This is a genomic window from Bacillus sp. 2D03, from assembly GCF_003946765.1.
Lineage (GTDB): Bacteria > Bacillota > Bacilli > Bacillales > Bacillaceae_G > Bacillus_A > Bacillus_A cereus.
Map to the genome: position 1 here is coordinate 172109 of NZ_RPSJ01000006.1, position 98684 is coordinate 270792.

Here is a 98684-nt window from a genome sequence, read left to right on the forward strand (position 1 = left end):
GCAAACGATGATGGAGCAACTTTTAACGAGATTATTACAAAACGATATTCGTGAAGAGTTTGCACATTTAGTAGAAGAAACAATTTGGCAAACAGAGCGATTCTTTGATGTGTTACAAGAAAACAAAAAAGAAATTGCCGGTTCTGATCGTTTAGAAATTACTGTGACAGAAAAAGTAACAGCTGAAGCGAAACGACTTTATGCGAAAATTGGTGAAGTCGGTGATGCATTAGTATTTGAAAGTGAAATGCATACAGTAAACACGTATGACTTAAATATCGTTGATGAACATTTAGATGTATTAGAGCATTCACTTCGTCTGTTCATGCATGAGAAAAATGTAATTACATGGGGTGAAGAAGGTGATGGAGCCTTCACGTTAGTGATTATGCCACGTGCAGTAGAAGAAGTATTACAAGAGAAAGTATTCTCGAAGAAAATTCCGTATATTTTCTCGTCTGCTACATTATCTAATAACGATTCATTCGCATTTACAGCAAATAGCCTAGGGGTAAAAGATTACTTATCATTCTCAGTTGCCTCACCGTTTGATTATGAGGAGCAAATGGCAGTAAACTTACTATCGCATACGAAAGAAAATGAATGGGAAAGAAAGTGCCAATATACACTTGAAAATATACAGAAAACAAATGGACGTACACTTGTATTATTCCGTACAACACAAGAACTTGCAGCGTTTAAAGAATATGTAAGTAAAGAACAAATGTCAGTTCCGTTCTTATATGAAGGGGATCAAGAAATTAGTCAGCTCGTTTCTCGTTTCCAAAATGAAGAAGAGACTGTACTTTGTGCCGTTCATTTATGGGAAGGTTTAGACATTCCTGGTTCATCATTATCACATGTTATCATTTGGTCATTACCATTCCCTCCAAACGATCCTGTGTTTGAGGCGAAGCGTAAACATGTAAATGATCCATTCTGGGATGTAGATGTACCGTATATGATTTTACGTCTTCGTCAAGGGATTGGCCGTTTAATTCGTACGAGCGACGATAAAGGTGCTATATCAATCTTCTTATCTGATACAGAAGATGAGAAAGTGATAGAAGCGGTGAAAAACGTACTACCAGTAGAAGGTAAAGAATTATAAGGAGAAAGCTTGGCGCTTGCCAAGCTTTTTTTCTATTATAAAAGGAAATTAGATTTTCATGTCGAATTAAGTTTGAGGTAGAAAAAGGAGGTTTTTATACAATGACAGTAGCTACATATGAAGTAGAAAAGCAATTTTTAACATACGTGAAGAAGATACAAAATTACGGAGAAGCATTAAGCTTAATGTTTTGGGACTTGAGAACAGGGGCGCCTAAAAAAGGTGTAGACCAGCGTTCAGAAGTAATTGGCATGCTTTCATCAGAAGTATTTGCCATGTCGACTTCAGATGAGATGGGGAACTATTTAACAGAGCTTGAAGCTTTAATACGTGAAGATAAACTTTCTGAAACGACGAAGAAAATGGTTGAAGAGTGTCGTAAAGAATATGATAGAAATAAGAAAATTCCACAAGCGGAATACGAAGCGTATGTGAAATTAGAAGCGAAAGCAGAGAGTGTGTGGGAAGAAGCTCGTGAAAAATCTGATTTCGAAATGTTCCGCCCGTACTTAGAAAAAATTGTTGAATTTAAAAAGAAATTTATTACATATTGGGGTTACGAAACATATAAATACAATACATTATTAGACATGTATGAGCCAGGTATTACAGTAGAAGTTTTAGATCACGTATTTGGTCAACTTCGTGAGCGCATCGTACCGCTTGTAAAAGAAATCTCTGAGTCTAAAAAAGGATTAAAAACAAGTGCTTTATCGGAAAAATTTTCAAAAGAAAAACAAAAGAACTTTACATTAGAACTATTAAAGCAATTGAATTATGACTTTGAGGCAGGCCGTCTTGATGAAACAGTACATCCATTCGAGATTACTTTAAATAGAGGGGATGTTCGTATTACGACACGCTATGACGAAAAGGATTTCCGCATGGCTGTGTTTGGAACAATTCATGAATGTGGTCATGCTGTATATGAACAAAATATTGCAGAGAAATTTGAAGGTACACCGTTATGTAGTGGAACATCTATGGGTATTCATGAGTCACAATCGTTATTCTTTGAGAACTTTATCGGCCGTAATAAATCATTCTGGAAGAAAAATTATGATTTATTAAAAGAGTATAGCAATGGTCAATTTGATGATATGTCAGTCGATGAATTTTATGATGCAATTAACGAATCGAAGCCGTCATTCATTCGTATAGAAGCAGATGAGCTTACATACCCGCTTCATGTTATGGTGCGTTATGAATTAGAGAAAGAATTATTTGATGGTACATTACAAGTGAAGGACTTACCAGCAGCTTGGAATGATAAGATGGAAGCATATTTAGGAATTCGTCCGGAAAATGATGCGCAAGGTGTATTGCAAGATGTTCACTGGGCTGGTGGCTCATTTGGATACTTCCCATCTTATGCGCTTGGTTACATGTATGCAGCACAATTTAAGCAAAGAATGTTAAAAGACATTCCGAACTTTGATGCATTGTTAGAAGAAGGAAACGTAACACCAATTCGTGAATGGTTAACAGAACATATTCACCAGTATGGTAAAACGAAAAAGCCACTTGAAATTTTAGAAGATGTAACAGGCGAAGGGTTAAATGCAAATTACTTAGCGGATTATTTAGAAGTGAAGTATAAAGGAATTTATGAGTTATAAAAAAGAGCTGCTTACTTGCAGCTTTTTTTATAGGGGGATAGAAGATGGTTTATACATATACAGTAATGACGCAAGAAGAGGCGGAAGAGATTGCATATAACTGGCATTATAAAGGGGAATATTCCTTTTACGATATAGAGGCAGATGAAGAAGATTTAGATGAGTTTTTACATGATGAGAGTAGAGGGAATCATACATTTTCTGTGAAGGAAAATGGCATTCTCATTGGTTTTTTTACTGTTTGTAAAATGAATGATAGAACGGTTGAGATTGGACTTGGAATGAGGCCTGATATAACTGGAAATGGATTTGGTTTACAGTTCGTGAATGCTGGACTAGCTTTTAGCAAAGAAAAATACGGATGCAAATATATAACACTATCAGTAGCGACATTTAATGAGAGAGCGATAAAAGTGTATAAAAGGGTGGGGTTTGAAGCGGTTGGAACGTTTATACAGAAAACAAATGGTGGTTGTTTTGAGTTCTTGAAAATGAACTATATATGTAAACGTGATTAAAAAACAGAGGATCTTCTGTTTTTTTATTTTGATTTAGAAATATATGATACATATTGTTTACTTGTTGTAATTGAGAGTTTTGAAATTTCGGTAGAGGGTGTGTATGATAGAAGTTTAGTAGCAAATAGTAGGTTTAGCAAGGAAAGGTAGAGGTAGTATGATTACAATTAAAACGAAAAATGAAATAGATTTGATGCATGAATCTGGAAAATTACTTGCTTCATGTCATAAAGAAATTGCGAAAATGATAAAGCCAGGTATAACGACACAAGAGATTGATACGTTTGTTGAAATGTATTTAAAAAAGCATGGTGCCACATCTGAACAGAAAGGTTACAACGGGTATCCATATGCGATATGTGCATCTGTAAACGATGAAATGTGTCATGCGTTTCCAGCCGATGTTCCTTTAACTGAGGGTAATATTGTAACAATTGACACGGTAGTAAACTTAAATGGGGGTCTTTCAGATTCTGCTTGGACGTATAGAGTTGGAAAAGTTTCTGATGAAGCAGAAAAGTTGTTGTTAGTAGCTGAGAATGCTTTGTATAAAGGGATTGATCAGGCGGTAATTGGTAATCATGTAGGAGACATTGGCTATGCAATTGAAAGTTATGTAACAAATGAAGGTTTTTCTGTCGCAAGAGACTTTACGGGACATGGGATTGGTAAAGAGATTCATGAAGAACCAGCAATTTTTCATTTTGGGAAACAAGGACAAGGACCTCAGTTACAAGAAGGAATGGTAATTACAATTGAACCGATTGTAAATATAGGTATGCGATATTCTAAAGTAGATTTAAATGGGTGGACTGTACGAACGATGGACGGGAAATTATCAGCTCAATATGAGCATACAATTGCGATTACAAAAGATGGGCCAATCATTTTAACGAAGTTGTAATTGGGAATGAAAGAGTTTGCAAAACTCGAACAAAAATAGTGGTTTTTAAAAATTTGTACGTGTTTTTTTGATAAATGCTTTTCAAAGCATAAAAAGTACGTTATAATCCTTCTATAAAATAAATAGTTAGCTACACTCATATAATCGCGGGGATATGGCCTGCAAGTTTCTACCGAAGTACCGTAAATACTTTGACTATGAGTGAGGACGAATATAATTGCTTGTTTAGCATTCTTTTTTTGCGAAACTCCAAAAGCGCGTCTCTCACTTGTAACGAGTGGTGGCGGCTTTTGGAGTTTTTTTATTGCATAAGAGGGGGAACAAACATGAAAGTATTACAAGAAAAGATTTTGAACGAAGGAAAGGTTTTATCTGGTGACGTATTAAAGGTAGATGCTTTTTTAAATCATCAAATTGATCCAGTACTTATGCAAGAAATCGGAAAAGAATTTGCTAAACGTTTTAAAGAAGAGAACATTACAAAAATCGTGACGATTGAATCTTCAGGCATTGCACCAGCGGTTATGGCTGCATTAGAGCTTGGTGTAAAAGTAATTTTTGCACGAAAACGTAAATCGTTAACGTTACAAGATAATATGTACGTTGCAAACGTATATTCATTTACAAAACAAGAAACAAATGAAATTTCATTATCTCGAAATCATATCGATGAAAATGATCGTGTATTAATCATCGATGACTTTTTAGCAAACGGTCAGGCTGCTTTAGGTTTAATGAGTTTAGTAGAGCAAGCTGGAGCGAGTATTGCAGGAATTGGAATTGTTATTGAAAAAGCATTTCAAGATGGAGGAAAGAAGCTTCGTGAACAAGGCGTTCGTGTTGAATCACTAGCAGAAATTGCATCACTTGATAACGGCACAGTTACATTTGTACAGCAAGAAACTGCGGAGGTGAAATAAACGATGAAGCAGCATCCATTTAAAATTGCATCGCTTGGTATGCAGCATATGCTTGCAATGTATGCTGGAGCAATTATCGTTCCGCTTATTGTGGGCGGTGGACTTGGTTTGAATCAAAAAGAGTTAACATATTTAGTCTCAATTGATTTATTAATGTGCGGCGTTGCGACAATTTTACAAGCATTATCAAATCGCTTTTTCGGTATTGGGCTTCCAGTTGTGCTTGGTTGTACATTTACAGCGGTTGGACCGATGATTGCAATCGGGAAACAATACGGCGTGTCTTCTATTTATGGAGCAATTATTGCTGCCGGGTTATTCGTTGTTATTTTTGCAAAATTATTTGGAAAGCTTGTAAAACTGTTTCCCCCTGTTGTAACAGGATCTGTCGTTACAGTAATTGGAGTTACACTTGTTCCAGCTGCTATTAATGATATGGCTGGCGGAGTAGGAAGCAAAGATTTCGGAAGTCTTGAAAACTTAGCGTTAGCATTTGGTGTGTTACTATTTATCATCATTATGTATCGTTTCTTCGACGGATTTATTCGTTCAATCTCTATTTTGCTAGGTTTATTGTTCGGTACAATCGTTGCAGCATTTATGGGGAAAGTAAGCTTGCAAGCAGTTGGAGAAGCAGATTGGTTCCATGGTATTCAGCCATTTTACTTCGGTACACCAACATTTGAATTGACGCCAATTATTACGATGATTTTAGTTGCTTGCGTAGGGATTGTAGAAGCAACAGGTGTATACTTTGCATTATCTGATATTTGCAATAAAAAGATTGGTGAAAAAGAATTAACAAAAGGCTATCGAGCAGAAGGATTAGCGATGGTGTTAGGTGGTATTTTCAACGCGTTCCCATATACAACATATTCTCAAAACGTAGGGCTTGTTCAATTAACTGGAGTAAGAAATCGCGTTATTATTTATACTTGTGGTGGTATGTTAATCGTTCTTGGATTCATTCCAAAAATCGCAGCTATTACAACGATCATTCCGAAATCAGTACTGGGCGGTGCGATGTTAGCAATGTTCGGTATGGTAATGGCATATGGTATTAAAATGTTAAGTAGCGTTGATTTTGGTAAACAAGAAAATTTATTAATCGTTGCATGTTCTGTCGGAATCGGACTTGGAGTTACAGTCGTTCCTACTTTATTCTCACAACTTCCTGAAAATATTCGTATTTTAACAGATAACGGAATTGTACTTGGAAGTGCGTCAGCAGTACTTTTAAATATCGTATTTAATATGGTGCCGCAGCGTAAAGTGAAAATAAAAGAAGAGCCGGTGTCTATGCAAAGTGCGGTAAGAGAAGCGTAAAAAAGCAAGGTCTCATTATGAGACCTTGCTTTTCTTTTTAAGTGGCATCATTTTTCCGTACGTACCAAGACGCCAAATGTACTCAAGTGGCCCGTATTGATAATGTGAAAGCCACCAGCGGCTAATAAAGATTTGTAACGTGTAGAAACTAATGCAGAATATTGGTCCAACCCATAATGGAGCAGGATAATAATTTTTAAGGAATAGACCAAATACAAGTAATGTAACAATTGTATGCGAGATGTAATTTGTTAATGCCATTCGTCCAACGTATTGGAATGGACGTAATAACGTTTGCCATTTTTCTTTTTGTAATAAACGCATTAGCGTGAAAATGTAGAATATGAATAACGTTTTTCCGCTAAACATTGTAAAGACCTGCATATAAATTGGTTCATAAAATGGTTTTGATAAGAAGTAACGGACCATGAAGAACCACATTGGTAATGTTAAAAGGAACATAATAATTTGCCATTTTTTAAGTTTTAGATCTAACTCTTTCGTGCGGCGGAAAATATCCTTTTTGCCGGCGTATAAACCAAGCAAAAATAGCCCAACTGTTTCTGGAAGCATAAGTAAATTTAATCCAATTCCATCAGCGTAAAATGCATGGAAACGATTTTGTATTTGTGACAGCCAATCTTCTAATGGCATGATAGGTAAGGAAAAACCTAGCTCTTCCTTTGGTACCAATGCAACTGTAATACCAGCCATTAGCATAATGAATTGAAAAATACTCAATAAAACGATAGCCCATATTAAAATAGTACGAGGTTCTCTCTTATAAAATAAAAATAAGAAAAATCCAGCAATCGCATAAGTATGTAAAATGTCTCCGTCCCATAAAAGAACGTAATGTAAGAAACCGAATAATAATAAAATAAGTAAGCGGCGAACAAATAAAATTTTCGGATGATCTGTTTTTGCTTCAGCACGACTCATAAAAATGTAAAAGCCTAGGCCAAATAAAAACGAAAAGATAGTATAAAACTTTGTTTGAATAAACATATCGTAAAATAGACGGATATAGCTATCTAGCCCTTCATAAACTCCTGAAATATCACGTGAGTCAATCCCAGCGATAACAGGCCAGTTCACAAGAAAAATACCTAGTACAGCTATTCCTCTAATAATATCGATGGAGTGTATCCTCTCGCCTTGTGAAATATTTTGTGTCATTATTTTCCTCCCTGTTAAGTAATTCCCTTTTATTATACAAAATGTAAGATGGAGGGTATAGGGTGGATTTCCATTTTTTTTAACTATTAAGTTATGTAAGATGCGATATAATAAGAGGGCACAACAAGTTTTAACCTTTTTCAAAACAGGCAGTAAAGCTCCTTCTTATAAGGAGCTTTCTTTATGAAAAGTGTTGATAATGATTCTCTTTAATGATAAAATATATTTAAAATTGATAATCATTATCAAAAAGGTTGGTGTGTAAGTATGGTATATGCATTAGTAGCAGGTACAGTCGCTGTATATGCAGTTATTGCGAAGTATGTTTTAAATGGAGTAGGAACAGCAAAATGAGTGATATGACATAAAATCCCTTTCATTTGTAAAAAGAATGAAAGGGATTTTTTATTTTTAATGAGAATATGCTGAAAATTTAGTATGATAGTAAAGTGAAACTGTAATCAATGGGTAGGTGTAACTCTCACTGGTTATGAGCTCGCAAATAGCGGGGAAAAGTATATACATCTTGGATAAAGGGGAACAAGGGGATGACAAACATAGTACAGACAAACGGTATGAAAAAACTTGTTTGTTTTTATGAAGAGTGGCAAAAACACGGCGATGCAGAGAATAGTTTAAAGTTGTTTGAGGTGATTCAAAAATATAAACAAGAACAGCTTATGATAGCGTTCTGTGGTCACTTCTCTGCAGGGAAATCAACGATGATGAATCATCTATATAAAGCGCAGTTGTTACCAACAAGTCCAATTCCGACAAGCGCTAACGTTGTCAAAATTGAAAAAGGAATGGATCGTGTTGTTGTAACGGTTAAATCTGGAGAACAGTACGAGTATGACGGTGCATATTCAGCTGAAGAATTAAAACAAATTTGTAAAGATGGTGATGAGGTAATTGGTGTTCACATTTATCGGAATGATGCGCCAATTCCTGAAGGTGTTATGTTAGTAGATACACCAGGGATTGACTCAACAGATGATGCCCATCAATTAGCGACAGAATCAACGCTACATCTAGCAGACGTAATTTTTTATATGATGGATTATAATCACGTCCAATCGGAAGTGAATTTGCAATTTGTTAAAGAATTGAAACAACGTAATAAAACGGTTTATCTCGTTGTCAATCAAATAGATAAACATAAAGAAAATGAATTGTCGTTTGAGAATTATAAAGATAGTGTAAAGCAATCGTTCTCTAACTGGGATATTGAAGTAGATGGAGTATATTATACGTCATTACGAATGATGAACCATCCACATAATGAAATTGGAAGCTTAGAAACGTTAATTACTTCTATTATGAAAGAAAAAGAGCAGTATGTAAGGAATGGAATGGAGCGAGAAACAGAATATTTAATGGGGGAACATTTCTCGTTTATTGTTTCTGAAAATGAAAAAGCTCTTTTGAAATATGAGGAAGAGTTAGCATCACCACTTTCTATTTCAGAGGTAGTTGAAAAGAAGGAAGAGTTAACGGAAGCGAAAAATCGTGAGGCAAGTAAAGAGTCTCATGTGAGAAATGAATTTATAAAAGGCCTACAAGCTATATTAGATAACGCGTATTTAATGCCATTTGAAATGAGAGAATTGGCAAATGCGTACTTAGAAACGAAATTAACAAAGTTTAAAGTCGGTTTGCTATTTGCGAAAGGAAAGACGGAGCAAGAAAAACAAAGGCGTGTAGAGGCGTTTTATTCTGCCCTTCAAAAGACTGTTGAAACGCAGCTTGATTTTCATGTGAAGGAATTTATTGTAGCCTTCTTAAAAGAAGAAGGATTGTTCACGGAGGAAATTGGGAAAGACATATATGGGTTAGAAATTGCTTTCGGACCAGAAATGTTGGCTGAGGTAATTAAACAAGGCGCAGGTTTCACAGGTGATTACTTACTTCTTTATACAGCGGATGTAGCGAATGAATTAAAGAAGCGTTATTTTATAAAAGCACAGCAAATTTTTGATAAAAGTGCGGTCGTTTTAAAGCAAAAGGTGAGGGAAGCAGTTGCTCGTATTGAAGAAGAGATTGAAACATATACGATGTTGCAAACGGCGAAAGAAACACAATTACAATACAATAACAATTTGGCGACATATGAAGACTATTTACGAAATGTTTGGCACGATCATGTTGCTACGCCTGAAGGTTTGCAAATAGATGAGATATTGCAAAGGGAAAAGCAAATTGTTAGTGAGAAATTTACACTACAAGAGAAGGAAATCGTAAACGATAACGTAGCGATTCATGAAGAAGAGCTGAAAGGAACGGCGGCTTTAAATATTCAGCGGATATTAGAGAAAGTGAAAAAAGCTGAAACGATCTTAGAGCCATTGCCAGCGCTGAAACATGTACAGCAAGAGGTAATAGAGAAAAGAAGACGTGTAGAAACAAAACAATTTACAGTAGCGTTATTCGGGGCATTTAGTGCTGGAAAATCATCATTTGCCAATGCCTTACTCGGTGAGAAAGTACTTCCTGTATCACCAAACCCGACGACGGCAACGATTAATCAAATTTTGCCGGTTACAGAGGAAAAACCACATGGAACAGTAATTGTTCAGTTTAAATCAAAGCAAGCGTTATTAGAAGATATGAAAGCTGTTTATAAGCTGTTTCATTATGAGATTGCTACGTTAGATGAAGCGTTAGCACAAATTGATAAAGTTATGAAATATCCTTCACCAACTGGGAAGCAAAAAACAACATTTAGCTTTTTACGAGCGGTACAAAAAGGGTATGATGCAGTTTCTACTTATTTAGGAGAACAAGTACAAGTTACATTAGAAGAGTTCTCTGATTATGTAGCGAATGAAGAGAAATCATGCTTCGTTGAGTATATGGAACTTTATTATGATTGTGCTTTAACAAGGCAGGGAGTAGCGCTTGTAGACACACCTGGAGCGGATTCTATCAATGCTCGCCATACGGATGTTGCATTCCAGTATATTAAAAACGCAGATGCTATTTTATTTGTAACATATTATAACCATGTATTCTCTCGTGCTGACCGTGAATTTTTAATTCAGCTTGGTCGTGTAAAGGATACTTTTTCCCTTGATAAAATGTTCTTCTTAATTAATGCTGCGGATTTAGCAGAGTCTGAAGAAGAACTTGAAATGGTAAAAGATTATATCGCAGATCAGCTACTGCAATACGGTATTAGAAATCCGCGTTTATTTGCAATTTCAAGTTTATGTGCGCTTGAAGAGAAACAAGGAAAGAATGTTGAAAAAGAGAAGTATGGTATTTTACAAAACTCTGGGATTACTAAGTTTGAGGAATCATTTACGTCCTTTATGATGAGAGATTTAATGCTTGTTTCTGTGCATGCTCTATATGGTGCGTTGCAAGGGGCAGATCAGCTTTTAGTAAACATGATAAAGGGTGCAAAGCAGGGGAATGAAGAGAAAGAGAAGCAAACGAAAAAATATGAAGCAGAGCGTGATCAACTACTTCATATCATTTCTTCATATAGTGTACTTGCTGAAGAACAGGCGATGCAAAATGAAGTGAAAGAGTTGCTTTATTACGTGCAACAGCGTCTATTCCTACGCTATAACGATGTGTTTACTGAATTTATTAATCCGGCGTCACTTCGAACCGATGGAAATGTGAAAACACAATTGCAGCAGTGTGTTATGGAATTAGTAGCATTTATTCAGCATGATTTATTGCAAGAAATGCGTGCGACATCATTACGCCTTGAAAAATGGATAGACGAAGCGATGAAGCGTGCAAAAGACGAAATTGTAGTGAACTGTAAAGTAGAAAATGAATCAATTTCTATGAATGGAACAGTGGAGTATGAATATAAAGATATTACACATAAAGAACCCTTCCCTTCAGTTGAAATAAAAGATTTCAAAAAAGCATTGGCACATTTTAAAAATGAGAAAAGCTTTTTTGAAAAGAATGACAAAGCTTTTATGCAAGAAGACGCTAAATCTGTATTAGAACCGCTCGTATCAAACTATGTAGCTGATGAAAAACATTTATTTGTTCATCATTATAAGCAAGAGTGGGATATGAAGTGGAATTTATTCCAAAAAGTGATGCAGCAAGATGTGATGAACTATTATGAAAGTATATTGTTTGCATTGGCTGAAACGATCGATGTATCTCTATATGAACAAAGTAAAGAACAATTGCAAAAGCAGTTAGTAGAGATTGAAAAAGAAATTTATGTTATATAGTCGTTATGAGAAAAAGATTCGTTCAATTTTCTTTTGAAGTACAGTATCTAAAGATTTTACAAATCCAGCAAATTCATCGGTAGAAATCATATGAGTAAGAACGAGTCGTCTGCCATCTGGTGTTTCACCGCATAAGACGAATGAAGAAAATTCATATGTTTTGTTTTCAACTACTAATTTTGGATAGGAATACGTGTCGCTTTTCTTCTTCTTTCCATCAATAGAGATGACGTTGCATTTTTTCTCATTGTTGTCCATGGTGAATCCCTCCTTTCTATTACTTATGGTAGACAAGGAGGGTTTAGAACAATAGAGAAGGGGGAATTTTTTATGTCTGTTGTAATAGAACGTATTCCAAAAGAGGCTATACCGAAGGCTTTATTGTTACTTGCTGATCCAAGTGAACGGCAAATAGCTACATATGTACAAAGAGGATTAACATACGTAGCTAAGCAGGGGGGGAGCGTTATCGGTGTATATGTTCTTTTGGAAACAAGGCCAAAGACGATGGAAATCATGAATATTGCGGTTGTAGAACATTTACAAGGAACAGGGATTGGGAAGAAGCTATTAAGGCATGCTGTAGAAACTGCTAAAGGATATGGTATGTCAAAACTTGAAGTTGGTACAGGCAATTCTAGTGTTTCACAACTTGCTTTATATCAAAAATGTGGATTTCGTATTTTTTCTATTGATTTTGATTACTTTTCGAAGCATTATGAAGAAGAGATTATTGAAAATGGGATTGTATGTCGTGATATGATCCGGCTTGCAATGGAATTGAATAAAAACGTATAACTATTTAGGGGGAAGAGAAGATGGAAGTACATAAAGCAATTACAGCACATTCTCGTAAACAAAATGAAAGCGTAAAAGCATGTTTACAATTAGATGCACAGCGTGAAGCAGCTATTGAAGCTGCCGTATCTCTTGCGTCAAATGGGAAAGAATTTTCGGTTGATGTCATTAATTTTGTAACGAAGCAAATTAATGATCTTGCAAAAAATGGTGTTACCTTGCAGCGTAAATATGTTACAGAAGAAATGGTTATGGAGTATGTAAGTCGTTTGAAAGAGAAAGAAGGTCGTTAAAGATGATAGTTACAGTCGAATGGTTACGTGAGCATATAGAAGATGAGAATGTCCGTATAATCGATTGTCGTTTTGATTTAGCGAATCCTAATTGGGGTAGAGAAAAGTATGAAGAAGGACATATTCCTCATGCGTTATATTTTGATTTGAATTTAGATTTATCAAGTCCTATAGCAGAACATGGTGGCCGCCATCCTTTACCAAATATTGAGGAGTTTGCAGACAAGCTTTCGAAGGCTGGTATTGATGAACATACGACAGTAATTGCGTATGACAGTCAAGCTGGTGCAAATGCTGCTCGTTTATGGTGGTTATGTAACTATGTAGGACATGAGAAAGTATATATATTAGATGGTGGTTTCCCTGCTTGGAAAGAGAATGGACTACCGACAACAGCGGAAATTCCTGTTGCTATACGAAAAACATTCAAAGCTAATATACAAGATCATATGCTTGTAACGATGGAAACGGTCAGAGAGAATATCCGTGCAGGTGCGGATGTTACATTAATTGATTCAAGAGAGCCGAAACGTTATGCTGGTGTAGAGGAACTTGTCGATCATAAAGCAGGACATATTCCAACAGCGGTAAACCATTTTTGGAAGGATGGAATGTTGCAATCAGGACAATTTAAGAATAAAGCTGGGCAACAAGAACGATTCCAAAATCTGTCGAAAGATAAGGAAACCATTGTATATTGTGGTTCTGGTGTTACGGCATGTCCAAATATCGTTGCATTAAAATTGGCTGGATTCCAAAATGTTAAATTGTATGCAGGTAGCTGGAGTGATTGGATTTCTTATCCAGAAAATCAAATTGCAAAAGAAGAAGATTAATCACTTGCATGCAAAAATAATTTGTATTAAAATAAGGTCACAAGCAAGAGATTGCTCGAAAAACTTTGTATTTTACACATTGGAAACAATGTGATAATATAACGACAAGTAAATAATACATCCTGCGGTGTGCGTAACTTATTTATGTCTAAAACCGATGTTAGTTATACGGAAGCTCAATATTTAGCGACCATCATCAAGCCTTCCTTGTGGAGGAAGATGTACGGTAACTGTGAGGGCATCCACCTGCGAGTAGCGGGTTTTTGGACATTTACGAGGAGCGGCACGTGCGGGGGTCTTATTTCAACTAACCTTATATAAAATTCCTACGGTGTACGTAGCTTATGCATGTCTTAAACCAATAAGTTTAATATGGAAGCTCAATATTTAAATGTAGCTAACATGCCATCTTTTTAAGAAGGAAGTTACAAACATTTGTGAGAGCATCCACCTGTGAGAGCAGGTTTATGGACATCTAGAGAGAACGGCATATGTGGGGCTATATAAAAACCTTACGTTTTATACGTAAGGTTTTTTTGTTGCATAGATATATTAATATTATCTTGATTCACCTGTGAAGTTTCCGTAATAAATGTAGCACTTTCTGTCTTCATCAATCTCTCTTGAATCTAAGGAGAATTCCATAGACATGCCGTCTCGCTGAATATATATAATATCTGAATGAAGAGATGGTAAAATTTCTTCGTAGTTCCATACATCTTGACTATCTACTAAGCTTGAACTCGTTTCACTTAGTTCTCTAATTTCAAAACCGATGTGGGAGTATGTAGGGTCTGAAGGGTCATTGGCGAAAACTTCTTTTTGAATATAAATAACTACTGTTCCGTCTGGATCAACCGAAGTTGCAGTAACAACATAAGTATTTTTCTCTTTAATAAAATATTCACAAGTCATGCGTGCGATAATTTCAGAATTAGAAATATTGACGTAGTTCCATAAAGCAGGATACCCTTTCGTTTCATCATTAAGTCGATATTCTAAGCGCATTTTTATACCTCTTCTTCCTTTTTCTTCTACTTTATCATGCCATCCTATATAATAGGAATAGAAATTAAAAAGGGGAGTGCGAAGGTGACAAAAACGAAATGGCTAGTAGGTGGTGTCGTAACGTCTTTAATGACTGGCACTTTATTTGGTTGCGCACAAGATCTTCCCCCAAAACCGAATGATAATAGTTGTTCTGATTGGGATTGGGATGATGAACTTGGGGTATGGCAGTGTGATGATAGTAGTTCAGGTTATCGTGGGCATTATTTCTATGGTGGGCGATACTATCAAAATAAATCCACTTTTAAAAATTCATCGGCGTTTAAATCGTATCAATCGTCTGCTGAATTTAAAGGTGGAATTGGAAGCGGTTCAAAGGGAGGATTTGGGGGATAAAATATGTCGCAATACATAAGGGATCGAAAAGAGTTTTATTTGAAATATCCAAATTTTTGGTCGAATTTATATGAATGTGAGTATAGTTTGTTTCATGTTTTTTCTATAACAAATCAGACTATGAAGCAATTACAATTAGCGACTGAACGAATGGGAAAAATATTTTTTAAGACTGCTAGACTGCTGCGTAATTTAAGTGACGAACAGCTTCTTGAGCTTGGTTTTCCATCCGCGAGTTTATCATTCATTAGAATGAAAGGGCTTTATCCTGAATCTGTAATTTCGCGATTTGATTTTGCTGTAACAGAGGATAACCAAATCAAAATGCTTGAGTTTAATAGTGATACACCAACTTTTATTGTGGAATGCTTTCAAATGAATGGGAAAGTATGTGAAAATCTAGGTTATGATGATCCAAACTCGGATCAAGAACGATTGCTATCTTCTGGTGTTACGAAAGCCGTAATGGAAGCGACAAAGGGATTAGACAATCCAAATGTTGTTTTTACAGCACATCATGAACATATTGAGGATTGGAATACGACTATGTATTTGAGTCAGTTATGCCATGTGGAAAATAAAGTAGTGCCAATGTCAGAACTTAGAATTACAAAAGATGCTCTAATCGATAAAGATGGGGCGAAGATTGACGTTTTATATCGCCAAACATATCCGATAGAAGATTTAATTGAGGATCAAGATCCTGAAACAGGAGATTTGGTAGGTGTGGAATTGTTGCAACTTGTAAAGGCCGGAAAGCTTTTTATAATAAATCCTTTGTCAGCATTTTTACTTCAGCCAAAATCAATTCAGTGTCTTATTTGGGGGTTAGCAGAAGAAGAGGCCTTTTATACAAATGAGGAACAACAGTGGATTAAAGAATATATGTTACCTACATATTTAGAACCAGATTTATTTTTAGGAAAAGGTTCTTTCGTTCAAAAACCTTCATTTGGTAGAGAAGGAGATACAATTACGATTCGTGATAAGGACGAAAATATTATGCTTCAAAATGCACATCAAACATATAAAAAGTCACTGCCAATATTTCAAAAGTATACAGAACTTCCAGTCGTATCCTTGGAAACAGAAAAAGGGATGGAGAAACTGTCGTATGTGTTTGGTTCTTTTTTAATTGCTGGAAAAGCGAGTAGTATCGGTATTCGCGCGGGAGAAAAGATTACAGGAAATGAATCGTACTATTTACCGGTAGGTATAAAAAGGAGGGGGAAAAATGATTAATTTTTTATTATATTTAGCAGTAACACTTGGACTTTTATGTATTGGTCTGTTCTTGATGGAAGTGACAACGAAAGTTAAGGAATTTAAGTTAATGGCTCAAGGGAATAAGGCGGTAAGCTATGTGCTTGGAGGGCGATTACTTGGGTTAGCTATCGTTTTATATTCGACAGCAGCTAATTCAATTTCACTTCTTGATATGATTTCGTGGGGAGCAGTTGGGATTTTGGCTCAAATTATCGTCTTTTATTTAGCTGAGTGGCTTACACCACGCTTTAATATAAACAAAAGTCTTGAAGAAGATAATCAAGCAGTCGGTCTTTTTCTTATGTTTTTATCGCTTTCAATTGGGATTGTAATCGCTGGTTGTATAACTTATTAAAAACTTTACGTTTAAACGTAAAGTTTTTTATTTTATACCGCTATTTGCCGGGCAGCCCGATTGGTGAGGGCTAATAATCAGTGGCGGATGAACAAAACCCCCACTGATTAAAGTTTCACTTTATATACGTTAGTTTGCCATACCATTTGAAAAAATTGTAGGCTACGGTTGACATCTATTTTAAATAAGAGTAACATTTTCAATGTAATGAAAATAAGTCTCTGTTAGGTGAGGCTCCTGTATAGAGAAATGCTACTGCCCAAAAATGTCGAGAGACGCCAATGGGTCAACAGGAATGATCGAATTAAGGTTTTTCTTAACGTAGCTGGTAATGTACCTATGCTATACAGTGCTAAAACTCGGTGAGGGAGAGGTCCGTAGATTTCTAATTATATTAGAAATCGTTTATTTGTGTATGTAATGGCCGCTACTCTCTTAAGGGTAGGGGTCTTTTTTGTTACCAAGCTATGAGTAATTTCATATTATAAACTATAAAATTAAACGAGGAGGTGAGGAGCATGTCAAATTCTGACTCGGTTCCGTTACCCATATACTTCAAATCAAAAATATATGATGTAGGCAGGAAACGATTTGTTCCTCCCTCTATATTTATCACAATGTAGCGTTTATAAAGCGCGAGACACTTTCATAGTAAAGTGGATAAATTGAGAAACAAAGCGTTTCTTCCTATGTTGTAAAGGAGGAGACGATAATATGTTATATGCAAACAAAACTGTGGGTAACACGTCATATAAACTAAGTAAAAAATCAATAAAAGAACAAACAATGCTCCAAAAAAATAAAGATTTATTAATTGAAATTGCAACAAGAGATGTAAAATCTGTATTTGCATATTTTAAAACAACAAGAGACGGACTATCAATGAAAGAGGCACAAAAACGTATTCAAGTATATGGCCGAAATGAACTAACTTCAAAAAGAGCACTTCTTGCAGAAGTAATGATGAAGCTAGGTGGCATGATTCCAGGTTTTTCAAAACAACGTGTGTGTGATGAATTACAACGTGAAACGATTACTGTATCTAGAGTAGAATGTTCTAGTAGTACAGGGTTAAATAGTGAACTGAAAATGATGGAGATACCTGTGCAAGAACTTGTACCTGGAGATATGATTTTTCTTTCGGCTGGAGATGCTGTGCCAGCTGATGTACGTATTATTTATGCAGATGATTTATTAGTGAATGAGTCTGTGTTAACGGGAAACGAAGCGAATATAGAGAAGTTTGAGAGCTGCTATCACCTTGAACGTAAACGATTTATTCCATTAAAACGGATGAAAGATTATAATCCACTTGAGCTTGAAAATGTATGTTTTAAAGGTTCGCATATCGTTAGTGGAAATGCAAAAGCTATCGTTGTTTCTACTGGAAAAAATACGTATTCAGGCATCTTGCATACTTGTTGTAGTAGAACGTCTTAATGTGTTAATGGTGCTAAATATACAAAAACAATGTATAATAGACAAAGTTGAGCAAAAACGTAGAATGGTAATCTATTTATATAACCTTACGTGATAACGTAAGGTTATTATTTTTTTAATAGGAGAGGAATTATGAAAAAAGTATTATTAGTTGATGGTATGGCACTATTATTTCGTGCTTTTTACGCAACAAGTGTCTACGGACAATTTATGAAACGACAAGATGGAACCCCTACGAACGGGATTCATGGTTATATGAAACACTTATTAACAGCTACGCAAGCGATCGAACCAACACATATCGTTACATGCTGGGATATGGGAAGTACGACATTTAGAACAGAATCGTTCTCGAATTATAAAGCAAATCGTGCAGCGCCACCAGAAGAATTAATTCCTCAATTTGATTTAGTGCAAGAAATGACTGCAAAATTATCCATTCCAGTTATCGGTATGAAAGGCTACGAAGCCGATGATTGTATCGGTACGCTTGCAAAACAATATTGCAATGAAGCTGAAGTTTATATTTTAACAGGTGATACGGATTTACTTCAACTTGTTGATAAGAGCGTTACAGTCATGCTTCTGCGTAAAGGAATTGGAAATTACGAATATTACACACCGGAGAAAATCATGGAAGAAAAAGGTGTAGAGCCGTGGCAAATCGTCCATGCAAAAGCTTTCATGGGAGATACAAGTGATAATTATCCAGGTGTAAAAGGTATCGGTGAAAAAACAGCGTATAAGCTTATTCAAGAGCACGGAACAGTATCCGCTGTACTAGAAAATGTAGGATCATTAACAAAAGCGCAGCGTACGAAGATTGAAAGTGATTTAGAGAACTTAAATATTTCGTTACAATTAGCCCAAATTCACTGTGAAGTTCCAATTTCATGTTCACTAGAAGAAGGGTTACACACAATGGATGAAGAAAAACTTAGATTTGTTTGTGAAGAAATGAATTGGGGAAGACCTGAAATATTAATAAATATGCTATAAATAGTTTGGAAAGAGGGATGTTGCATAAGTCGAACTTTGACTTGGTGACACCTTCTTTTTGTTTTTGTAAACAGTATTATAGTAAATAAAATTATGTCGAACTCAATTTTAAATATATAAATGTTTTGACAAGATATAATGATAAAAGTTGATGGAAATAGTAACTTTTATAATGAAGTGAATTAATTTCAACATAGTTTTAGATAATCACTTTTTTCGTGTTCACAAAGTTGTCAGAAAATAAACGGAATTTTCATATGAAGTTCAAATAGAATTCACAGCAATCAATTATTATAAGAACCACAGATAATTCTTTATCTTTTATATAAATCATCCCCCAAGGAGGACAATGAAAATGAGAAAAAAAGTGAGAAAATCTTTTAAACAATTATTAATTGAAAATAAACAATCACTATTAAATAATAAAGAAAATATGAAAGAAATCGAGGAGAGAATTGAGAAACGACATGTAGCATATAGTGGTGCCAGTAATTAAATAAAATAAAAAAGATAGCCTATATAGGCTATCTTTTTTATTTTATATTGAAAAAATGCTAATCAGCTCTTTAATTTTGTAAATATGCAAGATATTTTTATAGCGTTTTTCTATCAATATTACTCATTTTTCGAGGTTGAAATTGGTATATACCAATTTTTGAGATTTTCTATTCATAATATTACAAAAAATGTTACAATACACTCAAATTTATACTATAAAATCATTTTAATATGAAAAATTGGAATGAAAAGAAAGGAGGGGAATATGAATAAAGATGTCGCTTTGAAATGATTATTATCATTTCATTAGGAGTTGATGTAAAAAGATGAAGAGATACGAAGAATTGGACTCTATAAGAGGGATTTCTTCATTAGTAGTAATGATCGGTCATCATTTAATGATTTTTTCAGCATTTCAAAATTACAGTTATGAAGATAATAAGCCATTTGTTGTGTACCTATTAAAAGAAACGCCTGCTCGTCTAATTTTTAGTAGTGGTAACGAATCAGTTATTATCTTTTTTGTTTTGAGCGGATTTGTTTTGTATGAATCTATTCAAAAAAACTATAGTAGCTATGGATCATACCTTTTAAAACGTATATGCAGAATATATATTCCTTATATTGTGGCAATAATTATAGCTATTGTATGCCAGATTACAATTAGTGAATATGGTATTTCTTATTTAAGTGAATGGTTTAATCGCTCATGGACGATTGAAAGTTCTTCAAGCTTAATAGCGCAACATATTTTATTGGTTGGGAAATATAATACAGATGCATATAACGGTGTAATTTGGTCACTTGTCCATGAAATGCGAATATCAATAATTTTCCCGTTAATTTTGATGATTTGCTTACGAAAAACGTTGAGGTGTTCATTACTATTATTGTTTAGTTTTAGTATATGTTCTGTCGTAATATTATTTTTGTTTCGCTCGGGCTTAACATTAACAAGCTATGCATTAACATTGCATTACACGGTGTTGTTTTTACTCGGAGCACTAGTTGCGAAGTATAAAAATAATTTAATAGTTTTTTATAGTAATTGTACTAAAAACACAAAAATTACATGGTTTTTATTTGCGATTTTACTTTTTATGTATGAAGGGCTTATAGGAGAAATTAAAGTGCTCAATAATTTTATATTTCGAGACTATGTAGTGGCGATAAGTGCATGTCTATTTGTCATATTAAGTTTGTCAATATCAACTTTGTCGTCCTTGCTACGTAATAAATATTTGTTATATTTGGGGAAGATTTCTTACAGTCTTTATTTATACCATATTATATCGTTGTTTTCCCTTATATACATGCTCCATGAAATATTACCGTTGCCAATTATTTTAATTTTTTCACTTGTTTTTTCGTTTATACTTGCAATGCTTTCGTATGTATATGTAGAAAAGTTTGCATTCGGAGTTGGAAAGTATGTAACAAAACAAGTGGATAGAAGAGAGAAAGGGTTATCTGTAAAGAGTGAATTGCAGGATGTTATTCAGAAAAGGGCGGTGAAATAATTGAAGCAAGAAATGAGTATAAAAGATTTTCAACAATTATTGAAAAGAAGATTCGTAACGATTATTTTAACGATGTGTTGTTTAACCGCTTCTTTAGTTCTTATCTCTATGTATGTTTTAAAGCCGTCATATCAATATTCAACGCAAATTCTTGTTGGGAATTTAGATGAATTTAATAAGGAAAATTCAACAAATAAAACACAAGAGAATAAGCAACTAGTAACATCGTATGTTGATATTTTAAAAAGCCCATTAATTATTTCAACAGTCAAAAAAACTTTGAAATTAGAGCAATCAAGTCATGAATTAGCACAAAAAATCTCGGTTGTGAATACGGACAACTCACAAATTGTAACTGTTACAGTAAAAGATTCCAATCCGAAAATCGTGAAAGACATTGTAAAGACATTGGCAGAGCAATCACAAAAAAGCTTTCAACAGTACACAAATGTACAAGGGGTGAAAGTATTAACGGATCCTGAGTTACAGGAACAGGCTGAAAAATTGTTTCCGAAATTTCAACTGATCATTCCTATTTCTTTAATTGTTAGTTTTTTTGTTGGAATAGGTTTAGCTGTATTTCGAGATTATTTTGATGAACGTATATACACGGAACAGGATTTAGAGAAAATAACAACAGTCTCTGTTATTGGTCACATAAATATGAAACAAAATAGAAAAAAGAAACCTACAGAGGTTGATAAAAAATCATCTACATATCGAGGTGAACATGTCGATGTTTAGGACAAAGAAGCAGCTGCCATTCAATTTGCATGATGATCTGATGAAAGAGCAGTTTTATACGGTGTATCACGAGCTGAAAAAATCCGGAAAACAACTGTTCACAGTTAGTTCAACGAAGGACAGAGGTGTTGTTGCCTCGCTTATAGTAAATATGGGTGTAGTGTTTGCGGAAATGAAAAAAAAGGTGTTACTTATTGATGTGAATTTTTCTGACCCTAAACTACATGTATTATTACAAAGTGATCACATGATAACAGTAAACGATATAATAAGCTTTTCCTCCTGCAATTATGAATCTTTTTCTAGTAATTTGTCTAAATACTTATATTGTATTCCTGCAAAAAAAACAGTACATACAGGGACGCCCTTAGTTGCTATGGATGAATTTGATAATGCGATTGCTAAGTGGAAAGAAGATTTTGATTACATTTTCGTTTATTCTTCTGAAGTATTTGAGCTTCCTGCTACGCACATTATTGCAGGGAAATGCGATGGAGTGGTTTTAGCAGTTAAAAAGCAAAAAGATTCATTACGTACAGTGCAAAAAGTAATAGCGGATATAAATAGGAAAGAATGTGAATTAATAGGTATAATTTTATATTCTTGAATGTGGGGGTAACGATCCATGATTCGTGAAACAAATCAAGCCAAGTTGTATACGATTCCGGCTCAAGAAAAGCCTAGCATATTGAATCGAAGTGTAAAACGCTTGTTTGATATTATATTTTCAATCATATTGTTACTATTAACAATACCAATTATGTTGTTCTTTTGTATTATGATTACTTTAGAAACATCAGGGGCTCCAATATACTTTCAAGAACGTTTAGGTATAAACGGGAAGAAGTTTAATGTATTTAAATTAAGGTCGATGGTAAAGGATGCTGAAATGAACGGACCACAATGGGCAAAAGAAGATGATCAAAGAATTACAAAAGTTGGATTGTTTATAAGGAAAACGAGAATTGATGAATTACCGCAACTTTTAAATATTTTAAGAGGAGATATGTCTTTTGTAGGCCCTAGACCAGAGAGAGAGTTTTTTTATAATGAGTTTGATGCGTATATTCCAGAATTTAAGGATCGTTTAATAGTAAAACCAGGCTTAACAGGATGGGCACAAATAAATGGAGGGTATAATCTTGATCCAAAGGAAAAGTTGAGGCTGGACATGGAGTATATTGAAATGAAAACGTTTCGGATGGACATCCGTATTTTATGTAAAACCGTTTTAATTGTATTGAACGGCAATGGTGCAAGATAAATATATATGTAAACAAACAACATATGTAAGTAGGTTACTTGCAAAGGAGAACTTGTATGGGTAGATCTATTCTAAACAATATTATCCATCTATTTTATAGTACGATTTTAGCTAACCTTCTTCAGGCCGTCAGTTTAATTGTTTTAGCAAACTTTTTTAACGCACAACATTATGGGATGTTTAGTGTTGCCATAGCAGTGACGTTTGTTATGTTATTCTTTACAGACTTAGGACTTAGTAATACGTTTCTTCGAGAAGGGGCAAAGGATGGAGCAGATTTAGAGCAGATTTTATCATCTTATATAAAAATAAGGATGATTCTACTTATTTTTATTTCTATCATCGGTTATATTGCTATTCATTATATGTATGAGGATAAAAATTTAATTTATATGATGATAAACGTAATGTTTTTCATGTTAATAGGATTAACTTGGCAAAACATAGGGATTGCCTATTTTCAACTGACGGAACGTATGAAGTATATAGCGCTCATAAAAGTTGTATCAGCATCAGTTGTCATTATAATTACATGTTTTTGTATTTTCGGAGAGTTACCGGTGTATGTAACAGCTCGCTTATATGCTTTTGGGTATATGATCGGTGGTTTATTCAGTATATATATCATGAGAAGAAAGACGAAAATGAATATGAAAGTCGTAATTCATAAAGCGTTATTTTGGCAATTAACTCCCTTTATTATTAGCGGTTTTTTAATAATGAGTACGCCACAATTAGCGCCTATCTTGCTTAACTATACATTGCCATTAAGTATGGTAGGTGTTTTTGCAGTGGCGTACCGGATGCCGGCAGCTTTATATCAAGTACCAGGGGTAATTGCAGGTGCATTTTTTCCGGTGCTCTTTAAGCATTATAACCAGAATAATATAGAAGAGCATACGAAATTAAATTTACTTCAAATTAAATCAATGGCGATTGTAGGAATATGTATGACGATCGGTTTATATCATTTAGCACCATACTTTATTTCTATATTTTTTCATGAAGAATGGAGCAATGCAGTAGAACCACTCCAAATATTATCATTTCTTATTGTGCTACAAAGTTTAAATATTGCCATTGCTGACGGTTTAACGACGAGTGGATGTCAAAATAAGAGAACTGTTGTGCAGTGTGTAGCATTGGTGATAGGTGGGGTTATGCTTTATAGCTTTAGTAGTCTTGGTGGAGTGATAGGAGCGGCATACGCTATGGTTTTATTTGAAATAGTCGCTTTAGTGGGATATATAGCGGTAAGTGTAGTGAAGAAAAAAATTGTATTCCAAATTGTAATACCGTATACAATTTATTTTGGTGTAACCTTTATTGGAGTGCAATATATATTGCATACATATCATTTAATTGCGCTTGTTCTTAATATACTAATTGTAGTAGCTGCCATATTCCTATATGATTATGAGCTAAAAAAACTTCTTCTTTCTTTTATAAGAAAAATACGCAAAAAGGATTATATTACGAAACAGGGGATATAGCCTATGGAAAATAATATGAAAGTATCGATGGGATGGATTATTCTTCTAATATTATTTGTTATGTTAAGTAAATACAATTTATATATTGGATTTTCATTGAAGATATATATGATTTTTTTAGTCATATATTTTTGTTTAACAATTAAAGACTTTCATATTCAAAAGTTATATTTTCATGAAGTTATATTTTTACTGTTTTATTTCATTTATGGTTTAAGCGGAATTCTTTCTATGTATTTAAATGCTAGTATTCGTATGATTTTTGGCGTGCTACTCGTTTTAGGATGCTATTTTATAATGAGAAATTTATTGGGGAATACTGAAATAGTGGTACTTGAATCATCTATTGCTTATGTAGGAATAGTATTTAATGTTGTAAGTCTACTACTCTATATAATCGGTTTACAATACTTTAGTTTATACGGTGGAGAAGAGAGAGAAATTTTTGCTGGATTATTAGTTGATAGAGGATATCCACGGTTAATTGGATTGCTAGATGATCCTAACATTTTTATTTTTTATAATACAATATTTTTTATGTACTATATAACGAATTTACAAAATATCACTAACATCCTAGGGTTAATTTTATGTGTTACGACGAGTCTATTAACCTTTTCAAGGGGGGGGATATTAGCGCTTGTGCTTGTTGTTTTTGTATATATATGTATGTCTAGTTTCGCTAAAAAAATAAAAATAATTATGAGTTTAGTATTGTTTAGTGTAGTTATTTTTAGTTTATCGAATAGTGTAATGGGGGGCCAATTAGATGACATATTAAATAAACGAATTTCTGATTTTTCCCATGATAATGGAAGTGGTAGATTTACATTATGGGAAGCTGCTTTTAAATACTATTTATCCAATCCATATATCGGAATCGGTGCTTTTAACTTTTCGAATTATTATGAGTATCAATTTAATGAAAAATTATATGTACACAATACATTTTTAGAAATTTTGTCTGAATCGGGTACAATTGGTTTTCTTCTATATAGCGCGTTTTTATTCATATTAATGTTCAAGTTAGCGCAGCATACTTTGTTTCGTGAAAAACCATACCTTCTATTGACTATGATTGCATTTTTATTTCAGATGATGTCATTGTCACTCATTATTAACGAAGCGTTCTTTTTATTTTTAGCAGTTGTTGTGAAGTATATTTCAATATATGAAGGAAGGGGAAAGATAGATGGTAAAATGTCTATCAGCACATAATAAGGCGCCTCATGTTTCTGTAATAACACCTTCTTATAATAGTAGACGATTTATAGGTGAGACAATTTTATCTGTACAGAATCAATCGTATGAAAACTGGGAAATGATTATCGTTGATGACTGTTCAACCGACCAATCTGCCGCAAAAATTAAAGAGATAATAGAAGGAGACTCACGGATTAGGTTATTATCATTAAAAGAAAATGTTGGTGCTGCTAAAGCTCGGAATTTAGCGATTCGAGAGGCGAGAGGAAGGTACATTGCCTTTTTAGATAGTGATGATATATGGTTGCCGCATAAATTGAAGACACAATTGTTATTTATGGAAGAAATGAATATTGCTTTTTCATATGCGTCGTATAGTTTAATTGATGAAAATGGTAATGAATTAAATCGCGAAGTGAGTGTACCAAAATCTGTTGATTATCATTATTTAGTAGGAAATACAATTATCGGGTGTTTAACGGTGATGATTGATCGTGAAAAAATTCCGTATGTCGAAATGCCTAGTGTACAGCCGGAAGATACAGCGTTATGGCTGAACTTATTACATGAAGGGCATGAAGCAAAAGGGATACAGCAAGTATTAGCGAAGTATCGAATTGTAGCAAATTCTGTTTCGAGAAATAAAGTTAGAGCAGCTTTTCGGTATTGGAAATTATTAAGGGACCAAAAAAGTCTTAATGCAGTGCAAAGCTTTTACTATTTTAGTAAGTATGCTTATCATGCTTATAAAAAAAATAAAATCAATGTAGTTGGGAAGACGCAATTATGAACATACTGTTGATGACAGATAAATTGATAACTGGCGGAGCCGAAAATTATTTCTGTAAATTAGAAAATAATTTGCATTATGAGGATTTTAAGATTTATACAGCTGCAGGTGATGGAGAACTATATGAATCCCTTACTAGAAAAGAAAATTTTATATTACTTAGTCGATGGAATCATTTGAGAAATATTTATTATTTACGAAACGAAATTTGTAAACGAAAGATAGAACTTATTCATGCAAATAGTTTGCGAATGGTATTATATGCTTTTCTACTTCAAAAGTTTATTAAAAAAAAGATGAAAATTGTTTATACGAAACACAATGTAACGATATTAGAAAAGAAAATGCCAACGCTTTTTCGGTATTTCATGAATAAATATGTGAACAATATTATTACAGTAAGTGAGTTTGAAAAGAACAATTTAATTTCAATTCATGTAGCAGAAGAAAAAATAAATACAATTTATAACGGTGTCGATATTGAAAAGTTTTTATTCCAGCAGAAAAAGAAAGAATCTACATATAAAATAGGGATATTAGCTAGATTATCCAAAGAGAAAAACCATCAACTATTTGTCAAAATTGCAAATGTGTTGAAAAAGAGAAATGATTTTATGTTTTATATTGCTGGTGATGGACCAGAGAAAGAATCGATTATGAAAGAAATAGAAAAATATGGATTGCAGCAAAGGGTGAAGATGCTAGGGAATATTTCAGAGCCGCATGAGTTTATAGGGAATATGGACGCCTTACTTTTATTATCTTTTCGTGAAGTGTTTCCAATGGTAGTAATTGAAGCGATGGCTACAGGGACACCAATTGTTTCAATAGATGTTGGTGGAATACATGAAGCGGTAATAGATGGAGAGTCAGGTGTTTTGATATCTGAATATTGCGAATCCGAATTCGCAAGTGCGCTTGAGGAACTACAAGGGAATGAAGAAAAGGTAACTGCTATTAGATTGAAAGCACGAGAGAAAGCAATGAGATATTTCTCGTTAACTAAAATGATAGAAGAAACGAAAAATATATATGAATTAAACAAATGACCGAGTAGGTCGTTTGTTTTTTTTATTATAGAAACTTTTAAGAGACAACTCACATATTATATGAAAAAGGTAATATGAGGAGTGAATTTATTTTGTCAGAATATATTTCTTCCCAAGAAGATTGTGCGCCAGAAAGTAGCGTTCACATTGATTGTTTTGGGGCAGTTCCGAACTCAGGAAATGATAGTTCATTAGCAATTCAGCAAGCTATTGATTATTGTGTAGCGAATCGAATTTCGACGGTTAGAATTACAGGGGTAAATACGTACAAAATTGTAAAGCCGATTGTTATTAAATCAAACGTAAGATTAGAGTTAGATCCTACCGTAACGCTGCAAATTGATGGGGATTTTAATGCATTTGCGCTACAAAGTAACGCTTCGATAGTTGGTGGTACTATTCAAGTTATAAATCCATTGTTTCAATCTGCTGTTATTTATGTTTCTGGTTCACAACAAATCGAAGTACCTAATCAATCTGTTATATCAAATATAAATATAATAAATACAACTCCATCGTATAAAGGAAAAGCTATACATTTTTATTGTCAAAAGGCATGGGATTACATTAGTTTCTTTCAAGTTAAATTTATTCAAATTAAAAACTTTCAAACTGCAATATATTTGAAAACAGAGTATATAGATGATATCAATACACCTTGCTGGATTAACGCTAATGTATTTCAATCTATATTTATTGATGGATGTGGGTATGGGATTGAAGTAGATGGAAATAGTGATTTGCCAAATGAAAGTTCAGGAAATACGTTTCATGATATTCAAGTGCAATGTAGACAACAAACGAAAAAAGTAATTCGTTGTTCAGGTGCGTATAATACATTTGATTGTATGATTTGGGATACGTACCGGATGAGTAGTGAACAAATTGTCATTGAATTTTCTTCTAATTCTCATCGTAACTACCTTTTTTCAAATCTGCTTTCAACAACTATTGTAGATAAAGGTCAATATAATGTTTGTAAGTCTACTTATGAAGAATCCCTACGAATTCAGTTACCGTTGACTTTAAATAGACCTCATTTAATAGGGAATCAAGATGATATTTTAGTAAATGCTCAGCAGAAATATAACGTTAAGCAAGTAAGTGGAAAAGTGCCGTACGGAGGGAATCTCACAAATTGCTTTAATTTAATAGATGAACAAAGTGTAAACTATATTGACGTTCCAGATAGTAACCCAGTTGTCATTGAACTTGATTTTACGAAAAAACCAATACAAATGTTAAATTGTTTTGGAATGTATTTTGGATGGGGAGAGAGCCCAAAGAAAATTAAAATTGAATATGCATTAAGTGCAACTGGAAGTTGGGTTATCGCGTTGGATGTTCCATTAAATGTTGGGGATACAATTATCTCGAATATGAAGGCCAGTCAGTTATATAAAGTTAGAATTACATTAAGTGGTTATTCTCAAGATCATAAACGTTTTCGAATTAATCGTATCTTTGCAAGATCTTCTATGGAAAATGGGAGTGCTTGGTTAGCGACAACTGGCGGAAGGATGTTTGGAGATATTGAAATAGAGGCAAGTAAAGGTATAATCATGAAGACTGCTAGTGGAGTGAAATGGAAAGTTACTATTAATGAAGCTGGCCAACTTATTACGACTAAAATAACTTGAGGTGGTGTTTAATCGTATATCCTTGGACGAGTTACAACGTAGTGGAATATAGGTAATGAAAAAGAGATTGTAATTTGGTTTCAACCAAACTACAATCTCTTTTTTGTTTCAATTATTTCCACCAAATCCAAGTCCAAAGGTAATTTCGTACATTTCGAGGAGTAATGCGAATGAAGCGTTCACCGTCAAAGAAGCAATTTAAATTTGGAAGTGTTTCATCTGGATTTTCTGGAACAAAGGTGACGATGTTTTCGTTACTTGTAACGGTTACTGTAATTGGTGGGTCGGTAGGCGAGACTTGAAGTTGTAACGAAATATTGGCCGTATTTTTAAATGGATTATTAACAGGTGGACTTATTACTTGTACTGTGAATAACACGATAATTGTTTCGTTTGGTTCTAAATTAGTGGTAACTTGGAAACCGATATTCGGATTTGCTAGTGGAGAGCGTTCACCGTTAATAAAGACAGTGCCGTTTATAAATTGTAAACCTGCTGGAATGGTATCTTGTAAAGAAATATTTGAGAGTGAAATTTCGGCAGTATTTGTAATACGCACCGTGTAATCAAAATATTGATTTAAATAAGCTGAGCTGACGGAAGCATTTTTCGTGACTGTTGTAGTTATAAATTGAACTGGTATACGAACGATGTTTGAATTAACAATGAAAGTAATAATTGGATCCTGTGGTGTCAATTGAAAGGCAGCGGTAACTGTTGCAGAATTTATAATTGTACTGTTTGAAGGAATAGAAGTTACGAGAACTTGAAATGTTATAGTTGCTACTGTATCTGCAGGTAAAGAACCAATATTAATACCAGTGTCTGGACGAACGTTTTGAACGGTAGAACCGTTAATTGTTACGCTATTTTCTATAAATGTTGTACCAGCTGGAATTGTGTCTATAACAGAAGTACTAATTGTCGGAATTGGGGAGTGATTAAATACCGCTAATGTGAATGTAATGATATCTCCTATAACGATAATAGATTTGTCAGCTGTTTTTTCAATGCGAATCAACGGATCAACTACTGTCGTTGTAACGATATTTGTTTGCTTTGTAATCGTAATAGGTGGTTTTGTTGGATCAATGATAACGGTATAGGAAACAGAAGCATCGTTACTAATTGTAGGTTGAAGAGTAGAAGAAGATATTGTCACTTGGAACGTAATAATAACAAATTCATTAGGCGCAAGATTTCCTAACGTAATACCATTTTCAGGGTTCTCATTAGGCTGATTGATCCCGTTAATCGTAACACTACCAGCAACAAAAGTCGTATCTATTGGTACAGTGTCTATGGCAAGAAGGTCGTCAATCGTTACATTACCGCTATTCGTAATCGTAATTGTATACGTTAAAGTTTGACCAGGCAAGGCGTTTGTTACATCAGCAGACTTAAAAGCAATGACGTTATCATTTTGGACAGTAGTTGTTACGGTATTTGTTGTAGTCGTATTTGTAACAGGTACGTTATTTGGATTGACTATATAGTTAAAAGTAGTAATTGCGTTGTTGTTTAGTTCGTTTGGTGTTGGAATAGAAGTTACAGTTACTTGGAATGAAACGATAGCGTCTCCACCAATAGTTATAGTACCAATTGGTATACCGCTTACTGGATTCACCCCTGGAAGAGTTTCTCCGTTTACAATGACGCTATTTTCTATAAATGTAGTACCTTGAGGAATAATATCTTGAATGATTACATCATTTACTGCAACATTACCGGTTTGATTTAGTGTAATCGTATACGTTAACGTATCACCAACCGTTGCAAATGCAAGGTCAACAGTTTTATTACTATTCAAATTCGCGTGATTAATTTCTGTTGCTGCAGCTGATGAAATAATAGTTTCGGTAATAGGTGGTCGATCTGGTAACGTGTATTCATATTCAATTGTACTCGTGTTAGAGATAGGATTTGTTTGCGGAATCGAAGTAACCCGTACTTGGAATAGAACAGTTGCTGTCGTATTAGGTGGAATGTTATCAATTTGTATACCGTTAAGTGGATTGTCATTTGGACGAGCGTTTCCGTTCACAATAACACTATTCTCTATAAAGTTCGTATTTGCTGGGATGATATCTGTAACAATAATGTTTTCTATTTGTATATTTCCGTTATTTATGATGGAAATTGTATAAGGGATGATTGTTTGTAGGTCAGCATATTGGATAGGTGTTGTTTTTGTCGCAATTACATTAGCGGAAATAACTTCAGTGAAGGTAATATTGCTAGTCGATATTTGTTCTTCCACGTTTATTGTATAACGAGAAGTTGATTGATTTTGAACACGACCGCTGGCTGGAAGAGCTACGACGGTAACAGAAAATGTGACTGGGATAGAAGTGTTAGGAGCAATCGTTCCTACAAGTATACCAGCACTTGGATTGGCATTAAGCTGAGGAATGTTATTTACTAAAACGCTACCGTCAATAAAGGTTGTTCCATCAGGTATATTGTCCGTAAATACAACAGCAGTTGCATCCGTATTCCCCGTATTCGTTAAAGTTGTTGTATAAGTTAAAATGTCACCAATCGTTACAGAGGTCAAATCAACAGTTTTAAGTGAAACGATATCAGCATCATTAATTTGAACGAAAGTAGTATTGGAAGTAGTAGATTTTTGAATTGGTGCAAAGTCAGGATTGAAAAGAAAGTCGTAGACGATGTTTGCAGTATTAGGTGTTGGATTTACAGCAGGTAAATTCGTAACGGAAACTTGGAATGTTATTGTAGCCATTTGACCTGCTGCGACATTAGGAATGGAAAAGCCGATATTTGGATCTGCTGCAGGAAGTACAGTATTATTAACTATTACACTTCCTGGAATAAATACTGCTCCATCCGCTATAGTATCTGTAAAAAAGATGGAGTTAGTTGTAGTCGATCCATTATTTTGAATGAATACTGTATATTCAATGGTTTCATCAATGTTAGCTAATACAGTATTAGTGGACTTTGTAGCAATAAGAATAGCATCAATGAATTGTATGTTTGTAGCATTGGAAGAGGTCGTTTCTGAAATTGGTGGTGTGCTTGGGTCTGGTCGATACTCATAGTGAATGACGGCGATATTATTAATGTTATTTTGTGGCGGTATAGAGACTACGCTTACTTGGAACGTAACAATAATCGTATTATTTGGAAGAATTATATCAAGATTGATACCGGTAATTGGATTTTCGTTAAGTCTTGGTACGCCATCTACCAGAATGCTATTTGGAACGAATGTGGTGCCAGCAGCAATTGCGTCAAGTAGGAGAGTATTTGTAATAGGTATTGTACCAGCGTTTGTAACTGCGACTGTATATGTGATGATTTGACCGATACGTGTAATGGATCTGTTAGCGGATTTAATTGCATTAACATTTGCCGTCCGCACTTCAGTATTTACTGCATTTGATAACGATCTACGCTGAATAATTGGAGAGCTAGGGTCGATTTGATATTCGTACGAGGTGTCTGAAATATTAATGACTGCATTGCCAACTGGTATATTTGTAAGTTGTACTTGGAATGAAATAGTGACTGTTTCATTTGGTTGTATCGTGCCGAGAGTTACTCCGTTTTCAGGATTAGCGCCAGGCTGAATTACATTATTTATTGCTAAGCTATCTTCAATAAATATAGTACCTTCTGGAATGTTATCAATGAACACGGTATTGTTAGCTGGAACTGTTCCTATATTTTGTAGTGTATTTGTGTAGGTAATACTTTGCCCGATTGATGCGAAAGTTACATCTGCGCTTTTAACAGAAATAATATTTGCGTTTTGAAGTGATGTTGTAACAATGTTAGAATTTGCAGAGCGATTCACTGGTGGGGCTGTAGGGATACTTACATATTGGTAAGTTGCTGAAGATTGATTTACAATTTCGGTTTCAGTAGGTGGATTATTTGTTTGCACTTGAAATAGTATCGTTTTGGAACTGTTAGCAGGAATGGTTCCAATCGGTATTCCATTTTCAGGATTTACACCTGGTTGCAGGACGCCGTTAATTGTGACACTATCGGGAACAAATGTAGTTCCAGCTGGAATAGAGTCTGTGAAAACAATATTTATTGCGTCAATATTACCGATATTTTTTATTTCAGAAATATAAAGTATAGTTCCGCCAATATCTACAGTTGTTGGATTGGATGTTTTTGTAATTATCAATTGTGCTTGCACGAAATTTGTAATGACGATATTACTAGTAGATGTTTCAGTAATAGACGGTTGCCCTGGGTCTGGCTGAATTGTATAAGTTGTGTTGGATTGATTTGTAATCGATTCTCGCGAGAATGAATCGTTAATAAGAATTTGGAACGAAATAAGGTGAGTAGCGTTTGCTGCTAAGGTAGGTAAAGTAACACCTACATTTGGATTGGCACCAAGTATAGCTGTTCCATTAAGTGTAAAACTATTTTCTACGAATGTAGTACTTTCTGGAATAGTATCTGAAAATATGAGATTCGTAGCTGGAATATTTCCGGTATTTTCTAGTGTTATTGTGTAAGTCAAAATATCACCTGTTGTTGCTTGAGGTGCATTGACTGCTTTTAAAGAAAGGATAGTCGCATCCGAAATTTGTGTGAAAGCAGGATTAGACGTAATTGTTCGAGAGATGATAGGAGCAGTTGGATCGGCGATAAAAGTATAGTCAATACGGGCTGTATTAGAAATTGGGTTCACGCTTGGTATAGATTGAACGATAACCTGGAATGTTACAGTGACGATTTCTGACGGTGTGATGGAGTTTAATGGTATTCCTACGTTAGGATCGGCACCTGGAACAGAAACACCATTAATGGTAACGCTATTCGGAATAAATGCAGTTCCTTCTGGGACCAAATCTGTTAAAGTAACTGTATTTGCAGTAGTATTTCCGTTATTTTGAACGACTACTGTGTAAGTGATTGTACCGTCAGTAGATTGTACGAGAGAATCTGTACTTTTAATTACGGATAACGATGCATCAACAACAGCTGTATTAACCGTATTAGACGAGGATGTTGCTGTAACAGGAGGTTGACTTGGATCGACAATATACGTGTAACTTGTAAGTGCTTGATTTATAATCGCTCCTTGCGGTGGAATAGAACTTGCAAGAAATTGGAACGTAATAGTAGCGGAATCACCTGGTGCGATAATACCAACTGGAATACCGAGAGTTGGACTTGCATCTGGAAGTGAAATCCCGTTGAGCGTAACACTATTTGGAACAAATAATGCTCCTTCAGGAACTCCGTTAATGAGTAATACAGAGTTTGCAGGGAAGTTTCCAGTATTCGTTAATGTTGCTGTATACGTAATTACATCCCTGATAGATACAATTGAACGATTTGCTTGTAAAACAGTTGTAACAGTCGCGTTATTAATTTGTGTTGAAGCGCTATTAGAATTTATCGTGCCTGTAACAGGAGGAGAGGCCGGATCAACGATAAATGCGTATTGAATAGATGCTACGTTTGTAATCGGATTTGAAGGTGGAGTAGATGTAACTATGACTTGGAAAGTAACGGTTAAGGAACTACCTGCGCTAACTGTTCCGATATTCACTCCGTTATTTGGATTTGCGCCTGGAATGGTACTTCCATTTACAGCAAAACTATTTTCAACAAAGGTCGTTCCAGTTGGAACTGGGTCTGAGAAATTTACATTCGTAGCGTTTGTATTGCCGCTATTTTGAATCGAAACTGTATAAGTGATCGTATCTCCAATATTTGCAAAGGCTGTATTAGCAGTTTTTACAGCTGAAAGTATTGCTGTATTAATAGAAGTAACGAAGACGTTCGTTTCCACATTGCCAGGCTGAGCTTGTAATGCATTGCCTACGCTATATTGGAAGTTAACAAATCCTAAATTTTGGAGTTCAGGTGTGAACGTTGTAGGATTACTTACAATTTGTACTTGGAATATAATTGTTACCGTTTGATTTGGAGTTATTGTATTTATGCCAACACCATCAATGATAGAAGCAGATGGTAATGGAGTGCCATCAACAATAACTGATCCTGCAACAAATTGTGCCCATGATGGTAAGGGGTCTGAGAATATAGCATTGTTAGCAGGAATATTGCCTGTGTTCGTAATAGTCGTTGTATACGTAATCGTATCACCAATCGTTGCAAAAGTTTTATCTCCTATTTTAATCGTATTTAAAATCGCACTTTCAATTTTTGTTGCAATGGTGCTAGAAGTAATATTTTTTGAAACTGGAGGATTAGCTGGATTAACAATATGTTGAAAGCTAACGCTAGCTTGATTAGTAATTGGATTTATAGCTGGAATTTCATTGGCAATAATATGAAATGCCACAATGACAGATTCGTTTGGCGCAATATCACCAATTGGAACACCTGTAATAATATTTGCATTTGGAATGGTAGTTCCGTTCAATGTAAAGCTATTCGGTTCAAAGGAAGTTCCGTCTGGAATAAGATCGGTAAAAATAACATTCGTTGCACTAACATTTCCGTCATTTGTAATTGTAACGGTGTAGGTAATATCCTGCCCGATATCTACCGTTGATACATTTGAATTTTTTTGTGCAGTAAGGATAGCGCTATTAATTTGTGTTGTCGTTGTATTAGATTGATTGGAAGTTGTAATAGGTGGCTGGCTAGGGTCAACGACATAATGATATGTGGTAGAAGCAGAATTAGAAATAGGATTAAGTGTTGGAAGTGTAATAACAGTTGCTTGGAATGTAACGATTGCCGTATTACCACCATTAATGGAACCAATATTTATCCCCGTTGATAAATCAGCGTTTAGAATGGTTTGCCCATTAACTGTGAAACTATTTGGAACGAAGCTTAAATTGCTATTAAGAATATCAATAATAGTTACATCAGTTGCAGACACATTTCCGGTATTAGGAAGGGTAAGTGTAAATGTTATTGTATTACCAACATCCGCAAAAGTAAGATCTGCTGTTTTTGTGCTAATAATAGTTGCGTTGTTTATTTGAAGAAGTGTCGTGTTGGAGGTAGCTGCACTCGATACTGGCGGATTCCCTGGATCAACAGTAAACTCATACGTCGTTGCTGCTGTATTTGGTGCAGGATTAATAGGTGGGATGCTGTTAACCGTAACTTGAAATACGATACTATATATTTCATTTGGTGGAAGTGTTGCAAGTACTACACCTGTATTTGGATTCGCATTTGGTTGTAAAACGCCATCGACTGTTAATGTGTTAGGAACAAATGTGAGTTCACTTGGTAATGCATCTGTAAATACAATATTAGTGGCATCCGTATTTCCTATATTCGAAATAGACGTAGTATAAAAAGCAGTTTGCCCGATATCTGCAAAGGAGACACTTTCATTTTTCGTCATAGACAATATTGCTTCGTTAATTTGGGTTGAAACAGGATTACTAATTGAAGTTTCTGGATCAGGCGGTGAGACTAATTGATACGATGTTGATGAGAAATTTACAATTTGGTTCTCGGTTGGTAATGACGCCACGTTTACTTGGAATGAAACAGTTACTGTAGACCCAGCTGTTATAGGCCCAATATTTACTCCGTTCGATGGGTCCGAACCACTTTGAGAAACCCCGTTAATAGAAAATGAGTTTGCAATAAATGTAGTTCCGCTCGGCATTGTATCTGAGAAAATAACATTTTGTGCAGATGAGTTTCCATTGTTTGTTAAAGTAACAGTATAGGTGAGTGTGTCTCCAATACGACTAAAGGATTTATCGACTTGTTTTAATGAAAGAATGATAGCTGTGTTAATTGTAGTGAACACTGTGTTTGAAGTAACATTCCTTGAAACAATAGGGGCATTAGGGTCAGTGATAAATGTGTAAGAAGCACTAGCCGAATTCGCAATAGGATTTTGAACAGGAGTAGAAGTAGCGATAACTTGAAATGCTATTGCTATTGAGCTGTTAGGAGCAATTGATCCAATCGTTATGCCTGTATTAGGATTCAATCCAATTTGTGTGAGTCCATTTATTGTAACGCTATCAGTAATAAATGTTGTACCATTTGGTATAAGATCAGTGAAAGTAACATTCGTTGCATTTGTATTACCGTTATTCGTTAAAATTGTCGTATAGGTAATAGTATCGCCTAGTGTTACAAGGGTTTGATCGACCGATTTTACCATCGTTATTATAGCATCTAATACAGGGGTTGTAGCAATATTCGTTGAAGTAGAGGTAGTAGCAGGAGCGCTGTTTGGATCAACAGTATAAGAATATAAAATTGTGTCATTACCCATAATTGAACTGGAAGGAGAAACAGAAATAACATTTACTTGGAAAGTAACAGTTACCGTTTCACCAGGAGCGATATTTGGTATATTTACTCCAAGTGCTGGTTGCGCACCAGACTGCTGAACGCCATTTATTGTGACTGAATTTGGTATAAAAGTAGTGTTAGCTGGAATAGCGCTTGTGAAAGTAATATTAGTTGCAGCTGTATTTCCGGTATTTCTAATAGTAGTTGTATACGTAATCGTATCTCCAACTGAAACTATAGATTTATCAGCACTCTTTTTTGTTGTTAAAATTGCACTATTAATAGTTGTCGAAACCGTATTAGATACATTCGTTTGCGATACGGCAGGTTGGCTAGGATCGACCACATGTGCAAATTGTACAGAGCTAGAATTAGAAATTGGATTTATACTTGGAATGTTTGTAACAAGTACGTTGAGAGTAATCACGGCCGTTCTATTTGGGTTTATATTTCCAATCTGAATCCCGTTAGCTGGATTTCCGATTTGCTGTGTACCAGAATCGTTTGTAAGAGTGCCAGATATGAATGTCGTTCCATCAGGTAAAGTATCCGTAAAAATTATATTTTGTGAAGTGACATTTCCAGGGTTACTTAATGTAATCGTATAAGAAATTGTATCGCCAATTGTTGCGAAAGTTTTATCTACAGATTTGATTGCCACAATTTCCCCAGAATTTATTTGTGTCGAAACCGAATTGGATGTCGTACTTCTTGAAACGAGTGGGAAGTTTCGACCTGTCATAAATTGATAATTAATGGAAGCGCCGTTTACAACTGGTGAGTTTGGTCCGCCTGGTCCAATTGTGAAAATTGGATTTGGAATGCTAACTACTTGCACGCGGAAGGTAACGTTTATAAAATCTCCTGCAATAATATCCCCAATTGGTATCCCGTTTGCTGGATTTACTCCAGGTAATAAAACCCCGCCTACTCGAACGCTATCTTCTATGAATACTGTATTATTTGGAATCGAATCTGTAAACATGATATTCGTAGCAGTTGCGTTTCCTATATTATCCAATAAAACAGTATACGTTAAAAAGGAATTTCCAGGTGCTACGTCAGAAAATAGTCGATCTACACTTTTCGTTGCTTGAATAATCGCTTCGTTAATTTGAACTAAAGTTGGATTACTTGTAGCTGTTTCTGTCACCGGCGGCTGGGTAGGATCAATAATGATCGAGTATGTTGTGCTAGATTGGTTCAAAGTTGGGTTTGTAGCTGGTATTGAGCCAACGATAGCTTGAAAGCTAATTGTTGTCGTTCCTCCAACTGGAATTGAGTCTAAAGAGATTCCGCTATCTGGTCTAAATCCAAGTTGTGGGATGGTATTAATTTGTACGCTATCAGGAACGAATGAAAGTTCAGGTGGTAATATATCGATAAAAACAGGTGTGTTTGCTGAAGTATTTCCGCTATTGGTGAGGATAGTTGTATACGTAATTGTATCTCCAACAGCAGCAAAAGCACTGCTTGCAGTTTTTGTTGCGATAACAGAAGCAGTATTTACTTGTGTAAAAGTTTTATTAGATTGAACTGTTCGTGAAACTGGCGGTTCGTTTATATCTACAATAAAGCTATATTGAAGCGATGATTTGTTCGGGATTGGATTAGGGTTTGGAAGTGTTGTAATGTTTACTTGAAAACTGAGTGTAGCAGATGCATTTGAATTCAAGTTACCAATATTGATACCGTTTTGTGGATTTGCATTAGTAATAGTTGTTCCATTTACCGTAAAACTATTTGGAATAAACGTTGTACCATTTGGAATTACATCTGTAAAAATAACATTGTTTGCGGTAGTATTACCGGAATTAGTAATGGTAGAAGTGAAAGTAAGTGTATCTCCAATAGTAGCGAATGTTGAATTGACAGTTTTATTTATAGAAAGAGTAGCATCAATAATTGGAGTAACCGTTGTATTCGTAATTGTACTATTAACAGCAGGTGATTGGTTGGGATTCACGGTATATTCATAATTTACAAGAGCATTATTTGTTAATGTGCCACTAGGTGGTATCGCTAAAATTTGTGCTTGAAAAGTAATGAATACAGTATCTCCTGGTGAAATATCTGCCAAGTGAACACCAAGTGATGGATCTAATCCTGGTTGTGGAACATTATTGATCGTTACGGAGTTTTGGATAAATGAAGCTCCTGCGCCAAGCCCATCTGTTAAAACAGTTGCACTAGCAGGGATATTACCTGTATTTGTTACTGCAATCGTATAAGTAACGATATCTCCAATTGCAGCATTTGGTGTGTTCACTGATTTTGTAGCGATAATCTTAGCGTTATTAATTTGAGTTGTTATTACGTTACTCAGCGCATTAGCCGATGCTGGAGGTAAGTTAGGATCTACGATGTACTGGTACGTTGTATTGCTTTGGTTCGGGATTGGATTTGGATTCGGGATAGAATTTACTTGCACTTGGAACGAGATGTTCGTATTTGCATTCGGATTTATTGAATCGATTGCAATTCCGCTCGCTGGATTGACATTAGGGAGTGTATTCCCGTTTACAGTAACACTATTAGGAATAAACGATGTCCCATTTGGAATTACATCTGTAAATATTACATTTGATGCAAGTGTGTTCCCGTTATTCGTTAAAGTAGTCGTGTACGTAATAATATCATTTACGTTAGCAAACTGTTTATCTGCCGATTTCGTAGCGGCAATTGAGGCGTTATTAATAGTTGTCTGTACAGTGTTAGAAGCAACCATCTGCATCACAGCTGGTTTGGATGGATCATACGTATATTGGAATGTTGTGCCTGATTGATTTGTAATTGGGTTTACAGCAGGAATAGTTGGTACAAAAACTTGGAATGAAACGGTACGTGATGAATTTGCCCCAATCGTACCGATCAAAATGCCGTTAGCAGGATTTGCATTTGCTATAGGGACACCGTTAATCGTTACAGTATTAGGAAGGAAGATGGTACCATCTGGAATGATATCTGTAAATGTTACATTAGTGGCAGGGATATTCCCGTTATTCGTTAAAATAGTCGCATATAGTATGACATCACCGACATCAGCGAAGTTTGTACTCGTTAGTTTTGTAGCAACGATATTAGCAGTATTAATTTGTGTAGTTACTATATTGCTAGCAGTGTTTCTAACAAGAGCAGGTAAGTTTGGATCAGCGATAAAGCTATATTGAAGTGCAGCGCTGTTTTGAATTGGGTTTGGTGAAGGTAGCCCATTTGCACTTATTTGAAACACAATCGTTGTAAAACCACCCGAAGGAATGGAGCCCACTTGAAGACCGGCACTAGGGTCTGCACCTAGTTGTAAAGTACCACCTATAAAAATACTATTTGGTACGATAGTGGTGCCATTAGGGATTATATCGGTAACAATAACATTATTGGCTGTAGTATTGCCAAGATTAGCTAAAGAAATTGTATATGTGATTGGTTGCCCGACGTCGGCGATAGTTAAATCTACTTCTTTGACAATAACGACATTTGCTAAATTAATTTGTGTACTTACAGTGTTACTTACAGATGTTTCTATAGTTGGTGGATCGCCCGGATTTAAAATAAAGCTATACTGTGTACTAGATGAATTTAATGTTGGATTTTGTGTTGGTAAAGAGTTGACGGTTACTTGATAAGAGACGGTAAGTGAACCGTTAGCAGCAATGGAAGGTAGCGGAACACCTATATTTGGATCTGCGTTATTTTGAAGTACACCATTAATAAGAAAAGTGTTTGGAATAAAGGTAGTACCGTCTGGATTCGTATCTACGAAAGTAGGGCTATCAGCAGAAACACTTCCTGCATTCGTCAAAGTAACAGTATAAGTTAATATATCCCCTACGGTAGCGAACTCTCGATCCACTGTTTTGGCTGAAATGACATTTGCATCGTTTACTTGAGTAAATGTAGTGGTTGAAGTAGTGTTTTTACTTACAGGTGAAGTGTTTGGATCAACGATAAAGTTATAGGAGATGGAAGCGCTATTTGAAATAGGGTTTGGATTTGGAATGCTAGTTATTACTACTTGGAATGAAGCTGTAATTGTAGTATTAGCATTGATGTTACCAATATTGATGCTAGCTGGTGTAACGCCTGGCTGAGTAACACTGTTAACTATAACGCTGTTTGGGACAAAGGCGGTTCCATTCGCAATTGAATCAGATAGTAATACATTGTTCGCTGCAACATTTCCATCGTTAGTAAGAGCAAAGGTGTAAGTTAATACATCGCCAACTTCCGCAAACGTTTTATCTACAGATTTATTAACGTGGAGATTTGCTAGTCTAATTGTTGATGTAACAGAATTAGAATTTGCTGTTTTTGAAGTCGGTGGCAAACTTGGATTTACAGTGTAAATATAAGAGGCGAAAGCATTATTAATAATAGGGTTTTGGGCAGTAATGTTAATGACTGTTACTTGAAAGGATAAGGTAAAAGTAGCTCCACCAGGAATTGTGCCAATAGGTAAAGCAACGAGAGAATCAACATTCTGCAAAACTCCGTTTAGTGTTACAGTACCAAGAGTCAATATCGTTCCGTTTGGAAGTGGATCTGTTAGTTGAACGTTATTAGCGGCTGCATTTCCACTGTTTGTAATAAGGATTGTGTAACTTATCGTTTCGCCAATTGTGGCAAATTGTTTGTTAGTTGATTTTGTTAATGTTACATTCGCATTGTTAATTTGAGTGGAAACGAGATTAGAAGAAATGTTTTTTGTAACGGGAGATTGGCTAGGGTTGACGGTATATTGATAAGAAGCGCTTGATCCGTTAGATACGACATTTGACGCGGGTATTGTGTTTACTACTACTTGAAATGCAACAGTTTTTATTGTGCCGCTTGGGATGGATCCAATATTCACGCTGTTAGCGGGATTTGCGCCTACTTGTGTCGTGCCATCTATTGTTAAACTGTTTAGAACAAAAGTTGTGCCAGTAGGAATGACATCTGTAAAAATAACGTTATTTGCATTGGTATTACCTGTACCTGTAAAGGAAACGGTGTACGTTAGTGTGTCACCAATATCTGCAAAATTTTTATCTACTGCTTTCGTCATTGTTACAGTAGCATTATTCACTTGAGTGGAGACAATATTTGTCGTATCAGTCCCACTTACTGCTGGTTGATTTGGTACAGGAATGTATTGATATGTTGTTGTTCCACTATTTAATATTGGGTTTGTTTGAGGGATAGAAGGAACGAGTACTTGGAATGAAATAGTAGTAGTGGAATTTGCGGCAATTGACCCAATTGATATACCATTAGCGGGATTTGCGCCAGCTTGAGTAACTCCGTTCACAGTTACACTACCTGGAATGAAAGTAGTCCCGCTAGGAATCGGATCCGTATATATCACATTCGTTGCAGCGATATTTCCTATATTAGCTAAGGCAATACTGTAAGTTAATGTTTCACCAATATCGGTAAAAAGTTTGTTAACTGATTTTGTTCCATTAATATCTGCGAGGTTAATTTGTGTTCCAGCAGAGTTGCTTGTTGCAAGACCATTAAAAGTTGTTCCTCCGGCGATTGGTGTATATTGAAATGTAATATTAGCAGTGTTAGAGATAGGATTTTGACTTGGAAGAGAAACAACAGTAGCTTGAAAAGTTACTGTACGAGAAGCACCATTATTAATTGTTCCAAGAGATATACCAGCTGCAGGATTAGCATTTGTTTGTGGTACGTTATCTACTGTTACAGTGCCGGGTATAAAAGAAGTACCGCTAGGGAGACTATCTATAAAAATAGCGTTATTGGCAGGAAGAAGCCCGGTGTTAGGGATAGTAACTGTATAAGTGAGAATATCTCCAATTGCAGCAACACTTTTATTCACGCTTTTCGTCGCTTGTATATTTGGTGAGTTTATATTAATTTGTAAGCCTACTGTATTTAACATATATGCGTCTCCGTTAGTAGTTAAACGGATTGCGGCGGATACTTGTGAGTTTGTTAAATAAGGAGAAATATCAATGGAAGTAATGTCCCAGCCCTGTCTTCCTGCGGAGATGTTTGTACTTGTAGAAGCACTTTGATTTCGTGTTCCAAATGTCCCTGTTGTATCTAAGTTTCCTGCAGCATTATTAACTTGAGAACCGAAGAAATTATTTATAGCATTGTTTGGTCCAGATAAAGCATTTAATGAACTGAAATTTGGTCCAAATAAAGCTTGATCCCCGGTTAAATCTGCATCTCCTTCGGTAGAACTTAAAAATAATCTCCCGCTTACTGGTCCTCCTGAAGGTGTTAAAAATCCAGAAACAGATACATCGGCACTACCAGTTTCTGCAGAAACACGGTTACCAGCTACATAAATGGTTAAGTTTCTTGCAGGTAATGTCCCGTTTTGATAAGCGACAATGAGTGTCCATCCGGCCGAGTTAATGGATCCATTTGAAGCATCTAAAGGATCAACAAGTCCAGGGACAGCTCCTGTAGTATAAGAACCAGAACCTCCAGCTTGAATAAGAGTTGTTACGTCTGCTGAACGAGTATAAAAGCCAAATGTAATAGAGTTTGAAACGAACGTTTGATTTGAAGCTGTAACAGCTGAAGGAGTAATTGAGTATGTTGAAACGGGTGTTGTAAATGAAACGGGATTACCTAGAACACTCGTAATGTTTTGATCACGAGATAAATAGTTTCCACCCCAAACGAGTTCTGCGTAAAGAATAGTGCTACCAGCAGGGATATTTAAAATAGCGGTAGAACTATTTTGTGTATAGGTTAACGTTGTACCTGCGGGAAAAGTAGGTACTTGTAAAGCGGTATTCGTAGTTATAAACGCACCAATTGCCCCGATTGTACCAGCACGGTTTTGATTACTAATTTTACTTAATCCTAAAGTATTACCTGTAATAGCGAGTGCGCCGTTAGTGGTGGTAGAAAATCGATTCGTAATGGGCATGTTGTCACCTCATTTCCAATATAGTCTTGGTCAAAATAGGATATGTGTGTGATAAATAAATGGAAACATGTACAAGTTGATTTGATAATAATGATTTAAATGTCTAGATAAGGGGATGGAGTATGATTGAATTGGAAATTAGAGTGGAGCGTCTTAGGGAAGCAAAAACAGGGAATATTCTATCATTATCTTCTTATATTGGGTGGGATTATAACAGAGAAGAAATTGAGACTATTTTTAACGCAGGGAATGTATACGGTGTTTGGAATGAGAGAGAGGAACTAATTGCTAGCGCGGCAATAATATTATATGGGGAGAAATTAGCGTCTATCGGAATGGTGATTGTACATCCAGATTATAAGGGGAGAGGGATTGGAAAGATAATAACGGAAGCGTGCGTTAAAAGCGTATCAGCTCATACTCCAATTATGCTTATTGCTACGGATGAAGGGAAACCTTTATATGAAAAGTTAGGATTTAGGGCAGTAAGTTATGTTTCTAAATACATATGTAACTCATACAATGCGAAAGATTATTGTGTAAGAAATGAAGATTATGTGATGAATTATGAAGAGGGTGATTTAGAAAAAATAATAAAAATAGATGAATATGCGTTTGGAACAAATAGAAAAGAGTTTTTAAAGAAAAGAATTATGCAAAGTGAACAGTGTATCGTTGTAAGGGACAAGGAACAAAATGTATTAGGTTACGGTTTAAGCATACAAACACCAGAAAATAGGATAATAGGGCCGGTTGTTGCTAAAAATGATGAGATGGCAATGAGAATTGTACATGATTTAGCAAGAGGGCATAATGGAAAATTAAGAATGGATGTACCAGAAGGAAAGAACGATTTCATGAAAGAATTAGAGGTTGCTGGTTTTAAAAAAGTGAATACACCACCAATTATGATGAAAAATAGTAATCGGTTATTAAAAAGAAATAGTGAACTATATAGTATTGCAGCGCAAATTTTTGGATAAAAAAGAATCCTTTTAAATGAAGGATTCTTTTTTGAGCCAATTTAATCACGATATTGGTCATGAGTTGGCTGAAAGAGGTCTTCCTCGATATCTCGCACCATAGAAAAATGATCAACGTTATAATGACCGTGTAAAGTTTTATTGTGATGACCAATAATTTGTTCTGCAGACAATACGTTAGAATCAGTTGTTGAATGACCGTTTTTAATTAATGTAACGTCAAATCCTTGTACAGTTGCTGTCCTAACGGCAGTGTCAATGCAATGTTCTGTTTTACATCCGCCTATAACAATATGATTAATGTTTTCTTCTTTTAAAAGTTCAAGTAAAGAAGTACCGTAGAATGAATTGGTTGCTGCTTTATTAATAAAGATTGCAGACTGGGGTACTTGAATTTGATTATGTACTTCAAATCCTTCGCCACTACCAGAAGCAACATCGATATCTCTTACGAAAACAATAAGAGCATTTGAATCTATTGCTTTCTGGAGGGCTATATTTAGTGTAGATAATAGCTCGGTTTTACGAAAAACTTCATTTTCTTGCTCATTTCCATCAATTAATTCTTGCTGAGCGTCGATAATTAATAGTGCTTGTTTCATCGTGTCTCCCCTTTAATATGAAATAAGTTCCACTGTACATATTCCTTCAGATTGTTAGAAAATCCTCCATTGTAAGAGAAGTAGAAGATTGATTTACAAAGTTGTCAAAGAAATTTCATTCTCATAGCGTGTAAAAACATGTATGATAGGAGATGGAGAATTTTTGAGTAGGTGGGAATAACATGCAAACAGTAGAAGATTATCTTTCATTCTTACATACGAAAGGATTTAAATTATCAGAGGAAGCACAAGGGTTTATTATGTTTGGACAAGGATATACTGGTGCGTCTGATGGGATTGTGAACGCAGCAATAGAAGCGACAATTAAACATCAATTGCAGTTTGATGGTAGTTATTTCGTTGCGTTATTAGAACGATTGAAAGAGGAAGAAATTACAGATAAAAAAAGCGCTAAGGCTTTTATGCGGAAGTTACAAGCGTAACTTCACGCAGCCTGCGCTTCTTTTTTTGTTTTGGAAGGTAATTCAACAAAAATCATGCCTAGAAAAATACATAGACATCCGATAATAGCAGAAATAGAAAGTTGTTCATTTGCAACGAGAACGCCTGTTAATGCAGCAAAAACGGGCTCCATTGCGAAAATAATTGCTACTCTCGTTGGAGAAGTGTGTTTTTGTGCCGATGTTTGAATGAAAAAAGCAATAGATGTTGCAAACAGGGCAGTTAGAAAGAGTGCGAATAAAAAGGATTGATTCGTCCATAGTGATACTGAAAATAACTTTTCCCAATCTTCAAACAAGAAAGCGCAAATAGAAGAAAATATACCAACAGCTAATACTTGAGATGTGCTTAATAATAAAGGTGATATTTTTTTAGAAAAGAAGCCGTTAATAAGAATATGGGCAGCGAAAGCGACTGCACAACCGAGAACAAGTATATCTCCTATATTTAATTGGAAAGAATCAGCAGCTGTTAATAAGTACAAACCTGTTGTAGCTACAGCAATACCAAGTACGATGAAAATGGTGGCTTTTTGTTTTAAAAAGATAAAGGATAAGATTGGGACCATAACAATGCTTAGCCCAGTTAAGAAACCTGCTTTTGAAGAAGTTGTATAGAGTAAGCCAAATGTTTGTAATAAATAGCCGACAAATAAGAAGAACCCAACTATTAATCCAGCTACACTACTATGTTTTAATTCTTGTTTTGAAGTTTTCTGTGAGAAAATAATTTGAACGAATAATAAAATAATTCCAGCGAATAAAAAACGAATACCATTAAACGTAAATGGACCAACGAAAGACATAGCGTTTTGAACGACAACAAACGTAGCTCCCCAAATAAAAGAGACAAATAATAAAGCAAGAGGAGCAATCCACTCTTTTTTCACACTCATACCCCCGTTAATTTTGTAAGATAGCTTTTCTAGCTAATTCATCAGCTACTTTATTTTGACTACTTGGAATCCACTTAATAAAAAACAGATCGAAGTTTTTTATGTACTGTAGTGCTTCATCTAAAAGAGGTGCAAATATTTTATTTTTTGCGTATTCCTTTTCAAGAGCTCGCTCAACAAGCTGCGAATCTGTACGAAAAGAGACAGTGCTATAATTATGCTCAATGCAATATTTTAATGCTAGAAGTAAAGCGCGGTACTCTGCTTCATGATTGGACATTGTTCCAAGTGGTACTGATAATTGTACAGGCGGCTGAACGCCTTTAATAAACACTCCTGCACCAGAAGGACCAGGATTTCCTTTTGATGCACCATCAATATATACTTCAATCAAAATGAGAAACCTCCAAATTATAAGATTATCCCCTACTTAAATATTTTTTTGAAGTAGGGGATAGAGTAGTTATCCGATTGTGATGCTGTAACGACATGTAAATGTTTCATTCGCTTGTAAAGATTGAATTCCCTTTTTGTCCTTGAAATCTTTTGCTGGATTTACTTCATCAGCGATTCCATACCAAGGTTCAATACATAAGAAAGGTGCGTTATCCCCTGGTGTCCATACGCCGACAAATGGAAATTCATCAAATTCTACTTTTACAAATTTATTATGTTTATGAGAACGAATCGAAATTTCATTTGTATTCATATGTTCAAAAATAAGTGCATCATTTTTGAATAAATCGTATGTAAGTGGCAATTCAGTCGTATTTTCAGCGATTAATTGCTTTTTGTTTGAAAGATAAGGTCCTTCTAATACGCTTGTTTCTAAGCGTTCCGAACCATTAAACGATAAGTGATAATCTGTAAATGATTCACCGTCCAATAAAGGGAAGTTGAATCCAGGATGTGCGCCGATTGAGAAGAACATTTCTTTAGAAGTAGGATTGTTTACTTCATATGTTACATGAACACTTTGTCCATCTAGCTCATAAGAAACGAGTAATTCGAATTCGTATGGGTATTTTTTTAATGTTTCTTCATTACTAGTAACGATATAAGTGATCTTTGTTTCGCTTTGTTCTTTCACAGAGAAAGTAAGATCACGAGCGAAACCGTGTTGTGTTAATGAATATGGTTTACCGTCTACGTAGTATGTATTATCTACTAATCGACCAACAATTGGGAACAAAATTGGTGCACGGCGTCCCCAATAAGTAGAATCACCTTGCCATAAATATTCTGTGTTGTCTTCTTTTAAGCGAACGCTCTGTAATTCTGCACCTTTGTCAGAAATGGAAACGATCACTTTTTCATTTTGAATTGTTGCTGTCATGAAGTGAAACCTCCTAAATCTTTCATATGTTTCATTATACGTTGTCTAAAAGGAAAAAGGTAGTTTATGATAGGAAATCTATTGACGAAAGAGGGGCTACCACGTAAAATATAATCTTGTTGCTTAAAAAACGAATAACGTGGTTCGAAACCATCCCACGTAAAAAAACTAAGGAGATTTTGTCATGAATATTAGAACATTAGTCGGTAATGGTATTTTAGCGGCATTATATATTGCTGTTTCTATGCTTATTCAGCCATTTGGCTTTACGAATGTACAGTTTCGTATTTCAGAGATGTTTAATCATCTCGTTGTATTTAACAAGAAAGCAATTTACGGAATTGTATTAGGTGTATTTTTAACGAATCTCTTTTTCTCACCTATGATTGCTTATGATTTAGTATTTGGAGTAGGGCAATCTATTCTTGCATTAGTTGCAACGATTATTTCTATGCGATTTATTAAAGGTGTTTGGGCTCGTATGATTTTTAATACAGTTATCTTTACGATTACAATGTTTATGATTGCAATTGAACTTCATCTTGCATTTGACCTACCATTTATGTGGACTTGGTTAACATGTGCAGCAGGTGAATTCGTAGTAATGGCGATCGGTATGCCTGTAATGTACTGGATTAATAAGCGAGTACAATTTGAAAGATTTATGTAATAGATGAAAGAGCTATTCCTTATATAGGATGGCTCTTTTTGTATGTGATTATATTGAATATAATACTGTGACTCTTGATAAAATATAATAAAATAAAGTGAGGCTTCAATTAGCCGGATAAATAAGAAGTCTTACATAAGGGGAATGTAGTATGAAATATAAAATTCATTGGTTGTATAAAACGAAGCGCGGATTGCAGACGGAATTAACGACAGAGTATATGAACATAGAAGAAGTACTTCAATTTGCAGAGGATTTTGAGAAAACAGGAAGAGTAAAAGAAATTTCATTTTATGATGAAATGGACGCAGAATGGTCATTAAAAGAGATGAAAAAGTTAAGTAAGCAAGTAGAGGAAGATCCCCAAGAAATACTCGTTTATTTTGATGGGGGATATGATGTGCAAACGAAAGAAGCTGGCGTTGGTATATGTGTGTATTATAAAAAAGGAAATACAAACTACCGGATTCGCCGCAATGCATATATAGAAGGTATATATGATAATAATGAAGCGGAATATGCATCGTTACTATACGGTATGAATATACTCGAGGAATTAGGGGTTAAGTATGAAGCAGTCACACTTCACGGTGATTCTCAAGTTGTACTGCAGCAATTAGCCGGAGAATGGCCTTGTTATGATGAGCATTTAAACCATTATTTAGATCAAATTGAACAAAAGGCGAAGCAAATGAAATTAAAACTTATATGTGAACCAATATCTAGAAAACAAAATAAAGAAGCACATCAATTAGCTACGCAAGCATTGGAAGGAACAGTTATTGATAGTCATAAAGAAATAACTGAATAGAGAGGTGCAAAGGTGGATAAAAAGCAACTCATTACAGAGGTAAATGACTTATTAGAAACGTATTGTGAAGGATGTTTCTTGCGAGAACATAATCGAAAGACAAATAGTAAATATTATGCCCATTCATTTTGTATACGGCAATGTACAGTTGGAGAAACATTGAAAAAGTATGGAGAACAGTTGTCATGAAAAAACATCCAGAGAAAATTCTCTGGATGTTTTTTAGTGTCTTGCTTCGTTTAGTTGATGCTCACATTTATTTAATTTCTTTTCCTCATTCATTAAAAATGGCTCATCTAAATCAGTTGCAACAGATTTCATAATTTCAAGCTGAGAGCGAGCTGCTTCTACAGCAGTAGTAGCATGCTCTAATGTATCTGGATCCATTGAAATTGTTGCTGATCCTACCATTTTTTGTGCTGTTTCTACACGGAATTTCACTTCTTCAAAATCATTTACTTCTGATCCCATTAATAATTCCTCCTTTGTATAGTGCGCATTTCACATAGTTTTTGCTCTGTAAAACGGAAATATACAAAGGAATAACAAAGGAGGTTACCAAGTAAGGCAACCTCCTGTTATATGTTGGATTAAAGTTTTACTACGTTAGCAGCTTGAGGTCCGCGGTTACCTTCAGTAATGTCGAAAGATACTTCTTGACCTTCTTCTAAAGCTTTGTAGCCGTCTCCTTGAATAGCAGAGAAATGTACGAATACATCGTCAGCGCCTTCCATTTCGATAAATCCAAAACCTTTTTCGTTGTTAAACCATTTTACTTTTCCTTGCATGTTACAATTCCTCCTAAAAGCGTTTACTATTTTCATTTAGTGAAATTCATTAAAAAAATAATATAAACTAAAAATGCTATATTCTTGAATATTCTGCTAAATGATTAATTTAAATATACACGAATTGGGAGAATTTAGTCAAGTAAGCGATTTTATTTTTTTGTATTTTTAAATAATTTTCCAGTCAAATTTTTAAATAGGTATAGGACAGGCCTTGTACGTAATATTCTTAATTGAATGCTATACATAATGAGGTGAAAGAATGAATAAGTCTTACTTATTAGATAATGAAGGAATGAGAACGAGAACCGACATACCGGATTGGGTTGCAAAAGAATTTGAGATTTTTTCAAATGTTGTGTTAGAACCAACTTTTCCATGTTATTTCGGTTTAACAGCTTTGAAAAAGAATGAACTTCGTTATTCATTTCTTTCTCATAATGATTGGAGTCATTTGCCGCATACAATGTTATCTTTTTTAGAGTTAATGAAAGAGAGACCGATTATAAGAAGGGGCTTTTTCCTTTTTGTAGAACCGGAATGTGAAGAACGATCACTCGAATATTACCGTGATTCTTTTTGGAAAGTGTTACAGTATTTACATGAAAACGATAATCAAGCATGGCCAAAGCAAATTCCTGAAGACCCAGACCATTATTTATGGGAATTTTCATTTGGTGGTGAGCCAATATTCGCATTTGGAAATGCGCCAGCTTATAAACAACGAAAAACTAGACATTTAGGGAATTCCCTCGTTATTGGGTTTCAGCCACGCACTATTTTTGATGGATTAGAGGGAGATCGTCCTAAGGGAGCATATTCAAGACAAATGGTCCGTGAGCGAGTTGAAAAGTGGGATCAATTGCCGAAACATCCTAACATTAGTCATTATGGTGACCCAGAGCATCGTGAATGGAAACAATATTTCATAGGAGACGATGTAAAGCCAATAAAAGAGAAATGTCCTTTTCTTCATAGGATAGAAAAGTAAGAGCCATCATCTAGATGGCTCTTTTGTATATTTTGGATAAAAAAGGGTATTTTATTATGAAAGCTAGTCTATTTTTTTAATTACATCATTAACTAGTAGTAAAGAGAGTAGAAAGGATAGAGCGATGATTGGAGCAATTATACAGCAAATCGTATTAGGTATATCATTAGCTGCGCCAGTAGGGCCGATTAATATTGAAATGTTAAAACGAGGAATTGAACGTGGGTTTTGGCACGCTTGGGTTGTTGGAATTGGTGGAATGACTGCAGATGTTTTATTTATGCTTCTCATTTATTTCGGTCTATCTTCTGTGTTTATGTATACATATGTACAAGCCCTCATGTATTGCACGGGTTTTTTCTTGTTATTTTATTTAGGATTTCAAAGTGTAAAACAAGGAATTTTCGACTCGAATATGGAATATAAAAAAGAAGAGGTAGGTGGCCTTAAGCAATCGTTTATGGCAGGATTTTTAATTGCGATATCCAATCCATTAAATCTTGTTTTTTGGTTTGGTATATACGGAAGTACACTTAGCTCATTACTTACGAAGGTAACGAAACAAGAAGCTTTTTTGTACAGTCTTTGCATTATTGTTGGTATTATTTTATGGAATTTAAATATTGCTTTTTCTGTACATTTTGGAAGAACTTTATTAAAACCAAAAGCGCTTGGCTACATAACGGCCGGAGCAGGTATTATTTTAGTAGGTTACTCTATACATTTTGCATACAAAGCTTTACAGTTGTTCACATAAGATTGAAGGGGAGATTTTTATGTATCGAACCACTATTGACGGAAAAGAAATTATAATTACGTTAGCGCCAAAAATCCGAAAAGAAATTACTGATAGAAATCCACTATATGAAGCGGTATTTCATAATGCTGCAAGATTGTTACAAACAAAGCAACCGACGTTTGCAGTAAATCATGAAATATTTGGGCTCATTATTGGAGAAGTGCAAAGAGGAGAAGTAACAGTGTTTGCAGTGGAACATATTATTCCGAAGCAAAATATATTTGGACCAAACAATTTTTTCTCGACAATAGAACAGCAGGCAAATTTGTAAAGTGAATAGAATAAGAATAGAAAAGAAATAGTCGTAACGATATGTTGCGGCTGTTTTTTGGGAAAAGGGGGAAACAAGATGAAGAAAGTGGGGAAAGAGTTCTTTTTACAACATGATATTGTTATTATGTATAGCATTCTATTTATTTTCATTATTATTTTAAAAATGCAATTTTTTACGTGGTTTGGCATGTTAGCATGTATGTTTGGGATTGTTTTCTATACACTTAATGAATATATGACACATCGTTTTTTATTCCATATAAAGCCACCTAAAAACACATTTCTATTAAAAATGTTAAGAAGATTGCATTATGATCACCACGTATATCCAGATGATTTAAAACTTTTGTTTTTACCTGTATGGTTTAGTATACCTAGTTTTACTATATATTTACTTATAGCATATGGTATTACAAAAAGTGTTACTATTACACTTTCATTTGGAATCGGAATGATTATTATGCTGCTCGTTTACGAATGGAAACATTATATTGCTCATAGACCGATTCGTCCCGTCACTAAGTTTGGAAGATGGCTAAAAAAACAACATATATTACACCATTATAAAAATGAAAAGTTTTGGTTTGGTGTTTCAAATCCAGTATTTGATTTTATATTTGGAACACTGAAAGACGGAAAAGATGTTGAGCTAAGCGAAACGGCTCGTAATTTAGAAAAGGAAAAAAAGACAAAAGTAGTGCGTTAAGCACTACTTTTGTCTTAATGAGGATAAATAAGTAAAGTGTCACTTTATTTTGAAAAAGTATATTAAAAATTTAGGGGAAATTGCCGAAAAATGTCTATCAAAAAATCTTTGCATGAATGCATGGATTGACTAAAATGAATATAAGTTTCTGAATATTTATAAAATTTAGTCTTTAGGTATGCAAGGGGGAAGTGTATTTCAAGTAAGAGAGGGGATCGGTTAATGAAACGAGACGATACGTCAGCACGTAAGTTGCAAAATGAGGTGAATTATACAGAGGTCGTTCAGTCGGAAGAATTTCAATTGTTATTAAATACGAAAAAGAAGTTTATCATTCCAATGAGTATTTTCTTTTTTAGTTTTTTTATCGCATTACCTATTCTAACATCGTATTCAAAGGTGCTTAATACACCTGCATTTGGAGACGTTACATGGGCGTGGGTATTTGCTTTTTCCCAATTTATCATGACATGGGCACTATGTATGATTTATAGCAAAAAAGCAGAATCATTTGATGAAATCTCCCGGAAAATTCTGCAAGATATGCAAAAAGGGAGGGGCTGAACTTGAATACTACTGCATTTGCACTATTTGTAATTATTGTTCTTGGTACGCTCGTCATAACCTATTTTGCATCGAAAAAAACGAAAAATGCGAGTGAATTTTATACGGCTGGAGGGGGATTAACTGGTTGGCAAAATGGTCTGGCCATTGCTGGAGATTACATGTCTGCTGCTTCATTTCTCGGTATAGCTGGAGCAATCGCATTAACTGGGTTTGATGGATTCTTTTATAGTATCGGTTTTTTAGTTGCTTATTTAGTTGTACTATATCTTGTTGCAGAACCGCTTAGAAATTTAGGAAAGTACACTTTGGCGGATATGATTGCAGCACGCTTTGATGCGAAAAAAGTTCGCGGAGTTGCAGCTCTTAATACGATGACGATTTCTATTTTTTATATGATTGCACAATTAGTTGGCGCGGGTGCACTTATTAAATTATTATTAGGGATTGAATATACGACATCTGTATTAATCGTTGGAACACTTATGACGGTGTATGTTATTTTTGGTGGTATGACAGCAACGAGCTGGGTACAAATTGTAAAGGCTGTATTACTTATGGCTGGTACGTTTATTATTTCTGTTATCGTTTTCGCAAAATTCAACTTCAGTGTGACTGAAATGTTCGCTCAAATGAAAACAGCTACACCTTTAAAAGATTCATTTTTAAATCCAGGTGTAAAGTATAAGGATGGTCTTGATACACTGTCTTTAAATTTAGGACTAGTACTTGGTACAGCTGGATTACCACATATACTTGTCCGCTTTTTTACAGTACGTGATGCAAAAACTGCACGTCAATCTGTCGTATATGCGACGTGGTTAATTGGTGCATTTTATATTATGACGATTTTCTTAGGATTTGGTGCGGCAGCGTTTGTAGGAAATGAAGCGATTATTAAAGCGAACCCAGCTGGTAATATGGCGGCACCTTTATTAGCCAAAGCGTTAGGTGGAGACTTCTTATTTGCTTTCGTATCAGCAATTGCTTTTGCAACGATTTTGGCTGTAGTGGCAGGTCTTGTATTAACAGCAGCATCAGCATTCGCTCATGATTTTTATAATGAGATTATTCGCAAAGGGAAATCAACGGAAAAAGAGCAAGTATCTATGGCTCGTTATGCATCTATTGGGGTAGCGATATTATCTATCATACTTGCATTATTTGCCCAAACATTAAACGTAGCATTTTTAGTATCATTAGCATTTGCAGTTGCAGCGAGTGCAAATCTACCAGTGATTTTATTTACAATATATTGGAAGCGTTTTAATACAACGGGTGCTATTTCCGGTATGATTGTAGGGCTCGTATCAGCAATTGTTCTCGTAGCGTTGAGTCCGAATGTTTGGAACCCTGTAGCTGGAAAAGCTATTTTTGTTGGGGAAGCGATATTCCCATATACGACACCAGGAATTATTTCAATTCCGCTCGGATTTCTTGCAGCATATTTAGGAACTGTTTTATCTAGTAAGAAAGAAGATGCAGTGAAATTTGATGAAATTCTTGTGAAATCTAATACTGGTCACGGTATTAGTGATGCGTCTTCACATTAAATAAAAGGGGAGCTTTTCGATAGATAAGAAAAGCTCTTTTTTCTTTTGTCATTTTCTTGTAAATATTACTGATTTGTAAGTAGGATTTGTCTTAATTTTGTGGAATGAAAATAGCAGGGAGAAATTTAAGTCATCATGGCACCAGCGCAGCTTTTGTGAAAAATAAGTTGTTATGGAAGGTGGAAGTAATGATGAAAACGAAGCAAACTGATGAATTATTAGCAAAAGATGAGCAATATGTTTGGCACGGAATGCGTCCCTTTAGTCCAAATAGTACAATGGTAGGGGCAAAAGCTGAAGGGTGCTGGGTTGAAGATATACAAGGAAAAAGATATTTAGATGGTATGAGTGGTCTTTGGTGTGTGAATAGTGGATATGGAAGAACGGAGCTCGCAGAAGCGGCTTATAAGCAATTACAAACATTATCATACTTTCCAATGTCACAATCTCATGAACCAGCTATAAAGCTTGCTGAAAAGTTAAATGAGTGGCTTGGGGGAGAGTATGTTATTTTCTTCTCAAATAGTGGTTCAGAAGCGAACGAAACAGCTTTTAAAATAGCAAGGCAATACTATGCGCAAAAAGGTGAACCACATCGTTATAAATTTATGTCACGTTATCGTGGGTATCACGGGAATACAATGGCGACAATGGCAGCGACGGGACAAGCGCAGCGTAGATATCAATATGAGCCGTTTGCTTCAGGCTTTTTACACGTAACACCACCGGATTGTTACCGTATGCCTGAAATTGAAGGGCAGCATATCTATGATGTAGAATGTGTGAAAGAAGTCGATCGTGTTATGACGTGGGAATTAAGTGAAACAATTGCTGCGTTTATTATGGAACCTATTATTACAGGCGGGGGCATATTAATGCCACCACAAGACTATATGAAAGCTGTTCATGAGACATGTCAAAAACACGGTGCCTTGCTTATAAGTGATGAAGTGATTTGCGGCTTCGGTCGTACAGGAAAAGCATTCGGATTTATGAATTATGATGTGAAGCCAGATATTATTACAATGGCAAAAGGCATTACGAGCGCATATTTACCATTATCTGCAACAGCTGTGAAAAAAGAAATATATGAGGCTTTTAAAGGTAAAGGAGAATATGAATTTTTCCGCCATATTAATACATTTGGTGGAAATCCAGCAGCTTGTGCATTAGCACTTAAAAATTTAGAGATTATGGAAAATGAAAATTTAATTGAGCGATCTGCACAAATGGGTTCCCTTTTATTAGAGCAACTAAAAGATGAAATTGGGGAACATCCGCTTGTTGGGGATATTAGAGGAAAAGGTCTATTAGTTGGAATTGAATTAGTAAATGATAAAGAGACGAAAGAGCCAATTGATAACGACAAAATCGCAAGTGTCGTAAATGCTTGTAAAGAAAAAGGGCTTATTATAGGACGAAACGGTATGACGACAGCAGGATATAATAACGTCTTAACATTAGCACCGCCGCTTATTATTTCAAGTGAAGAAATTGCCTTTGTTGTTGGAACGTTGAAGACGGCGATGGAACGTATTTAATGAATCGAGCGAGCTGTAATATACAGCTCGTTTTTGTTTATTATGTGAAATATGATAAATTTTTCAAAGGGAGGGGAATTATTATGAAGAAATATGATCCTAATCAACATTATCACATCGGATATTATGAAGACGGATATGATTTAGAAGTGACGGCGTACAAAAGAATAAATGAACCAGTTTGGGATGCTTATCTTCCGCACTATGAGGCAGACGATTTTTATAAGAAAGTGGAGGAAATGAAACTGGATGAATATATAGATGATTATGGTATTAAGGTATATTCATTTAGTAATGATATCAATGATGAAGAAGCACGAACTATTTTTGAAAAATGGTTAAAAAAGAACGAGATTGTTTAAAGATAAAACAAAAAGGAGATTGCTATCTTATAAAATAGCAATCTCCTTTTATTATAGTAAAGTTATTTACTTGCTTTCATTGCTTTATCTTTTGCACCAAACGTGTATTTTAACATTGGTGGTGTAATCATTGTAGTTAAAATAACGACAATAACGATTGCTGTAAAGTAATCTTGTGCCAATAGACCTGAAGAAAGTCCTGTTCCTGCAATGATAAGTGCAACTTCACCACGAGAAACCATTCCAGCACCGATAATTGCAGAAGACTTAGCGTCAAATCCAGTCATTCGTGCACCGAATCCACAGCCGATTAATTTCGTTAATACAGCGATAACAGTTAATGCTAAGATGAACCAAATTTGATTGCCGATACCGTCAAATGTAATATTCATACCGATACTAACGAAGAATACTGGAACGAACATAGCGTAAGCAATTGGTTCTACTTTCTTTTCTACTTCATGTTTGTAGTTTGTTTGAGAAATTGCAATACCAGCAGCAAAAGCACCGATAATACCAGCAATTCCTAATAATTCGCCAAAATATGCGAATGAGAAACAGATGATAAGAGCCGCGCTCACGATAGACTCAGATACGCGTAGTGGTGATAACCAGCGCATAATCGCAGGAACACCTTTCCATCCGATTAAAATAATAGAAGCGAAGAATACTACTTTCTTCAAGATAACCATTGTTAAGTTAACATCATCAGTACCTAAGAAGCTCATTGCAAATGCTAATAAAATAACGACAAGAATGTCATCAAATACAGCGGCTCCAAGCATCGTCGTACTTTCACGTGTTTTCATTTTACCTAAATCACGAAGTGTTTGTACGGAAATACTAACACTTGTCGCACATAGAAGTAATCCTAAGAATACAGCGTTTCCTTGTTCCATTCCCATAACAAGGCCGGAAACGTAACCACCTACGAATGGAAGAATGATACCTCCGAGTGCAACTGCTAAAGAAGAATTACGATTTGCGTTTAATTCTTCTAAGTCTGTTTCAAGTCCAGCCATAAACATTAAAAGAATAACCCCGACATTACTTAATTGAGTTAGAAGCTCTGAATTTTCAATCCAACCTAATACAGCTGGACCGATAACGATACCGACAATTAATTTACCTAGTACAGAAGGTTGACCTAATCTAACACTAAGATCACCAGCAAGCTTTGTACTTAATAAAATAAGTGCAATTTGAAAGAAAAATTCGAATTCCATCTGATCCTCTCCTCATCATTTTTAGTTTTATCATACGATTTCTCGGAATTTGCCTAATGAAAATATGTAAAACCCATTAAACAAAAGGGTCTGATTACAAGTTCTTTTGAACTCGTGATTTGAACCTGTAATTAATATATAATATATTTTGCAAAAAATCAATGAAAAAATGGGAGCTTTTTTAGAGAGAGACGGTGTTATTAGGTATATACATATAAGAATAGCGTGTGAATTTTTATATGTATGAAATAGTATGAAGTCCTTTTTCATTACAAATAATAAAGCCTACATACTATTTCACGAATTATAAATGTGAAAAGGAGGTTTTATCATTTGAATTCATTAAAAAATAACTTGTCTATTGTTGCTTTAGGTGGAGTAAATGAAATAGGAAAAAATATGTATGCTATCCAATATGAAAATGATATTGTCGTCATTGATTGTGGATCTAAATTTCCAGATGAAAGTTTATTAGGGATTGATTTAATAATTCCAGACGTCACATATTTGCAAGAAAATAAAGAAAAAATTCGCGGTTTAATAGTAACGCACGGGCATGAGGACCATATTGGCGGAATACCATATTTTTTAAAACAACTAAATGTACCAATCTATGCAACAAAGTTAACGTTAGGTTTAATTGAAATTAAATTAAAGGAACACAATCTTCAAAATGATACGGAATTAATCGTTATTCATTCAGAATCAGAAATTGATTGTGGTTCTATTAAGGCAACTTTTTTTAAAACGAACCACAGTATTCCGGATTGTCTTGGTATTGTTTTTCATACACCAGAAGGTACTGTAGTACATACAGGTGATTTTAAATTTGATTTAACACCAGTAAATAATCAACATCCTGATATTCATAAAATGGCTAAAATAGGAAGTGAAGGTGTACTAGCTTTATTATCTGAAAGCACAAATGCAGAACGCCCAGGTTTTACTCCATCAGAAAGGTCAGTAGGAGAACGGGTAGAGGAAATATTTATGAAAGCAAATAGAAAAGTAATTATTTCTACATTTGCTTCTAATGTGAATCGTGTTCAGCAAATAGTTGAAGCTTGCATAAAAACAAATCGAAAACTAGCTTTGCTAGGGAGAAGTATGGTAAATGTAGTAGAAGTTGCTCTAGAGAAAGGATATTTACATATTCCAGACGGCATGTTAATTGAAGCGAGTGAGGTAAATCGTTTAGATCCAAAGCAGGTAGCGATACTTTGTACAGGAAGTCAAGGAGAACCGATGGCAGCTTTAGCGCGTTTAGCGAGTGGAAACTATAGACAAGTTGATGTTTTACCAGAAGACACGGTTATTATAGCCGCGACTCCGATTCCAGGAAATGAACGTAACGTTTCAAGAATTATAGATAATTTATTTGCTTTAGGAGCAAAAGTAATATATGGATCAGGTAGTTCTACTGGAGTGCATGTATCCGGTCATGCATATCAAGAAGAGTTGAAGTTAATGCTTACATTAATGAAGCCAAAATATTTTATTCCAATTCATGGAGAGTTTAGAATGCTACATCACCATAGTTTGTTAGCAGAATCAATTGGTGTCGAAAAAGAAAATATCTTTATCGTTCGTAATGGAGATGTTGTAGATATTAGTAATGAAGTGGCCGTTCAATCTAGAAAAATACAGGCTGGAAATATATATGTAGATGGATTAGGAATTGGTGATGTTGGAAATGCCTTATTACGTGATCGAAAACAACTTTCAGAAGATGGAATGCTCGTAATAGTTATTACCTTTAATAAAGTGGATGGAGAAATTATTTCCGGTCCTGATATTATCTCTCGTGGATTTGTCTATGTTCGTGATTCAGAAGAATTTTTAAAGGAATTAAATAAATTAGCTGTTATTACAATTAATAATTTGAAGAAAGAGAATGTGAATAGCTGGGGTATTTTGAAAAGAGAAGTAAGAGAGGCTTTAGGGAAGTTTATATATACTAATACGAAAAGAAAACCGATGATCCTTCCTATAATAATAGAGGTTTAAGAGTTAATAAAAAGAATTCTCGTAGGGGAATTCTTTTTTGTTTTGAAGACAGAATGAACATATAATGAAATAAATAGAAATGGAAGGAAATAAAAGATGTTATTAAATAAACGTTTTACAATTGGAGAAATGGCAAAAATGCATAATATAGCGGAATCTACTTTACGCTATTATGATGAGAAGGGAATTTTTCATCCGTCCACTGTCGACCCGCAAACAAATTATCGCTATTACACAATCGATCAATTTTCACTATTAGATACGATTAAGTTTTTACGCCAATTAAACATTCCATTAAAGGAAATTAAAAAATATATTGATGAAAGAAATCCAGCATATGCACTCAATTTACTGGAAAAACAACAAGAGATGATGTTGAAAAAACAAAGAGAAATTGAGTATGCTTTGGCGAAAATGGAGCATAGAATTCATTTAATTAAGGAAGCAACAAAAGCAAAAGCTGAACAAATGGTAATAAAAGAGATTCCGCAGCGAAAAATAACAGCTATTGCGGTTGCCCCGAATACGACGGATGATATGTTTGAGTACTACATTCATTCGTTGCAAAAAAATATGAGGCAAATGGATGATAGTTTATTTTCTGGAGATATCGGTGTAACTGTTGCGAAAAAAGGATTAATGCAAAATGAGTTTCAAGCATATAGCAGTGTATTTATTCTTTTGGATTATATGCCGTATGAAGTGCATACTTCAGATGAAATTAAAGAAGGTTTATATGCTTGCTCTTATCATCATGGACCGTATGAAGAAACAGATGCAACGTACAAGGAGTTACTTACATACATTGATAAAGAAGGTTACGAAGTACATGGAGATTCGATTGAGATTGGATTGATTGATTGGTCTGTAACAGAAAATCCAGAGGAGCAAGTAACAGAAATTCAAATTCCTGTAGTGAAAAAATAAGATGAAAACCTTTGAATTGATTACAAATTTACATTCATTAGTATAAGTCAGTCACCTATTTTTTAATTCTCTATTGACCTTAAAGTTACTTGAAGGTTTAAACTAAGAAAAGAGAGTTGAAAAAAAGGAGCATATTAGAGTATGGAAGCAACAGAAAAATTAAGAGAAAAACCAATTAAAAGTTTATTTATTTCTTATTTAATACCAGCCGTCCTCGGAATGGTATTAATGTCAGTGAATATTGTAATTGATGCGGTTATGATTAGTAGAGGAGTTGGGGCGAACGGTTTAGCAGGAGTGAACGTGGCTATTCCAGCCTTTTCGATTTTCTTCTCTATTTCATTATGGATCGGAATGGGCGGGGCAACGTTATATTCCATTGCATTAGGTGAAAATAAACGAGAGAGAGCAAGGTCTATTTTTACTCAATCAATGACGGTAGCAGTTGTTATCGTAGGGATTTTAGCAGCGATTTGCTTATGGAGAATAGAAGATTTAGCATACTTATTTGGTGCAAATGAAGTAATTTTACCATATGCGTTAGACTATTTACACGTATTATTAACATTTGGAATGATATACGTTTTAGAAAATATTTTAAGTACATTTATACGAAATGATGGAAATCCTAATTTAGCAATGGCTGGTCTTGTTGTAACGGCTGTATTAAACATAGTGTTTGACTATATCTTTATTTTTATCTTTGGATGGGGCGTTACAGGTGCTGCTTCAGCGACTATTCTTTCGGCAGCGGTTGGTTTCCTTGTATTACTAACGCACTTCTTTAGAAAAAGTAGTATTTTAAAGTGGACGAAATTTCATTTTGAATGGGATACTGTCAAACAAATTATGGTGATTGGTTTCCCAAGTTTTACAGCAGAAAGTACGGTTGCAATCGTAACGATTGGTTTTAATATCGCATTTGTCCAATATGCAGGAGAAGTAGGAGTAGCTTCCTATGCGATGGTGAATAGTATTCATGCAATGACATTACTATTATTCTTTGGTGTTGGAGCAGCATTACAGCCAATTGCTAGTTTTCATTACGGGGCAAATTTATCAGAGAGACTTCGTGAAGGACTGAAGTTTGCTGTGAAAATTGCTGTTGTCCTCGGAGGCATTGCGATAATTGTCGGATTATTCTTCGGGAAATATATCATTGGTTTATTTGATGTTCAATCTCCAGAATTATTGGAGTTAACCTTAACAGGTATTAGTTTATTCTTTATCCAATACGTATTTTTAGGTTATAACATTGTGTATGGAGAGTACTTCCAATCAGTGCGACAAACGAAGAAATCAGTACTTATTATAATGAGCCGAGGATTACTATTTATTATTCCATTGTTATGGATTATGCCGAAATTATTTGGTATAAATGGAATTTGGCTCGTTATGCCAGTTGCTGAAGTAATGACAGCAATTATCGTATTTACGATGAATCGTATGAAACATCCTGTTCCATTAAATATGGCAGGAGAGAAAGAAGCGATATGATAAAAAATCCCCTTAAGCAATTAAGGGGATTTTCTTATTCCTTTAAACTAATCGCAAAAGATCCAGCCGTCTCTTGAACAGAAGCAAAGGCAACGTTTTTAATATTTGTAATTCCTTTTTCTTTTAATTCTTTATATAACCATTTTTCATCTTTATGTATTAACTTTAAGTTATCATATTGAATTTGTGAATCGACGATAAGTGCAATTGGTAATCCAGCATACTTAACATCTATGTTTAAATCTTTTGGAGTTAATGGTACAAGTTCTCTTTTTGGTAAAATACTAATAGCGCCGTTCGCTTCTAAAATAGCGTATTCAATTTCATGAACACTTGGATATCCTGCAACGCGAAGATTAGAAAGCAATTCTGCAATGGGGTATCTACTTTTTTGTAAGTTCTCAAAAATAATATCACCATGTTTAATTAAAATGATAGGGTGTCCGAGAATAAAACGATTTAGTTTGTTGAATAGGCTTAATTTTGTAAGGAGTAAATGTAAACATGTGATAACAACCATACCGAGAAATGCTTGTAAAGCACCAGAGACGGGTATGGCCTGGAAAGCTAAATAAGATAAAAAAATTATAGCCCCAAAATCATGAGGAGTTAGTTGCGCTAACGCGGATTTACCGAGTAACTTAAGCGATAGTAAAAATAAGATAAAAAAGAACGACACGTTACATAAAAAGAGAAGCAATAGAGACACTCCTTCGTGTAAAGTTGTACTTACTATTCCCGAAAGTAATATAAATATTACCTTTCAGAGGATAAATTAGGGTTTATTGGAATTTGTCTGTATACAAACAAATAAATGGATATTATCATGAAGGAAGTAAAAGAAAATAGGAGTATATGAATATGAGAAAGAAGAAAATAATGAAGGGCATTTTAGTTGTTATAATGATTTGCGCCGTGTATGCGGGGTTTTTACAATATCACATTTATAAGCATGGGCATATGAATGCAACATACGATGCTGATTACATAATTGTACTAGGATCGAAAGTAAATGGGACGAAACCATCTTATTCATTGCAATATCGTATTGATAAAGCAGCTGAATATTTAAAATCACATGAGAAAACAATCGCTATCGTATCTGGAGGACAAGGAAAAGGCGAAGACATTTCAGAAGCATTAGCAATGAAACAAGGACTAATAAAACAAAATATCGCAGAAGACCGCATTATAATGGAGGACAAATCTACGAGTACAGATGAGAATATTACATTCTCAAAACCGTTAATTCCAGCCGATATGAAAAAAGGTATGATCGTAACAAACGATTTTCACATGTTTAGAGCGAAAAAAATAGCGGCCAAACAAGGTTTACAATTAGAAGGTCTTCCGGCAAAAACACCGAAACCAATCATCGTTCCATCGAATGTACGAGAATATTTAGCAATTACACAGTATTGGTTTATGAATCGAATATAGTGAAAGTGATCCCGTCTGAAACTCAGGCGGGATTTAGTTTGAGGGAAATCTTACAAATATGTCACGTTCGTGAAAGGTAAAGCGATAGTTTCTAGAATGATTTCCTGACATAATGAAGGTAACAAAAACTATTTAGAGGTGAATCGGATGAAAGGAAATAATATTTTATCTTCGTTATGTTACTTTAGTATCTTTTTTGCACCATTTTTACTACCAATTATCGTGTACTTTGTTGCAGAAGATGAAGTGAAGTATCACGCGAAAAAAGCATTTTGGTCACATGTTTTCCCATACGCAATCTTATTTGGAGGACTAGCAGTATCAGGCATGTACGGTTTAGGTTTCAATCAATCTGACGGTGCTGGAATTGGAATGGCTATCACATATGCAGTGTTCATTCTTGTAGGGATTTACTACTTCATTTGGAATATCGTAAAAGGTATTAAAGTTTTGAAAACGGCGTAATAAGATAAGTATAATTTCATTTACCGTATTGATAAACGTTTTAAAAAGGAGCAATTCAAAAAGAATTGCTCTTTTTGTGCTTATAAGTTGTGAAAATTGAAAAAGATATGTTAATTTTTCATTATGAAGAGAAAAAAGGAGTGATTTTCATGAATGAGATCATACATAAGATGGAGCAACATGTTTCAGTTCGTAAATATAAAGAAGAATCAATTCCGAAAGATGTAGTAGAAAAGATGGTGCATGCTGCGCAACATGCAGCTTCATCACATTTTGTACAGGCGTATTCTGTTATATATGTAACAGATCAGGAATTAAAGGCTAAACTAGCAGAGCTATCCGGAAATCGCCATGTGAAGGACTGTGCAGCATTTTTTGTTTGTTGTGCAGATTTAAAACGACTTGAAATTGCATGTGAAAAACATAGTACAGAGATAAAGCATGAGGGAGTAGAAGACTTTATCGTTGCGACGGTAGATGCTTCCCTTTTTGCGCAAAACTTAGCACTAGCGGCAGAATCATTAGGATACGGTATTTGTTATATTGGTGGTATTCGTAATAATCCGAGAGAAGTGAGCGAATTGCTTCATTTACCGGATAAAGTATATCCTGTATTTGGAATGACAGTCGGTGTACCAGATGAAGAACATGGAGTTAAACCACGTTTACCAGTAGCAGCAGTTCTTCATGAAAATGGATATGATGAACAAAAATATGATGAATTACTAAACGAATATGATGAAACGATGAACGCGTATTATAAAGAAAGATCATCAAACAAGAAAAACGTAACATGGACGGAATCAATGAGTTCGTTTATGTCTAAAGAAAAAAGAATGCATATGAAAGAGTTTTTAAGTGAAAAAGGACTAAATAAAAAATGAGTGAAAAGGCAAACCTGTGATGCGGGTTTGCCTTTTTGAGAAGGAGAAATACCTAAGGCCAGAAAGTTGTTTATTCTTTCTGAACTTAGGTATTTTGTTTGTTATCATGTATATAGAAATAAAAATTAATAATTTTTTACAAAAGTGATAGAAAATGAGGATGAAATGCCAATAGTAAGTAAAAGCGGCATAATAGCCGCTTTTTATCGTTTTATTTAGTATTTGATTTGAAATATTTTCCTTATGAAAGAAAGATTATTGCTAATTGTAAACTGTCAATAAAGTTATTTAAGTTTTGATATGGAATACCCCGCCGGAAAATACAGTAATAATTTCGTTTGAACATATCTGTTATTGCACGATCTAAAGCATCCTCTATAACAAGTTCAAACTTTCAATAAGAAGATAACCCCCTGTACAACTTAAAAGAATGTACGTAAATATTTTAAAAATTCGTTGATTAAGCCATTTGAAAATAATTTGACCTATAAACAAACCTAAAAATACAATTGGAATGGCATAAAAACTTGATTCCCAAATGGTTTTGTTTGTGCCAGTAAAGAGTATTTGAGTTACTAGACTAATGAAATATATAAACAGATAAAAAGCTAATGTAGTTGCTCTTAACTTCTCTTTTTCAGTATTAGTTCCTGTAAAATAAAGTAACAGGGGTGGACCTGGCATACCGATACTTGTCGTTAAAAGACCAGATAATCCGCCAACTATGAAATCTCTAGATTGTGTTGATCTAACCTTAACGTTGCATATTAGCAACAATGTTAATAGTAAGAGTAGGATGCTAACTGCTAATTTAAAAGTGTTTATGTTAACGGAAATGAAAATTAAAATGCCAAAAGGAACACCAACTATACTTCCAAAAATAAACCTTTTCAGTAGAACAAAATCAACGTCCATTCTTATTTTCCAAATAAGTGAAATAGAGATAATTAAAGATAAAATAATGTTTATTTGTATAGCTTCTTGTGGTAGAAATAACATAAGTAAGAAAGGGGTTGCCATTATGGAAAAGCCAAAACCTGTACTTGCTTGCAGAATAGAAGCTACTAATATAATACATATGAAAATGAATGTGATACCCAAAACAGCCCTCCTATTTAATCAAGTTTAACTAGTTAAAGTCTATTATTTAAGTGCAATGTTTCACAAACTTATTTGTATTTTAACATAAATATCTAGTTTTTTCTCAAATAGTGTTGCCATATAAGGCTCTTTAATTAAAAAATCTGACTTGTATTTTTAAACAATTTTATTATGGGGAAACAAATAAGGAATGGGATCAAAATGTATTGATTATCATTAAATTATTCACTGAGATCCCCGCGATAAAACAAGAACAGCCATATAAAACTTACAAAAATACAGCATGTAGCTAATAAACAGCCAATCATTTGAGGAGAAAGAATTTCTAACAGCCCTCCTGTAAAAAACATCGATAACTGAATAAGAGATCCGTAAATGGAATAATGGAATGAAAAAACTTTACCTATCATATTTTCGTGTGTGTAAGTTTGAAGTAATGTCGTATCAAGTGGAACGATGATTCCTCCTGCTATGCGCATACAGAATAAAGTAATGATACCGATAATAAGTTGATCGGATAGAATGAATCCGAGAAAGAAAATTCCTTGTAATAAGTAGGCCCAACCGAATACTTTTTTCATTTTTTCTTTATTATGGGATATATAAAGATTAACGAGAAGGCTTCCTATCATAAGCCCAGCCCCTTGAACCGTATATAAAATCCCAATGTTCGTATGGAAAATTTTTTCGGCATAGATCGTTAGAAGTAGTTGATAAGCGCCTCCAATAATCCCCCATGAAATGCCGACAAGAATTAATGTTAAAATGATTTTTGTTTGTAATATGTATGTATAACCACCTTTTATATCAGTGAAAAATGCTTTGTTCTTGTTACCAGTATCATGAGCAGGAATACTCATGTTATAAATAAAATAGGCTGAAATAAAGTATGATAGGCTATTTACTAAAAAAGCGAACTCAATATGTAAAGATTGTGCAATTACTCCGCCCAAAGAAGCCCCCATAATAGACATAAAACCATTAATTGTACTAGAAAGAGAGTTAGCAGTTACGAAATGATTTTGGTGTACGATATTTTTTAGGGTTGCTTGTTTAGCCGGTTCAAATAAACAAGAAAGTACAGATAAACATATATTAGCAATGAAAATAATCTCAATTTTATAGCCTGCGAGTAAGTATGTAAGGACTAGAATTCCCCGTGTAATATCGGTAAAAATCATAATATTCTTTTTAGAGAAACGATCTACAATTCCGCCTATGAATGGACTAAGAAGAAGCTGTGGTAAACTTTTACTTATAAAAGTAAGTGCGATCATAAACGGCGATTCCGTTATGCTGTAGACAAATGTTAATAAAGCTACCGTATGGAACGAATCCCCAAGTACACTTAATGTTTGCCCATAAAATAGTTTATTGAAGTTTTTATTTGTTTTAAGAAGTGTGGAATAAGAAACTGACATAAATAGATTAATCTTTATGTAATGACGATGTTTGAATTTGTTCTTTCCACTCACTTAAATACACTTTTTCCGCTGTGGGAAGTCCAACAGGTAATTGTGCAATCAATTCTAAACTATTTCCATCAGGGTCGTTAAAGTATACGGCTGCATGTGCTAATTCCGGAAAAACAATCGGTTCAATTGGTTCCATTCCAAAGTCTTTTCTTGCTGAAATTCCTTTTTGATTTAGCCAATGAATCGCATTTTCTAAATCATGTAAACTTACTTGAAAGGCGATATGTCGTAAAGAGGGGTGATAATTCACTTTGTATTCTGTGCCTTCCCAAAGGCCGAGCCAACTCTCATTTTCTTTAATCCAAAAGAAAGCAATATTATCTCCTCTTTTATATAATTTTAGCCCTAGTGATTCATAAAAAGGTATTGATACTTTTAAGTTGCGGACAGGTAAATGTGCTTCGTAAAGACCTCTAATCATTGTAATCCCCCTTAGTAAAAATGTTTCTTATTCCATAGTAAACAATATGTTGCTAGTTGAAATCGCAAATAAGAGGGATATAAATTCATACGAAAGTATGAAAAAAAACAGCTCATATTTGAGCTGTTTTTCTATAGTTTTTCGTTCATTTGTTAAGGATAGGATATATTAATATCCGTATCCGCCGCCACCCCAACAGCTACATCCGATGATGATTAGAAGGATGAATAGTACGATAAGCAAAGCAAATCCACCGCCGAAACCAGCGCAACTTCCACCATAACTCATATGTTTTCCTCCTTTTTAGTAAGTTAATCTATATGGTTCATGGACTACTATATACAGTATGTTTTTTGTATAGAAAACGAGCCAGTCTCATTTATAATTAGACAAATGCCTGTAGATTCATTAGGATTGCATGTTAGTGATTTGTAAATAAACCTTTACGTAATTCATAATTTAGGCATAAAAAATAAAAAATTGTAAAAAAAACCATTTTCTTATTTTTTTATGAGAGAATATGTACTATAATTTTACAAGTAATATTATGGGAAAAGGGAGTTTTAGTATAGAGATGGAGATGGGACAATTAAAAAATAAAATAGAAAACAAAAAGAAAGAGTTAATTCAACTTGTTGCGAGACACGGATTGGATCATGATAAAGTTTTGTTATTTAGTCGTGATTTAGATATACTTATTAATAAGTTTATGAACATAAAAGACAAAGTGCATAAATAAAAAATTTATAGTTTTTTATATTAAGATGTTTCACAGAAAGGAGAGGACAGTAATTGGAACATTTACAGGAAGAATTGTATAAACAAATAAAAGAAGAAAAAGGTACAGTTACAATTTTCTTAAAGAGTGGCGTTAGAATAATAGGAGAAGTTGTTGGAGTGGATAAATTTACAGTTTTAATCTTAGTGGATGGAAAACAACAGCTTATTTATAAGCAGGCTATATCAACAATAATGAAATAAGACACTCTTGTTGAGTGTCTTATTTCATTATTGCTTGCATGCCTCAACATCAATGCCGGCAGCAATTAACTTCTTTTCTCCATCTTGTTCAATAATTTTTTGTAATTTAGATAAGAAAGAATCAAAGTTTGTATGCTTTGCTACTTGGAACGTCATTTTATGTTCAATTGGTAGCCACGTATCAATATCAGCTTCGTTATGCTGGATTTTCACCTCAAGTTTATCGAGTGCATTAGCAACTTTTGCTTCGTACGTTTCTTTCGCTTCAAACTCCATCCATAAGTCATATAATTCCTCGCCGAGAGAACCTGTTAACGTTTGTTTAATATTTAAAATAGCCTCCAGTTCATTTTTTTGTTTTTGTAGCTGTAATTCGTGACTATTCATTGTATCAAAAGCAGGAATATCACCAGCTTCGGCTTCGACTAGGTCGTGAATAATAACCATTTTAAGTAATTTCTCAATACTTACTTTTTGATCCAAATAAGGTTCAACTAAAATAGCCATTAGAGACATCCGCCATGTATGTTCCGCAACACTTTCTTGACGTCCGTTGGAAAGCCAGCTATGTCGCATTTCATATTTTAGTTTTTCTGCTAATGCAATGACTTGTAAAATGTTGTGTTCCATCGTGATCCTCCTCATTTATTCATACCATAATTCTAATATAGAAATGAAATGTGTCAATTTTATGAGTATATTGCGATAAACAGATGATAAGCGTATAATACATGTTATATGTGAAAACGTATTATTAAAATAAAAAAATGTTATATAAAAATGGAAAGGAAAGGGCAGAAATATGGGAGAGAAAAATCAAGTATTAGCTAGACCACAAAGAAGAAAAAGGAAGTTTGATATTTCTAGCCCAGTGGGCATTATAGTAGGTTTCATTATAGTGATAGCGGCAATTATGCTTGGCGGCGGTGGAATAAAAGCTTTCAAAAACTTTTTAGATGTTTCATCTATTTTAATTGTCATAGGGGGAACAACAGCGACAATTGTTGTGGCATATCGATTTGGAGAAATAAAAAAATATACGAAAAGCATTTTTACTGTTTTACATAGAAGAGAAGAAGATTTAGAACAGTTAACGGATTTGTTTGTCGATTTTTCGAAAAAGTCTAAAAAGCACGGCTTGCTTTCTTTAGAGGTAGATGGAGAGCAAGTAGACAATCCTTTTATTCAAAAAGGAATTCGATTAATGTTAAGCGGTTACGATGAAGATGAATTAAAAGAAGTGTTATTGAAAGATATTGACACGGAAGTGTATGAGTTAAGAAAAGGAGCAGCATTATTAGATAAAATTGGTGATTTTGCTCCAGCTTGGGGAATGATTGGTACGTTAATCGGTCTTATCATTATGCTCCAAAACTTACAAGATACATCGCAAATTGGTACAGGAATGGCAGTTGCGATGTTAACGACATTATATGGGTCTGTACTTGCGAATATGATTGCAATCCCTCTTGCGGAAAAAGTATATCGTGGTATTGAAGATTTATATACAGAGAAGAAGTTTGTAATAGAAGCAATTTCAGAATTGTATCGTGGACAAATCCCTTCTAAATTAAAGTTGAAACTGGATACATACGTATACGAAACAAAGGTAAAAAAGGTAAAAGGAGCAGCCTAATATTTCAAGGAGTGGTATGATGAGTAAAGGACCGCAAAAGGGATCGCCTCGTTGGATGACGACTTTTACAGATTTAACGATGTTATTATTAACTTTCTTTGTATTACTAGTTGCTACATCAAAGCAAGATGCAGTAAAATTGTCAAAGATGCTTGAAAAGTTTAGTGATACGGGGCAAGTAGATGCAAAAGTAATGGAAAATACAATACCGGATATTTCACATGAAAAAAATGATGAAAAAATGATTTCAAAAAAGAGAATGGATGAATTATATAAAAAGTTAAAAGCATATGTAGATAATAATGGTATTAGTCAAGTGAATGTATATCGAGAGGATACAGGGGTAAGCGTCGTTATAGTAGATAATTTAATATTTGATACAGGCGATGCGAACGTTAAGCCCGAAGCGAAAGGGATAATAAGTCAATTAGTTGGATTTTTTCAATCCGTACCTAACCCAATTGTTGTAGAGGGACATACAGATAGTAGACCTATTCATAACGAGAAATTCCCTTCTAATTGGGAGTTATCTTCAGCACGAGCGGCAAATATGATTCACCATTTAATTGAAGTGTATAATGTGGACGATAAAAGGCTAGCTGCGGTAGGATATGCAGACACAAAGCCAATTGTACCAAATGATTCACCGCAAAACTGGGAAAAAAACCGTCGCGTTGTTATTTATATAAAAGAGTAGTATATTATTATTTTAATAATAAAATAATAAAAACACGAAAATTCTTTTAAAAAAATATTAAATTTTATCATTTTATTTTGTATAATGAGTGAGAATGATAAGGTGAAATATTAAGATATATTTATACATAGAAGGAGAGAATTAAAAAGAATGGCACATAAAATTTTAGTAGTAGACGATGCGATGTTTATGCGAACGATGATTAAAAACTTATTAAAAAGTAATGCTGAATTTGAAGTTATTGGCGAAGCAGAGAATGGGGTAGAAGCAATTCAAAAGTATAAAGAACTTCAACCTGATATTGTAACATTAGATATTACTATGCCAGAAATGGACGGGCTTGAAGCATTAAAAGAAATTATTAAAATTGATTCAAGTGCAAAGGTTGTTATTTGTTCTGCAATGGGACAACAAGGTATGGTATTAGATGCAATTAAGGGCGGGGCAAAAGACTTTATTGTAAAGCCATTCCAAGCGGATCGTGTAATTGAAGCTTTAACAAAAGTAGCAAATAGTTAATATAGAAGGGGTGCCACAAGGAATCAAAACAGTGATAGCGGATCGACGTGTGGCCCCCTTTTTTCTCATTGTAAAACACTAAATTGTTATACATAAATGAAATGTTTGTTAGACAGGTAGGGGATAAAAATGCAAACAGATCTATTAAATATATTTTTCGAAGAGTCAGAAGAACATTTACAGTCGCTAAATGAAAATGTGCTAGTGTTAGAACAAAATCCTGCTGATATGGATGTTGTAGGAGAAATATTCCGATCCGCCCATACATTCAAAGGTATGTCTGCGAGCATGGAATTTACGGAAATGGCTGATTTAACGCATAAGATGGAAAATGTGTTAGATGAAATTCGTCATGGAAATATAGTTGTAAATGCGGATATTATTGATGTGATTTTTGAGTGCATTGATAATTTGGAGAAGATGGTTGCAGATGTGCAACAAGGTGGAATGGGCAATATTGATGTAGCCTCAACTAAACAGAAATTAGAAGCATTATTGAACGGCAATGTAGAAACTCCTACGGAACATATAGAGCAAAATCATATAGACACCGATGATGCAGTTTCGCATGAAGTGCATATAACAGTTGAACAGCAAGCAATTTTAAAAGCAGTACGTGCCATTATGTGTATTGAAGCATTGCAAAATGTAGGGAATATACAAAAAACAGCTCCGAGTATTGAAGAAATTGAAGCAGATGCTTTCGGATTTGAATTTACAGTATTTATGGATACGGATTGTAGTATAGAAGAGTTGAAACAAGTAGTACTTCATGTTTCTGAAATTGAGAAAGTGGAAGTAAAGCAAGGAGAACCGATATCGAAGGAAGTAGTTTCTAAAAAGGTCGTTACACAAGAAGTTGTGCAAGTAGAAGAAAAGCTACAACCTGCTGTGGTTACGCAAGTAAACTCACCGATAGAGGCAACGAATCAACCTTCAAGTACTATGCCAGCTAAAAGTACTACAAAAACGAAAAATGCTAAAGTGGAGAATCGTTCAATTCGTGTTCAATTAGAGAAAATCGAAAGATTAATGAATATGTTTGAAGAAAGTGTAATTGAACGTGGGCGCATTGATGAATTGGCTCAAACGATTCAAAACAAGGAGCTAATTGAACATTTAAATCGATTAGGCGATATTTCAAAAGATATTCAAAATGTACTATTAAATATGCGTATGGTGCCGATTGAAACTGTGTTCAATCGTTTCCCGCGTATGGTACGTATGTTAGCGAAAGATTTAGGGAAAAAAATCGATTTACAAATTACAGGTGAAGATACTGAAGTAGATAAAATTGTTATTGATGAAATCGGCGATCCGCTCGTTCATTTAATTCGAAATGCAATCGATCACGGTGTTGAAACTGTTGAAAAACGACGTGATGCAGGTAAAAATGAGACAGGTACGATTAAATTAGAAGCCTTTCATAGTGGAAATCATGTCGTTATTCAAATTACGGATGATGGAAACGGTATTAATAAAGGAAAAGTATTAGAAAAAGCGATTAAAAATGGCGTTGTAACTGAAGCGGATGCGAATAGATTAACAGATCGTGAAGTGTTTGATCTTATTTTCCAACCGGGATTTAGTACAGCTGAAGTTGTATCAGATCTTTCTGGACGCGGTGTCGGATTAGATGTTGTAAAACATACGATTCATAGTTTAGGTGGACATTTAATTATTGATTCTGAGGAAGGAAAGGGGAGTACATTTAGAATTGAACTTCCATTAACGTTATCTATTATTCAATCTATGCTTGTTCAAACGAATGATAAGCGTTATGCTTTACCTCTTGGAAATATCGTTGAAGCAATTCGAATTAAGAGAGAAGACATCCAATCCTTACAAGGAAAAGATGTATTAAATTATCGTAATCAAATTATTGAAGTGAAACATTTAAGTACTGTATTTGGTGAAAAAACAGTAGATGAGGCGTTTGCGTCATATGATGGTCAAATGGTTCCTGTGTTAATTGTTCGTAACACACATCGCAGCTATGGACTTATTGTAAACACAATTATCGGTCAAAGAGAAATAGTCTTAAAGTCATTAGGTGACTTCTTTGCAGAGAGTTCTAACTATTTCTCTGGTGCGACGATTCTCGGTGATGGACGAGTGGTCCTCATTTTAAACCCAGAAGGTTTATAATAGGAATGAAGGAAAGCTCCCCACTTGTATACAATTGGGGAGCTTTTTGGCTAATCGTTACGAATCTAATAATGGGATACATACATAGTAACGTTTTATACTAATGAGTTTGCTAAAATAAAATAAGAGTTTATATTATTTGATAGAAAAACAGAAATGAGGAGGCAGGGAAAATGCCTGAGCAACACACAAAAGGGGATACGAGCACGATTGTGCTAGAAAAAGAAAATGAGCATTTAACGCCCCAAGAATGCGATATTCTTGGCGAAATTGCAAATATATCATTTGGTTCAGCTTCGACTGTATTATCAACAATTTTAAATAGGCAAGTAAGCATTACTGCTCCTCGTATAGAGTTGGTAGATTTATATGATTCAAGAGATGTCGAAGTTCCACATGTTGTATTAAACATTCATTTTACAAAAGGATTAGATATGGAAAACCTTCTTGTCCTTAAGCAAGATGTTGCATTGTCCATTGCTGATTTAATGATGATGGGAACAGGTGAAGTGGAGGACGGAAAAGAACTTGGTGAATTAGAGCTAAGTGCTGTACAAGAAGCGATGAATCAAATGATGGGATTCGCAGCTACATCTATGTCGGAATTCTTCCAAGATACAGTAGATATGTCTCCGCCGACGATTAAAGTTGTAAAGTTATCAGAAGAAATGGAGAAAATCTCTGAAATCGATGGGAATCATACGATTGTTAAAGTATCGTTTGATTTAAAGATAGATAATCTTGTAAACTCTAAACTTGTACAAATTGTTTCAGTTGAGCATGCGAAACAAATGGTAAATAAATTAATGCAATTATCTGGTGGAGTAGAAGAAACAGACGAACCAGCAGAAGTAGTGGAAACTGAGATTGTAGAAGAAGTTGAAAAAGAGCATTTAACACAAGAAGAGAAAGATGTTCTTGGTGAAATTGCAAATATTTCAATTGGTTCCGCTTCAACAGTATTATCAACGCTTTTAAATCAGCCAGTTACAATTAGTACACCAAATGTGGAAGCAATCAATGTTCGTCATTATGATGGAGTACCAGTACCATTTGTTATTTTAAATGTCGACTTTGTTGAAGGGCTAAAGAATGAGAATGTATTCGTATTTACGAAAGATGTCGCCTTAACAATGGTAGATTTAATGATGATGGGAACAGGGGAAGTTGACCCAGAAAAAGAGCTTACTGAATTAGAACTGAGCGGTATTAAAGAAATTATGAACCAAATGATGGGTCATGCTGCTACGGCGATGTCAGAAATGTTTCAAGAAAAAATGGACATGACGCCGCCAAATGTTAAATTTGTAACGTTAAAAGAAGAAATGGAATATTTGGGAGAGTCAATGGAAGTGGACGAACTCGTTCAAATTACGTTCAATCTTGAAATTGGCGATTTGCTTCAATCGAAGATGTATCAAATTTTGCCAATTTCCGAAGCGAAAGAAATGGTAAGGCGACTTCTGTATCCGATGGTGGAAGAAGAAGAGATTGCCACAGAAGAAATTGAAGAAGAAAAAATTGTAGAACCAGTTGTGCAACCTATTGAATTTAAAGAAGTAAAACAAATGGAACCAGTATATATGGACACGTCCATTCTACAAAATGTAGAAATGAACGTGAAATTTGTATTTGGAAGTACAGTGAAAACGATTCAAGATATATTAAGTTTACAAGAAAATGAAGCAGTTGTACTAGATGAGGATATTGATGAACCGATTCGTATTTATGTAAATGATGTATTAGTGGCGTATGGTGAACTTGTAAATGTAGATGGATTTTTTGGAGTAAAAGTGACGAAATCACTATAAGGCATTGAAATAGGAGTTTGAACTAGTAGATGAAAAACGTAAAGTTTTTTCTAATGAGTTGGCTATGCATACATGTGTGCTTGTTCTTCCCCTTGCAAAGTCAGGCTGAGGAACAAATTGAGCCAGATCAAAAAATAAATGAAGTGAATGTACAAGAAGAAAATAAGGAATCTCAAAAATCTTCAGAGCAAGTGGAAACGAAACAAGATGAAGAGAAACAAAAAGAAGCAGAACAAGCAGAACAAGAAGTAGAACAACAAGAAGTAGTAAATAAACAATTGAATGAAAGAAAGATAGAAACAGAACAGGGAATTATTACAGTAAATAAGCCGGAGCTTAAAGTTGGCGAAGAAGTGCGAATTGCTGTAGAACCAAATGGGAAAAACATTCAAAGCATGAAAGGTATATTGCAGTTACAAAAAAATGGCGAGCAATATGCGCAAGAAAGAATACTATCTTTTGAGTATGATGAAGAAACGAAGAGCTGGGTTGCTAACTATAAAGCAGGGGATTTTGATTTGCAAGGTGATTGGAATCTTCAGCTCGTTCAAAGTTACAAAGAGAATGAGAAAGAAGAGATCGTAAAAAATGAAGTGAAAGTCCCGCTCATTCGTATTAAAAATGAAACGCCAACTATAGATAAAGAATTGCCAAAGTTACAGAAAGTTACTATTGATGAAGTAAAAGAGAACTTAGTTGAACGAAAACAGGGAGATTCTATACATATACGAGTAAAAGCGTCAGATATAGAATCGGTTGTAAAAGAAGTGCGCGTTACATTAAAAGGGAAAGAAAATAAAGAGCTTTCGTTTTTATTAGACTACAACAAGCATGATATGGATTGGCAAAAAGTATTTGAAATAACAGAAGCATTGCCGGCTGGGCCATACGAATTACTTGTAGAGATAATAGATGCAGCAGGTAATAAACTTGTTGAAGAAAGTGAATATACCATTTCTGTTTTGGCGCCAAAAAACGAAGATGATAAAAAGATAGAAGAGAAAGAGAAAGAAGAGAAAGAGAAAGAGAAAGAAGATAAATTAGAAGATAAATTAGATAATAAACTAGAAAATGAATTAGAAGATAAGAAAGAAAATGAGAAGCAAAAAGATTTGAAAATCAAAAACCCGCTTCCAGAAGAAAAATTGCCAGTTGTTCAAATTCCGAAGCAAGATGAGAAAGTAAATAAGTTTATAAAAGAACCGTTGAAAGAGAAAGAGGAATTTACTTACGTTATAAAAGAGCCGTTCGAAGACAACAAGGAAGTACATAAGGCGAAGGACCAAAAAGAGAAAAATAACAAACAGGTTGTCTCTAAAAAGAAAGAACAAAAAGAAGAAACGAAAGACAAGGAAGAAGAAAAAGGTGAACAGGGAGTACAAGCTTCGGATGTATTTACTATCATGTCAGGTTTGTTCGTACTGTTTTTAGTTTTAAAGAGTAATAAAGAATGGGGCTAATTATTTCATAGTAGTGGAGGCGCTTAAATGGAGATTAAACGTACGACAATTGAAGATAAGACGCTACAACCATTAAAACAGCCTGCAGCTATTTCGGAACATGAAATCCAGAAAGAACGAAAGCGTAGCAATTTAGTGTTTACTGGACAGTCTAAAATTATTTCGAAAAATAATGAAATAGGTATTTTACTTGCAAGTTTAAGTGATGGAAAGATTATGAAGGAAATGCTTTCTAAAGAGATGGATACAGTGTTACAACTTTTTAAAAAGTTACATACATTATCTCAAGAAGGAAAGCAATCAGAAAAAGTATTTGAACAAGTAATTAGAAGCCTGCAAGGACTTATTAAGCAGGCGCATATAAAAGAACTTCCTTTGTTAGATGGAACATATGATTTTGCTGAAGTACAACTATCATTTGGTAGAAAAGTACATATTCCTTTACTAGATGTAAGTGCACTTATCTCTAGAGTGGAAAGTGATTCTTCAGAAGGAAATATAAATTTGATGGTAACGGTTATTACTGCTTATATAACGAAATTGTCTAACGAAACGATTTTAATTAGCGTTACAGACCGCATTGCTAAAGATCGGGATGTAAGTGTATGGAGAGCGCTTGCGGAAATGAACATGACACAATTATCACAGGCATTGAAACAAACGATGCAAGAACATAAATGGTCTATGACGTTTCTTTTTCTCTTCATATGGATTGTCGGTATTATTTTAATTCGAGTTATGTAAAAAGGTCGTCACTCCATTGTGACGACCTCTTTTATATTTTTTCGTAGAAGAATGTATCAAATCGCTGAAGATTGTAACGTTCGGGTGTTAAAATTTGTTCCGTACTACCAACAAATAGTACACCGCCTTTTCGTAAAGAACGACTAAATTTTTCGTAAAGTTTTACTCTTGCTTCTTCTGTGAAATATATCATTACATTACGACAAATAATCAAATCATAATTTGTATCGAATGACTGCATTAAAAGGTCATGTTGTTTAAACGAGACGTTTTGTTTAATGTTTTGATGCAATGAATATAGATCATTCTCTTTTGTGAAATGACGTTCTTTCAAATCAGTAGGTAATTCCTTTAACGAACGTTCTGTATATTGAGCGCGTTTTGCGGTTTCTAAAATATGAAAATCAAGATCTGTTGCTTGAATTTCAAAACGAAATGGAGCTAGATGCTTTGATAAAATTAAAGAGAGTGTATATGGTTCTTCACCAGCAGCGCAAGCGGCACTCCATACCTTTAATTTTCCGCTATTTTGTTCGAGTAATTTTGGTAGTGCTTTCGACTCTAAAGTTTGCCATCGTTCTTTATTTCTAAAAAACTCTGAAACGTTAATTGTAATATAGTCAATAAAATTTAAAAATAAATTTTGATCAGCGCGTAATTTGTTTAAAAAATTAGTGTAGTTTTCGAAGCCTTTTCTCGAAATGAAAGCATCGATTCTACGGCGCATTCTATCTTGTTTATATGAAGCGATGTCCATATTGAATTGTTGTTTAAAACTCGCGATAAAATGATCATAATCTTGTTCAATTATCATATTTACAATGGGCACAATAATGATATTGTGCCTCCCCCTTTACATCATACGAATTTTTTGTTCAAAGCTTTTTTTTATTTGCTTTTCATGTAATCCTGGTAAATCATAAATGACAGCATCAATACCTGCTTCTTTTGCAACATCGACAGGGATGACAGATGTATGTTTGTCCCCATTATAAAAACAGAGAACTAAATCAGTGTCTTCAATAATTTGTTTAACAAAAAACATATAATCTGATCGGTAAATGGAGTCAGAAGGATGATCAAAAGCAACATATTCGGCTCCGTGTTTTTTTAAGTAATCAACGACTTCTTGAAATTCATCTGTAATTGCTTGCAATGGTTGCAGCGTGTAAAGGCATAAATTTTGAGCGAGTCTTTCATTCTCAACGAAAAAACGAAGAACCTCATTTTCAATAGATTTATAACATAATATGTAAATTTTATGTTTGTGAGCATAGTCAGTTAAAAATTTTTTAATTTCTTCTTGATCTAATGCTGTTAATTGATTTGAACCACAAAGGAAAATATTCATAGAATTGTGCCACCTCATGCTAAATTGTAACATATCTTTTATAAAAAATAACTGCAAAATATTACTGTTCAGAGTATAATTATAAATAACTGGATTTTACGATTAAGTTTAGGAAGAAATAAAAAAATAAATAGGTGATATATATGCTACGTTCTATCTCGCATAATCCAATTTTATCGCATATACCGCCTGCTACTCAAATGCCGAAAGAAGCAAATGTCAGAACAGGACTTGCATTTTCGGATAATTTGCATGCAGATCCGAAAAAAGATAAATTACTAGAACAAATGGAAGCGTTTGTCGATAATATTGGAGAAATTAAAGAGAAAATTGAAATGGAATTAACGCTTGATAATGTAATGGAATACAAAAATACAGTAAAATCATTTTTGAATTTTTACGTGGATAATGTATTGCAGTATAAAGATGTCATGTCTCGTCACCCGCGTTACGGATATTCACAGAAAATGACGATTGTGAAACAGGCAGAAATGGGATTGAATGAATTAGAAGATGTTATGAATTTAATTAATACGAAAACAGGACATTTAGAAATGTTAAATCAAATTGGAGAAATCCATGGTTTAATTGTGAATTTAGTCTTGTAAAAGGAAGGAAGCTATATGTACATACAATTATATGAAAAACTCGTTATTATTCAAAAAGCGTATGAAAATATTCAAGCGCTTGGAGAGCAAATATATGAGAATTTAAAAAATAAAAATGTAAATGCAGTTCAAAAATTGCAAGTAGAGCAATTGCAGTACATTGATGGTTTAAAAGGGTTATCAAGCTCATTAGAAGAAATGGTTGTTCAGTTCTGTAAAGAACAAGGAGTTGAAGCGTTTCGTGTAAGTGCGTTATTTTCGTATTTTTCTCAAGAAGAAATTGAAAAAATGGAAGAATTACAAAAAAACGTAACTGAATTAGAAGAGAATGTAAAAATGATTCTTTTGAAAAATCAATATTACTTAAACGTACTATTAAAAACTACAGAAAGTATTGTGGATTCTGTTTCTGAATATAACTTAGAGCGAAACAATAATTCGCAAATCTTTATGAACGAACTATTGTAAAGGAGAAGTGAAGCTTTATGAGATTATCTGATTATAATACACCGCTATCGGGCATGTTAGCGGCTCAAATGGGGTTACAAACAACGAAACAAAACTTGTCTAACATTCATACACCGGGTTATGTGCGTCAAATGGTGAATTACGGATCTGCTGGAGGGAGTAAAGGGTATGCACCAGAACAAAGAATAGGGTATGGTGTACAAACGTTAGGTGTTGATCGTATTACAGATGAAGTGAAGACAAAGCAATATAATGATCAAATGTCACAGTTCTCTTACTATGCATATATGAACTCTACTTTGTCGCGAGTAGAGTCTATGGTAGGAACGACAGGTAAAAATTCATTATCTAGTTTAATGGATGGGTTTTTCAATGCTTTTCGTGAAGTTGCAAAAAATCCGGAGCAATCAAATTACTACGATACATTAATTGCTGAAACGGGGAAGTTCACAAGTCAAGTAAGTCGTCTTGCGAAAAACTTGGATACAGTGGAAGCACAGACGACAGAAGATATTGAAGCGCATGTTAATGAATTTAATCGACTTGCTGCTAGTTTAGCAGAAGCGAACAAGAAAATTGGACAAGCTGGTACACAAGTACCAAATCAACTATTAGATGAACGTGATCGTATTATGACAGAAATGTCTAAGTATGCAGATATAGAAGTATCGTATGAAGCTACAAATCCTAATATTGCAACTGTTAGGATGAATGGTGTTTTAACTGTAAATGGTCAAGATACATACCCACTTCAATTACAGAAGGATAAAAAGCCAATGTCTGTACAAATATCTGGAACAGATATCCCATTAAGTGGTGGAACAATTTTATCGGCAATTGATACGAAAGCAAAGATTACAAATTATAAAGATAATCTGAATGAGTTTGTAAATTCGTTAAAAAAACAAGTGAATAATACTATGAAGAAAGAGCTTTTTGTAGGAGAAGATGCGAAGAAGCTTGAATTGAATCCTGATTTTATAAAAGATATTTCAAAAATGAAAATTTCGGCTGAAACTGCCAACAACCTTGCGGCTATTACAGATAAAGGCTATAAGGATGGACTTACATATAAGCAAGCCTTAGATCAATTTTTAGTTGGTGTAGCCTCTGATAAAAGTTCAGTAAATGCATATCAAAATATTCATAAGGATTTATTAGAAGGTATCCAGCAAGAAAAGATGAGCATCGAGGGCGTAAATATGGAAGAAGAAATGGTTAATTTAATGGCCTTCCAAAAATACTTCGTGGCGAATTCTAAAGCTATAACTACTATGAATGAAGTGTTTGATAGTTTGTTTTCGATTATTAGATAAGGAGTAGTCATGTATAGTTGGTAATTGGAAATATTTAAGGAGGAGATAGAAATGAGAGTATCTACATTTCAAAATGCAAACTGGGCAAAGAATCAGTTGATGGATTTAAATGTGCAACAGCAATACCACCGAAATCAAGTAACCTCAGGGAAGAAAAACCTTCTTATGAGTGAAGACCCACTTGCAGCAAGTAAATCATTTGCGATTCAACATTCATTGGCAAATATGGAGCAAATGCAGAAAGATATAGCGGATTCAAAAAATGTATTAACACAAACTGAAAATACTTTACAAGGTGTTTTGAAATCTTTAACAAGAGCAGACCAATTAACAGTACAAGCATTAAATGGTACAAATAGTGAAAAAGAATTGCAAGCTATTGGTGCAGAGATTGATCAAATTTTAAAACAAGTCGTATATTTAGCGAATACGAAAGAGCAAGGCCGTTATATTTTCGGTGGTGATAGTGCAGAGAAGCCACCATTTACAGAAGATGGTACATACCAGGGCGGAAAAAATGATGTGAACTGGCAACTAAATGACGGTTATGAATTCAAAGCGTTCCGTAACGGAGAAGCATTATTATCCCCGGTTATAAAAACGTTAAAACAGATGAGCGAAGCGATGCAAAAAGGTGACCAAAAAGCGTTACAACCGTTATTAGGAGAAAATAAGAAAAACTTAGATGGCATCATTAACCGTACAACTGAAGTTGGTTCAACAATGAACACAATGGAGACGTTTAAAACAATTTTAAGTGAACAAAATTTAGCGCTTCAAGAAAATCGTAAAGAAATTGAGGATGTCGATTTAGCGGTCGCAATTTCTGACTTAGCATATATAAATGCAACGTATGAAGCGACGCTTAAAGCAGTTAGTACGATGAGTAAAACGAGTATTTTAGATTACATGTAAATGATAAGGAGTGAAAAATATGGCAGGAACAATATCTGATTATGGTGGCAGACAACAAATATGGAATTTAGGAAATAACATAATAGATACAAAGAAGTTAGTAGATTTAGAGTTACAAGCATTGGAAATGAAAAAATCACCTTATACTACACAAAAACAAACATTAACAAATGAAAAAAATGTGTATGCAAGCATGAAAAAAGAATTTGGAAATCTTGTACAAGTTTTCAAGGATTTATACGCATTTAAAGGTGATGAAAAGAAAACAACTCTATCCAAAGATGGTTTTATAAAAGCACAAGCTGAAGAAGCTGCAATTCCCGGAACATACACGATTACAGTAGAACGAGTAGCTGAAAGACATCAAATAACTACAGCCCCACTTACTCCTTCAAAAACTCTTGAAGGTATGGAGCAAAAATTTAGTTTAGATTTAAAACTTGGAGTAGATGATGTATTTCAGATAAACGGAAAAGAAGTTAAAATCTCAAAAGATATGACGTATAAAGATCTTGTCAATAAGATAAATAATGGGAATTATGGTGCATCAGTATATACATTAGGAGATCAATTATTTTTCACATCGACTATTGCAGGAGAAGCTGGAGAGCTGAAATTAACTGATGGCACCAATGGTTTTTTACAAAATATAGGGTTAGTTACTTCTGCGAAAAATACGGATGGAACGAATGTTGTTGCACATCAAGTGACAGGAGCAATAAATGCTGATTATACAATAAATGGAATAAAAGGAACTAGTAAAACAAATAAGATTGATGCGATTCCAGGATTAACCATTAATTTAGAAAAGGAAACTACAGAGCCAATAAAATTAACTATTGAAGATTCTGATATAAAAAATTCGATAGATTTAATAAAAAAATGAAAGACGAGTATAATAAGGCTGTTAAAAGTTTGGATTTATTTGCTGGGGAAAGTGGAGTGATGCAGGGGAATAATGTGTCATTTGCTATCAATAATGCAATGACAGGTATTTTTAAATTTACCCAAGATGATAAGTATTTATTTTCTTTTGGAATTCAAATTGATAAAAAAGGTAATATGACTCTGGATGAAGAAAAATTAAACACAGCTTTTAAAGAGAATCCGGAATCTACCAAACAATTTTTCTTTGGCTTAAATGGTTTAGGTCATGATACAGAGAAAAAGTTAGACGGGATATTTGGAGATGAAGGAATTATTGGGAAACGTTCTAAAAGTATTGAAAAGCAAGTAACTGATTTAGAGAGAAAAATTCAAGATATTGATACAGTTAATAAGGAAAAACAAAAAACAATTATTGATAAATATGCAAAATTAGAAAGTCAGTTAGCATTGCTTGATAGTCAGTTGAAGACAATTCAAGCAATGACAAAAACAAAAAGTGATGACTAATGAAAGCTGAGGAAGTGATTGTATGCAAGCATGGCAACGTTATATGCAAAATGATATTATGACGAGTAATCCAATTAAAAATACAATATTTATTTATGAAAGGTGTATCATCGAGTTTCGTAAGTTGGAAGAACTTTTAAATACATTCAAAATTCAAGATGGTGATGAACTTCTTGAAAAGTTAGAACGTATATTTGAAGAGTTGAAGCTCCAGTTAAATCCTGATATTACGAAAGATTTATACGATAGTTTATTTGGTTTATACGATTGGATTAGCATTCAAATTCAAGCGATGAAAGTAACGCGTGAAGCGAAAGATATTGATGTAATTGTGAAAGTGTTGCAAGATTTAATAGACGGATACCGTGGAGCGCTTGAAAATGAACAATGATATTTATCGAACGTTTGTCAGCTGTTTTAATGAAATCGGTGAATTGCAAGTGTCAGATGAAGAGTTTGCTGAGAAGAGTGAGATGTTAAATCGCTGGATGATGACATTGGATGAAGAAACGCGTGCGCAAGTTGCGGCAGAAGTAAGCCCATTTATTATTAAGGCAGCACAGCATATTCGAGATAAGCAAAAGATTTTGGAAGAAATGATAATGGCAAATGATGGGCGGATAAAAGCTAATTCATTTTACGGTAAATATTAATAACAAAGTTTGGAAACGGATCCCCCTTTTTAAAAGGGGATCCATTCCTTTGTTTAAATAAAGAATTCCGCTGATTGAGGTTTCACTTTATGACTGTAATGAAAAAAATAGTAGTAATCTAAATGATATAAAAATGAACTTAGTTTGTAGTTCATATGTTGAAATGTTTCATAAATTACTGCTTATATACAGGTTTTTTGTATTCTTTTTTATATTTTTGTATTTTTCTAAAGACAACAATGGAAAAATGGAATAAAATATGTAAGGGTACATAATAGTAAATATTTTAATAAACGCATATAAAAAAATAAATAATGAAGTGAAACTTCCATCAGTGGATCATTCAGTTAGAAAAGGAAGGGTGTGGAATATGCCAGATTTAGTGAGTGATGTAAGCCATTATATGAATTATTTAGTAACGAAACGAAATACTGTTTCTAGTAATATTGCAAATGGGAATACACCTGGCTATAAAGCACAAGATGTAACATTTGCTGAGCAGATGAATAAAAGTAGTGCATTATATAAAAACAATGCGGCTGATTTAAAGAGCAATCCAGATTTATATCAAACGAATAAAATGCACTTACCGACAGTAAATACGAAAAATACATATGCAAAGATTCAAACAAAATCAATGCAAACGAATAAAGACGGAAATAGTGTGGATGTAACGACAGAAATGCTAGATTTAATGAAAGCAAATCAGTTATACGGTATTTCAATTAATGCAATTAATACACAATATGCAATTAACCAAGCGGCACGCGGACGTTAAAAGTAGAAGGAGAGACAACGGATGTTTCAGGCAATTAATGCAAGTGGCTCAGGGCTAACGACAGCGAGAAAGTGGATGGAAGTTACTTCTAACAATATTGTAAATGCAAATACGACGGCGGCTCCGGGGGCAGATTTATATGAGCGTCGTAGTGTGGTGCTAGAATCAAACAATAGTTTTGCAAGTATGTTAGATGGGGCTCCTACCAATGGAGTGAAAATAAAAAGTATTGAAGCAGACAAAACGGAAAATTTAGTGTATGATCCGACGCATCCGCACGCAAATGAAGAAGGATATGTACGTTATCCTAATATTGATGTAACTGCTGAAATGACGAATGTAATGGTTGCTCAAAAAATGTATGAAGCGAATACGAGTGTATTAAATGCGAATAAAAAAATGCTTGATAAAGATTTAGAAATCGGCCGAGGATAAGGGGGAAGATACTAATATGAAAATTCAACCAATGTTACATACACAACCATTTGGAGCAATTCAGTCAATTGGTGCACCGAAAACTTCTCAAACATCTGTAGTTGAGGGAAAAAAGTTTATTGATTTATTGGAAGATATGAATCAAACGCAAAACAATGCGCAAACAGCAGTATATAATTTATTAACTAAAGGGGTAGGAGAAACACATGACGTTTTAATTCAGCAAAAGAAAGCTGAGTCTCAAATGAAAACGGCTGCTCTCGTACGTGATAATCTTATTGAAAATTATAAGTCACTTATTAATATGCAAATTTAGGAAAGTGGACGGGTGTGTTTAAATGGAAAAGATGAAAAATGTTATCCAATCGTTAAAAACGTGGCATAAGTTAGTAATTGGTGCTGCGCTTTTAGCGATTGTAACAGGAGCACTTTTATACTTCACCTTGCCAGATAAATATGTTGTTGTATATCAAAATTTAAATGATACAGATAAACAAGAGATTACAGCAGAATTATCGAAGTTAGGTGTCGATTATCAATTAGCGGCCGATGGTTCGATTCGTGTACAAAAGAATGATGCTCCATGGGTTCGAAAAGAAATGAATGGGATGGGCTTACCGTTTAATTCGAAAAGCGGTGAGGAAATTTTATTAGAAAGCTCGCTCGGTTCAAGTGAGCAAGATAAAAAAATGAAGCAAATTGTCGGTACGAAGAAGCAATTGGAGCAAGATATTGTAAGAAACTTTGCGACAGTTGAAACGGCAAATGTTCAAATTACATTGCCTGAAAAAGAGACGATTTTTGATGAAGAAAAAGCAAAAGGAACAGCGGCGATTACGGTTGGAGTGAAGCGTGGACAATTGTTAACAGCTGATCAAGTTGCGGGTATACAGCAAATGATTAGTGCAGCGGTTCCTGGTGTGAAAGCAGAAGAAGTAAGTGTTATTGATAGTAAAAAAGGTGTTATCTCAAAAGGAGCAGATGAAGCACATTCTAGTAGTTCCTCTTCTTATGAGAAAGAAGTAGAGATGCAGCACCAACTTGAAGGTAAATTAAAGCAAGACATTGATGCAACGTTAATGACGATGTTTAAACCGAATGAATATAAAGTGAATACGAAAGTATCTGTAAACTACGATGAAGTTACACGTCAGTCAGAGAAGTATGGTGATAAAGGTGTACTTCGTAGTAAACAAGAGCAAGAGGAAAGCTCTACTGCGCAAGAAGGGGCAGATACGAAGCAAGGTGCTGGTATTACAGCTAACGGTGAAGTGCCAAACTACGGTACGAACAATAATCAAAATGGTAAAGTTGTCTACGATAATAAAAATGGCAACAAAATTGAAAATTATGAAATAGATAAAACAGTTGAAACAATTAAGAAACACCCAGAATTAACGAAAACGAATGTTGTTGTATGGGTAGATAATGATACGTTAGTAAAACGTAGAATTGATATGACAACTTTTAAAGAAGCAATCGGAACAGCGGCAGGACTTCAAGCTGATCCGAACGGTAACTTTATAAATGGTCAAGTTAACGTTGTAACTGTTCAGTTCGATCAGCCGAAAGCCGAAAAAGAGAAAGAGCCAGAAAAAAGTGGTATGAACTGGTGGTTATTCGGTGGAATTACAGCTGGCTTATTAGCAATCGGTGGTCTAGTATGGTTCTTATTAGCAAGACGTAAGAGAAAGAAAGAAGAAGAGGAATATGAAGAATACTTAGCAGAAGAGGAAATTGCTGCAAGTAATGAAAGTATCTTGGAAATTCCTGAAGAAAAAATAGTGCCAGAGCCAAAAGCTGAACCAGAAGAACCGAAAGAACCAACGTTAGATGAACAAGTGCAGGATGCTACGAAAGAACATGTAGAAGGAACTGCAAAAGTAATTAAAAAATGGTTAAACGGACAGTAAGGGAGGAACAACGATGTTAGATGAAATCTCCTCCAAAGAAAAAGCTGCCATCCTTATTCGTACATTAGAAGAAGGGGTGGCAGCAAAAGTCATTGAATATATGACAGCTGAGGAAAAAGAAGTATTACTTCGTGAAATCGCAAAGTTTCGTGTATACAAACCAGAAACGTTAGAAAATGTACTAGGAGAGTTCTTATATGAACTAAATGTAAAAGAATTGAACTTAGTCACTCCAGATAAAGAATACATTCGTCGCATATTTAAAAACATGCCAGAAGACGAACTGGAAAAATTATTGGAAGATCTTTGGTATAACAAAGATAATCCGTTTGAGTTCTTAAATTCACTTACAGATTTAGAGCCACTTCTTACAGTGCTTAATGATGAGTCACCACAAACAATTGCAATTATCGCTTCTTATATTAAACCGCAACTTGCGTCTCAATTAATTGAGAGATTGCCAGATCATAAGCGCGTTGAAACGGTAATGGGTATAGCGAAACTAGAACAAGTTGATGGTGAGTTAATTAATCAAATTGGTGAGTTGTTAAAATCGAAATTAAATAATATGGCATTTAGTGCAATTAATAAAACTGATGGCTTGAAAACAATCGTAAATATTTTAAATAATGTTTCACGAGGTGTTGAAAAAACAGTCTTTCAAAAGCTGGATGAAGTCGATTATGAGTTATCTGAGAAAATTAAAGAAAATATGTTTGTCTTTGAAGACTTACTTGGTCTTGAAGATCTTGCGCTTCGCCGTGTATTAGAAGAAATTACAGATAACGGTGTTCTTGCGAAAGCACTTAAAATTGCAAAAGAAGAAATTAAAGAGAAATTATTTACATGTATGTCTTCAAACCGTAAAGAGATGATTCTAGAAGAATTAGATGGCTTAGGACCGCTTAAGATGACGGATGCTGAAAAAGCGCAGCAAACGATCACTGGTACAGTGAAAAAGCTAGAGAAAGAAGGAAGAATTATCGTTCAAAGAGGTGAAGAGGATGTCCTTATTTAAAAACAGAATTCCGAAGAATTCTGTTTCTTTTTCTGAAGAAACGTATGAATTACAATTTCCAAAACCAGCTTCAGTTCAAATAGAAGAGGAAGAATTACAAGCTGATCATGCAGAACTTCGCGCCCAGCAAGAATCGTTACATATGGAAATGAATCAGCTAAGGCAAGAGAAGCAAATGCTAGAACGAGAGCGGCAGCAGTTATTACAAGATAAAGAACAATTTCAAATGCATATTCATGAGCAAATGGAACAGATGGAAGCAGCGCGTGTGCAATTTCAAGAAGAACAACAAGAAACAGCATATGAATGGACAGAGTTATTATGGGATCAATCTTTTCATCTAGCAGAAAAAATCGTGAATCAAGCGGTAGATTCACGATTGCTTGATGTGTTACCTATTTTAACTGGCATCGTGCAAACATTGCCAACTTCGTTTGAAAAATTAATCATTACAGTACATCCAGAAACGTTTGAACGTATTCAAGAAGAGAAGGAAAATACGAAAGAATATTGGTTACTACAATTAGTAGAATGGAAATATGATTTCTCCCTGCAGTTTGGTGAATTTGTTCTGGAAGAAGAGAAAGAGTTCTTTGAATTTAAATTTGCACCTATATTTGCGAAACTTCGTCAGAAATGGGAAGAAGAGAAGTTATTTGAGGAGCAAAATGTATGAGCCGCCTGTTAATGAATGAGAACGAAAAATGGAATAAGTTCATTGAAACACCGCTGTATACGAAAGTAGGCAAAGTTCATAGTGTACAAGAACAGTTTTTCGTAGCAAAAGGGCCGAAAGCGAAGATTGGTGATGTTTGCTTCGTTGGAGAACATAACGTCTTATGTGAAGTGATTGCCATTGAAAAGGAAAATAATATGCTTCTTCCATTTGAACAGACAGAAAAAGTATGTTATGGAGATTCAGTGACATTAGTTTCAGAAGATGTTGTTGTACCACGTGGTAATCACTTGCTCGGAAAAGTGTTAAGTGCAAATGGTGAAGTGTTAAATGAGGAAGCTGAAAACATTCCATTACAGAAAATAAAACTAGATGCACCACCTATACATGCATTTGAACGTGAAGAGATTACCGATGTATTTGAAACAGGAATAAAATCAATTGATTCTATGCTAACAATTGGTATCGGTCAAAAGATTGGTATTTTTGCTGGGTCAGGTGTTGGTAAATCAACTTTACTTGGAATGATAGCAAAAAATGCAAAAGCTGATATAAACGTTATTAGTTTAGTAGGGGAACGTGGCCGGGAAGTAAAAGACTTTATTCGAAAAGAGTTAGGCGAGGAAGGTATGCGAAAAAGCGTCGTTGTTGTAGCGACGTCAGATGAAAGTCATCTTATGCAACTTCGTGCAGCGAAACTCGCAACGTCTATTGCTGAATACTTCCGTGATCAAGGTAATAACGTATTACTTATGATGGACTCTGTTACTCGTTTTGCCGATGCACGAAGAAGTGTTGATATTGCTGTTAAAGAGTTACCGATTGGTGGTAAAACACTGTTAATGGAAAGTTATATGAAGAAGTTGTTAGAGCGGTCCGGAAAAACACAAAAGGGATCTATAACAGGTATTTATACGGTGCTTGTTGATGGGGATGATTTAAATGGTCCTGTACCAGATTTAGCACGTGGTATTTTAGATGGACATATCGTATTAAAGCGTGAGCTTGCAACGCTTAGTCATTATCCTGCAATTTCAGTATTAGATTCAGTAAGTAGGATTATGGAAGAAATTGTTTCGCCACATCATTGGCAACTTGCAAATGAAATGAGAAAGATTTTATCAATTTATAAAGAAAATGAATTGTATTTTAAGCTAGGAACGATTCAACAAAATGAAGAAAATGCTTATATTTTTGAATGTAAAAATAAAGTAGAAGGCATAAATACATTTTTAAAGCAAGGTCGATCGGATAGTTTCCAATTTGATGATATCGTTGAAGCGATACAGCATATAGTATAAGGCCTCTGCCCAAGAGGTCTTATTTTTTTGTTTTTTAATATTTCACAGATTTTTTTGGGAAAAAACTATATAATAGAAAAAGAGAACGTTATAATAGAAAGGGGCTATGAAAACAGGTGGATAAACAGCAGTACGACACAATAAAATTGCAAATAAACCAAGAAAAAGAACATATTTTAAAAGAAGTGTATGAATTAACAGCTGAAAAAAGAAAAATAGAACAAAAAAAAGAATATGATTTATATGTTGTGAAATCGCGTAGTAAAGTCGTACAAACTGGGCAACGTATTATGGCTGGCATGCTTTCTTCACATACGTTTTCACCTGAAAGAATAGAAGAATGGAATCGAAAAATTAAAAAAACGGAAGGTTTTATTCAAAAAAATGAAAGCCTTTTAGAGCAAGTAAAAGAAAAAGAACGTGTCATTGATGAGATGTATCAAGAAGATTGCAAAAAGCTTGCGAAAGCACAAGAAAAGCTGGAAGAAAAAATGCTTCTGGATTTGAAAATGTGTATGAATGGATGAGGTGAATGTAGTGATACAGTCTGTATTACCGGTGCAACAAAGTTTACCTCCGCAAAAAGAAAAAGGGCTAGAAGTACAATCAAAAAATGAAGATTCTTCATTCGATCGTACGATGAGAATGGAAAATAAAAAACAGCCGCAAACGGAGAAAACGAAACGAGAAGAAGCACCAAAAGAAGAGAGAAAAGATTATATTCTTTCTAAAAAATCGGTAACGGAAGAAGAACCTATTGTAAAGAAAGAAGAAAAAAAAGAGACAGAACAGTTGTTATTAGCTGTATCTGAGCAAATGGTTGCAATTGAGCAATTACATGTGCAGCCGGAATTGTTATATCAATACATACAAAAAATACAAGAGCTATATAAAGAATATGGCAATATTAAACTTAATGAATTACCTGCAGCTGAATTACAACAATTACAAGAACTTCTTTCAAATATGAATATCAAAAATGCTATATGTTTAGAAGATACAATACAAATGGTATTAGACAAAATGAAGATGCCAGAGCAAGCGATGCAAGCATTGAAGGTTGTAGAAACAGAAACTTGTAATATTGCAAAGGAACAAGAAGAGTTTAAAGAAGTAGATCTTCCGAAACTTGAGAGCGATGATGCAAAGGTAGAGTTGCCAGAAGGTGATGCATTAAACGATTCGAGCTCTGCAGGTGCAGAGTTATTAAATAAAACGACGAGTACCGAACAAATAGGGAAATCAAATAGTGGTGCTGAGAAAGTTTCATTACCTGACTTAGGAAAGAAAATGGAAGCGCAAGTAGAAGCGCTGCAAAAATTTGTAGTGAAACAAGAACGTGTTTTATTCCAGTTAAATCCAGAAAAACTTGGTACATTAACAGTGTTTATGAAAAAACACGGAGATCAAATTGACGTTCACGTAGAAATGGAAAAACACGATGCGAAAAAACGTGTTGAAATCATTTTTGATGAATTGAGATTAAAGTTAAAAGAAAAAGAAATCAATATTCAAATTAGCTATTCAGATAAAGATGAAAATCGCAAAGAACAGCGAGAACAAGAGCAAAGGCAAAAACAGAAATTAGCAAATACAAATCATGAAAAACAACAATCAACAGAATTTGCGGGATTATTGGAGGAATAAAGCGTGCCAACAGTTGGATTAAATACAACGAGTACAAATCATATTCCGTTACAAGCAGGAGCGCAAAAAAGTAATGTACCTGTTAATGGTGTACAATCGCCAGTGCAACAAACAAACGGAGTATCAGCAAGTAATCAAAAAACACCCGGTATTATGGATAAAGATGATTTCCTGAAACTTTTTTTAGCAAGCTTTCAACATCAAGACCCGTTTAATGCGATGGATATGAACCAAATGATGAATCAAACGGCTCAACTATCGCTTATGGAGCAAGTACAAAATATGACAAAAGCAGTAGATAAACTACAATCAACGATGTATACGACAGCTCTTGATGGAGGGATGAAATTTTTAGGAAAGTATGTTAGAGGTATAAACAATAAGGGAGAGCAAGTGACTGGTCAAGTGGAAACAGTTCGACTTGCCGAAAATAACGATGTACAACTTATTGTTGATAATCAAGTTGTCTCACTTCGTTTTGTAGAAAGGGTTTCAGATAAACCGATAGCAGAAACAAATCCAGAAGATGAGAAGAAAGATGATATAGAAAAAAATGAAGAGGTTAAGCAAAATTAATAAAAGGAGTGTATATAGATTATGATTAAAGCGTTATATACGAGTATTACAGGGATGAATGCGGCACAAAATGCATTAAGTGTTACTTCAAATAATATTGCAAATGCACAAACAGTTGGATATAAAAAGCAAAAAGCTATTTTTGATGATCTGCTATATAATAATACGGTTGGTTCACGTGGGGATGGTGCTTATGCTGGCACGAATCCAAAGAGTATTGGTAACGGTGTAAAGTTTAGTGGGACATCTACAGATTTTAGTGATGGTTCTCTTACTTTAACTAGTGATAAGATGGAGACAGCCATAGAGGGAAAGGGTTTATTTTTAGTTGGTGATCGTAATAGTGGAAATGTAGAGTATACGAGAAAAGGGTCTTTCGGTGTATCGAAAGATAACTATGTTACAAATACAAGTGGACAGTATGTGCTAGGTTATGGTGTGAAAACAGGAACACAAGAAATAGATTTTTCTTCACGACCAAGTCCAATTCATATTCCAATGGGATCAGCTGTTGGTGGGATTCAAACAGATAAAGCAACAATAGGTGGAAACCTTCCTAGAAATCAAAATGCATTATCTCATGAATTCACAGTTTTTGATGAGGAAGGAAACTCGTTAACGTTACGTGTAAATATTAAACAAAAGACTACAAAAGAGACTGTAGATGGAAAAGAAGTTGAAAAGCCTGTGCCAGGTGAATATACATATACAGTTTCTGTAAGAAATGATTCTAAAAACGAAAAAGAGTTTAAGCCTGTTGAAGGCATGACGGGTGAAAAAAATCTTAAATTTGATACATTAGGAAATCTAAAAGAGACAGATGAGTCTGTACAAAAAAATCCAGTAACTGGTGAAATTACTAAAGGTGGAACAGTTAAAATTCCTTTTGGTAAGGGACTGACACTGGACTTAAGTGGTTTAACAAATTATCCGACAGGGAAAACTATTTCTACAACAGAAGTAACGGGGCGTCCAGCTGCAATTGCAAATGACTATTCAATTTCTGACGGTGGTTTCGTTATGATGACATATTCGGATGGTAGTATGAAGGTTGTAGGACAACTAGCTGTAGCTACATTCCCTAATTCAGGTGGATTAATGAAAACTGGGAATGGCAATTACATTGCCACACCATCAGCAGGGATTCCAGGGATAGGTGTTGCTGGTGAGAATGGTGCAGGTAATGTAAGGGGGTCAGCAAAAGAAAGTTCAAACGTAGATTTATCTGCAGAATTCGTTGACTTAATGCTATATCAACGTGGATTCCAAGGAAATGCGAAAGTAATTAAAGTGTCAGATGAAGTATTAAATGAAGTTGTAAACTTAATTCGATAATATATTATAAAGAAAGATTGTAATGTAGTAGAAAGGGTTTTTATTCGTATGACAAGACAAGAACGAATTTTACAATTGCCATTTTTCGAAAATAAACGTGAACTTGCTGAGCAAGTGCTAAAAATGGAACGAGAAGAGCATGTATATTTACCAGATCAATTTGAAATTAAGCAAGTACCACCGTATTCATTTGGCGAAAAACAAGCAATCATTGGCCGTATCCATGAGTTTTATTTCATAAGTGTTGGTAGCGATAGCGTTTGGAAGTATCAACTGTTTAAGGATGAGATGAAGTGTCGTGAGTTTTTTGTTATGTTGCCAAATATTACGAATCAGCAGATAGCGTTTTGGTTTAATAACATAGAGTTATTGAAAGGTTCTTAAAAGCACTTTTTAGGTTTTGAGAGAGGACCTGGCGATGTTTTGGAGCGGTTAGTGCCTAATAGAGTCCCGACCGATGTGTAAGACCAGAGATATGTAGCGTTATAGAGTAGTGTGGTAGTGTAAGAAGTGGTAATATAAAATAGTTTTAAGTTAATTTAAGGTAGTTGTATATACAATTAGACTGAATTTCTATAAAAGGAGAGGTGAGGAGGATGGCGCAAAATAAGTATCGCGTTACATTCATTTCGCCGAGTGAGGTTGAGCAGCGGACTGTAATGGCGGCGAATAGTTTGCCAGATTTAATTCGTAAAGTAGAAAGTATTATCGCAGATCAGAATGGTTATTTTGTAAATGATAAAAAAATAATTGCTATTTTAAAGTGATTAAAGAAAATGTTACGTTTATTCAATATGAGTTACTATTTTCGGATAAGGAAATTCATATTGAAAAATTAAAACATATAGCACCGGTAGTATTAAAACGATTATTCGAAAAAATAAATGACCCGGAATTATATGCACTCGCGCTACTTGATGTTGATATAGCAACGAAAGAATATGTGCTAGCAGAAATGAATTCTGAGCTGAGAATAAGAGTAGAGACGGAGCTTTCGAAAAAATGGGAAGCAATGCCGACGGAAATTGTAGGAGCACAAGAAGTGTTATTAGAGGCACTTGCTTCGTTTATACAAGATTAATTGTTTTTTAATAAAATGAATCAATCGACTATCTATATTTTTTATATAGGTAGTTGACTTTTTCGGTTTTGTAAAGCTTAATAATTAGATATACGGAATTAATGGAAGGGGAGCGACACCTTTATGTCACAAGCACAAAGTATTTTATTAGAAAGCGGAACAAATGAATTAGAGATTGTTACGTATACTGTTGGTGAAAACCTATTTAGTATTAATGTAATGAAAGTACGTGAAATCATTAATCCATTCCCTGTTACAACTGTGCCAGAATCTCATCATGCAGTTGAAGGTGTTGTTCAAGTACGTGGTGAAATCTTACCTGTTATTAACTTGGCAATGGCTCTTAATTTAAAGTCAACAAAGCCACTTGATCAAACGAAATTTATCATCTCAGAATTAAATCAAATGAAAGTTATTTTCCGCGTTGATGAAGTGCATCGTATTCAACGTATTTCGTGGGAACAAATTGATGAACCAGCTTCATTATCTATGGGACTAGAAGAAACGACATCTGGTATTGTAAAACTAGATGGCAAAATCATCTTACTATTAGATTATGAAAAAATTGTATGTGAAATTAGCGGCACTGGTTATGACAATAAATCAATTGCAGGATTAGAACAAAAAACAGATCGAGCTGAAAAAGTAATTTACATTGCAGAAGATTCAGCGATGCTTCGCCAAATATTAGAAGAAACATTATCATCAGCTGGATATACGAAAATGAACTTCTTCAGCAATGGTGCAGAAGCGTTAGCGCAAATTGAAAAATTAGCGAAAGAGCAAGGTGAAAAAATGTTTGAACATATTCACTTGCTTATTACAGATATTGAGATGCCAAAAATGGATGGACATCATTTAACGAAAGTGGTTAAGGATAGTGAAGTAATGGATCGTTTACCGGTTATTATTTTCTCTTCTTTAATTACGAATGAGTTGTTCCATAAAGGTGAGGCTGTAGGGGCGAATGCTCAAGTAAGTAAGCCGGATATTCAAGAATTAATTGGTCTTGTTGATAAGTTAGTTTTATAAGGAAATATGTGATTATTTGGAATTTATTTAAGTGTAAGAAGGTAGTCAATTCATATATATGATTGATTACCTTCTTTGATTGGTTTATATATTTAAAATTAAGTGTTACAGTTTTAATATATATTTTTATGATGAGAAAGTACTTAAAAATAAAAAAATCTACTAGCATATTTTTTAAAAAAGTAAGATAATATAACCTGTTAATATCTAATTATCTAATTATCCAATTATCGTTTTATTAAAACAGGAGGAATTATAATGAAAAAAAATAAAAATTCTAAATTTTTAACGAGTATTTGTGTGAGTTCAGCTTTGATGATTTCTGCTACATCCCCATCTATTACAGCTTTAGCAGCAGGTAATCCATCCATAGCTCCAGCGACTTCAGCTATTAAGGTTGAAAATAAAAAAACGGGCGATACAGATACGATTTCAGTTGGTAATTTAGAACCTGGAGATATTGTAAAAATATACAATGCGATTAAAGAAGAGAAGACATTGGCTACAGCAACAGTTGGAGAGAATAGTAAAGAAGGAACAATTACCAAAACAGATTTATTAACAGCAACAGGTGGTACAGTATACGTAACAGTTACTAAGGCAGGAAAAGAAGAAAGTACACGTGTGGCTGTAAAGTATGCAGCTGAGCCAGTAACAAAAGCGCCAGTGGCAGGAGCAATCACAGTAGTGAATAATAAAACTGGTGTGAAAGATGTAGTGACAGTGACAGGAGTTAAAACAGGCGACGTAGTCAAAGTATACGACGCAGCAACAAAAGGAACGGAACTAGGAACAGCAACAGTGGGAGAAAATGCGGTAGAAGCAAAAATAGAAATTGATCAAATCGCAAAAGACGCAAAAACAAAAGGAAATGTATACGTAAGTGTAC

The 98684-nt window shown here is 34.5% G+C and carries 91 protein-coding genes, 2 other RNA genes, 3 pseudogenes and 3 riboswitches (1 of these 99 cut by a window edge); of the genes and pseudogenes, 77 read left to right on the plus strand and 19 right to left on the minus strand.

The window, feature by feature from the left end:
* The 6 genes from EBQ15_RS15630 to pbuX all read left to right on the plus strand — a co-directional run.
* Positions 1 to 1111: the 3' portion of an ATP-dependent DNA helicase gene (locus tag EBQ15_RS15630; protein ID WP_000493698.1), read on the plus strand. The gene continues 827 nt to the left of window position 1, outside the view; 1111 of the gene's 1938 nt are visible here — the last part of the coding sequence; the start codon falls outside the window, past its left edge; the stop codon is at positions 1109 to 1111.
* A 101-nt stretch (positions 1112 to 1212) separates the two neighbouring features.
* Positions 1213 to 2730: a carboxypeptidase gene (ypwA, locus tag EBQ15_RS15635; RefSeq protein WP_000215070.1), complete on the plus strand. Its 1518-nt coding sequence runs from the start codon at positions 1213 to 1215 to the stop codon at positions 2728 to 2730.
* 44 nt (positions 2731 to 2774) lie between these two features.
* On the plus strand, positions 2775 to 3248 hold the full coding sequence (locus EBQ15_RS15640) for a GNAT family N-acetyltransferase (RefSeq protein ID WP_000263214.1): 474 nt from the start codon (positions 2775 to 2777) through the stop codon (positions 3246 to 3248).
* A 157-nt stretch (positions 3249 to 3405) separates the two neighbouring features.
* The gene (locus tag EBQ15_RS15645; RefSeq protein WP_000628415.1) at positions 3406 to 4152 is read left to right on the plus strand and encodes a type I methionyl aminopeptidase; all 747 of its coding nucleotides are present in this window, start codon (positions 3406 to 3408) and stop codon (positions 4150 to 4152) included.
* Positions 4153 to 4268: 116 nt separating this feature from the next.
* A riboswitch (purine riboswitch) is annotated at positions 4269 to 4370 on the plus strand.
* A 108-nt stretch (positions 4371 to 4478) separates the two neighbouring features.
* On the plus strand, positions 4479 to 5072 hold the full coding sequence (locus tag EBQ15_RS15650) for a xanthine phosphoribosyltransferase (protein WP_000866483.1): 594 nt from the start codon (positions 4479 to 4481) through the stop codon (positions 5070 to 5072).
* 3 nt (positions 5073 to 5075) lie between these two features.
* The gene (gene pbuX / locus EBQ15_RS15655) at positions 5076 to 6398 is read left to right on the plus strand and encodes a xanthine permease PbuX (RefSeq protein ID WP_000809219.1); all 1323 of its coding nucleotides are present in this window, start codon (positions 5076 to 5078) and stop codon (positions 6396 to 6398) included.
* Between the two features lie 15 nt (positions 6399 to 6413).
* Here the strand turns inward: pbuX and EBQ15_RS15660 are convergent, their stop codons facing one another.
* A complete protein-coding gene (locus EBQ15_RS15660; protein WP_000193088.1) occupies positions 6414 to 7577 on the minus strand; it encodes a DUF418 domain-containing protein in 1164 nt (387 codons plus the stop codon).
* A 548-nt stretch (positions 7578 to 8125) separates the two neighbouring features.
* Here EBQ15_RS15660 and EBQ15_RS15665 point away from each other — a divergent pair.
* Positions 8126 to 11785, plus strand: a complete 3660-nt coding sequence (locus EBQ15_RS15665) for a dynamin family protein (protein WP_000182127.1) — start codon at positions 8126 to 8128, stop codon at positions 11783 to 11785.
* Positions 11786 to 11788: 3 nt separating this feature from the next.
* On the opposite strand, the gene EBQ15_RS15670 is transcribed toward EBQ15_RS15665, so the two are convergent.
* The gene (locus EBQ15_RS15670; protein ID WP_000369740.1) at positions 11789 to 12043 is read right to left on the minus strand and encodes a DUF3931 domain-containing protein; all 255 of its coding nucleotides are present in this window, start codon (positions 12041 to 12043) and stop codon (positions 11789 to 11791) included.
* Between the two features lie 72 nt (positions 12044 to 12115).
* Between EBQ15_RS15670 and EBQ15_RS15675 the strand changes: the two genes are divergently transcribed.
* The 5 genes from EBQ15_RS15675 to ssrS (EBQ15_RS15695) all read left to right on the plus strand — a co-directional run bounded on the left by EBQ15_RS15675 (position 12116) and on the right by ssrS (EBQ15_RS15695) (position 14216).
* Complete coding sequence (locus EBQ15_RS15675) at positions 12116 to 12583, plus strand: GNAT family N-acetyltransferase (protein ID WP_000117687.1); 468 nt, start codon at positions 12116 to 12118, stop codon at positions 12581 to 12583.
* A gap of 20 nt (positions 12584 to 12603) precedes the next feature.
* Complete coding sequence (locus EBQ15_RS15680) at positions 12604 to 12876, plus strand: YpbS family protein (RefSeq protein ID WP_000451810.1); 273 nt, start codon at positions 12604 to 12606, stop codon at positions 12874 to 12876.
* A gap of 2 nt (positions 12877 to 12878) precedes the next feature.
* Positions 12879 to 13712, plus strand: coding sequence for a sulfurtransferase (locus EBQ15_RS15685; protein ID WP_000637562.1), 834 nt, complete (start codon positions 12879 to 12881; stop codon positions 13710 to 13712).
* Positions 13713 to 13828: 116 nt separating this feature from the next.
* Positions 13829 to 14011, plus strand: a non-coding RNA gene (ssrS, locus tag EBQ15_RS15690) — 6S RNA.
* Positions 14012 to 14032: 21 nt separating this feature from the next.
* Positions 14033 to 14216, plus strand: a non-coding RNA gene (ssrS, locus tag EBQ15_RS15695) — 6S RNA.
* Between the two features lie 54 nt (positions 14217 to 14270).
* Here the strand turns inward: ssrS (EBQ15_RS15695) and EBQ15_RS15700 are convergent.
* Positions 14271 to 14720 (minus strand): hypothetical protein, encoded by a 450-nt coding sequence (locus EBQ15_RS15700; protein ID WP_001235533.1) that lies wholly within the window; start codon positions 14718 to 14720, stop codon positions 14271 to 14273.
* Between the two features lie 84 nt (positions 14721 to 14804).
* Between EBQ15_RS15700 and EBQ15_RS15705 the strand changes: the two genes are divergently transcribed.
* The 15 genes from EBQ15_RS15705 (at position 14805) to EBQ15_RS15780 (ending at position 29377) form a co-directional block, all read left to right on the plus strand.
* Positions 14805 to 15116 carry a hypothetical protein gene (locus EBQ15_RS15705; RefSeq protein ID WP_000169030.1) on the plus strand — a complete coding sequence of 104 codons (312 nt, stop codon included), beginning with the start codon at positions 14805 to 14807 and terminating at the stop codon, positions 15114 to 15116.
* A gap of 3 nt (positions 15117 to 15119) precedes the next feature.
* Complete coding sequence (locus tag EBQ15_RS15710) at positions 15120 to 16358, plus strand: glutathionylspermidine synthase family protein (RefSeq protein WP_000084949.1); 1239 nt, start codon at positions 15120 to 15122, stop codon at positions 16356 to 16358.
* Complete coding sequence (locus EBQ15_RS15715; protein ID WP_000606857.1) at positions 16351 to 16737, plus strand: DUF350 domain-containing protein; 387 nt, start codon at positions 16351 to 16353, stop codon at positions 16735 to 16737. The genes EBQ15_RS15710 and EBQ15_RS15715 overlap by 8 nt, the downstream gene beginning before the upstream one ends.
* A 213-nt stretch (positions 16738 to 16950) precedes the next feature.
* Positions 16951 to 17116: riboswitch (M-box (ykoK) riboswitch) on the plus strand.
* A gap of 335 nt (positions 17117 to 17451) precedes the next feature.
* On the plus strand, positions 17452 to 18177 hold the full coding sequence (locus EBQ15_RS15725; protein ID WP_000964949.1) for a P-type ATPase actuator domain-containing protein: 726 nt from the start codon (positions 17452 to 17454) through the stop codon (positions 18175 to 18177).
* Between the two features lie 132 nt (positions 18178 to 18309).
* Positions 18310 to 19176: a 5'-3' exonuclease gene (locus EBQ15_RS15730; RefSeq protein WP_000757076.1), complete on the plus strand. Its 867-nt coding sequence runs from the start codon at positions 18310 to 18312 to the stop codon at positions 19174 to 19176.
* A gap of 355 nt (positions 19177 to 19531) precedes the next feature.
* Positions 19532 to 19672 (plus strand): FbpB family small basic protein, encoded by a 141-nt coding sequence (locus EBQ15_RS15735; RefSeq protein WP_001228048.1) that lies wholly within the window; start codon positions 19532 to 19534, stop codon positions 19670 to 19672.
* A 328-nt stretch (positions 19673 to 20000) separates the two neighbouring features.
* Positions 20001 to 21194, plus strand: coding sequence for an acyltransferase family protein (locus EBQ15_RS15740; RefSeq protein WP_000833057.1), 1194 nt, complete (start codon positions 20001 to 20003; stop codon positions 21192 to 21194).
* Positions 21195 to 21938, plus strand: a complete 744-nt coding sequence (locus EBQ15_RS15745; protein WP_000807050.1) for a YveK family protein — start codon at positions 21195 to 21197, stop codon at positions 21936 to 21938.
* The gene (locus EBQ15_RS15750; protein ID WP_033682801.1) at positions 21925 to 22545 is read left to right on the plus strand and encodes a CpsD/CapB family tyrosine-protein kinase; all 621 of its coding nucleotides are present in this window, start codon (positions 21925 to 21927) and stop codon (positions 22543 to 22545) included. Before EBQ15_RS15745 ends, EBQ15_RS15750 begins: the two co-directional genes overlap by 14 nt.
* 18 nt (positions 22546 to 22563) lie before the next feature.
* Complete coding sequence (locus tag EBQ15_RS15755) at positions 22564 to 23202, plus strand: sugar transferase (RefSeq protein WP_000617646.1); 639 nt, start codon at positions 22564 to 22566, stop codon at positions 23200 to 23202.
* Positions 23203 to 23258: 56 nt separating this feature from the next.
* Positions 23259 to 24695 (plus strand): oligosaccharide flippase family protein, encoded by a 1437-nt coding sequence (locus EBQ15_RS15760; RefSeq protein ID WP_000533736.1) that lies wholly within the window; start codon positions 23259 to 23261, stop codon positions 24693 to 24695.
* 3 nt (positions 24696 to 24698) lie between these two features.
* Positions 24699 to 25913 carry an O-antigen ligase family protein gene (locus tag EBQ15_RS15765; RefSeq protein WP_000429877.1) on the plus strand — a complete coding sequence of 405 codons (1215 nt, stop codon included), beginning with the start codon at positions 24699 to 24701 and terminating at the stop codon, positions 25911 to 25913.
* Entirely contained in the window at positions 25888 to 26688 is an 801-nt protein-coding gene (locus tag EBQ15_RS15770; RefSeq protein WP_000237694.1) for a glycosyltransferase family 2 protein, read from the plus strand. Before EBQ15_RS15765 ends, EBQ15_RS15770 begins: the two co-directional genes overlap by 26 nt.
* Complete coding sequence (locus EBQ15_RS15775) at positions 26685 to 27737, plus strand: glycosyltransferase family 4 protein (protein WP_001023684.1); 1053 nt, start codon at positions 26685 to 26687, stop codon at positions 27735 to 27737. The genes EBQ15_RS15770 and EBQ15_RS15775 overlap by 4 nt, the downstream gene beginning before the upstream one ends.
* Positions 27738 to 27829: 92 nt before the next feature.
* Positions 27830 to 29377 carry a glycoside hydrolase family protein gene (locus tag EBQ15_RS15780; protein ID WP_000006055.1) on the plus strand — a complete coding sequence of 516 codons (1548 nt, stop codon included), beginning with the start codon at positions 27830 to 27832 and terminating at the stop codon, positions 29375 to 29377.
* A 112-nt stretch (positions 29378 to 29489) separates the two neighbouring features.
* On the opposite strand, the gene EBQ15_RS15785 is transcribed toward EBQ15_RS15780, so the two are convergent.
* Entirely contained in the window at positions 29490 to 44522 is a 15033-nt protein-coding gene (locus EBQ15_RS15785) for a DUF7507 domain-containing protein (RefSeq protein ID WP_001123117.1), read from the minus strand.
* Between the two features lie 122 nt (positions 44523 to 44644).
* Between EBQ15_RS15785 and EBQ15_RS15790 the strand changes: the two genes are divergently transcribed.
* Positions 44645 to 45505 carry a GNAT family N-acetyltransferase gene (locus EBQ15_RS15790; RefSeq protein WP_000571009.1) on the plus strand — a complete coding sequence of 287 codons (861 nt, stop codon included), beginning with the start codon at positions 44645 to 44647 and terminating at the stop codon, positions 45503 to 45505.
* Positions 45506 to 45546: 41 nt separating this feature from the next.
* Here EBQ15_RS15790 and EBQ15_RS15795 read toward each other — a convergent pair whose 3' ends face one another.
* Positions 45547 to 46107, minus strand: a complete 561-nt coding sequence (locus EBQ15_RS15795; RefSeq protein WP_000806320.1) for a cysteine hydrolase family protein — start codon at positions 46105 to 46107, stop codon at positions 45547 to 45549.
* 182 nt (positions 46108 to 46289) lie between these two features.
* Between EBQ15_RS15795 and EBQ15_RS15800 the strand changes: the two genes are divergently transcribed.
* Positions 46290 to 46550: a DUF6123 family protein gene (locus EBQ15_RS15800; protein WP_001195212.1), complete on the plus strand. Its 261-nt coding sequence runs from the start codon at positions 46290 to 46292 to the stop codon at positions 46548 to 46550.
* A gap of 2 nt (positions 46551 to 46552) precedes the next feature.
* On the opposite strand, the gene EBQ15_RS15805 is transcribed toward EBQ15_RS15800, so the two are convergent.
* From EBQ15_RS15805 to EBQ15_RS15815, 3 genes are all read right to left on the minus strand, one after another.
* Positions 46553 to 47458, minus strand: a complete 906-nt coding sequence (locus EBQ15_RS15805) for a DMT family transporter (RefSeq protein WP_000712613.1) — start codon at positions 47456 to 47458, stop codon at positions 46553 to 46555.
* Positions 47459 to 47471: 13 nt separating this feature from the next.
* On the minus strand, positions 47472 to 47858 hold the full coding sequence (locus tag EBQ15_RS15810; RefSeq protein WP_000573878.1) for a reverse transcriptase-like protein: 387 nt from the start codon (positions 47856 to 47858) through the stop codon (positions 47472 to 47474).
* 69 nt (positions 47859 to 47927) lie between these two features.
* Positions 47928 to 48800: an aldose 1-epimerase family protein gene (locus EBQ15_RS15815; RefSeq protein WP_000127416.1), complete on the minus strand. Its 873-nt coding sequence runs from the start codon at positions 48798 to 48800 to the stop codon at positions 47928 to 47930.
* Positions 48801 to 48933: 133 nt separating this feature from the next.
* A riboswitch (PreQ1 riboswitch) is annotated at positions 48934 to 48978 on the plus strand.
* 6 nt (positions 48979 to 48984) lie between these two features.
* On the opposite strand from EBQ15_RS15815, the gene EBQ15_RS15820 reads away from it, so the two are divergent.
* The 3 genes from EBQ15_RS15820 (at position 48985) to EBQ15_RS15830 (ending at position 50470) form a co-directional block, all read left to right on the plus strand.
* Positions 48985 to 49470 (plus strand): QueT transporter family protein, encoded by a 486-nt coding sequence (locus tag EBQ15_RS15820; protein ID WP_001026471.1) that lies wholly within the window; start codon positions 48985 to 48987, stop codon positions 49468 to 49470.
* Between the two features lie 151 nt (positions 49471 to 49621).
* Complete coding sequence (locus tag EBQ15_RS15825; RefSeq protein ID WP_000875555.1) at positions 49622 to 50281, plus strand: ribonuclease H family protein; 660 nt, start codon at positions 49622 to 49624, stop codon at positions 50279 to 50281.
* Between the two features lie 12 nt (positions 50282 to 50293).
* Positions 50294 to 50470: a zinc-finger domain-containing protein gene (locus EBQ15_RS15830; RefSeq protein WP_000358801.1), complete on the plus strand. Its 177-nt coding sequence runs from the start codon at positions 50294 to 50296 to the stop codon at positions 50468 to 50470.
* 33 nt (positions 50471 to 50503) lie between these two features.
* On the opposite strand, the gene EBQ15_RS15835 is transcribed toward EBQ15_RS15830, so the two are convergent.
* Together EBQ15_RS15835 and cspB are read right to left on the minus strand one after the other, a co-directional pair.
* Positions 50504 to 50752 carry a DUF2564 family protein gene (locus EBQ15_RS15835; protein WP_000534392.1) on the minus strand — a complete coding sequence of 83 codons (249 nt, stop codon included), beginning with the start codon at positions 50750 to 50752 and terminating at the stop codon, positions 50504 to 50506.
* Between the two features lie 119 nt (positions 50753 to 50871).
* The gene (gene cspB, locus EBQ15_RS15840) at positions 50872 to 51069 is read right to left on the minus strand and encodes a cold shock-like protein CspB (protein WP_001161731.1); all 198 of its coding nucleotides are present in this window, start codon (positions 51067 to 51069) and stop codon (positions 50872 to 50874) included.
* Between the two features lie 262 nt (positions 51070 to 51331).
* Here cspB and EBQ15_RS15845 point away from each other — a divergent pair, with 262 nt between their 5' ends.
* The 8 genes from EBQ15_RS15845 to EBQ15_RS15880 all read left to right on the plus strand — a co-directional run bounded on the left by EBQ15_RS15845 (position 51332) and on the right by EBQ15_RS15880 (position 57858).
* Positions 51332 to 52060: a YqcI/YcgG family protein gene (locus tag EBQ15_RS15845; protein WP_001043765.1), complete on the plus strand. Its 729-nt coding sequence runs from the start codon at positions 51332 to 51334 to the stop codon at positions 52058 to 52060.
* Positions 52061 to 52184: 124 nt separating this feature from the next.
* Positions 52185 to 52817 (plus strand): LysE family transporter, encoded by a 633-nt coding sequence (locus tag EBQ15_RS15850; RefSeq protein WP_000578570.1) that lies wholly within the window; start codon positions 52185 to 52187, stop codon positions 52815 to 52817.
* Positions 52818 to 52836: 19 nt separating this feature from the next.
* Positions 52837 to 53130: a hypothetical protein gene (locus EBQ15_RS15855; protein WP_000286361.1), complete on the plus strand. Its 294-nt coding sequence runs from the start codon at positions 52837 to 52839 to the stop codon at positions 53128 to 53130.
* Between the two features lie 78 nt (positions 53131 to 53208).
* The gene (locus EBQ15_RS15860) at positions 53209 to 53838 is read left to right on the plus strand and encodes a sterol desaturase family protein (RefSeq protein ID WP_000755397.1); all 630 of its coding nucleotides are present in this window, start codon (positions 53209 to 53211) and stop codon (positions 53836 to 53838) included.
* A 222-nt stretch (positions 53839 to 54060) separates the two neighbouring features.
* Complete coding sequence (locus tag EBQ15_RS15865; RefSeq protein WP_000817366.1) at positions 54061 to 54402, plus strand: DUF485 domain-containing protein; 342 nt, start codon at positions 54061 to 54063, stop codon at positions 54400 to 54402.
* A gap of 2 nt (positions 54403 to 54404) precedes the next feature.
* Entirely contained in the window at positions 54405 to 55955 is a 1551-nt protein-coding gene (locus tag EBQ15_RS15870) for a solute symporter family protein (RefSeq protein WP_001098256.1), read from the plus strand.
* A 191-nt stretch (positions 55956 to 56146) separates the two neighbouring features.
* Positions 56147 to 57496, plus strand: a complete 1350-nt coding sequence (locus tag EBQ15_RS15875) for an aspartate aminotransferase family protein (RefSeq protein ID WP_000850983.1) — start codon at positions 56147 to 56149, stop codon at positions 57494 to 57496.
* The gene (locus EBQ15_RS15880) at positions 57496 to 57858 is read left to right on the plus strand and encodes a DUF3986 family protein (RefSeq protein ID WP_001999498.1); all 363 of its coding nucleotides are present in this window, start codon (positions 57496 to 57498) and stop codon (positions 57856 to 57858) included. Before EBQ15_RS15875 ends, EBQ15_RS15880 begins: the two co-directional genes overlap by 1 nt.
* A 62-nt stretch (positions 57859 to 57920) precedes the next feature.
* On the opposite strand, the gene EBQ15_RS15885 is transcribed toward EBQ15_RS15880, so the two are convergent.
* Positions 57921 to 59084, minus strand: coding sequence for a cation:proton antiporter (locus EBQ15_RS15885; protein ID WP_000393901.1), 1164 nt, complete (start codon positions 59082 to 59084; stop codon positions 57921 to 57923).
* A 333-nt stretch (positions 59085 to 59417) separates the two neighbouring features.
* Here EBQ15_RS15885 and EBQ15_RS15890 point away from each other — a divergent pair, with 333 nt between their 5' ends.
* The 3 genes from EBQ15_RS15890 (at position 59418) to EBQ15_RS15900 (ending at position 63515) form a co-directional block, all read left to right on the plus strand.
* Positions 59418 to 61091, plus strand: coding sequence for a ribonuclease J (locus tag EBQ15_RS15890; RefSeq protein WP_001086699.1), 1674 nt, complete (start codon positions 59418 to 59420; stop codon positions 61089 to 61091).
* Positions 61092 to 61187: 96 nt separating this feature from the next.
* The gene (locus EBQ15_RS15895) at positions 61188 to 62018 is read left to right on the plus strand and encodes a MerR family transcriptional regulator (RefSeq protein ID WP_000925951.1); all 831 of its coding nucleotides are present in this window, start codon (positions 61188 to 61190) and stop codon (positions 62016 to 62018) included.
* A gap of 141 nt (positions 62019 to 62159) precedes the next feature.
* Positions 62160 to 63515 carry an MATE family efflux transporter gene (locus EBQ15_RS15900; protein WP_000388393.1) on the plus strand — a complete coding sequence of 452 codons (1356 nt, stop codon included), beginning with the start codon at positions 62160 to 62162 and terminating at the stop codon, positions 63513 to 63515.
* Between the two features lie 34 nt (positions 63516 to 63549).
* Here the strand turns inward: EBQ15_RS15900 and EBQ15_RS15905 are convergent, their stop codons facing one another.
* The gene (locus EBQ15_RS15905; RefSeq protein ID WP_000923921.1) at positions 63550 to 64215 is read right to left on the minus strand and encodes a DUF421 domain-containing protein; all 666 of its coding nucleotides are present in this window, start codon (positions 64213 to 64215) and stop codon (positions 63550 to 63552) included.
* Between the two features lie 161 nt (positions 64216 to 64376).
* On the opposite strand from EBQ15_RS15905, the gene EBQ15_RS15910 reads away from it, so the two are divergent.
* From EBQ15_RS15910 to nfsA, 3 genes are all read left to right on the plus strand, one after another.
* Positions 64377 to 64955 (plus strand): YdcF family protein, encoded by a 579-nt coding sequence (locus tag EBQ15_RS15910; protein WP_001227677.1) that lies wholly within the window; start codon positions 64377 to 64379, stop codon positions 64953 to 64955.
* Positions 64956 to 65102: 147 nt separating this feature from the next.
* A complete protein-coding gene (locus EBQ15_RS15915; RefSeq protein WP_000678055.1) occupies positions 65103 to 65420 on the plus strand; it encodes a magnetosome magnetite crystal formation protein family in 318 nt (105 codons plus the stop codon).
* Between the two features lie 149 nt (positions 65421 to 65569).
* Positions 65570 to 66304 (plus strand): oxygen-insensitive NADPH nitroreductase, encoded by a 735-nt coding sequence (nfsA, locus tag EBQ15_RS15920; RefSeq protein WP_001002392.1) that lies wholly within the window; start codon positions 65570 to 65572, stop codon positions 66302 to 66304.
* A 375-nt stretch (positions 66305 to 66679) separates the two neighbouring features.
* Here the strand turns inward: nfsA and EBQ15_RS15925 are convergent, their stop codons facing one another.
* The 4 genes from EBQ15_RS15925 to EBQ15_RS15940 form a co-directional block, all read right to left on the minus strand.
* Positions 66680 to 67405 (minus strand): sulfite exporter TauE/SafE family protein, encoded by a 726-nt coding sequence (locus EBQ15_RS15925; protein ID WP_000513085.1) that lies wholly within the window; start codon positions 67403 to 67405, stop codon positions 66680 to 66682.
* 221 nt (positions 67406 to 67626) lie between these two features.
* Positions 67627 to 68826 (minus strand): MFS transporter, encoded by a 1200-nt coding sequence (locus EBQ15_RS15930; protein WP_000117052.1) that lies wholly within the window; start codon positions 68824 to 68826, stop codon positions 67627 to 67629.
* A gap of 7 nt (positions 68827 to 68833) precedes the next feature.
* Complete coding sequence (locus tag EBQ15_RS15935; RefSeq protein WP_000617953.1) at positions 68834 to 69301, minus strand: VOC family protein; 468 nt, start codon at positions 69299 to 69301, stop codon at positions 68834 to 68836.
* Between the two features lie 168 nt (positions 69302 to 69469).
* The gene (locus EBQ15_RS15940; RefSeq protein ID WP_000120179.1) at positions 69470 to 69589 is read right to left on the minus strand and encodes a YjcZ family sporulation protein; all 120 of its coding nucleotides are present in this window, start codon (positions 69587 to 69589) and stop codon (positions 69470 to 69472) included.
* Between the two features lie 232 nt (positions 69590 to 69821).
* On the opposite strand from EBQ15_RS15940, the gene EBQ15_RS15945 reads away from it, so the two are divergent.
* The gene (locus EBQ15_RS15945) at positions 69822 to 70040 is read left to right on the plus strand and encodes an aspartyl-phosphate phosphatase Spo0E family protein (protein ID WP_000291688.1); all 219 of its coding nucleotides are present in this window, start codon (positions 69822 to 69824) and stop codon (positions 70038 to 70040) included.
* Between the two features lie 53 nt (positions 70041 to 70093).
* A complete protein-coding gene (gene hfq / locus EBQ15_RS15950; RefSeq protein WP_000400664.1) occupies positions 70094 to 70282 on the plus strand; it encodes an RNA chaperone Hfq in 189 nt (62 codons plus the stop codon).
* Positions 70283 to 70309: 27 nt separating this feature from the next.
* On the opposite strand, the gene EBQ15_RS15955 is transcribed toward hfq, so the two are convergent.
* Positions 70310 to 70912, minus strand: a complete 603-nt coding sequence (locus EBQ15_RS15955; protein WP_000400780.1) for an HD domain-containing protein — start codon at positions 70910 to 70912, stop codon at positions 70310 to 70312.
* Between the two features lie 172 nt (positions 70913 to 71084).
* Here EBQ15_RS15955 and EBQ15_RS15960 point away from each other — a divergent pair, with 172 nt between their 5' ends.
* The 7 genes from EBQ15_RS15960 to EBQ15_RS15990 all read left to right on the plus strand — a co-directional run bounded on the left by EBQ15_RS15960 (position 71085) and on the right by EBQ15_RS15990 (position 79297).
* Positions 71085 to 71918 carry a flagellar motor protein MotP gene (locus tag EBQ15_RS15960; RefSeq protein ID WP_000504190.1) on the plus strand — a complete coding sequence of 278 codons (834 nt, stop codon included), beginning with the start codon at positions 71085 to 71087 and terminating at the stop codon, positions 71916 to 71918.
* Positions 71919 to 71937: 19 nt separating this feature from the next.
* Positions 71938 to 72615, plus strand: a complete 678-nt coding sequence (locus tag EBQ15_RS15965) for an OmpA family protein (RefSeq protein ID WP_000033627.1) — start codon at positions 71938 to 71940, stop codon at positions 72613 to 72615.
* Between the two features lie 150 nt (positions 72616 to 72765).
* Positions 72766 to 73134, plus strand: coding sequence for a response regulator (locus tag EBQ15_RS15970; RefSeq protein ID WP_000940568.1), 369 nt, complete (start codon positions 72766 to 72768; stop codon positions 73132 to 73134).
* Between the two features lie 129 nt (positions 73135 to 73263).
* Positions 73264 to 75282: a chemotaxis protein CheA gene (locus EBQ15_RS15975; RefSeq protein ID WP_001192614.1), complete on the plus strand. Its 2019-nt coding sequence runs from the start codon at positions 73264 to 73266 to the stop codon at positions 75280 to 75282.
* A gap of 173 nt (positions 75283 to 75455) precedes the next feature.
* Positions 75456 to 77093 carry a flagellar motor switch protein gene (locus EBQ15_RS15980; RefSeq protein ID WP_001115014.1) on the plus strand — a complete coding sequence of 546 codons (1638 nt, stop codon included), beginning with the start codon at positions 75456 to 75458 and terminating at the stop codon, positions 77091 to 77093.
* A gap of 29 nt (positions 77094 to 77122) precedes the next feature.
* Positions 77123 to 78553, plus strand: coding sequence for a hypothetical protein (locus tag EBQ15_RS15985; protein ID WP_000800066.1), 1431 nt, complete (start codon positions 77123 to 77125; stop codon positions 78551 to 78553).
* 27 nt (positions 78554 to 78580) lie between these two features.
* Positions 78581 to 79297, plus strand: a complete 717-nt coding sequence (locus tag EBQ15_RS15990) for a hypothetical protein (RefSeq protein ID WP_000403967.1) — start codon at positions 78581 to 78583, stop codon at positions 79295 to 79297.
* A gap of 31 nt (positions 79298 to 79328) precedes the next feature.
* On the opposite strand, the gene EBQ15_RS15995 is transcribed toward EBQ15_RS15990, so the two are convergent.
* Positions 79329 to 80111: a CheR family methyltransferase gene (locus EBQ15_RS15995; RefSeq protein WP_000582873.1), complete on the minus strand. Its 783-nt coding sequence runs from the start codon at positions 80109 to 80111 to the stop codon at positions 79329 to 79331.
* Positions 80112 to 80150: 39 nt separating this feature from the next.
* The gene (locus tag EBQ15_RS16000; RefSeq protein ID WP_001020109.1) at positions 80151 to 80648 is read right to left on the minus strand and encodes a flagellar motor switch protein FliG; all 498 of its coding nucleotides are present in this window, start codon (positions 80646 to 80648) and stop codon (positions 80151 to 80153) included.
* 143 nt (positions 80649 to 80791) lie between these two features.
* Here EBQ15_RS16000 and EBQ15_RS16005 point away from each other — a divergent pair, with 143 nt between their 5' ends.
* The 22 genes and pseudogenes from EBQ15_RS16005 to EBQ15_RS16110 all read left to right on the plus strand — a co-directional run.
* Complete coding sequence (locus tag EBQ15_RS16005; RefSeq protein WP_000946323.1) at positions 80792 to 81256, plus strand: YaaR family protein; 465 nt, start codon at positions 80792 to 80794, stop codon at positions 81254 to 81256.
* A 15-nt stretch (positions 81257 to 81271) separates the two neighbouring features.
* Positions 81272 to 81724 carry a hypothetical protein gene (locus EBQ15_RS16010; RefSeq protein ID WP_000275881.1) on the plus strand — a complete coding sequence of 151 codons (453 nt, stop codon included), beginning with the start codon at positions 81272 to 81274 and terminating at the stop codon, positions 81722 to 81724.
* A 17-nt stretch (positions 81725 to 81741) separates the two neighbouring features.
* Positions 81742 to 83040 carry a flagellar hook-associated protein FlgK gene (gene flgK, locus EBQ15_RS16015; RefSeq protein WP_001239700.1) on the plus strand — a complete coding sequence of 433 codons (1299 nt, stop codon included), beginning with the start codon at positions 81742 to 81744 and terminating at the stop codon, positions 83038 to 83040.
* 51 nt (positions 83041 to 83091) lie between these two features.
* Positions 83092 to 83955 carry a flagellar hook-associated protein 3 gene (locus EBQ15_RS16020; protein WP_001266406.1) on the plus strand — a complete coding sequence of 288 codons (864 nt, stop codon included), beginning with the start codon at positions 83092 to 83094 and terminating at the stop codon, positions 83953 to 83955.
* A 19-nt stretch (positions 83956 to 83974) separates the two neighbouring features.
* Positions 83975 to 85350: pseudogene (locus tag EBQ15_RS16025) on the plus strand (flagellar hook-associated protein 2).
* A 22-nt stretch (positions 85351 to 85372) separates the two neighbouring features.
* A complete protein-coding gene (locus tag EBQ15_RS16030; RefSeq protein WP_001149503.1) occupies positions 85373 to 85741 on the plus strand; it encodes a flagellar export chaperone FliS in 369 nt (122 codons plus the stop codon).
* The gene (locus EBQ15_RS16035; protein WP_001058086.1) at positions 85731 to 86003 is read left to right on the plus strand and encodes a hypothetical protein; all 273 of its coding nucleotides are present in this window, start codon (positions 85731 to 85733) and stop codon (positions 86001 to 86003) included. The genes EBQ15_RS16030 and EBQ15_RS16035 overlap by 11 nt, the downstream gene beginning before the upstream one ends.
* Before the next feature lie 370 nt (positions 86004 to 86373).
* Positions 86374 to 86781, plus strand: coding sequence for a flagellar basal body rod protein FlgB (flgB, locus tag EBQ15_RS16040; protein ID WP_001113115.1), 408 nt, complete (start codon positions 86374 to 86376; stop codon positions 86779 to 86781).
* A 21-nt stretch (positions 86782 to 86802) separates the two neighbouring features.
* Positions 86803 to 87216 (plus strand): flagellar basal body rod protein FlgC, encoded by a 414-nt coding sequence (flgC, locus tag EBQ15_RS16045; protein WP_000484680.1) that lies wholly within the window; start codon positions 86803 to 86805, stop codon positions 87214 to 87216.
* Between the two features lie 16 nt (positions 87217 to 87232).
* Positions 87233 to 87532: a flagellar hook-basal body complex protein FliE gene (gene fliE / locus EBQ15_RS16050; RefSeq protein WP_000701673.1), complete on the plus strand. Its 300-nt coding sequence runs from the start codon at positions 87233 to 87235 to the stop codon at positions 87530 to 87532.
* Positions 87533 to 87554: 22 nt separating this feature from the next.
* The gene (locus EBQ15_RS16055; protein WP_000413952.1) at positions 87555 to 89129 is read left to right on the plus strand and encodes a flagellar M-ring protein FliF C-terminal domain-containing protein; all 1575 of its coding nucleotides are present in this window, start codon (positions 87555 to 87557) and stop codon (positions 89127 to 89129) included.
* Between the two features lie 13 nt (positions 89130 to 89142).
* Positions 89143 to 90147 (plus strand): flagellar motor switch protein FliG, encoded by a 1005-nt coding sequence (gene fliG, locus EBQ15_RS16060; protein ID WP_000883364.1) that lies wholly within the window; start codon positions 89143 to 89145, stop codon positions 90145 to 90147.
* Entirely contained in the window at positions 90134 to 90823 is a 690-nt protein-coding gene (locus tag EBQ15_RS16065) for a FliH/SctL family protein (protein WP_000051689.1), read from the plus strand. The genes fliG and EBQ15_RS16065 overlap by 14 nt, the downstream gene beginning before the upstream one ends.
* On the plus strand, positions 90820 to 92124 hold the full coding sequence (fliI, locus tag EBQ15_RS16070) for a flagellar protein export ATPase FliI (RefSeq protein ID WP_000088695.1): 1305 nt from the start codon (positions 90820 to 90822) through the stop codon (positions 92122 to 92124). The genes EBQ15_RS16065 and fliI overlap by 4 nt, the downstream gene beginning before the upstream one ends.
* Before the next feature lie 116 nt (positions 92125 to 92240).
* Positions 92241 to 92651 (plus strand): hypothetical protein, encoded by a 411-nt coding sequence (locus EBQ15_RS16075; protein WP_000360855.1) that lies wholly within the window; start codon positions 92241 to 92243, stop codon positions 92649 to 92651.
* A gap of 10 nt (positions 92652 to 92661) precedes the next feature.
* Positions 92662 to 93771 (plus strand): flagellar hook-length control protein FliK, encoded by a 1110-nt coding sequence (locus EBQ15_RS16080; protein ID WP_000616452.1) that lies wholly within the window; start codon positions 92662 to 92664, stop codon positions 93769 to 93771.
* Positions 93772 to 93774: 3 nt separating this feature from the next.
* Entirely contained in the window at positions 93775 to 94347 is a 573-nt protein-coding gene (locus EBQ15_RS16085; protein ID WP_001143464.1) for a flagellar hook assembly protein FlgD, read from the plus strand.
* A 21-nt stretch (positions 94348 to 94368) separates the two neighbouring features.
* Positions 94369 to 95682: a flagellar hook protein FlgE gene (flgE, locus tag EBQ15_RS16090; protein ID WP_000588312.1), complete on the plus strand. Its 1314-nt coding sequence runs from the start codon at positions 94369 to 94371 to the stop codon at positions 95680 to 95682.
* A 48-nt stretch (positions 95683 to 95730) separates the two neighbouring features.
* Positions 95731 to 96066, plus strand: a complete 336-nt coding sequence (locus EBQ15_RS16095; RefSeq protein ID WP_000198179.1) for a DUF3964 family protein — start codon at positions 95731 to 95733, stop codon at positions 96064 to 96066.
* A gap of 212 nt (positions 96067 to 96278) precedes the next feature.
* Positions 96279 to 96763, plus strand: a pseudogene (locus EBQ15_RS16100) (LysR family transcriptional regulator).
* A 123-nt stretch (positions 96764 to 96886) separates the two neighbouring features.
* The gene (locus tag EBQ15_RS16105; protein WP_000075942.1) at positions 96887 to 97795 is read left to right on the plus strand and encodes a chemotaxis protein; all 909 of its coding nucleotides are present in this window, start codon (positions 96887 to 96889) and stop codon (positions 97793 to 97795) included.
* A 258-nt stretch (positions 97796 to 98053) separates the two neighbouring features.
* Positions 98054 to 98684, plus strand: a pseudogene (locus EBQ15_RS16110) (hypothetical protein); the annotation flags it as partial.

Coding starts and splice junctions, on each gene's coding strand:
- ypwA (WP_000215070.1), top strand. CDS start 1,213: ATGACAGTAGCTACATATGAAGTAGAAAAGCAATTTTTAACATACGTG.
- EBQ15_RS15640 (WP_000263214.1), top strand. CDS start 2,775: ATGGTTTATACATATACAGTAATGACGCAAGAAGAGGCGGAAGAGATT.
- EBQ15_RS15645 (WP_000628415.1), top strand. CDS start 3,406: ATGATTACAATTAAAACGAAAAATGAAATAGATTTGATGCATGAATCT.
- EBQ15_RS15650 (WP_000866483.1), top strand. CDS start 4,479: ATGAAAGTATTACAAGAAAAGATTTTGAACGAAGGAAAGGTTTTATCT.
- pbuX (WP_000809219.1), top strand. CDS start 5,076: ATGAAGCAGCATCCATTTAAAATTGCATCGCTTGGTATGCAGCATATG.
- EBQ15_RS15660 (WP_000193088.1), bottom strand. CDS start 7,577: ATGACACAAAATATTTCACAAGGCGAGAGGATACACTCCATCGATATT.
- EBQ15_RS15665 (WP_000182127.1), top strand. CDS start 8,126: ATGACAAACATAGTACAGACAAACGGTATGAAAAAACTTGTTTGTTTT.
- EBQ15_RS15670 (WP_000369740.1), bottom strand. CDS start 12,043: ATGGACAACAATGAGAAAAAATGCAACGTCATCTCTATTGATGGAAAG.
- EBQ15_RS15675 (WP_000117687.1), top strand. CDS start 12,116: ATGTCTGTTGTAATAGAACGTATTCCAAAAGAGGCTATACCGAAGGCT.
- EBQ15_RS15680 (WP_000451810.1), top strand. CDS start 12,604: ATGGAAGTACATAAAGCAATTACAGCACATTCTCGTAAACAAAATGAA.
- EBQ15_RS15685 (WP_000637562.1), top strand. CDS start 12,879: ATGATAGTTACAGTCGAATGGTTACGTGAGCATATAGAAGATGAGAAT.
- EBQ15_RS15700 (WP_001235533.1), bottom strand. CDS start 14,720: ATGCGCTTAGAATATCGACTTAATGATGAAACGAAAGGGTATCCTGCT.
- EBQ15_RS15710 (WP_000084949.1), top strand. CDS start 15,120: ATGTCGCAATACATAAGGGATCGAAAAGAGTTTTATTTGAAATATCCA.
- EBQ15_RS15715 (WP_000606857.1), top strand. CDS start 16,351: ATGATTAATTTTTTATTATATTTAGCAGTAACACTTGGACTTTTATGT.
- EBQ15_RS15725 (WP_000964949.1), top strand. CDS start 17,452: ATGTTATATGCAAACAAAACTGTGGGTAACACGTCATATAAACTAAGT.
- EBQ15_RS15730 (WP_000757076.1), top strand. CDS start 18,310: ATGAAAAAAGTATTATTAGTTGATGGTATGGCACTATTATTTCGTGCT.
- EBQ15_RS15735 (WP_001228048.1), top strand. CDS start 19,532: ATGAGAAAAAAAGTGAGAAAATCTTTTAAACAATTATTAATTGAAAAT.
- EBQ15_RS15740 (WP_000833057.1), top strand. CDS start 20,001: ATGAAGAGATACGAAGAATTGGACTCTATAAGAGGGATTTCTTCATTA.
- EBQ15_RS15750 (WP_033682801.1), top strand. CDS start 21,925: ATGTCGATGTTTAGGACAAAGAAGCAGCTGCCATTCAATTTGCATGAT.
- EBQ15_RS15755 (WP_000617646.1), top strand. CDS start 22,564: ATGATTCGTGAAACAAATCAAGCCAAGTTGTATACGATTCCGGCTCAA.
- EBQ15_RS15760 (WP_000533736.1), top strand. CDS start 23,259: ATGGGTAGATCTATTCTAAACAATATTATCCATCTATTTTATAGTACG.
- EBQ15_RS15765 (WP_000429877.1), top strand. CDS start 24,699: ATGGAAAATAATATGAAAGTATCGATGGGATGGATTATTCTTCTAATA.
- EBQ15_RS15770 (WP_000237694.1), top strand. CDS start 25,888: ATGGTAAAATGTCTATCAGCACATAATAAGGCGCCTCATGTTTCTGTA.
- EBQ15_RS15775 (WP_001023684.1), top strand. CDS start 26,685: ATGAACATACTGTTGATGACAGATAAATTGATAACTGGCGGAGCCGAA.
- EBQ15_RS15785 (WP_001123117.1), bottom strand. CDS start 44,522: ATGCCCATTACGAATCGATTTTCTACCACCACTAACGGCGCACTCGCT.
- EBQ15_RS15790 (WP_000571009.1), top strand. CDS start 44,645: ATGATTGAATTGGAAATTAGAGTGGAGCGTCTTAGGGAAGCAAAAACA.
- EBQ15_RS15795 (WP_000806320.1), bottom strand. CDS start 46,107: ATGAAACAAGCACTATTAATTATCGACGCTCAGCAAGAATTAATTGAT.
- EBQ15_RS15800 (WP_001195212.1), top strand. CDS start 46,290: ATGCAAACAGTAGAAGATTATCTTTCATTCTTACATACGAAAGGATTT.
- EBQ15_RS15815 (WP_000127416.1), bottom strand. CDS start 48,800: ATGACAGCAACAATTCAAAATGAAAAAGTGATCGTTTCCATTTCTGAC.
- EBQ15_RS15820 (WP_001026471.1), top strand. CDS start 48,985: ATGAATATTAGAACATTAGTCGGTAATGGTATTTTAGCGGCATTATAT.
- EBQ15_RS15825 (WP_000875555.1), top strand. CDS start 49,622: ATGAAATATAAAATTCATTGGTTGTATAAAACGAAGCGCGGATTGCAG.
- EBQ15_RS15835 (WP_000534392.1), bottom strand. CDS start 50,752: ATGGGATCAGAAGTAAATGATTTTGAAGAAGTGAAATTCCGTGTAGAA.
- cspB (WP_001161731.1), bottom strand. CDS start 51,069: ATGCAAGGAAAAGTAAAATGGTTTAACAACGAAAAAGGTTTTGGATTT.
- EBQ15_RS15845 (WP_001043765.1), top strand. CDS start 51,332: ATGAATAAGTCTTACTTATTAGATAATGAAGGAATGAGAACGAGAACC.
- EBQ15_RS15850 (WP_000578570.1), top strand. CDS start 52,185: ATGATTGGAGCAATTATACAGCAAATCGTATTAGGTATATCATTAGCT.
- EBQ15_RS15855 (WP_000286361.1), top strand. CDS start 52,837: ATGTATCGAACCACTATTGACGGAAAAGAAATTATAATTACGTTAGCG.
- EBQ15_RS15860 (WP_000755397.1), top strand. CDS start 53,209: ATGAAGAAAGTGGGGAAAGAGTTCTTTTTACAACATGATATTGTTATT.
- EBQ15_RS15865 (WP_000817366.1), top strand. CDS start 54,061: ATGAAACGAGACGATACGTCAGCACGTAAGTTGCAAAATGAGGTGAAT.
- EBQ15_RS15875 (WP_000850983.1), top strand. CDS start 56,147: ATGAAAACGAAGCAAACTGATGAATTATTAGCAAAAGATGAGCAATAT.
- EBQ15_RS15880 (WP_001999498.1), top strand. CDS start 57,496: ATGAATCGAGCGAGCTGTAATATACAGCTCGTTTTTGTTTATTATGTG.
- EBQ15_RS15885 (WP_000393901.1), bottom strand. CDS start 59,084: ATGGAATTCGAATTTTTCTTTCAAATTGCACTTATTTTATTAAGTACA.
- EBQ15_RS15895 (WP_000925951.1), top strand. CDS start 61,188: ATGTTATTAAATAAACGTTTTACAATTGGAGAAATGGCAAAAATGCAT.
- EBQ15_RS15900 (WP_000388393.1), top strand. CDS start 62,160: ATGGAAGCAACAGAAAAATTAAGAGAAAAACCAATTAAAAGTTTATTT.
- EBQ15_RS15910 (WP_001227677.1), top strand. CDS start 64,377: ATGAGAAAGAAGAAAATAATGAAGGGCATTTTAGTTGTTATAATGATT.
- EBQ15_RS15915 (WP_000678055.1), top strand. CDS start 65,103: ATGAAAGGAAATAATATTTTATCTTCGTTATGTTACTTTAGTATCTTT.
- nfsA (WP_001002392.1), top strand. CDS start 65,570: ATGAATGAGATCATACATAAGATGGAGCAACATGTTTCAGTTCGTAAA.
- EBQ15_RS15930 (WP_000117052.1), bottom strand. CDS start 68,826: ATGTCAGTTTCTTATTCCACACTTCTTAAAACAAATAAAAACTTCAAT.
- EBQ15_RS15935 (WP_000617953.1), bottom strand. CDS start 69,301: ATGATTAGAGGTCTTTACGAAGCACATTTACCTGTCCGCAACTTAAAA.
- EBQ15_RS15940 (WP_000120179.1), bottom strand. CDS start 69,589: ATGAGTTATGGTGGAAGTTGCGCTGGTTTCGGCGGTGGATTTGCTTTG.
- EBQ15_RS15945 (WP_000291688.1), top strand. CDS start 69,822: ATGTACTATAATTTTACAAGTAATATTATGGGAAAAGGGAGTTTTAGT.
- EBQ15_RS15955 (WP_000400780.1), bottom strand. CDS start 70,912: ATGGAACACAACATTTTACAAGTCATTGCATTAGCAGAAAAACTAAAA.
- EBQ15_RS15960 (WP_000504190.1), top strand. CDS start 71,085: ATGGGAGAGAAAAATCAAGTATTAGCTAGACCACAAAGAAGAAAAAGG.
- EBQ15_RS15965 (WP_000033627.1), top strand. CDS start 71,938: ATGAGTAAAGGACCGCAAAAGGGATCGCCTCGTTGGATGACGACTTTT.
- EBQ15_RS15970 (WP_000940568.1), top strand. CDS start 72,766: ATGGCACATAAAATTTTAGTAGTAGACGATGCGATGTTTATGCGAACG.
- EBQ15_RS15975 (WP_001192614.1), top strand. CDS start 73,264: ATGCAAACAGATCTATTAAATATATTTTTCGAAGAGTCAGAAGAACAT.
- EBQ15_RS15980 (WP_001115014.1), top strand. CDS start 75,456: ATGCCTGAGCAACACACAAAAGGGGATACGAGCACGATTGTGCTAGAA.
- EBQ15_RS15985 (WP_000800066.1), top strand. CDS start 77,123: ATGAAAAACGTAAAGTTTTTTCTAATGAGTTGGCTATGCATACATGTG.
- EBQ15_RS15990 (WP_000403967.1), top strand. CDS start 78,581: ATGGAGATTAAACGTACGACAATTGAAGATAAGACGCTACAACCATTA.
- EBQ15_RS15995 (WP_000582873.1), bottom strand. CDS start 80,111: ATGATAATTGAACAAGATTATGATCATTTTATCGCGAGTTTTAAACAA.
- EBQ15_RS16000 (WP_001020109.1), bottom strand. CDS start 80,648: ATGAATATTTTCCTTTGTGGTTCAAATCAATTAACAGCATTAGATCAA.
- EBQ15_RS16005 (WP_000946323.1), top strand. CDS start 80,792: ATGCTACGTTCTATCTCGCATAATCCAATTTTATCGCATATACCGCCT.
- EBQ15_RS16010 (WP_000275881.1), top strand. CDS start 81,272: ATGTACATACAATTATATGAAAAACTCGTTATTATTCAAAAAGCGTAT.
- flgK (WP_001239700.1), top strand. CDS start 81,742: ATGAGATTATCTGATTATAATACACCGCTATCGGGCATGTTAGCGGCT.
- EBQ15_RS16020 (WP_001266406.1), top strand. CDS start 83,092: ATGAGAGTATCTACATTTCAAAATGCAAACTGGGCAAAGAATCAGTTG.
- EBQ15_RS16030 (WP_001149503.1), top strand. CDS start 85,373: ATGCAAGCATGGCAACGTTATATGCAAAATGATATTATGACGAGTAAT.
- EBQ15_RS16035 (WP_001058086.1), top strand. CDS start 85,731: ATGAACAATGATATTTATCGAACGTTTGTCAGCTGTTTTAATGAAATC.
- flgB (WP_001113115.1), top strand. CDS start 86,374: ATGCCAGATTTAGTGAGTGATGTAAGCCATTATATGAATTATTTAGTA.
- flgC (WP_000484680.1), top strand. CDS start 86,803: ATGTTTCAGGCAATTAATGCAAGTGGCTCAGGGCTAACGACAGCGAGA.
- fliE (WP_000701673.1), top strand. CDS start 87,233: ATGAAAATTCAACCAATGTTACATACACAACCATTTGGAGCAATTCAG.
- EBQ15_RS16055 (WP_000413952.1), top strand. CDS start 87,555: ATGGAAAAGATGAAAAATGTTATCCAATCGTTAAAAACGTGGCATAAG.
- fliG (WP_000883364.1), top strand. CDS start 89,143: ATGTTAGATGAAATCTCCTCCAAAGAAAAAGCTGCCATCCTTATTCGT.
- EBQ15_RS16065 (WP_000051689.1), top strand. CDS start 90,134: ATGTCCTTATTTAAAAACAGAATTCCGAAGAATTCTGTTTCTTTTTCT.
- fliI (WP_000088695.1), top strand. CDS start 90,820: ATGAGCCGCCTGTTAATGAATGAGAACGAAAAATGGAATAAGTTCATT.
- flgE (WP_000588312.1), top strand. CDS start 94,369: ATGATTAAAGCGTTATATACGAGTATTACAGGGATGAATGCGGCACAA.
- EBQ15_RS16095 (WP_000198179.1), top strand. CDS start 95,731: ATGACAAGACAAGAACGAATTTTACAATTGCCATTTTTCGAAAATAAA.
- EBQ15_RS16105 (WP_000075942.1), top strand. CDS start 96,887: ATGTCACAAGCACAAAGTATTTTATTAGAAAGCGGAACAAATGAATTA.